The sequence below is a fragment of the Rheinheimera lutimaris genome, from assembly GCF_013283795.1.
Classification (GTDB): domain Bacteria; phylum Pseudomonadota; class Gammaproteobacteria; order Enterobacterales; family Alteromonadaceae; genus Alishewanella; species Alishewanella lutimaris.
This window is the reverse complement of sequence record NZ_JABSOD010000004.1, coordinates 1-115,343: the sequence shown is the minus strand read 5'-3', so window position 1 is coordinate 115,343 and position 115,343 is coordinate 1. Positions and strand designations below refer to the sequence as shown.

Genomic DNA, 115,343 nt, shown 5'->3' with positions numbered 1-115,343 from the left:
CAGCTGATCCGCAGTGTTAACCCGCAAGTGTACTGGATGGTAGATTGTGTGCAGGCACTGGGCAAAATGGCATTGAATATCGCCAACACCAGCATTGATTACGCGCCGTTTAGCGGCCACAAGCTGTATGCGCCCAAAGGGATCGGCTTTTTGTATGTGCGTAAAAACGCGCCTTATCAGCCGTTTATTGCCGGTGGTGGCCAGGAGGGCGGGCAGCGCTCCGGCACGGAAAACCTGCCGGGTATTGCTGCCTTGCAAGCCGTATTCACGGAATTGGCCAAGCCTGCGGGCACGGTGTTTCAGCGCGAAGAGACCCTGTGGCAATACCGGCATGCTTTACTGGCCGCGTTAACACAAGTATTCCCGGGCCTGGTGCTGAACAGCGACGTGCCGCATGTGGTACCCACCACCCTTAATTTTTCGGTGCCCGGCTTTTACAGCAAAGATATTATGGACTTGTTTGACGCCGCCGGTATTCGTGTCAGTTCCGGCTCGGCTTGCAGCTCTAAAGTACCCAGCAGTTTTGTACTGGATGCCATGGGGCTGGAAAGCTGGCGCTCGCAGGGCGCCATCCGGTTGTCGTTTGGCCCGGCTATGACAGCGGCAGAATGCCAGCAGGCCTGCGAGGCCATTCGTGCACTGGCGCCAGTGGTGTCAAAACATTGTTTGGTGTTAACCGACGCTACACCAACGTTGGAAATTCATGCCCGCGGTTTATTGCAGCTAAAGCACGAAGCGCTGTGCAGTTATGTCTTAATTTGCCCTGACAGCCGCGAAGCGGTGGTAATAGATCCGGTGTTACCGCTGGCCGGCCGTATCGCCAATATCATTCAGGGTCAGGGCCTGGAACTTAAAGCGGTGCTGGATACGCATCTGCATCGTGACCATGTTTCGGCGCGGCAAGAGTTGTTAGTGCTGTTGGGTAATCCTTGCGCTGAAACATCTTGCGATGTATTGGGCTGGCCACAACACTGTGATGCCATCAGCTGCGGCCAATACCGGCTGACTAAACTGGCCACCCCCGGCCATACCCCCGAAGCCGTCAGTATTTTATTGCATCGGCAGCAGCACACAGTGGCAGTGTTTGCCGGTGATGTACTGCTGCCTGGCGGCGTTGGCCGCACCGATTTACCCGGTGGCGATATGGCGGCACTGGCCGGCAGTATTCGTTTGTTGGCGGCCAATATTGCTGCCGATACATTAATTTTGTCCAGCCATGATTATGCCCAGCGTTTTTTTACTCACTTAGCTCTGGCACAACAAGAGCAACCCTTATTGCAGGCTTTATTGCAAGACAGCGCCGACAGCGGCTGGCAACAGCAATTGCAGCAACAAGCAGTAACGTTGCAGCAGCAACATCAGCATTTGTGCGGTTTGGTGGAAGTAAGTTTATCTGATGCCACTGATGTGATCGCACCGCAGCAGTTAACTGCATTTATGCAGCAGTGGCCGCAGCTGCAGATTGTGGATGTGCGTGAGCCGCATGAGCAAAGTGCCGGTGCTTTGTCGCAATATTTAAGTCAGCCTTATCCGGTATTGGAGATTCCGCTGTCTAAACTGGCTGATGCGCTGATTAATCAACAGTTGCAACGCGGGCAGGCGTTATTGCTGGTGTGCCGCTCCGGTAACCGTAGTTTGGTGGCATGTAAAGTGTTGGGCCGGCTTGGCTTTAGCGCGGTGTTTAATCTTAAAGGCGGTACCGCGCTGCTAAAATGACCCGGTAAAAAAAGCGCCGGCAAATGCCGGCGCTAAGTACTTCCTGCTACATACTGCTAAATGGAGAGGTGTTGCTCAGTAAAAGAACTGTTGCAGTGGGTTTAACAACCGTGTCAGACCCTTTTTAAACTGCAGTGGCGCGCTAAGCACCGACAAACATAAACAGTCCTCGTTCGCTAACGTGCGCGGAGTATGCGTATCGTCGGGCGAGTTAATCAGTAAATCACCGGCACAGTATTCGCCGTTTTCGTCGACAATCTTGCCGGACAACACCAACGTCATTTCCAGACCTAAGTGAGTGTGCAGCGGCACTTCGGTACCTTTACCTATATACAGCAAAGACACATGATGCTCAGCACCGGCCGGTAACTTGGCCGTGGCAATACCGCCTAAATGCAACCACTTGCCATGGTTGCCGGCAAGCCGTTGTAATGCACGTGGTACGGTGAATTCACGCCCGTTTACCACAACGTTTTGTAGCGTAACCGGCGCTGCTTTGCGTGGTTTGCTTTCCTGCGGCTCTGCAGTAATGGCTGCCAACATGCTGCCCCAATCATCGTTATCTGTTTTTACCGGCTGTTTTTCCAGTTGTGCCGCCATGTCGACACTAATATCGTGGCTAAGGCGCTGGCAATGCGGACACAAATCGACATGGGCAGCAATGGCCAGTGCCACATCTGCAGTTAACGTGCCTTCAACATATTGTTCCAGCAAGGCCATGCCGGGGTGAAACTTAATTGCGTGTGCCATCTAATGCCTCTCTTAATCTGTCCAGCGCCAGGCGGATGCGTGACTTAACGGTACCCAGTGGTATGGCCAGCTCGTCAGATACTTCCTGATGTGTTTTTTCCTGCAAATAAACTTTTTCCATTACTTCGCGTTGAGCCGGCGGCAAGCGGTCAAAGTGTGGTGCCAGCTTTTCAGTCAGTAATTGGTTGTCCCATTGGCCGGCATCGCTGTCGGCTTCAGGCTCGGGGTATTCGCCGTTGAGCCATAAATCATCGGCGCTGATATCGTCTTTACGGCTTTGTTTTTTGCGCAGCATGTCAAAGCGAACATTACGCGCGATAGTAAAAATCCAGGTAGAAGCACAGCCGCGTGATGCGTCAAATAAGGCAGCCTTTTTCCACACGTTTAGCATAGTGTCCTGCACCATCTCCAGTGCTTGCTGCTCGTTACCGAACATTTTCATCCCGAAAGCTTTTAACCTTGGAGCAAAATAACTGAACAGCTCGGCGTAAGCGCTTTTGTCACGTTGTAAAGCAACGAAGGTAAGTGCGTCTTCCCATTGCGTATTGCTGCTTTGTTGCTCTGTCATAACGGCAGATGTGTCCGTAATAGTTTTAAGGACCTTATCATGCCTTGGTATGCTGGCTGACTTCAACATGTTTCATGTTCCCGGTTAGGTCATTCACCGCCTTCAGCGACGGTTTGTGCAATCTTTTACGTCGCGTTCTCAGCGCTGGATTGGTTATTTTAAAAATTAAAAAATAGAAAGATATCTGCGTTTTATTGTGATTTTTATCCTAAAAAACTACTGTATTATGCTGCTAACTACTTAGCAGGAGATGATCATGAAACAGATTTTAGTTATTAACAGTTCTATTAACGGTGATAAAGGCCATTCAGCTCAGTTGGTACAACAATTTATCGCGCAGTTGCCACAGGGTGGTTTTAAACTGGATACGCTGGATTTAAACGCCACGCCGGTGCCGCATCTGGACATGAGCGAAATTGCCGCCTGGATGACACCGGCAGAGCAGCGCAGTAGTGAACAACAGCAATTGGCGGCTGTTTCAGACGATATTATTGCCCGCATTAAAGCAGCAGATGTGATTTTGGTTGGCGTGCCGATGTACAACTTTGGCGTACCGTCACAGTTAAAGGCCCTGTTGGACCGTGTAGCCCGTGCCGGTATTACATTTAAATACACAGAGCAGGGCCCGGTTGGCTTGCTGGACGATAAGCCGGTAGTTATTTTTGCTACCCGTGGCGGTGTATATCAGGGCACCACTATGGATAGCCAGACGCCGTTTTTACAAAGCTTCTTTAACTTTGTCGGCTTAAAAGATCTGCATTTTGTCTACGCAGAAGGACTAAATATGGGAACTGACGCACAGCAGGCGGCACTTGCCGCAGCCAGCGCCCGCTTAGCGCAGCTAAGCGCTAAAATAGCGGCTTAACTTCTCCACAGCTGTTCGAATACTCGTTATTCACGCTGTTTTTCGCCGGCCCGGTTTGGGCCGGTTTTTTTATGCCACTTAATCTTATCTGCTCTGCCGTCAGCCGCATTATGGCGCAGCTCTGTTGCGTTAACGCGCCGGGCTTTGTATAACAGGGCATCTTTTATCACTATAAGAATCTTGCTATGAACATGACCCGTCATTCTGCATTGGCAGTTGCCGTGTGCAGCCTGGTGCTGGCCGGCCCGTTGCAGGCAAAAAAAGCCGAACCGCAAACTTACACAACCAACAGTATCAGTGTCCCTGCTGTGTATCAGGCAGATAGCAGCATTACGCTCACGCTGGAACAAATTATGGCGGACCCGGATTGGTTAGGCCGCCAGCCACAAAGCGCGCACTGGAGTGCAGACAGTACACAAGTGTATTACCAGCGTAAACGCGAGGGCAGTGAACTGCGTGACTGGTATGTCAGGCCTTTAACCACGGCTGACAGCGACAGTAACGGTACTGCGGTAGCCCTGGCCAATCTGCATGAAACCGGCAGTGCCCAAGCGGTATATAACCTTGACCGCAGCCTGCAGGCATGGGTGTTTGAAGGCGATGTATTTGTGCGTGCCATGAATAACGATTCGGGCACTGCTGCAGTTAAGCAACTTACCCGTGATAATGCCGTGCAAAGTGCGCCGGAATTTTTGCTGGATGGCCGTTTGGCCTATCGCGAAGGCTGGACTTTCTATGCGCAGGATTTAACTACCGGCGCGCGCACTGAGTTGGCCAGCCTGAAACTGGCAGAGAAACCCAAAGCCCCGGCAGTACCCGGTGGCTATTTAGCACAAGAACAACACAAGCTGATTGAGTTTGTTGCGCTGCAGCAAAATAACGCTGAACAACGTTATCAGGCCAGACAGCAATTACAGCAGCAAAACGCCAGCCTGGCGCCGGCAGCGTTTTATTTGGGTAAAGATATGCAAGTGGTGTCTGCCAGCTTGTCACCTAAAGCCAATTACTTAATGGTGGCGGTGCGTAAGGCAACCAAACGCAACGACAAAGACATTATGCCAAACTATATTACCGCCAACGGTGATATTGCTGCCGAGCCGGTGCGGGCGCGGGTAAATGATGTAACGCCGCAACCACAACGTATTTTATTGTTAAATCTGCAGGATGGCAGCAGCACTGAGCTGAGCTACACCAGCTTGCCGGGCTACAACGATGATGTATTGGCTGAGGTAAAAGCTGAGAATGCCAAAGCCCGTGGTGAGAAATACAAATCTGCGAAAGTGATCCGCGATATCGGCCTGATGACCGATTGGTACTGGAGCCAAAGTGCTATGCGTTGGCACAGTTCCGGCGAGCATGTGGCGTTAATGTTAAAGGCGCTGGACAATAAAGACCGCTGGATAGCCACGGTAGATTTGCAAAACAAAACCCTGGTACCGCAGCACCGGCTGCACGACACTGCTTGGGTTAACTATGCCTTTAATGACTACGGCTGGTTAAATAACAGCGACAGCCTGTACTACTTATCAGAAGAAAGTGGTTACTCGCATTTATATGTTAAACCGTTAAAAGGTAAAGCCAAAAAGCTGACCAGCGGTACCTTTGAAGTAAGCGATCCGGTGCTGAGCAGCGATGATCAGTTTATTTATTTCAAAGCCAATGTAGCGCACCCGGGCAACTACGAAGTTTACCGCGCGGTGCTGGCCGACGGCAAAACCGAACAGCTGACACAATTGGGCGGCAACACCGATTTTACCCTGTCGCCGGATGAGCAAAAGTTACTGTTGAATTTCTCAACCAACTTATTACCAAATGAGTTGTATCTGGCCGACGCGAGGCCCGGGGCTGAGGTTACACGTCTTACTGACACCGTCTCCGCGCAGTTTAAACAGCTACCGTTGCAAGCGCCGAAAGTGGTTGCTGTGCCATCAAGCCATGGTAAACAACCGGTATTTGCTAAGGTGTATTATCCGGCTGACTACCAGCAGGGCGAACAGCGCCGCGCCGTTATTTTTAACCATGGCGCCGGTTATCTGCAAAACAGCGATTTAGGTTGGTCCGGTTATTTCCGTGAATTCCTGTTCCATAATTTGTTAGCACAGCAGGGATATGTGGTGATGGATATGGATTACCGGGCATCTAAAGGTTATGGCCGCGATTGGCGTACGGCGATATACCGGCGCATGGGCACGCCGGAAATTGAAGATTTGGTTGATGGCGTAAACTGGCTGGTCGCTAATGCTAATGTTGATCGCAACCGTATCGGTACTTACGGCGGCTCTTACGGTGGCTTTATGACGTTTATGGCGCTGTTTAAAGAGCCTGAGTTATTCCAGGCCGGCGCGGCGCTGCGTCCGGTAAGCGATTGGGCCTATTATAACCATGCCTATACCTCAAATATTCTCAATACTCCGGCGATTGACCCTATTGCTTATGAGCGCAGCTCGCCGATATATTTTACCCAAGGCCTGAAAAAGCCACTGCTGATAAATGCCCCTATGGTGGATGATAATGTATTCTTCCAAGATGTGGTGCGGCTGGTGCAGCGTTTAATTGAGCAGGAAAATATTAACTTTGAAACGGCGATTTACCCGGTAGAGCCGCATGGTTTTCGCCAGCCCAGCAGCTGGCTGGATGAATACCGTCGTATTTATAAGTTATTTGAGCAGAATTTGTAACGGTGTAACGATACGGTCGCAATACCCGCTCTGGCTCGCCGCAGCAACTATGCTGGGCTCCTGCCCAGCACCTGCGGCCAGCTAAAGCTGTTCAAATTCGTTCCTGACGAATTTGTCGCCCTAATGCCTGCGGCAGGGCTCAGACACTCTGCGCCGACCAGATCGGGTTTCCGACCTCCTTTCCGGGCGCATCGAACAATAAAAACGTCTCAGCAAGAGACGTTTTTTATGTAACCAATATCACTTAAGCAACGTTACGGCTTTTTCAGCAAATCACGAATTTCCGTCAGTAATTTTACATCCTCCGGTATTTCAGCTACCGCTGCCGGCTTGGTTTCTTCTTTTTTCTTCATCGAGTTCATCGCTTTAACGCCGACAAATACGGCAAAAGCAATAATGATAAAATCAATAATGGTTTGTACAAACATGCCGTACTTAATAACAACTTCGGCATGGGTTTCACTTGCTTGCTGAATTACCACTGCCAAATCGCGAAAGTTAACGCCGCCCAGTAACACGCCAATCGGCGGCATAATAACGTCATTAACAAAAGACGATACAATTTTGCCAAAGGCGGCACCAATAATAATCCCCACCGCCATATCCACCACATTGCCACGCATGGCAAAGGCTTTAAACTCTTGCAGCATACTCATCACAAAGCTCCTGTTTTATTATCGTTATGCACTGCCGGTTTGCTGATATTGCGCCAGTCAGCAGCTTAAAACACTATAGACGGCAAAATACAATTTACCATCACCAGGCAGAGCAATTTTTTGCTGTAACGTCAGGGTTTTAGCTTAGAGATGAAGTTGCCCCGTGGCGCTGACAAAATCGGCATCGGCGCTAAAGTGTAACCGCGTACCGTTGTAGGGTTGGTTAAGCTCAAGGCCGGCGGCATGCAACATCAGTCTTGGCGCTGCGGCTAAGGCTTGTGGTGTGGCGTAAAATGAATCCCCCAAAATAGGGTGACCTAAATGCAGCATATGCATGCGCAGTTGATGTGAGCGGCCGGTTATGGGTTTTAGTTCTACCAAAGCACGGTCGGTCAGCTGTTGCAGCAGTTTAAAATGGGTAACTGCGGTTTTACCGCCCTGGTAGCACACTTTTTGTTTGGGCGGATTACTGCTGTCGGCAAGCAGCGGCACATCAACAACACCTTCGGTTGGCATCAGCGTGCCCCATACCAGTGCCAGGTAGCGTTTACTCACAATACGCTCGGCAAATTGCTGTTTTAGTGCGGCTTCGGCTTTGCGCCGCAGTGCCATTACCACTATACCTGAGGTGGCTAAATCCAGCCGGTGCACCAGTAACGCTTGCGGATACTGCTGCTGCACACGGCTGAGTAAGCAGTCGGCTAAATGTGCACCGCGGCCGGGGTTAGTTAACAGCCCGGCAGGTTTGTTCAGCACAATCAGATCTTTGTCCTGATACAAAATATCCAGCGGGATACCGGTGGGTGGGCGATAAATAAAGGCGTCGGTCATGGCTTGGTAAACTTAGCAATAAAGTGAGTAGCTTAGCTGAATTTACCCGGCAGACGAAGGGCTTTTACGGCATAATAACCGGCGTTTATATTGCGGAGAGTGTTATGAGTAACAGTGTTGAAGACCTGGCGGTACTACCGGCCAGCAGTGAGCCATACCAAATAGTGTATGAAGACGATGTACTGCTGGTGGTAAATAAACCGGCAAAACTGTTAACGGTACCCGGCCGCCATCCGCAAAATCAGGATTGCCTGATCCGTCGCGTGCAGCGCGAATTTCCTTTTGCTGAGGTAGTACACCGGCTGGATTATGATACCTCGGGGCTGTTGGTATTACCGCTGACCAAACGGGTGTTGTCGGATATCAGCAAGCAGTTTCAGGCCCGCAGTGTCACTAAACATTATGTGGCGCTGGTTGAGGGTAAGTTGGCTAAAGCCAAAGGTGTTATCGACTTACCGCTGGCCGCTGACGAGCAGCAGCGGCCATTGTATAAAGTATGTCAGCAACAGGGGAAGCCGTCGCAAACCCGCTATCAGTTGCTCAGTTATAACAGTGCTGCCAATCAAAGCCGTGTGCAGTTGGAACCGGTGACCGGCCGCTCGCACCAGCTGCGGGTGCATATGTTGGCGCTGGGCCACGCCATGCTGGGTGATACTTTGTACGCGCCGGCAGATGTCGCGGCAAAGAGCCCGCGCTTAATGTTGCATGCAGAATATATCCGTTTTGTGCATCCGCTAAGTCGTGCAGTACTGGAGTTTACTGTAGCAGCACCGTTTTAAGCCGGAACACCTGCCGGGAGTTGTTGTCGCGGTAGTTGCACTTTCATTGTCAGAAGCCATAGTTACAGCGATCAGCCGGTAGCAGGAGCAAGGATGAGCACACTTCAGTTAATCACCGCTTTGATGCCGCTGCTCAGCGTGTTTACCTTGTTAGTGTTATGTCGTTTACCGGCACGCAAGGCCATGCCGCTTAGCCTGGTTTGCACAGCCGTGTTGGCATACTTTGTGTGGCAAATGCCACTGTTGCAGCTAAGTGCAGCGATAGCAGAGGGGCTGATAATAGCGCTGACTATCCTCTGGATTGTGTTTGGGGCCATTTTGCTGCTTAAGGTGTTGCAACAAACCGGTGCCATTGACCGTATTAAACAAGGTTTCAGCCGCATCAGCAGCGATAAGCGGGTGCAGTTGATCATTATTGCCTGGTTGTTTGGCAGCTTTTTGGAGGGGGCAGCCGGCTTCGGTACTCCGGCGGCAATAGCGGCACCGTTATTGGTGGCGCTGGGCTTTAGCCCATTGGCGGCGGTGGTATTGGCATTAATTGCTGACTCCAGTGCGGTGTCTTTTGGTGCGGTGGGCACCCCGGTACTGGTAGGGTTGGCGCAGGGCACACCGGGTATTACGCCGGCAGAGTTGCAACAGGTGGCAGTGTTGGCCATCAGTATCGATATTATGGTGGCCTCCGTGCTGCCGCTGATTATGTGTGTATTGTATTGCCGCTTTTTCAGCGCGGTGCAAAGCTGGCGCGCCGGTTTTGCTATGGCTCCCTTTGCGCTGTTAAGCGGTCTGGCGTTTACGCTGCCAGCCTATATGGTGGCGCTGTTGTTGGGGCCTGAGTTTCCCTCTGTGCTGGGTGCGTTAATTGGTTTGGCGGTAGTGTGTACTATGGCCAAACGAAACATCTTATTACCGCCGCCATCTGAACCGGCAACAGTACCTGCTGTTACGTTAAGCCGCGCAGAGCCCGGCCTGCTGTGGGCCTGGTTGCCTTATATTATCGTGGCGCTGTTGCTGGTGCTGAGCCGGATACCGCAGTTACCCTTTAAAGCGGCATTACAAAGCGTCAGTGTAAGTTGGTCGGACATTTTCGGCTCAGCTATTTCCGTTAGCGTAACGCCGTTATATTTGCCGGGCAGCTTATTTGTTTTTACTGCGCTTATAGCGATATTGTTGCTGCGCGGCAGCGCGCAGCAACTGAAAACCGCCGTTCAACAAAGCAGTACTATGCTGTGGCCGTCTTTTATTGCCCTGGCTGCGGCGGTGCCGATGGTAAGGATCTTTTTGCATTCAGACATTAACAACGCAGGTTTAACGGCTATGCCGCTGGCATTAGCGCAGTTGGCAGCGTTACAGCTAACTGATGTTTGGTTGCTGATGGCACCGTTAGTCGGCGCGCTGGGCTCTTTTATTGCCGGCTCGGCAACCTTCTCCAATTTAATGTTTGCCAGCTTTCAGCAAGCCATGGCAACCGATGCCGGTCTGGACGGGCACTTAGTGCTGGCGCTGCAAATGCTGGGCGCTAATGCCGGTAATATGATTTGTGTGGTTAATGTAGTGGCAGCGGCCAGTGTGGTTGGTTTGAATGGCCGTGAAGGTGAAATTATCCGTTATACCCTGGCGCCGATGCTGTACTACTGCCTGAGCGCCAGCCTGATAGCCTGGTTATTTTTTCTTTAACCGTGCCAGCGCAATAGCGGTCATGCCAATAACAAGGCCGCTGAGCAAGCCATATAAATGGGCATCAATGGCAACGTCGGCATTAATAAGTGCTGCCAATCCGGCATCCGGCCCGTGCCATTGCTCCCACAGCACTTTGCCAATCAGCCCCGCCAGCAGCAACCAGCCGGTAGTAAGTTTACGCTGAATATCCTGCAATGCGCCCAGTGTCAGCATGGCATGCAGTAAGCCGGACAGACCAACATAGATATGTAGTTGCGGGCTAAAATAATACAACGCCAAACTGATAGCCAGCGCACTTAGCAGCCAGCTGAGCACGCGTTGGCGATAATCGCTGTAGACACCATGCAGCAGCATGGCCAGTAATAAACCGCCCTGGTTCATCAGCAAATGCCAGTAATTTGAATGTAACAAATGGCCGCTGAACAAGCGCCAGTACTCACCCAAGGCAATAGCATCGCGATGGTACTGCAGCAGTTGCTGCCAGCTGTGCGGCAACAGTGCCAACAATGCTATAACCGCGCTGAGCAGCAGATATGGCCAATAACGGGGTGGCAAAGTAAACGGAGCAGGCAAAGTCAGTGTCATCCGGTAAGTATTCAGGGGCCTATGCAAAACGATCCGCCGCTTTTGGTCAAGTGAAATCTGTACTGCTGCACGGCTCTGCCGGTTTAAACGGCAGACGGGCGAGCCGGGCAGACCAGTGGCGCCCTGGTATATTGATCTTAAGCGGCTAACCGGGTAGGGTGTAATCACTTAGCTATTATCAGATATATTTACTATGCATGTTGCCTCGTTACTGTATCGCGCTGTCGTTGTGCTGGGCGGTTTTACCTTTTTTACTGTAGCTGCCCAGCAGGAAACCCGTGAGCCGGAAGCGGCTACCGGTATTTATCAGCAACAGTTAGTCAATGCGAAAGAGTACATGGTGGCAGCGGCTCATCCGCTGGCAACAGAAGCCGGCCGCGCGGTATTAGCCAAAGGCGGCAGTGCGGTAGATGCAGCTATAGCCACTCAACTGATGCTGGGGCTGGTGGAGCCACAAAGCTCCGGTATTGGCGGTGGTGCTTTTATGTTGCACTGGCAGGCCAAACAGCAACAGCTTACGACCTTTGATGGCCGTGAAACCGCTCCGGCTAATGCCACGCCGCTGTTATTTACAGAACAAGGCAAGCCAATGAACTGGCGCGAAGCCTATGTTGGCGGTAAGTCGGTTGGCGTGCCGGGTGTTGTGGCTTTACTGGCTGAAGCGCACCGGCAATACGGCAAGTTGCCCTGGGCTGAGTTGTTTACGGATACCATCAAGACTGCAGAGCATGGCTTTGCGGTATCTTCGCGTACCGCAAACCAACTGGCAAAAGGCTGGAACAAAGGTATAGCGCAATTTTATGATAGTAAACAGTATTTTATGCCCAACGGTCAACCATTGGTTGAGGGCAGCTTGCTGAAAAATTCTGCCTATGCCACCACACTTAAAGCGATTGCCGCGCAGGGGCCGGAAGCGTTTTACCGCGGTGAACTGGCCAAAGCCATCAGCGAGCGGGTACAAACAGCGCCGGTGAACCCCGGCACATTGAGCGTTGAAGATTTAGCCAACTATAAGGTATTGCAGCGGGATGCGGTGTGCATACCCTATCGTGTCTACAGAGTGTGTGGTATGGCGCCACCCAGCTCCGGTGGTATAGCGGTGCTGCAAATGCTGGGTATACTGCAGCAGTATAATTTAAGCCGGGTGGCACCGGACAGTGTGCAGGCTACTCATGTGTTGGCACAGGCTGCAAAACTGGCCTTTGCCGACAGGGAGCGTTACCTGGCCGACCCGGCTTTTGTGCCGGTGCCGGTAGAGGGAATGCTGGCGCCGGACTACCTGGCGCAGCGGGCGAAATTAATTGATTTAAGCAAAGCCGGCACAGTAGCACAAGCTGGCACGCCAACAGGCGCACCGGCGTTGCTGCCGGCCGTATCGCCGGAGCTACCCAACACCAGCCATTTTTCTATTGTAGATAGCGACGGCAATGCGGTAAGCATGACAACCAGTATTGAAAATGTATTTGGCTCCGGGTTAATGGTAGGCGGTTTTTTACTGAATAATCAGCTGACCGATTTTAGCTTAAGCCCGGAAATTGACGGCTATCTGGTGGCAAACCGGGTAGAGGGCGGTAAAAGGCCACGCTCGTCGATGGCACCTATGATGGTGTTCGATGCCAATAATCAACTGAAGTTGGTAATAGGTTCACCCGGTGGCAGTCGTATTATTAACTATGTTGCGCAAAGTATTGTTGCGGTGCTGGACTGGCAGTTGAATGTACAGCAAGCATTGAATTTGCCGCGTATCACCCATCGCAATGATTATCTGGCGCTGGAAAAGGGCACTGCGCTGGCGCAGCAACAAGCGGTGCTGGAAGATATGGGCTACAAAGTACAATTACAGGATTTAAACAGCGGCCTGCATGCCATTATGGTGACGGAGACAGGCTTGCAAGGTGCCGCCGATCCGCGCCGTGAAGGCAGTGTAGCGGGCCAGTGATCAGGGATTAATCAGGGAATAAGCATGAGTGATATTGTACTGCAGCGCCACGACAAGGTGCTGCAAATCGGCCTGAACCGGCCGGCGAAGAAAAACGCGTTAAGCCAGCAGATGTATCGTGAGTTAACAGCAGCTTTGGCGCAGGCGGCAACAGATAACAGTATTAATGTGGTGTTGCTGCAGGGCAGTGATAATTGCTTTAGTGCCGGTAACGATTTACAGGATTTTCTCGGCGCCGGTGAATTAAATGCACAGCACCCGACGGTGCAGTTTTTGTATCAGCTGGCGCAATTCCCCAAGCCCATAGTGGCGGCGGTAGCCGGGCTGGCAATTGGTATCGGTACCACGGCTTTACTGCATTGTGACCTGGTGTATGCTGCAGACAACAGCCGGTTTCAGTTGCCGTTTACAAAGCTGGGCTTATGTCCGGAGGCCGGCTCCAGTGTACTGCTGCCTAATTTAGCCGGTTACCAGCGCGCGGCGCAGTATTTATTGCTCGGTGAAGCTTTTGACGCAGCACAAGCAGAGCAAATGGGGCTGGTGAATCAGGTAGTTGGCCAGCATGACGTATTGAGCTTAGCGCTGGAAAAAGCCACCGCGCTGGCCGCATTGCCGGCAGATGCGGTGCAAAGCAGTAAGGCGCTGTTAAAGCCGCAACAGAGCATGACCTTGCAAACCATTGCTAATGAGTTAGTGCAGTTTCAGCGCTTACTAAACGGCGCAGAGTGTCAGCAGCGTATCGCGGCGTTCTTTCAGCGTTAACGGGCACTGCTGGCAAACTTGTCTACTTTAACGGCCTGTACTACCCAGCGGCTGCCGTCTTTAACCATCTCGACTACCCGCAGCTCGTCGACTTGTTTGCCGTCATGCTGGCCGGTAAGCAGCAACGTAATATCGGCGCGGTTATCATATTGTTCGCGTAAATTACCGCCGCTGCGGTTTACGCGAATATCCACCTGATCAAATGACATATTCATTAAGGTACGGCCAACCTGACGCACTGTGCCGTACGACTCCATTAAATCGGCATAGTCTTTGGTACACAGCTGTTTGGCTTTGTTTAAGTCCTTTTCGTTGTACAGCGCATGAAAAAACTCTGTGGCTATATACTCCGGCGTGCCCCATTGAGCATTAACTTTAGGGCTGTCATCGCTGCAGGCAGCCAACAATAAAAATAACGGTAGCCAAAAATAGAGTTTCATCAGTACAACCCGGTTGCTAAATACGCCACTCAGTGTGGAACCTTTTCGCCTTACTGTAAAGTAAAAGGGCTGCATATGCAGCCCTTTATTGTATATAAGCGGTTGATTAAGGTTGTAATTCCTGCTCGGTAAACACCTCAGCAAATAACGGGCTGGTTAAATAGCGCTCGGCGGCGCTGGCCAGAATAACCACGATATTTTTGCCGGCGTTTTCCGGTTTGGCTGCCAGGCGTTGAGCTGCAACCAGGGCGGCACCGGACGAAATACCAGCCAGAATACCTTCTTCGCGCATTAAACGCAGGGCGCCGGCAATGGCTTCTTCGCTGCTGACGCGTTCAACGGCATCCACCACGGCTAAATCCAGGTTACCCGGAATAAAACCGGCACCAATGCCCTGAATTTTATGCGGGCCGGGTTTTAATTCTTCACCGGCTTTGGCCTGAGTGATCACCGGGGATTCTGCCGGCTCTACTGCCACGCTTAACAGCGGCAGCTTCTTCTCGTTTTTCAGATAACGGCTAACACCGGTGATGGTACCGCCGGTGCCGACCCCGGCGATAAAGATATCCACTTTACCGTCTAAATCATTAAAAATTTCCGGCCCGGTGGTATCAAAGTGAATTTGCGGGTTAGCCGGGTTTTCAAACTGGCCCAAAATTAAATATTTATCCGGGTTAGATGCCTGAATTTCTTTGGCTTTCTCAATAGCACCTTTCATACCCTTAGGGCCTTCGGTCAGCACTAAATTGGCACCTAAGGCTTTTAACAGCTTGCGCCGCTCTAAGCTCATGGTGGCCGGCATAGTTAATGTGAGTTTATAACCACGGCTGGCAGCAACAAACGCCAGGGCGATACCGGTATTGCCCGAGGTTGGCTCGACAATTTCTTTCTCTGCCGTTAAGGTACCTTTTTTCTCGGCATCCCAAATCAGCGCGGCGCCCAAACGGCACTTTACGCTGAAGCTGGGGTTACGCGCTTCAATCTTGGCGTAAACATTAGCGCCGCCTTCAATGGTGCGGTTTAATTTGACCAGCGGGGTGCGGCCGATAGACAATGAGTTGTCTGCATAGACGTTTGCCATAAAAAAACTCCGTTTACGATAAATTGGTTATAAGAATACGCCAGCGTGGCAAAAATTACAGTAGCTTTTGGCTATAAGATATTACGTTTCACCACAACAGCGTTGGGTTTGAATACTAAACATAGAGGGGACTTATGGCCTTTGTAAGCACCGATAACTATATCGTGTCTGATGAACTGGCATTAGCGGTAAATGCCGCGGTAACGCTGGAAAAGCCGCTGCTGATAAAAGGCGAGCCGGGCACCGGTAAAACACGGCTGGCCGAAGAGCTTGCGGTAAGCCTCGGTACAGAGCTTATTCAGTGGCATATAAAATCGACCACCAAGGCGCAGCATGGCCTGTACGAGTACGATGCGGTATCGCGCCTGCGCGACAGCCAGCTGGGCAGCGACAAGGTGCACGATATCAATAACTATATCCGGCCGGGGAAATTGTGGCAGGCGTTCACCGCTGTTAAACGCCCGGTACTGCTGATAGACGAAATAGACAAAGCCGATATTGAATTTCCTAACGATTTACTGCACGAGCTGGATCGGATGGCATTTTACGTGCACGAAACCGGCGAGCAGATAAGCGCGGCTGAGCGGCCGATAGTGATCATTACCTCAAACAATGAAAAAGAGCTGCCGGATGCGTTTTTGCGCCGCTGCTTTTTTCACTATATCCGCTTTCCGGATGCCGGTACCTTGCGCGCTATTGTCGCGGTACATTACCCACATATTCAGCAGCAGTTGTTGAGCACGGCGTTAGAGGTGTTCTTTGAACTGCGTGAGTTGCCGGGGTTAAAGAAAAAGCCATCCACCTCAGAGCTGCTCGACTGGTTAAAGTTGTTGCTGGCCGAAGATATTCCGGCAGAAGTATTAACCGACAAACAGCAAAAAGGCGGCTTAATGCCGATGTTTGGTGCCTTGCTTAAAAACGAGCAAGATGTAGCCTTAGTAGAAAAACTGGCGTTTTTGGCGAAAAGGCAGGGGCGATAGAGGATGTTTGCGTCAGGAGTTTTATTCGCCGGGGTCGGCTCTGGCAATCATGCCAGCGAAGGATCAGAACCTTGTTTCGGTCGGCACAGAGTGTCTGAGCGAGGGCGCCAGCCCGAACGAGTTGCTGTGACGAGCCGGGGCAAGTGTTGTGAGCCGCAGCGGGAACAATACTGCGGAGCCGGCACATGCTAATTGACTTCTTTTTTACGCTGCGCAAATACGGCTTAAAAACCAGCATTACCGAACTGCTGGATTTACTTAATGCGTTAAAACAACAGGTGATTTTCGCCGACACCGAAGCCTTTTATCAGCTGTCCAGGCTATGTCTGGTAAAAGATGAAACCCAATACGATAAATTCGACCGCGCCTTTGCTGATTACTTTGAGGGTGTCGCGCAGGTGGATATCGCCGCCAGCATACCGCCGGAATGGCTGGTGCCGGACGTGCTGCGTAAACTCAGCGAGGAAGACAAGGCCAAGCTGCAGGCATTAGGCGGGCTGGATAAACTGCTGCAAACATTGCGTGAACGCTTGGCTGAGCAGCAAAAAAAGCACAGCGGCGGTAATAAATGGATTGGCACCGGCGGCACTTCACCTTTTGGCGCTTATGGTTATAACCCAGAGGGTGTGCGTATTGGCCAGCAGGGCAGTGGCGCGCGCCGTGCGGTAAAGGTGTGGGATAAACGCGAGTTTAAAGACCTGGACACCGACAGCGAACTTAACAACCGCAGTATTAAACTGGCACTGAAACAGCTGCGTAAATTTGCCCGCAGCGGCGCCGAGACCGAGCTGGATTTACATGGCACCATTCAGGCCACTTCAGAGCAAGCCGGGTGGCTGGATCTACGCTTTATGCGCGAGCGGCACAACGCCATTAAGTTGCTGGTTTTTTTTGATGTGGGCGGCTCAATGGATGACCATATTGAGCAGTGCCAAAAGCTATTCGCAGCGGTAAAAACCGAATTTAAACACCTGGAGTTTTTCTACTTTCATAACTGCGTGTATGAAGGTGTGTGGCGCGATAATAAACGCCGTTACACTGAGCAGATTAAAACCGACGATATTATTCATACCTACGGTAGCGACTATAAGCTGATCTTTGTCGGTGATGCCACTATGGGGCCGTATGAGATTGAGTACCCCGGTGGTAGTGTGGAGCATTTTAACGAGCAGCCGGGCAAAGTCTGGCTGCAGCGTTTGCTCACGCAATATCCTAAAGCAGTGTGGTTAAACCCCCAGCCACAGCCGTGGTGGGGGCACTATTATTCCATTGGCATGATCGGGCAAATCATGCAAAAGCGTATGTATGCCCTGACGTTGGACGGCTTAAATCATGCTATTAAAGCGCTGTTATAACACTATTTCTGCTTAGGCTAATTTAAGAATTCTTCAATACCTTCATCTAAATCCGGCACGTTTTCCAGTTTGGTAAACATATCTGACAATGTCAGATGCATGGCATGCAGCAGTTTAGCTGGGAAGTCATCAAAATTGCCTTCGGCAATTTTATTTTCGTTGTCCAGCATGTGGTGCCCCAGATGAACACAAGCGGCATAGGGTGATAACCCGGGTGCTGCCAGAGGGCTTTCCTGGTACTGAATGGCCCGAACTATCTCTTGTGGAAAAAACCAATGATCAGCCAGAGCAGCGCCAGCTTGGGTGTAGTCGAAGCCCAGTAATTGCTGCTCTACACGAGAGCGGCTTTCACCGATTTCGACTCTTTTGTCGATTGTAATCGCGTCTTCCGGCCTGATTAAATGGATAAGGTATTCACCAATCGCGTATAACAAGCCACAGGTATAAGCCAGTTCGGCATCTATTTTTAACGACTTAGCTAACCATTTACAGCGGTTGGCCATTTTAAATGACTTTATCCAGAATGCCTGAATATCGAAAGCGGCCGGACCGTTTAAAGCAGACGTAAAGCCGATTGACAGCACCAGAGTGCGTAAAGAGTTAAAGCCCAGTACAAGTACGGCGTCTTTAACAGAGCCCACTTTACGATGACCACCGTAGCGCACAGAGTTCGCCATACGGAGAACTTTAGCGGTTAGCGCCTGATCATTACTTAAGATAGCGGCAATATGGCCACCGGTGATATCCGGGGTGTTAAAGCTGGCAATCAACTCTTGTACTACTTTGGGTATACTGGGTAAGTTTGTTGCTTTTTCAATTAGTTGCTTCATTGTTACACTCGGGTATATAGGGTTAACATTGCTGGCGTACTTTATCTGAGCAGTATAAACATAGTTCAGACTTTTGTGTTGATATTGTTTTATAACAAAAAAACGGCTGTGTGCTGTTTTGTCTGTTGCCAGAGCAGGCGCAGCGACGGCTTTGCCGGTTGCCCGCTACTGGACAGCAAGCCTTGCCGGCTTTATATTGGCCGCGTTTAGCGAAATTGTATTGTTGTAAGGAACGGATTTGACCCGCCAAACCATGGAAATCGACAAAACCACTAACATACAGCAACTGTATGCCGCCCAACCCATTTTTGACCGCAAGCAAAAGCGCTTTGGCGTGGTGTTGCTTAACCGCAGTGGCGCCGGAGTCAGTGCACTGCAACTTAGTGATGCCGGACTTAGCGATGCTCAGCTTAAACAATATTGCGACGATATTCGTGTGCAAAGTGCGTTGTACAAGGCGCCATTGTTTATCACCGTTACCGCCGACTTTGTTTTATCCGGCCGTGCCTTGCAGCTTTTGCCGGACACTGTGGTACTGGAGCCGGTTATTCCGCCGCAACCGGATGCAAGCTATATTGCCTCGCTAAAGGCGTTGAAGCATCGGGGCTTCAGGCTGGCACTGCACGATGTGGCGCTGACAGATGCCATACTGGCGTTGTTGCCGCTGGCGGATATTATCCGGCTGGATGTGGTAAACAGCAGCCTGGCCGATACTGAGCGCTATAAAACACAATTTGGCCGTGCCGGCTTGTTATGGTTGGCCGGACCGGTGGAAACAGAGCAGCAGTTTGCTCTTTTTAAAGCGTTGGGCTGTGATTTATTTCAGGGCTATTTTTTAACCAAAGCACTGTTGGTGGCCGGTAAGAAAATTGAGCCAGGCGCTCTTAAAGTAGCAGAGATCATCAGCTGCTTGTTTGCCGCCGAGCCGGATATTACGCAGTTATCGCTGCTGCTGAAAAACGAACCGAATATAGTGATGGGCTTGCTGAAAATTGCCAACAGCCCGTTATATCGTAAAACGCGCGCCGTCAGTTCTGTTAAAGAAACGGTGACCCGGCTTGGCCTGGAATTAACACGTAAATGGCTGTTGATGTGTGCAGTACTCACTGGCACTTCACCGGCGGCAGCCATTACTGTATTAACCCGCGCCTACAGCGCTCAACATATCGCGCAGCAGTGGCAGCTAAGTGCGAACCAGTGCCAGCAGTATTTCTTGGCTGCACTTATCTCAGGTTCAGATCTGTTGTTTGATATACCGCCTGAAGAGTTTGTCCGTCATGTCAATCTGCATAAAGACATTAAAGCGGCGATCAGCGCTAATCGCGGCCGGATGGCCGGCGCTCTGGCGATAGTGCGCAGCATAGAACGGGGCTATGCGTTAAAACTGGCCGCCAGTGACACAGAGCTGCCGTATATCGCGCTGTATAACCAGCAGTTGTCTGATGTGCAGCAACGCTTGCTGGCATTGGAATAGTGGCCGGCACAGACAGGAAAAAGGCAGCTGACGCTGCCTTTTTCATTTAACTACAACCTCACTATAGCAGCACTCTGGCTGCACTATAGCCGTTATTCCGCCAGCGAGGCCCATAAGTCGTATTCATCGGCTTCATCGACTACGGCATCGATAATATCGCCTGGTTTAACACCGGTTAAGCCGTTTAAGTACACGGCACCGTCAATTTCCGGGGCATCGGCGAAGCTTCGGCCAATAGCACCTTCGTCGTCTACTTCGTCTATCAGCACTTTAATGGTTTTGCCAATTTTTGCCTGTAGCCGCGCGGTACTGATAGCTTGTTGGGTTTGCATAAAGCGGTGGTAGCGCTGTTCCATTACGTCTTCCGGTACCGGGTCGGCTAACTCGTTAGCTTTGGCGCCTTCTACCGGGCTGTATTTAAAACAGCCGACACGGTCCAGTTGGGCTTCTTGCAACCAGTCGAGCAGCATTTGGAAGTCTTCCTCGGTTTCCCCCGGGAAGCCGACTATAAAGGTGGAGCGAATGGTTAGCTCAGGGCAAATCTCGCGCCATTTTTTAATCCGCTCTAATACGCGATCGGCTTGGCCCGGTCGTTTCATCAGCTTTAAAATACGCGGGCTGGCATGCTGAAACGGGATATCTAAATACGGTAGTACCTTACCCTGTGCCATCAACGGGATAATGTCGTCTACGTGCGGGTAGGGGTAAACATAGTGCAGGCGCACCCAAATACCCATTTCGCCCAAAGCTTCACACAGCGACTGCATCGAGGTTTTTACCGGCGAACCGTTCCAAAAGCCGGTGCGGTGTTTTACATCAACGCCATAAGCACTGGTGTCCTGGGAAATAATCAGCAGCTCTTTTACACCGGCATTTTTCAGGCGCTGTGCTTCATCCAATACTTCACCTACCGGGCGGCTGACTAAATCGCCGCGCATTGACGGAATAATGCAGAAGGTACAGCGGTGGTTACAGCCCTCTGAAATTTTTAAGTAAGCATAATGCTTCGGTGTTAATTTTACGCCATGGTCCGGCACCAGCATGGTGAACGGGTCGTATTTGGGCTTAGGCACATATTCATGCACCTGCTTTAATACGTTTTCATAACTGTGCGGGCCGGTAATGCCCAGTACATTGGGGTGTACCTGGCGTATTTCATCTTCGCGGGCGCCCAAACAGCCGGTAACAATAACCTTGCCGTTTTCAGCCAGAGCTTCACCGATGGTTTCCAACGACTCCTGCACAGCGCTGTCGATAAAACCACAGGTGTTTACAATCACCAGTTCGGCATCATCGTATGTTGGCACTATGTTGTAACCCTCAGCTTTTAGCTGAGTCAGTATACGCTCTGAATCCACCAGATTTTTCGGACAGCCTAAGCTGACAAAACCAATGGTATTGCCTTTGCTGCTGCCGGTTGTAGCCTGTTGATTCAGGCTTTTGGCTGCGGTATCCAAAGTGGTGGTTTGTGTCGGGTCAAAGGTCTGTACTGTCATAGTGTCTCTTAAAGTCGGCTTAGCCTGAAAAAAGTCGGCGGATTATACCTGAAAGCGACAGAAGAAACAGGTGTGGCTGTATAAAAAACAAGCAGGGTTGATTATTTCTCAGCACAGTTGCAGATCTGGTTAATACTGTTAGCTGTATAGCTAACATTAATGGATAAATTAACTACGCAGGAGAGGATATGATCAACGCTTATGCTGCACTTGAAGCCGGCGGAAAACTGGTGCCCTGGCAATATAAACCCGGCACATTGGGCCGCGACGAGGTAGAGATTGAGGTGGATTACTGCGGGATCTGCCACTCAGATGTGTCGATGCTGAATAATGAATGGGGTATGTCTGCTTACCCGTTGGTCGCCGGCCATGAAGTGGTAGGCCGCATCAGTGCGGTGGGAGAGGCGGTGAGCCATTTTAAAACCGGCCAGGTGGTAGGTTTGGGGTGGCATTCAGATTACTGCAAAGTGTGCGCCAGCTGTGGCAGTGGCGACCATAACCTGTGTAGCAAAGCCCAGGGCACTATTGTTAGCCGCCATGGTGGTTTTGCTGACAAAGTCCGTGCTAATGCTGCCAGCGTCGTTGCACTACCAAAAGGTATGGATGCAAAAACCGCCGGCCCGCTATTTTGCGGCGGTATTACTGTATTTAACCCGCTGGTGCAGTTTGATATCAAGCCCACCGATAAAGTCGCGGTTATTGGTATTGGTGGCCTGGGTCATATCGCCTTGCAGTTTTTGCGGGCCTGGGGCTGTAATGTTACGGCTTTTACCTCCAGTGACAGTAAAACTCAGGAGGCCAAAGCGTTGGGGGCGCATCAGTGTATTAACTCACGTAACAGTGCTGAGATAGAGCAGGCAGCAGGGCGCTTTGATTTAATTATCTCGACGGTGAATGTCACGTTGGACTGGAATTTATATTTATCGACGTTAAAGCCGAAGGGCCGCTTACACTTTGTCGGCGCTACATTAGAGCCGTTAAATATCGGCGTGTTTGGCCTGATTATGGCGCAGCGCAGTGTGTCCGGCTCACCGGTTGGCAGCCCGGCGACGATTACCAAGATGCTTGAGTTTGCCGTGCAACACAATATTAAACCGGTAGTGGAAATGTTTAAATTTGAGCAAATAAACGAAGCACTGGATCATTTAAAAAGCGGTAACGCCCGTTATCGCATAGTGTTACAGCGCTGAGTATCAAAGCAAAACGCCGGTTTTTCAGCCCGGCGTTTTGCTTGTGCGTTACACTTTATATGGCATAGCGCCAAGGTAATCTTTTTTACCCACATCGACACCGTTATGGCGCAAAATGGCATAAGCGGTGGTGATGTGGAAATAGATATTCGGCAGCACATGCTGTATTAAAAACTCTTGCCCGGTCAGGTATTTACCTTCCCAACGCGGCTGGCTGATTTTTTGTGTGGCGGCATCAGCAAAATCGGCGGCACTGAATGTGGCCAAATAAGCTTGAGTGTCGCTGATGCGTTGCTTTAACTCCGCCAGCGTGGTTTCGTCATCGGCATGTTTCGGTGCGCTGTCCACGTTATTGGTTAAGCGTGCGGCGCCAAGCTTGGCGGTGTCACAGGCAATTTGTACCTGACGGATAAGGTTAAATTGATCCGGTGCCAGCCTGGCGTTTAACAGTACCGCCATCTCTACTTTTTTGCTGTCGGCAAAGGCGGCGCCTTTATCCAGAATATGCTGTAAGTTTTGTAGCATTTTGCTCATTTGTTCGATGCTGAGTTGATAAAACATAGTTTGGCCCTCTGGCTCGGTTGATAAAACATCTGGTTGCTGAGTTTGGGGTGATTGCCGCGGCTGACAATGGGGGCGGCGGATTATATTTTCGTTATATTGCTTTTATGGCCGCTTGCTAATATAACTGATATGAACCTTAGCGCGTTTATAGCCGTTATCGCAGGGATGTGAAGTAGACAGATGGAACAAGAAGAACTCACCGCTTATGATAAATTAAATGTACTGATTATTGATGATCAGGTATTGGTGCAAAACGTCATCAAGTCGGCATTACTTGAACTTGGCGTGGTAAATATTAAATATGCCGAGAATTCCTATTATGCGTTGCGGCTGTGTGAGCAAACTTCGTTTCATGTGGTTATTTGTGCTTTTAACGTTAAAAGCGATAAAGACGGCTTTCACCTGCTGGAAGAACTGAAGTTTAAGCGTTATGTCACTAAATGCACGGTACTGATTTTTCTCAGCGCAGAAACCAGCGAAGATTTGGTCAACAGTATTGTTGAGCTGCAACCGGATGATTTCTGGGTTAAACCGTTAAACAGTAAACATGTGCAAACGCGACTGCCTTTAACGTTAGAAATAAAACGTACCTTGTTTAATGTGTATCAGGCTATTGACCGCCAGGACTACAGCAAAGCCATTTATTTTGCCGAACGGCATTTGTTAAACCCCGCACTGAGTAAATACCACTTGCAAATGAAGCGGCTAAAAGGCGAATGCCTGCTGAACTTACGTGAATTTGCGGAAGCTGCAGGATATTACGATACCTTACTGAAGAGCCATAAGCTGTCCTGGGCATATTTGGGCTATATCAAAGCGTTATTACAGCAAGATAAGCTGGCAGAAATTCAGGAGCTGCTACAGCAACTTACCGATAAAACCGATACCCGCTTTGCCACTTACGATATGCTGGCGCATTACTACATAGGTAAGCAAGATTATGAACAAGCCTATGAAGAAATTAAAAAGGCTACGCGATTGGCACCGCGCAATATCGAGCGTAATAAACGCCTGTTGGATTTAGCACGCTTAAACCATGATCATATCGGCCAATATCAAGCCACTATCGCGATGGCTAAACATGCAAAAAACTCCATTCATGATTCGCCATTGCTGCGGTTGAATGTGGTGCGGGCCGGTATAGATTACGCTACCACGCTGGAAAAAGCCGATGCGGTAAAAGTGTTGGGGCAGTCTGACTTACTGTTAAGCGAACTGGAAAAGCAATTACCCCTGGCGGCGCAGCTTAAAGATCAGCTGTTGGTAGTGCGGGCGCGCTTACATACCGCACGGGAGGAGCGCAGCAAAGCGGAGGGCATAGTAGATAACCATGTTAGCTTGCGCCCGGGCACCTCTGTAGAAGATAACCTGGATAAAGTAAAGGCCTTACATGAACTGGGACGGCGTGAGGATGCGGTGTCGTTGCTGGACGCGATTAAACGGCAAATTACCGGCACCGGCCTGACTAATCAGGTGGTAGGTAAGTACATTGAACAGGAAGCTGCAGAGCGCACTGCGGTGCATTTTACCCCGCAGCAATTAAACCGGATGGCGGTGGAGTTTTTTAAGCGTAATAAATTTCATGCGGCACTGAATTCATTAGAACAGGCGTTCTCATTAACACCTAATAATATGAGTGTGGCGCTGAATATTTTAAAAGTTTTGGTGGCGTTGCGTGGTCAGGAGCCGCTGGACGAGGGCCATATCGCGCTGGCGAAAAATCTGCAGCAACAGCTGCAGCACGCCGTGTTGGACGATGAGCAAAAAGAGAAATTTGCTGAATACCAACAGCAGTTACAGACGGTGCTGTAACAATATCCGCAATACGCGATGTTAGCCGTTTAAAGTGAGGTAAATAACAAGCTGATGGCGTCGGCCTGTTGTGCAGAAAACTGCTCACGCTGGCCGTACATACTGATAATAGCCTGCAAATCACTGTGTTCTGCCTCATCCAACACCCGCTTCAGGCCCATATGCCAGTTCGGAAATTGGCGTTGCGCTATACTGCGACTGAAAATAAGCCGTACGTTGCTATGGCGCGCATCTTGCCGGATCCGCTGATAGGTCTGTTCGACCTGTTGTGGTTCGCCTTCCAGTAATTGCATAAAGTGTTTGTCGGTGGTTAGCAAAACCCCTGTCACCTTATTTACGGCATTGTTGCGCTTTGCCTGCTGATGAATACCGGCAACTGTGGCATGGGTGGTCCCGCTGTGGCAGTCGCTGATATAAGCCAGTTGCATCAATGCCGTTTGTGTCATAAGAACTCCGGTTAGCGGTATTTACGCTGTGCTTTACGTTTGCGTTCGGCTTCACGTTCGGCTTTTTCTTTCGCTTTAGCGCCTTCTTCGGCTTTGGCGTCTATTTGCTCCTGGCTTACCATTTCCGGGGTTTCCAGGGTAATAGGGCCCAGGTTGCCGGCGCGCAGCTCGGTGATCAAAATACTGCCTGCTTTTTCCAGATCGACGATACCACCTTTGCGCATAGCGCCGCGCTTGATGCCTATAGCATCCATTAACGCCAGGTCGTTCTCTGGTTGCTCAGTTAAGCCAAAGCGTTGCATTACCGCTTGCGGATAACGCTGCAGCAGATAATCTGCGGCAAACATGGCGATATCAGCATAGTCAAACACTGTATCTTTAATCGCGCCGGTAACCGCCAGCCGATAGCCACAGGTAGGCGGGCTGAGTTTCGGCCAGAGAAAGCCCGGGGTATCGGTCAGGATCACGTTGTTATCCAATTTAATGCGCTGCTGCATCTTGGTCACACCGGCTTCATTGCCGGTTTTTGCGATAGTTCTGCCGGCCAGGGTATTAATCAGTGTGGATTTGCCGACATTAGGGATACCCATAATCATGGCGCGGGCGCCGCGGATCTCCAGATTACGCTCAGGCAACATATCGTTGCAAAGCTGCAGCAAGGCACGAATTTGCTCGGGATTTTGTTGGCTGATTGGCATAGCTTTTACCCCGGACTGGGCATCAAAATGCTCAACCCAGCGTTGTGTTAATACCGGGTCGGCCAGGTCGGCTTTGTTTAATACTTTAATGCAGGGCGTATTGCCCCGCAGCTGCGGCACCAGCGGGTTTTCGCTGGAAAACGGAATACGGGCATCCAGCATTTCGATAATAATATCAACCTGCGGCATTACTTCTGCAATTTCTTTGCGGGCTTTGTGCATATGGCCCGGAAACCAGTTAATCGACATCCGTTGCTAAACCTTAACGATAATAAAATGACAGTAACAGCCGGTGCAGCTGTATTACAGTGGACGGGCTATCAGGGCGTTGTTGGCGATATAATAACGTAAAAACGGCAAGAGAGTGGGTTATTGCAGGATAAACTGATAAAAACTCAAAACGGATAGGGGCGCAAGGATAGCCGAATAGCAGGCTACGCTTGGCAAATGAATAATGCCTAAGCTACGAAACAACAACAGCAACTGATATAAACCGAGTAATGGCGGTAAAAATGTCAGCAATGCTGAGCCTGCCAGCGCAGGAAACAACCAATTCAGCAACGGGCTGCAACTGGTGGCCAGTATTAATAACACCAACAACAGCAGGTACTGTTTCGGCGTAAATTCCGGCATTGGATTCAGCTCATTCATAATCGTCAGTGATGCTCTGCTACGGTATAGGTAATATAAGAAAATAACATGTTGGTTACCCGTACAGTTTTGTATAAAAATGTAAAGACCGCAGGATCTTAGGCACTTAATACAGCATTAGCAATACTTTTTCCGAAAAATTATCAATTTGTTAGCAAGTTAGCTGCAGGGTCTTGTTCAATATCTTCCTCTTGCGGTGGTTCAAAGCGACGGATTTGTAACACTATGCCCAGATAAGGATGATCTAAATAATGAATTTCGCCACTGATCACCCGCCGGCTTTGCCGTACATAAACAGTCTGCAGCTTATCCTGTTGTGGTAGCCGCAAATTAAACTCGGTATTAACAAATAAGTAATGGTCTAAATGCAGTTTAAATAGGCCGTCCAGCTGCCAAACCTGATCCGGTAAACTGGCTAACGCGGTATTTTGTTCTGATACGGCGGTTATCGGTGCTGCCGCATGTTCCGGCAACTGAGCATTAGCTGTTAATTGTTGCAACAATTGCTCTATATTACTCAGCAGTTCATTGCCGGGTTGGTTGTCTTTGCTGATGGCCATCATGTCAACAGCTTCTGTTGCCGGAATGTCTTGGTCCGTTGCGGCCGGCAAGCGTGGTTGGCCCCAATAATCGAATTGGCGGCTAAAGTTCTGTCCGGCAAACCAGCGGCTGGCAATAGCGCGCCGCTCAGTTACCGGCGCCTGACGCCAACTGGTGTGTAACAGCAGTGTGCTGCCGGACCGGCGTTGAATTTTGGCCGCGATATCGCGCAGCTGCAGCGCTTCTGCCTCCGCCAGATAGGGCACATTTTGATGAGTTGTATTGCCGGTTACCTCCACTTCAGTTTGCTGTGGATACGGCACCGTACTGATGGTCAGTCGCGGTTCAAACAGGTTATATAGTTGCCAGGCGTAAGGTTGAGGTTCAAAAATACAGCGCAAATTTTCTGCTAATTGCGGTTGTGGTAACTCTGCCGCAAAGCGCTGCGCTGGCGGGCAGAGCGGTAACTCCGCCAGCAAGTTTTTCAGTTGCGGCTGATAGCGCGGTGTCAGCAAATCATAAGCGCGGCCCGGTTTTACCGGTGTGACGCCGGTATCAAATTGTTCCTGCAATGCATTGCCCGGAGTCTGGCTGAAGATAATCATTTCTACTTCAAACCAGCGCTGCTCCTGCGCTTGTAATGGGGCGCTTAACAGGGCCGCCAGGCAACAGAATTTAATGGTCTTACTCATCTTTCTACCTTATGTCGGGCAAAGTCAGCTAACATGTTGGCGATAAGGCTCAGGCGTTCGGCACCGTCGTTTGACACGATACTGAAACGCAGCTTTTGCCCACCTTCGAGTTTAAATACCCGTGATTGTTTCTGGATCAGTTCAATAATGTAGCCTGGCGAAACCGCGGTTTTTTCACTGAACTCTACCACACCGCCTTTACTGTTGGCTTCAATGCGGCGAATACCAAGCGCCTGGGCTTGTAGTTTAAACTCAGACAGTGCCACCAGATTTTTTGCCGCATCAGGCAGTAAACCAAAGCGGTCGATCAATTCTACCTGTACTTCATCCAACTCGTCGCTGCTTTGAGCAGAAGCCAGCTTTTTATAACAGGATAAGCGCAAATTAACATCCGGAATATAGCTGTCGGGCAGTAATGCCGGGATGCGTAGCTCCATTTCTGTTTGCTGGCTCAGCATAGCATCCAGGCTGGGCTCGCGGCCGTTTTTTAGCGCCTGTACTGCCTGTTCCAGCATATCCATATATAAGCTAAAGCCAACCGATTCAATCTGACCGCTTTGCTCGTCACCCAATAACTCGCCGGCACCACGGATCTCTAAATCGTGCGTGGCTAAAGCGAAACCAGCACCTAAATCTTCCAAACTGGCAATTGCTTCCAGCCGCTTTTGCGCATCTTTGGTCAGCCGCTTTGGTGGTGGTGTTAACAGGTAAGCATAAGCCTGGTGGTGCGATCGTCCGACGCGACCTCGCAGTTGGTGTAATTGCGCCAGGCCGAAGTTATCGGCACGGTTAATAACGATGGTGTTAGCGGTCGGTACGTCGATACCGGTTTCAATAATGGTAGAACACAACAGCAAATTAAAACGCTGATGGTAAAAGTCGGACATAATTTGCTCAAGCTCACGCTCGCGCATCTGGCCGTGTGCTATAGCAATCAGTGCTTCGGGTAACAATTCGGCTAAATCGGCCGCGGCTTTTTCAATCGTTGCGACATCGTTGTGCAGGAAATATACCTGGCCGCCGCGCAATATCTCGCGCATTACGGCTTCACGGATCAGGCCGTTTTCGTATTCGCGGACGAAGGTTTTTACCGCTAAGCGCCGCGCCGGTGGTGTCGCAATAATAGATAAATCGCGCATACCGGACATCGACATATTCAGCGTACGCGGTATCGGGGTGGCAGTAAGGGTTAAAATATCGATATTGGCACGCAGGGCTTTAATCTTTTCTTTTTGCCGCACGCCAAAGCGATGTTCTTCATCGACAATCAGCAGGCCCAAATCCTGCAGTTTGATATCGTCCTGCAGTAACTTATGTGTGCCGATGAGAATATCGACCTTGCCGTTTTGCACGTCCACCAAAATAGCTTTTTGTTGTTTCGGGCTGATAAAGCGCGACAGCACCTCGACCCGCACCGGCCAGTTGGCGAAACGGTCTTTAAAGTTTTCAAAATGCTGCTGCGCCAACAGGGTGGTGGGTACCAGTATTGCCACTTGTTTGCCGTCGTTTACCGCAACAAAGGCCGCGCGCATAGCAACTTCGGTTTTACCAAAGCCAACATCGCCGCAAACCAGCCGGTCCATTGGTTGCGGGCTTTGCATATCGCGCAATACTGCGTCGATAGCGTCTTGCTGATCGGCGGTTTCTTCAAACGGAAAGCTGTCGGCAAAGGCCAGATACTGGCTTTCATCCAGAGCAAAGGCATAGCCTTTATGTGCAGCGCGCTGAGCATAGACATCCAGCAGTTCTGCGGCAACATCACGCACTCTTTCAGCGGCTTTACGGCGCGACTTCTCCCAGCTGTCGTTACCCAACTTATGCAGCGGTGCATGCTCTGCATCATTACCACTGTAGCGGCTAAGCAGATGCAGTGAAGTAACCGGCACATACAATTTGCTGCCACCGGCGTATTCAATGGTCACAAACTCGGCGCTGATACCGCCGGCATCCAGCAACTGCAACCCCTGGTAACGGCCGATACCGTGTTGTAAATGTACCACCGGCTGGCCGATATTCAGCTCGGCCAGGTTGCGGATCACGGTTTCTGATGACACCTGCTGGCTGCGTTTACGCCGCCGGCGCTGGCTTATTTTCTGGCCGAACAGTTCATTTTCGCTGATCAGCGCCAGCTTAGCCGGTTGCTGAATAAAGGCGCCTTGCTCTAATGCACCTACCACTATACCCAGGTCGTCTGCGCTTTGATTAAAAGCGTGCAGATCATCAAACTGGGAAATGTGTATACCGGCTTTGTGCAGCAACTGCAGCAGACTTTCGCGCCGGCCTTCGCTTTCCACAAAGAACAGCGCGCGGCCCTGTTGTTGCTTTAACTGCAAAATAAATTGTTGCAGCGCTTGCAGCGGATTTTTCAGCTGATGATTTACGCTTAAATCCGGCAATGTGGCTAAGTCAGCATTGCAGTTGCCGGCCTTTGCCGGCAACTGTGCCTGGCTTAAGCGAATACGGCCATAGTGCTTTAACCGTGCAAACAGCTGGTCAACCGGCAAATACAGCTCTGCCGGCGGTAAAATGGGCCTTAGCAGATCAATGGCTCTGTCGTCAAAGCGACGTTTTAATTCCAGCCAGAATTTATCTGCGCTGTGTTCAATATCGCCCAGCAACAGGCAGCGACTGTCCGCCGGTAAGTAATCAAATAAGGTGGCGGTTTTTTCGGTAAACAGCGGCAGATAGTATTCGATGCCGGCCGGCAATACGCCCTGACTAACTTGCTGGTACAGCGATTCTTTCTCGTTACGGGCGGCAAAGCGTTCGCGGTAGGCCATGCGAAAACGCTCAATAGCTGCTTTGTCGGTGGGAAATTCGTGTGCCGGCAGCAGTTCGATATAACTGACTTGTGCCAAACTGCGTTGGTTGTCGGGGTCAAAGGTACGGATACCGTCGACGTCATTATCAAAAAAGTCGATACGGTAAGGCGTGGTCGCCCCCATAGGGTACAGATCTAAAATGGAACCGCGGGCAGAAAACTCGCCGTGCTCCATTACCTGGTCAACGCTGCGGTAACCTACGGCGGTTAACTGACGTTTTAATGCCGCTAAATCGACCTGTTGGCCTTTTTTGATCAGAAAACTATTTTGCTCCAGATAATCACGGTGACAGATCCGCAGCAACAGCGTGCTGACCGGCACAATGACCAGGCCCTGTTTCAGCCGTGGTAGCTGATACAGCGTTTTTAAGCGTTGGGAAATAATATCCTGGTGCGGTGAAAACACATCATACGGTAAGGTTTCCCAATCCGGCAAGGTAAGCAGCGGGCAATCGTCGCTTTGATAAAACACGCTTAACTCTTGCTCTAAACGCAGAGCTGTCGGCGTATCGGGTACAAGTAAAAGATACAGCGCGGCTTGTTGCTGCAATAACTGCGCAATGGCTAAGGGCAGGGCTGCACCCTGCAAATTGCCCCAATGCAACTGGTCGGCAGGTTGTTTAAGCTGTGGTAATGAGGAAATCAGATCCATGTAAAACGACAAACCCTTAATAACGCTTGAATACCGCCAGCCGGTTTACGACGGCATATTATTTTGCCGCTGCCCGGCTTTTTGCTCTGCTTTTTGTTTCAACAATCTGGATTGCTGATGCAGGCTGGCGCGCACAATCAACTCGCGATCTTCGTCTCTGATGCAGGCAAATACAACCTTTATCTGCCATTTTTCTGCCTGTGGCTCACAGTGTAATACCTGGCCGTAACAAAAAACCGCACCATCGTTATTATCTAAAAATAGTTTTAATTCAACTATTTGTAATGTATCTAACGGTGCATCGGCCAGATAGCAGCAACCGCTGCCGCCGTAACTTTGGCTGACAAAACGCTGCGTGGCATCATCTTGCTGGCGTAGTACGTAGTGCAGCAGTAAATCGATTTTTCGTGCTTGTTGTTGCAGGTAGTTGGCTAATTCTTCTGCCATATCACCCAGCCGGTGTAATGAACGCAGCACTGATGTATTCAGGCTACCGGCGTCAGACGCCAGTAAAAATGCCGGTGGTATGGCTGCAGCCAGGCTGGTCTGGTCCGGCAAAGGCCCGGCAACCGGCTTAACGTTAATACTGATACCATGTTCAACGCTGAAATAATCCTGATAGGCATCTGCCAACTGCTGTACTGTTAACTCACTCATGGTGTTACCTTTGCAAGCTGCTTGTCACGACAAACAATAATCTCTATCATCGTCGCCACTTTACCATCTAAAGCAGGTCTTGTCCTGAAGATTAGGATGCAGTTACCAGTCAGCTTATTTATCGGCTTACGCTATAGTCAAAGCCGCAAGGGTAATGCCTTTATTTCCTTTATTACGCTGTTTTCTGTGGCCGGGATTTTTCTCGGCGTAATGGCATTGACTATTGTCAGCTCAGTAATGAATGGCTTTGAAGGCGAACTGAAAAAGCGGATTTTGGGTGTGATCCCGCATTTGCTTGTCACCACCTCAGCTGAGCATGCGGATGCTTGGCAGCACAGCGTGTTGCAGCAGCCTGGTGTGTTGCAAGTCAGCCCGTTTTTGCAAACGGAAGCGTTGGTGCAATCCCCCAGACAGTTAACCGGCGTGTTGCTGCAAGGGGTTACCATGGATGCGTTGCCGGCCTTTATGCAGCAGGCGTTAATTGTCGGTAGCTGGCAGCAGTTTGCCTCGCAGCGCTATGCAGTGGTGCTGGGCCGTGGCCTGGCCGAGCAACTGGAAGTGTCAGTTGGCGACAAGTTGCGCTTTATGTTGCCGCAAGCCGGCAGCTACACGCCGATGGGCTGGGTACCGCGGCAGCGCTTGTTTACCGTCAGCGGTATCTTAGACAGCGGCTCTGATGTCGATAAATTAATAGCGGTAACAGCGCTGGATGATTTAAACCGCCTACTCAGTACCGGGTCACAGCAACAGCAATGGCGGATAACTCTGGCGGAGCCTTTTGCTGCGCCGCAGTTTGCTCAACAATTAGCTGTCGACAGCAGTTTGCAGGTACAGGATTGGCGTCAAAGCCATGGCAAGTTATTTGCTGCAGTGGCGATGGAAAAGGCCATGATGTGGCTGATGTTATTGCTGATAGTCGCGGTAGCGGCATTTAATATTGTGTCAGCTCTGGTAATGATGGTGACCGACAAGCAGGCTGAAATTGCCATCTTAAAAACGCTGGGGATGAGCGACAACCAGCTGTTTAACGTGTTTGCAGTGCAGGGCTTAAGTAATGGGGTGGCCGGCGCTGCCGGTGGTGTTTTGGCCGGCGTATTACTGTGTTGGCAGTTAAACCCGTTGTTAGCTTTGCTGGGCTTACAGCTGGCGCCCGGTATCGTGCTACCGATAGATATTCAGTTTGATCAACTTTTGTTTATTTTGCTCAGTGCCATTGCACTAACCGTATTGGCGGTATGGTATCCGGCCAGGCGGGCTGTGAGCATTAATCCGGCGGACATTTTGCGTGATGAGTAATGTATTAACAGCAGAGAAGATCTGCAAAAGCTACCGTGATGGTCAGCAGGTTACTGATGTATTGCACGGGGTAGACTTGTGTATTAATCGTGGCGATATGCTGGCCATTGTCGGCAGCTCCGGCTCGGGTAAAAGCACTTTGCTGCATATTCTCGGCACCCTGGATCAAGCCGACAGTGGCAGCCTGAGTATTTTAGGCAACGATATTAAACAGTTATCAGCGCAGCAAAAAGCCACATTGCGTAACGAAAAACTGGGCTTTATTTATCAGTTCCATCATCTACTGATGGATTTTTCCGCGCTGGAAAATGTGGCAATGCCGCTACTGATCCGCGGTTTATCGAGCGCTGCGGCGCAACAACGTGCTGCCGTGATGCTGGAGAAAGTCGGCTTGTCGCATCGTGGTCATCATCGCCCCGCTGAACTCAGCGGCGGTGAGCGGCAACGGGTTGCTATTGCACGGGCCCTGGTAGGCGAGCCGGCATTGGTGCTGGCTGATGAACCTACCGGTAATTTAGATCAACAAACGGCGGAGTCGGTGTATCAGTTGCTGCGCACGCTAAATCGCGAGTTGGGTACCAGTTTTATTGTGGTAACTCATGATGTGGAACTGGCATCAAAACTGGATCGTCACGTCCTGATGCGCGCCGGCCACCTGGAGACGGCGCATGGCTAGTTTAGCCTGGCAATTGGCGCGGCGTTACCGCTCAACGCGGCACAGCAGCGGCTTTATCCGTTTTATCTCTGCCAGTTCCACGTCCGGCATTGCGCTTGGTGTTGCTATATTAATTTTAGCCTTGTCGGTGATGAACGGCTTTGAGCAAGCACTGGAACAGCGGCTGCTGTCGGTGATCCCGCATGTAGAGCTGGAAGCAGTGCAGCAACGCATCACTGACTGGCAGCGTAAGCAACAGCAGTTTGCCACGGTGCAAGGTGTGGCCGGCGTGGCACCTTATATTAAAAGTAACGGCATGTTGCGGGTGGGCAGTGCGGTAAAGGCCGCAGAAGTGCGCGGCATTGATATAGCGGCAGAGCGTCGCATCAGTGATTTTGCCGCCTACATCAGCAGTGGCCAACTGGACTCGTTAAATGATGGCGAAGTGGTGCTGGGGCAGGGCATTGCTGATGCTTTGCAGGTGGCTGTCGGTGAGCAGGTGCAGTTATTACTACCCAAGCTGACCGATGACGGCCGGCTGGCCAGCCATAGCACTGCAGTGTTAACTGTCAGCGCTATTGTTGCGGTAGGTGGCCAACTGGATTACAGCCAAATTTGGCTGAATATGGCAAACCTTGCTGAATTGCTGGCGTTTGAGCCGGATGCTATACAGGGCTTTGCCTTTCGTATTGATGAAATTTTTCAGGCGCCGCAGATTGCCCGGCAACTGGGCAGGGTGTCGGAAGATTATGTCTATATGCTGGATTGGTTTCGCACCCAGGGCCACGTATATCAGGATATTCAGATGGTGAGAACCATTTTGTATCTGGTGCTGGCGCTGGTGATTGCCGTGGCGTGTTTTAATATCGTTGCCACCCTGGTGATGGCAGTGCGGGAAAAAGAAGGCGATATTGCTATCTTGCTGACGATGGGCGTGTCACCTGTTACTGTGGTTTTGGCCTTTATGTGGCTGGGCTGGTTAAATGGCCTGGTAGGAACGGTTATGGGCGGCGTTGCCGGCGTGTTGCTCGCCAGCTATATCGAACCGGTATTTGCATTTATTACCGCAGTACTGGGCCATTCGCTGCTGGACCCCAGTATCTACTTTATAAATTTTATTCCGTCTTTGCTGCAATGGCAGGACGTGACATTAACCTTAAGCGTGGCGTTAATCATGAGCTTACTGGCAACCTTATACCCCGCCTGGCGGGCAGCTAAAGTTGCTCCGGCAAGGGTACTGGGGCAGCATTAATGCGATTGGCGACGCCGCTTTAGCTTACGCAGCAGTTGCTCTTTTTTCACCGATAAACGCCATAGCCAATCAATAACAAAATAGCCTGCTACGGCAGAGCAAATGCCCATCAACAAACAGCCGGTTAAAAACGGTTTACCAATACTGCTGATACTGTGCTGCAGCCAGGCCCAGCTGGCTTCAAAGGCAAAGGGCTCCAGCGGCGTTCTGAGCACAACCGAACCTATCAGATAACTGATATAAAACAGCACAGGCATGGTGAGTGGGTTCGTAATCCACACCAACGCCACTGACAGTGGCAGATTTACCCGCATCGGAATTGCTACCGCAGCAGAGGCTACCATTTGAAATGGTATCGGCATCCAGGCGAAAAATAAGCCAACCGCAAAAGCGCCGCGGGCCGAGCGACGGTTCAGGTGCCACAAATTACCATCGTGTAATAAAGACCCAAACAGCTTTAACAGCCTTTGTTGCTTGATTTTTTCCGGCGATGGTAGATATTTCTTAATAAAGTTCTTTGGCATTACAACCTATTCACAAAAAACAAACATGAAATCTTTTTGTATCGGTGTGCTCGCAGGCAGCCTATTGTCGTTATTTTTGCCGATAGTGCCAGCTTTTTTCACAGTATTTTTGTTACTGCTGCCGGCGTTGTGGTTGCTTAAATCCGGCTACCACTTTGCGGCCGGCGTTACTGTATTTTTAATCTGCTGGATTTGGCAGTTTAATGCCTATCAACAAGCGCAGCTGGCGCTGTTTGCCGGGGGCGAAACGATAACCGGTACAGTGGTAAGTTTACCTGAACATTACGCAGAGTATAGTCAATTCCGGTTACAGCTTGATAGCGGTGCAGCAAAAGGCTATCTGGTGCAATTAAACTGGGCGTTGCCGGCGCAACTGCCGCAGACCGGGCAACAATGGCAATTTAATGTACGTTTGCGTCCGGTGGCAGGAGTGGCAAACCCTGGCGGCATAAACAGAGAGGCCAATGCGCTGCTGCAACGATTGTTGGCACAAGGCAGCGTTAAGACCGACGGTACAGCACAGCTTATTACGCAGCGATATAGCCTGCGGCAAAGCATCGTCACGCATATTGCACAGACAACAGCAGCGTTGCCTTCAGCACCTTTGCTGTTAGCCCTTAGTGTGGGTGAGCGGCAGTTTTCCACGCAGTTATGGCAGGGGTTGTTGCAATCATCGTTGGCGCATTTAATGGCGATTTCCGGTTTACATATCGGCCTTATTTTCGGCTGGGGGCGATGGCTACTGCGCTTACTGCCATTGCCGGTAGCTTTGTCCGCACTGCAGCAGCCGCTGGCACTTACCGGTGCTTTATTGTTAGCTCTGGTTTATGCCTGGCTGGCGGGTTTTGCGGTGCCAACGGTAAGGGCTGCCTTTGCATTGTTATTGCTGGTGTTGTCGCTGTTACAGCATAAATCGTTGAGTTACAGCCATTACTGGTTATTACTCACAGCGTTGCTGTTGTTGTTTGAGCCGTTTTTTGTCTTGAGCAAGAGTTTCTGGTTATCGGTGTTGGCGGTGGCGGTTATTTTCTTTTTATTGTGGCAAAACCGGAGTGACTTAAGCGGCTGGCGCAATAAGCTGCTGCTGTTTTTACGCTTTCAACTGAGCTTAAGCTTATTTATGGCGTTACTCAGTGTGCTGATGTTTGGCGGCAGCTCCTGGTTGGCATTGTTATCAAATCTGTTGTTTGTGCCCTGGTGCAGCATTATTGCTATTCCGCTGCTGTTTATCTGTGTTGTAGCAGAGCTGCTGAATTTGCCGGGGGCCGATTGGCTGTGGCAACTATGCGATCTGACATTCCGGCCGTTGCTGTGGTGGTTAAATTGGTGCGCCGGTCAAAACAGCTGGTGGGCGCTGCCGGGGGTACCCTGGTTTGTGCTGGCCGCGCTGGCGTTGGTTATGGCGTTGTATTGGTTGTCAGCCCGGCGGCTGTTGTTCTATCCGCTGCTGCTGTTAGTGCCCTTGCTGTTTGTTGTTCTGCGCCCGGCGCAGTGGCAATTACACGTTATTGATGTTGGTCAGGGCCTGGCGGTATTGTTGCAGCATGGCAGTCGCGGCATGTTGTATGATGCAGGGCCTCGTTACGGTGAGCACAGTGCTACGGCTGCACAAGTGTTACCTTATTTGCGCCAGGCCGGTATTCGTCAATTGGATATGGTGATACTGAGCCACGATGACAGCGACCACACCGGTGATTGGGCTTTGCTGCAGCAGCATTACCCGGCAAGCCTTATTTATGCTGATATTGCGCATATCGACGCAGCCAAACCCTGCGCAGCGTTACCTTCAGAGTATTCGGGCGCATCGTTACAGCTGCTGCATTCTGACAGCAGTACGCTGCAGGCAAAGAACGATCGTTCTTGTGTGTTGCTGTTGACGGTGGCCGGTTGGCAGATTTTGTTGCCGGGCGATATCAGCCGCCAGGTTGAATTGCAACTGTTGCAGCGTTACCCCGGGCTAACAGCGGACATTTTATTGTTATCGCATCATGGCAGTAACAGTTCCAGCCATTTCGACTTTTTACATCAGTTAGCGCCGGTGCTGGCATTAAACAGCGCCGGCTTGTATAACCGGCATCAGCATCCTGCAGTTGCGGTACAACAGCGGCTGGATACCTTAGGTATAGCGTTGCTTAACACTGCGCAAAGCGGCGCTATCCGGCTGGATATTAACCAGCATTCCGTTGCGGTACAGCAATACCGGGCGCAAAGAATTCCCTTTTGGCTGCAAAAGCCGGTGGGAAATGCTGAAACCTTGCTAACAACACGCTAGAATAAGCGAAATTTTTCTTAGAGAATTATTCTTTGGCTGCGTCTCAGTTTACTTCACCTGCTACTTTTCGTCGTTTGCTTGGCTATGTTAAGCCGTACCGGTTGGGTTTTGCGGCGGCCGCTTTTGGCATGTTGGGTTATGCCCTGGTTGATGTGTTTTTTATTTCCCAGTTAGAAGACTTTATTGATATTGGTATCAATCAGAAAAATACCGACTACCTGCGTTATGCGCCGTTGTTTATTATCGGCATTTTTATTTTGCGCGGCGTATTTAATTTTATTGCCAGTTACTGCCTGAACTGGGTCGGTACCCATGCGGTACAGGAAATGCGGCAACAGCTGTTTCGTCACTATATGCGCTTGCCGGTAAGCTTCCATGATCAACATTCTACCGGCGAGTTAATCTCTAAGGTGACTTACAATACTGAACAAATTAAGCAAGCTACTTCCAAAGCCCTGGCGGTATTGCTGCGCGAAGGGGTTTTTGTCATCGGGTTGCTGGTGATGATGTTTTGGATCAGCTGGCAGTTATCGTCGATTTTTTTGCTGATAGCCCCGGTTATTGCCATTGTTGTGCGGCTGGTATCGAAGCGCTTTCGCTTGCTCAGCCGGAATATTCAGGGCGCGATGGGGGAAGTAACCACCTGTTCAGAGCAAATGTTAAACGGCCATAAGGTGATTTTGTCATTTGGTGGCCAACAAATTGAAGAGCAGCGCTTTGCTACCGTGAACAATCTGACGCGGCGTCAGGATGTAAAAATGGAGGCCACCCGTGCGATCAGCGTGTCGTCTATCCAGATTATTGCGTCTTTTGCTTTGGCTTTTGTTATTTATATGGCCAGTTTTCCGGAAATGCTCGATAGCCTGACCGCCGGTAAATTTACCACTATTGTCGGCTCTATGATGATGTTGCTACGGCCGTTAAAGCAACTGACTACGGTAAACAGCGAATTTCAGCGTGGCCTTACTGCGGCGAACAGCGTATTTGAGGTGCTGGATCAGCCGGTAGAGCAAGATACCGGTACTACAGTATTAGATAACGTAAGTGGCAATATTCAGTTTAATAACGTCAATTTCAGCTATCCGGGTCACGATAAACAAGTGTTGTTTGATATCAGTTTTAACGCCGCGGCCGGCAAAACCATTGCGTTGGTTGGCCGTTCCGGTAGCGGCAAAACCACCATCTCCAGCTTGTTGCCGCGCTTTTATGAAGTAACTGACGGCGACATTTTAATTGATGGCCATAATATCAGGGACTGCACCCTGGCATCATTACGCCGCCAGTTAGCGGTGGTGTCTCAACATGTCACTTTATTTAATGACAGCATTGCCAACAATATTACCTATGGCTGCACAGAGCCGGTGTCACGTGAGCATTTATTGCAGGTGGCGGAAAAAGCTCATGTGCTGGAGTTTGCCGAAAACCTCAAAGATGGCCTGGACACCGTGATTGGTGAAAACGGCGTCAGTTTATCCGGTGGCCAACGCCAGCGTATTGCTATTGCGAGGGCTTTGCTGCGCGAAGCGCCGATCCTGGTACTGGACGAAGCCACGTCGGCACTTGATACCGAGTCGGAACGCAAAATTCAGGCGGCATTAAATGAGCTGTTAAAAGGCCGTACCAGCATTGTTATTGCGCACCGTTTATCGACCATTGAGAACGCTGACAGCATTATTGTGATGGACCAGGGGCGAATTGTAGAGCAAGGCGACCATGCTACGTTACTGGCTCAAGACGGTGCTTATGCTCAGCTGTACAAGCTGCAATTTGGCGAGCAGCAGTGAGTTTTACGGAACGTTTATGGTATCAGGGCCATAAGGCTTACTGGTTGCTGTTGCCGCTGGCCTGGCTATACGGCGTTATTACTGTGCTGCGCCGTCTACTTTACCGTCTGAAGCTAAAACCGCAATATAAACTGCCGGTACCGGTAATAGTGGTGGGCAATATCAGCATTGGCGGCACCGGCAAAACGCCTTTTACGCTGTTGCTGTGCCAAAGGTTACAAGCTCTGGGGTGGACGCCGGGCATTGTCAGCCGTGGTTATGGTGCCAGCATTACAGCGCCGTTGTTGGTAAAGCCGGATGCAACGGCTGCAGATGTGGGGGATGAACCGCTGTTATTGGCTCAGCGCAGTGGTTGCCCTGTAGTGGTGTGTCCGGACAGAGTGGCGGCGGCAAAATACCTGTTGGCCAATACCAAGGCTGATATTATTGTTAGTGATGATGGTTTACAGCATTACCGGCTGGCACGGGATATTGAGATTGTGCTGGTTGACGGAAGCCGCGGCCTGGGTAATGGCCATTTGCTGCCGGCAGGGCCGCTGCGTGAAGGCGCCTGGCGCCTGGCGCAGGTTGATCTGGTGATAGCCAACAGCCAGCCATTTTCAGCTGCCGATGGCATGATGACTCTGCAGCCGTCAGCGGCAAAACAGCTGATTGGTGACGCATTGTTGCCGCCCTGTGCCGTTAGCCTGGTGGCCGGTATCGGCAACCCTGCGCGGTTTGAACGCACAGTGTTGGCGGCGGGGTTCACTATCAGCCAACGGCATTACTTTGCCGATCATCACAAGTTTAGCGTAACAGATTTTAACGACATCAGCGGCCCGGTATTAATGACAGAAAAAGATGCGGTGAAATGCCGTGCTTTTGCCGGCAAAGAATGGTTCAGCCTGGGCGTCGATGCACAATTAGATGAACAACTTACAACTAAAATAACCACAATACTGACTAATTTGCGGAGCAGTTATGGCACTTAAACCAGCATTAACCGAAATTTTGGCCTGTCCGCTGTGTAAGGGCAAACTAAAATATGATCAGGCCGGACAACAGTTGATTTGTACCTTTGACCGCCTGGCCTATCCGGTGCGCGACAATATCCCGGTATTACTGGCCGATGAAGCGCGCGAGCTGACACTGGAAGAGACAGAACAATGGCGTTCATAGTCGTTATTCCGGCGCGTTTCGCCAGCAGTCGCTTGCCTGGTAAACCGCTGGCCGATATTGCCGGTAAAAGCATGATTGAGCGGGTGTACCAACAAGCACTGCAAAGCGGCGCAGCCCGTGTGGTGGTTGCGACTGATGACAGACGGGTTGCAGACGCGGTAGATCAGTTTGGCGGCGAAGTGTGCATGACCCGGCCGGAGCATAACTCCGGTACTGAGCGATTGGCCGAAGTGGTAGCGAAACTGGGGCTTGCCGGCGATACCGTGGTGGTAAATGTTCAGGGCGACGAGCCGTTTATTCCACCGCTGATTATCCGCCAGGTGGCACAAAATCTGGCATCACAGCAAAAAGCCCAGATGGCCACCCTGGCCGTGCCATTGACAGACGCGGCTGAAATTGCCAATCCGAATATTGTTAAAGTAGTAAGTGATAAAGACGGCTATGCGTTGTATTTCAGCCGTAGCGTGATCCCGTTTGACCGCGATGCGAAATTTCAGGCCGAATTAGCCAGCCATTACCGGCGTCATATCGGTATTTATGCCTATCGCGCGGCTTTTATTCAGCACTATGTAGATTGGCCGGCATCGACGCTGGAACAAATCGAAAACCTGGAGCAACTGCGGGTGCTGTGGCACGGCGAGGCCATTCATGTTGATACGGCATTGGAAACGCCGGCAGTGGGTGTGGATACGCCGGCCGATTTAGAGCATGCCAGGCATTATGCGGCCAGCCTGAATTGATGCAACCGGCATTTAGCCTGGTGGCGGAAACAGCAGAGTTTGTGTTGCTGAATAAAGCTGCCGGCATCAGTTTTCACTCTGAAGATGGCCCGGGTTTAGTGGTACTGGCTGAACAACAACTGGGCTATAAACTGTACCCGGTACACCGGCTGGATAAAGTCACTTCCGGTTTGATTTTGCTGGCCCGCAGTAGTGAAACTGCGGCAGAGCTAACGCAGTTGTTTGCCACTCACCAGATTGAGAAATACTACCTGGCGCTGAGTTTAAGCAAACCGGCAAAAAAGCAGGGCTGGGTGAAAGGCGATATGGCTCCGTCGCGACGCGGCGCCTGGAAATTACTCAGCACACAGCTAAACCCTGCGGTGACATACTTTATCAGTCAGGGCTTTGAGCACCTGCCGTTCCGGGCGTTTTTGGTTAAACCCTACAGCGGTAAAACGCATCAAATCCGGGTTGCACTGAAAAGTGCCGGCGCCGCTATTGCCGGTGATGTTTTGTATCAGGGCGGCGCTGCAGACAGGGTGTATTTGCACGCTTATGCACTGCGCTTTTGTTTATATAACACCGAATACTATTATGTACAGCCGCCGACAGAAGGCGTCTTGTATCAGCAACTGCTGCAAAGCGACGCGCTGCAGGGCTGGTCGCAGCCGCGGCAGCTAAACTGGCCACACTACACTTTACCCAAGCAGGTTAGCGAATAACGATGTCCGATTATCAATTACGTTTTGCCGGCATAGCCAGATTATATGGCGTAGCTGCACTGGAAACTTTTGCTAAAGCCCATGTCTGTGTGATTGGTATCGGCGGGGTTGGCAGTTGGGCGGCGGAAGCGCTGGCCCGCTCCGGTATCGGCGAAATTACCCTGATTGATTTAGATGATGTCTGCATCAGCAATATCAATCGTCAGCTACACGCCACTACGGCAACGGTAGGCCAGGATAAAGTGGCGGTGATGGCTCAGCGTATTCAAGCGATTAACCCCGACTGTGTTGTGCATCAGATAGAAGATTTTGTCACCACAGATAACCTGCGCCAGTTGATAACAAGCGATATGGATTACGTGGTTGATGCTATCGATTCAATTAAAGCCAAGGTAGCCCTGTTGGCGCATTGTAAGCGCAATAAAATTAAACTGATTAGCACCGGCGGTGCCGGCGGCCAAACGGATCCGACACAAATACAGATAGCGGATTTAACCCAAACCATTAATGACCCGTTACTGGCTAAGGTGCGCAACAGTTTGCGGCGTGATTATAACTACAGCCGTAACCCGAAACGCCGCTTTGGTATTGATTGTGTGTATTCAACCGAGCAATTGGTGTATCCGCAACCGGATGGCAGTGTGTGTCAGCAAAAAACTGCACAAGTTACGGCAGAGGGCGAAGTAAGCAGTATGCGGTTGGATTGCAGCGGCGGTTTTGGCGCTGTTACCGTAGTCACTGCCAGTTTTGGTTTTGCGGCTGTATCCAGAGTATTGAAAAAACTGGCTACTTAGCAGGGCAGCAGGCTTTTATCCTTTCAGCCATAGCGGTTAATCCATTACCACGTGACTGGCTTAAATACGGCTTTAAATTCAGCTGATCAAACTTATGGCACAAATCAAACTTCGCCAGCTCTGCGCTTGTCATACCGTTAACCAGGCACAGCATAATAGCCATTAAGCCTTTAACAATACGGGCCTCGCTGTCCAGTACAAAAAAGTGTTTGTCTTGCGCTTTATCGTGATAATGCATCAGCCAGGCGCGGCTTTCACAGCCTTTTACCAGCAAATGCGGTTGTTTCATTTTTTCCGGTACCGGCGGCAACTTTTTACCCAGCTGCATCAGCACGCGGTATTTGCTTTGCCAATCTTTCGCCGCGCTGATGTCGGCCAGATCCTGTTGTTTGATCTGTAGCAGGGCAGGTTGTGTTTCTGCTAATAATTGTTCTAATGTCATGCAGTTAAAATCTCCACGGCCTGCTCCAAAGCGAGCAGACACCGGTTTACATCGTCCAGCGTGTTATATGCAGCAAAGGAGCAGCGAACCGCGCCTTGCTGCGCTAAATAGCTAAATAACGGCATGGCGCAATGTTGGCCGGAACGCACTGCGACCTGTTGCTGATTTAATAATTCAGCCACATCGGCCGGATGTTCACCGGCAACATTTAATGCCACTATGCCGGCATTATGCACAGGCATGGACAAAATATCTATGGCTTTTATTGCCTGCAGGCCACTGTAGAACTCTTTTAATAACAGCGATTTATGCTGTTGAATTTGCTCAGTGTTATATTTTTGTAGCCATGAAATTGCCGCAGATAAGCCTATAGCCCCCGCGATATTTGGCGTGCCGGCTTCTAAGCGGAACGGCAGTTTGTTGAATGTAGTGTTAACAAAGCTGACAGTGTCAATCATTTCGCCGCCGGCAAAAACCGGTGTTAATTGTTCCAACCACTGCGTTTTGCCATACAGCACACCGATACCGGTGGGGCCGTATAGCTTATGGCCGGAAAATACATAGAAATCACAATCAAGCTGTTGCACATCCGGTTGTTGGTACACTGCGCCCTGAGCACCGTCAATCATGGTAATGGCTCCGGCGGCTTTGGCCTGCGCTACCATCTGTGCTACCGGTTGAATATGTCCCAGCACATTAGAAATATGGCTGAAGCTGACCACTTTTGGCTTGAGGGCCAACAGCTTTTGATACGCCACAAGGTCTACCGTGTGCTGTGGTGTTAACGGCACCACATCAATTATCACGCCATGGCGTTGGCAATGCAGTTGCCAGGGCACAATATTGGCGTGATGTTCCAGTTGGGTTAATAAAATACGGTCGCCGGGTTTGAGCACCGTATGCATTAAACCAAAGGCAATTTGATTTAACGCCGCAGTCGCACCGCTGGTAAAAATAATTTCATCCGAATGTGCTGCGTTAACATAGGCGGCTACGCTAGTTCGCGCTTGTTCAAACAGCATAGTAGCCTGCTGGCTTAGCTGGTGGGCACCACGATGTACATTGCTGTTATGCCGCTGATAAAACTGCGTAACCGCATCGATAACGGCCTGAGGCTTATGCATGGTGGCGGCATTGTCCAGATACACCCAATCCGGCTGCTGCTGAAAAAAAGCAAATTGTTGGCGAAATTGCTGAACATCAAAAGCAGGCATAAGGGATGAGGGTTCCGCTGGATGAGATGGCGCGATTTTGCCTGTTTTTACGCAGTGGCGCAAATGTGATGCGGTATTCCGGGCAAGAAAAAAGCGGCCGCAGCCGCTTTTAAACACTATCAATAAGTACCGTCGAAATTAACGCTTGTTCAGCGGTTTAAAATCACGGGCAGTGTAGCCGGTATACAGCTGACGCGGACGGCCGATTTTATGGCCTTTTTCGCCCAGCATTTCGTCCCAATGTGAGATCCAGCCAACGGTGCGTGACATTGCAAAAATCACCGTAAACATGCTGGTTGGAATACCGATAGCTTTTAAGATAATACCACTGTAGAAATCTACGTTCGGGTAGAGTTTCTTCTCGATAAAGTATGGATCAGACAGTGCAATACGTTCTAATTCCATTGCCACATCTAACAGCGGGTCTTTAACATTCAGCTCTTTTAACACTTCATGGCAGGTATCACGCATAACTTTGGCCCGTGGGTCAAAGTTCTTGTATACACGGTGGCCAAAGCCCATTAAGCGGAAGCTGTCGTTTTTATCTTTGGCGCGGGCAACAAATTCAGGAATACGGTCAACCGAACCAATTTGTTGCAACATCTTCAGGCAGGCTTCGTTAGCACCGCCATGCGCCGGGCCCCACAATGATGCTACGCCGGCGGCGATACAGGCATAAGGGTTAGCACCTGAAGAACCGGCCAAACGTACAGTAGAGGTAGAAGCATTTTGCTCATGGTCTGCGTGTAGCATAAAAATGCGGTCCATGGCTTTAGCCAGAATAGGGCTAACCTTGTAATCCTCTGCCGGCACGGAGAACATCATGTGCAGGAAGTTTTCTGAGTAGCTTAAATCGTTACGCGGATACACAAATGGCTGTCCCACGGTGTACTTGTAAGCCATCGCAGACAGCGTTGGCAGTTTGGCGATTAAGCGATGCGCGCTGCGCTTGCGCTGCATAGGGTCGTTAATGTCCAGGTCTGAGTGATAGAAAGACGACATCGCGCCCACCACACCACACAGCATTGCCATTGGGTGCGCGTCAACCCGGAAACCCTGAAAAAACGCGGCGATTTTTTCATGCACCATGGTATGGCGGGTTATAGTGTTTTTAAACTGATTGTACTGTTCCGCTTGCGGTAATTCACCTTCTAATAACAGGTAGCACAGCTCCAGGTAGTCTGAATGGTCTGCCAGCTGCTCGATAGGGTAGCCGCGGTGTAACAGCACACCGTTGTCGCCATCGATATAGGTAATTTTAGATTCACATGAACCGGTCGACATAAAGCCCGGATCAAAAGTGAAGTACCCTTGCTGACCCAAGGCGCGAACATCAATTACGTCTGTGCCGGCGCTGCCAGAGTAGATTGGCAACTCGAACGATTTCCCATCGATCTGCACGACGGCCTTTTTATCTGCCATTGGATTTCTCCTGTTGTTGTAGTATCGGGTTAAAGGAATTTAGCAAATTGGCCGCTATTCTAACTGCAAACGACCCTATAAAGTCAATTTTAATGCGTTTCTGCTTAATAAGTATTCGACTCTGGTATTATTGCCCTTACGACTAAAATGTGTAATGTTCCAAATACGGATTTTTTCGGGTAAAACCAAACAAAAATTGTAATAGCGAGTCACGAAATATATACTATTGCGGTTTTTAAACAGTTCACTCGGCAAGCACTTTTTGCTGAATCCGGCAGGACTGATCCAGCTTGAGCAATAAGGTGTATTGGTTTTGGGTGTTGACTGTTTATACAGCAATGACAACGACAATGACAACAAGAGCTCGATAATGGGCATCGATGGGCAAGCACTGTGAAAAAACAAAGACCAGTAAATTTAGACCTCTCTACCATATCGTTTCCGGCACCTGCCATAGCGTCAATTTTACACCGGGTTACCGGCGTGGCATTGTTTTTCGCCTTGGTATTCGTTATCTGGGCCTGGGCTTATTCGCTGCAGGACCAGCAGAGCTTTGACTATGTTAAAGCGCTGATGACGTCTCACCTGGCCAAATTCATTGCCTGGGGCACTATCACTGTTCTTATCTACCATTTGGTTGGCGGTATTCGTCATCTGATTATGGACATGGGACACTGGGAAGAGCTGAAATCCGGTAATCTAAGCGCCAAAGTAACAATAGCGCTGTGGGCAGTATTAGCAGTTTTAGCAGGAGTATGGTTATGGTTTTAAACCAGGCAAGCCTGAAACGCGATGGCGTGCAGGATTATGTGTCGCTGCGCGCAACAGCCATAGTGCTGGCGCTGTACAGCGTATTTATTTTGGGTTTCTTCCTTATTACGCCGGAAGTTACCTTTGAGGTGTGGCAAGCACTGTTTGCCAATACTCTGGTAAAAGTGTTTACCTTGTTAGCGTTAGTATCTATTGCCGTGCACACCCGCATTGGTTTGTGGCAGGTGCTGACTGATTACATTAAATCAGCCGCTCTGCGCGCAGTATTACAATTCTTCCTTTATGCGCTGGCTTTCGCTTATGTTGCGGTTGGCCTGTTTGTTCTGTGGGGTGCTTAAGTGAATATTCCTGTAAGAGAGTTTGACGCCATCGTAATTGGCGCAGGTGGTGCCGGTATGCGCGCTGCACTGCAAATTACCCAGTCTGGTTTAAGCTGTGCTTTATTATCTAAGGTGTTTCCGACCCGTTCGCATACAGTGTCTGCCCAGGGTGGTATTACTGTAGCCTTGGGTAACAGCCATCCGGATAACTGGGAATGGCACATGTTTGATACCGTTAAAGGTTCTGATTACATCGGTGACCAGGACGCTATCGAATATATGTGTAAAACCGGCCCGGAAGCGATTACCGAGCTGGAAAACATGGGTTTACCTTTCTCACGCTTTGAGAACGGCCGCGTTTATCAGCGCCCGTTTGGTGGTCAGTCCAAGAATTTCGGCGGCGAGCAAGCTGCCCGTACTGCCGCTGCAGCTGACCGTACCGGTCATGCCTTATTGCACCTGTTGTACCAGCAAAACGTAAAGAACAAAACTCAGGTATTTTCTGAGTGGTACGCGCTTGATCTGGTAAAAAACCAGGACGGTGCTGTCGTAGGTTGTACTGCTATTGATATTGAAACAGGCGAAATCGTCTATTTCAAAGCTAAAGCAACGGTACTGGCTACCGGTGGTGCCGGCCGTATTTATGCTTCTACTACGAATGCCCACATTAACACCGGCGACGGTGTTGGTATGGCGCTGCGTGCCGGTGTACCGCTGCAGGATATGGAAATGTGGCAATTCCACCCAACCGGTATTGCCGGTGCCGGTACTCTGGTAACGGAAGGTTGTCGTGGTGAAGGCGGTTACCTGCTGAATAAAGACGGCGAACGCTTTATGGAGCGTTATGCTCCTAACGCCAAAGACTTAGCCGGCCGCGACGTGGTTGCCCGCTCTATGATGACGGAAATTCGCGAAGGTCGCGGTTGTGACGGCCCGTGGGGCGTACACATTAAACTGAAGTTAGACCATTTAGGCGCCGAAGTATTAGAAAGCCGCTTACCTGGTGTCTGTGAGTTGTCTAAAACCTTTGCGCACGTTGACCCGGTAAAAGAGCCTATTCCGGTAATTCCAACTTGTCATTATATGATGGGTGGTATTCCGACCAACGTACATGGCCAGGTTATCAAACCGACCGCTGACGGTGGTGAATCAATCGTAGCCGGCTTATTTGCTTGTGGCGAAATTGCCTGCGTGTCCGTACACGGCGCTAACCGCTTAGGCGGTAACTCCTTGCTGGACTTAGTAGTATTTGGCCGTGCAACCGGCCTGCATTTGGGCGAAGCCCTGGCGGCAACGTCTGAAGCCCGTGCAGCGTCTCAGTCTGATCTTGATGCAGCTTTAGCGCGCACACAGCGCTGGGAAGAGTCGAAACCCGGCCAGGGTGAAGACCCGGTGCAGATTAAGAAAGACCTGCAAAAATGTATGCAGCTTAACTTCTCGGTATTCCGCGAAGGCGCAGCTATGGCGGAAGGTCTGGCTGAGTTAAAAGAAATTCGCGAACGGTTAAAGTTTGCCCGTCTGGACGATAAGAGCTCAGATTTCAATACCGCGCGTATTGAGTGTTTAGAGCTGGATAACCTGATGGAAACGGCGTTTTCAACGGCGGTAGCGGCTAACTTCCGCACCGAAAGCCGTGGTGCGCATGCCCGTTTTGACTTCCCGGATCGTGATGACGAAAACTGGTTATGCCACAGCGTGTACACACCGGAATCTGAATCAATGTTTAAGCGTAAAGTGAACCTGGAACCTAAGTTCCGTGAAGCTTTTGCGCCTAAAGCACGTACGTACTAAGAGGGCACAGCGATGAAGAAGTTGGTATTCTCAATCTATCGTTACAACCCTGATGTCGACAAAGCGCCGCGCATGCAGGATTACACGCTGGATAACCCGGAAGGCCGGGACATGATGGTGCTGGATGCGCTGATTAAGTTAAAAGAGCAGGACGCGGGCTTATCGTTTCGTCGCAGCTGCCGCGAAGGCGTTTGTGGCTCAGATGGTTTAAACATCAACGGTAAAAACGGTCTGGCTTGTATTACGCCGTTATCTGCTGCCGGCTTAAAAGGCGGTAAAATTGTGGTACGTCCGCTACCGGGTTTACCGGTAGTACGTGACTTGGTTGTCGACATGAGCCAGTTTTACACCCAGTATGAAAAAGTGAAGCCTTATTTAATCAATGACAGCAAATTACCACCGGCCGGTGAGTACTTGCAGTCACCTGAAGAGCGGGCCAAGCTGGATGGTTTATACGAGTGTATTTTATGTGCTTGTTGCTCAACCTCTTGCCCATCGTTCTGGTGGAACCCGGATAAGTTTATCGGCCCGGCCGGTTTACTGCATGCTTACCGTTTCCTGGCAGATAGCCGTGATACGGCAACAGAGCAGCGTTTAAACGACTTAGATGATGCTTTCAGCGTATTCCGCTGCCACGGTATCATGAACTGCGTTAACGTATGTCCTAAGGGTTTAAACCCAACCAAAGCGATTGGTGAAATTAAATCTATGTTGTTAAACCGGGCGCTGTAATGCGCCCTTTTTTGGTATGTGCATGAAAAACAGCCTGGTTGCATGCAACCAGGCCATTTTTTTGCTACTTTTTCCAGGTGCGCGGAAATTAAGGGAAACTAAATGCACGAAGGTGTAATGAAGGCGTGGTTAGAGTCTTCTCATCTTGGCGGCGGCAACATGGCCTACGTCGATGAGCTCTATGAATCCTACTTAGCTGAACCTACCAGCGTTGGTGACGAATGGCGTGAGTTTTTCGCCAAACTGCCAAAACTTGACGGTGTCGATCTTGAAACCCGTCACTCAGACGTCAGACAGCAATTTGCCGACTTGGCCCGCAATAAACACCGCGAAGTGGTGGTGGTCAACTCCGGTACCGCCTCTGATAGTCGCCAGGTTAAAGTGTTGCAGCTGATTAACTCCTATCGCTTCCGCGGTCATCAGCAGGCTAATTTAGACCCGCTCGGCCTGTGGAAACAATCACGTGTGCGTGATTTAGAGTTGTCTTATCACGACCTGTCCGAGAGTGATTACGATACAGAGTTCAATGTTGGATCATTTGCCATTGGCAAAGAAACAATGAAACTGGGTGATTTGCACAAAGCACTGGAGAAAACCTACTGTGGTTCTATCGGTGCTGAGTACATGCACATTGTTTCAACCGACGAAAAACGTTGGATCCAGCAGCGTTTAGAATCTGTGCAGTCAACGCCTTCTTATGACAAAGCTGCTAAAGCCCGTATTCTGAATGGTTTAGTCGCGGCTGATGGTTTGGAAAAATACCTGTCATCCAAATTCCCGGGCGCCAAGCGCTTTGGCCTGGAAGGCGGCGATGCCATGGTGCCAATGCTTAAAGCCATGATCCACCGTGCCGGCGAGCAGGGCGCTAAAGATTGTGTTATCGGTATGGCGCACCGAGGCCGGTTAAATACGTTAATTAACGTACTGGGCAAGAACCCGTCAAAATTATTTGATGAGTTTGCCGGTAAATATGAAGTGGTCGGCGCCGGTGACGTGAAATACCATATGGGTTTCTCGTCTGATTTTGAAACTGCCGGCGGTAATGTGCATTTGGCGCTGGCGTTTAACCCGTCACATCTTGAGATTGTTAACCCGGTAGTTATGGGCTCAGTGCGGGCGCGTTTAGACCGCCGCGGTTGCAGCGATGGCTCTCTGGCGTTACCGATAACTATTCATGGTGACTCTGCTTTTGCCGGTCAGGGCGTAGTAGCCGAAACCTTTAACATCTCGCAAACCCGTGCCTTTAAAGTGGGTGGCTCTATTCGCGTGGTGATTAACAACCAGGTTGGCTTTACCACCTCCAAGCAAGAAGATACCCGCTCTACTGAGTACTGTACTGATATCGCTAAGATGGTGCAGGCGCCAATTTTCCATGTTAACGGTGATGATCCTGAAGCCGTGGTGTTTGTCGCGCAATTGGCAGTAGATTACCGCAATACCTTTAAGCGTGACGTGGTGATTGACCTGGTATGTTATCGCCGTAACGGCCATAACGAAGCGGATGAGCCAAATGCAACGCAGCCGCTGATGTACCAGAAAATTAAAAAGCACCCGATACCACGTGAAATTTACGCCAAAAAGCTGGTAGCAGAAGGGTTGTTCAGCACTGAAAAAATCAGTGAAATGATTGAGCAATACCGTGATGCGCTGGATAAAGGCGATTGTGTGGTAGACGAGTGGCGACCAATGACTGAAACCTCAGTTGATTGGACACCGTTTTTAGGCCACGACTGGGACGCTACCTATGACGCCAGCGTATCGGTAGAAAAACTGGTTGAGCTGGGCAAAAAAGCCACCAGTATTCCGCAGTCTCACGCCTTACAGCGTCAGGTTGGCCGCGTGTATGAAGACCGTGCGCTAATGCTGGCCGGCGAGAAGAAAATTGATTGGGGCTTTGCTGAAATTCTGGCTTATGCCTCAACGGTAGCAGAAGGCAGCCGCATTCGTATTGTTGGCCAGGACTCCGGCCGTGGAACCTTCTTCCATCGTCATGCGGTATTGCACAATCAGACCGATGGCAGCACTCATACGCCACTTGAGCATATCAGTGACGAACAGGGCCCGTTCCAGGTGTACGATTCTGCTTTGTCAGAAGAAGCGGTACTGGCATTCGAATACGGCTATGCTACAGCAGAGCCGCGTGCCATGGTAATTTGGGAAGGTCAGTTTGGTGATTTTGCCAACGGCGCTCAGGTTGTTATTGACCAGTTCTTAAGCTCAGGCGAGCAAAAGTGGGGCCGCTTGTGTGGCTTAACCTTGCTGTTGCCGCATGGTTATGAAGGCCAGGGCCCGGAGCATTCGTCAGCCCGTCTGGAGCGTTTCCTGCAGTTATGTGCAGATCACAATATGCAAGTGTGTATCCCAACCACACCGGCGCAGGTGTTTAATATGTTGCGTCGGCAAATGGTGCGGCCAATGCGTCGGCCGTTAATTGTGATGTCGCCCAAATCATTACTGCGCCATCCGCTGGCAACGTCCACGTTGGAAGAGCTGGCGTCCGGCAAGTTCCATAACGTGATTGGCGAGATTGATGACATTAAGCCAAATGATGTGAAGCGCGTGGTGTTCTGTAGCGGTAAGGTGTATTACGAACTGCTGGAAGAGCGGCGTAAGCGCGAGCAAAAAGATGTTGCTATAGTGCGTGTTGAGCAATTATATCCGTTCCCGCACGAAGAAATGGCTGACGTGTTAAGCCAGTACCAGCATGTTACTGATTTTGTCTGGTGTCAGGAAGAGCCGCAAAACCAGGGCGCCTGGTATTGCAGCCAGCATCATTTCCGTGCCGCTATTCCTAAGGCCGGCTATCTGACTTACTCAGGTCGTGACGCTTCGTCATCGCCGGCAGTAGGTTATTTGTCGGTGCATAATAAGCAGCAACAAGCTTTGATTAACGACGCACTGAGCATTAAATAATGACTTGTCCGGCCCGCACAGCGGGCCGGTTGAACGAAATAAGACCAACCGGTAAAAGGTGAAAAAGTGGAAATTAAAGTACCCGTACTGCCAGAATCCGTTGCAGATGCAACCATCGCCACCTGGCACGTTAAAGCAGGCGAAGCTGTAACACGCGATCAGGTATTAGTTGATATTGAGACCGACAAGGTCGTACTTGAAGTTGTGGCCCAGGCAGATGGCGTAATGGGTGAAATCATTCATGACACCGGTGCGACGGTAACCGCTGAAGAAGTGATTGGTAAAATGGAAGCCGGTGGTGCACCGGCAGCGAAAAAAGACGATGCGCCGGCTAAGAAAGACGATGCCAAAGCCTCAGAAGCCAAATCAGATGCTAAATCAGATGATAGCAACGACGATGCGTTAAGCCCGTCAGTGCGCCGTATGATTGCTGAGAAAGGCCTCGACGCCGCTAAAATCAAAGGTACCGGCAAAAATGGCCGTGTAACTAAAGAAGACGTAGAAAAATTTGTTGCCGGTGCGCCTGCTAAAGCCGCTGCTACAACATCTGCACCAGCTGCAGTAGCCGGTGATCGCAGCCAAAAACGTGTGCCTATGACACGTTTACGTAAAACTATCGCTAACCGTCTGCTGGAAGCGAAAAACTCTACCGCCATGTTAACCACCTTTAACGAGGTGAACATGAAGCCGATTATGGACCTGCGTAAGCAGTATCAGGACGTGTTTGAAAAACGTCACGGTATCCGTTTAGGCTTTATGTCGTTCTATGTTAAAGCGGTAACAGAAGCGCTGAAACGCTTCCCTGAAGTTAACGCGGCAATCGATGGCGATGACATCGTTTACCACAACTACTTCGATGTCAGCATTGCGGTATCAACACCACGTGGCCTGGTTACCCCGGTACTGCGTGATTGTGACAAAATGAACCTGGCCGAAATCGAAAAAGCCATTAAAGAACTGGCGCTGAAAGGCCGTGACGGCAAGTTGGCGATGGATGATTTAACCGGCGGTAACTTCACTATCACCAACGGTGGTGTGTTTGGTTCGTTAATGTCTACGCCAATTATCAACCCGCCACAGTCTGCTATTTTGGGTATGCACAAGATCCAGGACCGCGTTATGGTAGTGGACGGTAAGATGGAAATTCTGCCAATGATGTATCTGGCACTGTCTTATGATCACCGTATTATCGACGGTAAAGAGTCTGTGGGTTTCCTGGTAACCATTAAAGAGTTGCTGGAAGATCCAACCCGTATTTTGCTGGATATTTAATTATTCAGAAAAAATAACTAAAAATGCTGTTGTTTTGTGACAACAGCATTTTTTATCAAACCGATTGGCATTATAATACGCGCCGATCAAAGTCAGGTTGGACCATAGTGGCCAACCTCCATATTCAAATGAACGGAAAATAGCCATGAATTTGCACGAGTATCAGGGTAAGCAACTGTTTGCCCAATATGGTTTGCCTGTATCTAAAGGCATCGCCGCAGCTACAGTTGAAGAAGCGGTAGCAGCTGCAGATAAAATCGGCGGCGATATGTTTGTTGTCAAAGCGCAGGTTCACGCTGGTGGTCGCGGTAAAGCGGGCGGTGTGAAGCTGGTTAAGAGCAAAGAAGACATCAAAGCTTTCGCAGAAAAATGGCTTGGCAAGAACCTGGTAACTTACCAAACTGACGAAAAAGGTCAGCCGGTAAGCCGTATCCTGGTTGAACCTTGTACTGATATCGCAAAAGAACTGTACTTAGGTGCAGTGGTAGATCGCTCTTCACGTCGTATCGTGTTTATGGCGTCTACTGAAGGTGGCGTGGAAATTGAAACCGTAGCGCACGAAACACCGGAAAAGATTCTGAAAGCTGCTATCGACCCGTTGGTTGGCGCTCAGCCATACCAGGGCCGCGACCTGGCCTTCAAACTGGGCCTGGAAGGCAAGCAAATTAACCAGTTCGTGAAAATTTTCATGGGCCTGGCCAAACTGTTCCAGGAAAAAGACCTGGCATTGTTAGAAGTAAACCCGCTGGTTATTACCCCGGCTGGTGACTTGCACTGTTTAGATGCCAAGCTGGTTATCGACGGCAATGCGTTGTACCGTCACCCTGAATTAAAAGAAATGCAGGACCCTTCACAGGAAGATCCACGTGAAGCCCACGCGGCATCATGGGAGCTGAACTATGTTGCCTTAGGTGGTGACATCGGCTGTATGGTTAACGGTGCAGGCCTGGCAATGGGCACGATGGACATCGTTAAACTACACGGTGGCCAACCGGCTAACTTCCTGGATGTTGGCGGTGGTGCAACTAAAGAGCGCGTAGTAGAAGCGTTCAAAATTATCCTGTCTGATACTGCGGTTAAAGCCGTTTTCATCAATATTTTCGGCGGTATCGTACGTTGCGATATGATTGCTGAAGGTGTTATCGGTGCAGTAAAAGAAGTTGGCGTTAAAGTGCCGGTGGTTGTACGTCTGCAAGGTAACAATGCAGAGCTGGGTGCTAAAGTGCTGCAAGAAAGTGGCCTGAACATTATCGCTGACACAGACCTGACTGGCGCTGCCAAGCAAGTTGTTGCAGCAGCGGCTAAGGCATAAGGGGTAAGCAATGAGCGTTTTAATTAATAAAGATACCAAAGTAATTTGTCAGGGTTTTACCGGTGCACAGGGTACTTTCCACTCTGAGCAAGCCATAGCTTACGGCACTAAAATGGTTGGCGGTGTAACGCCGGGTAAAGGCGGTCAAACGCACCTGGGTTTACCGGTGTTTAACACAGTACAAGAAGCGGTAGATGCTACCGGCGCAACGGCGTCTGTTATCTATGTACCGGCACCTTTCTGTAAAGATTCTATTTTAGAAGCGGCAAACGGTGGCATTAAGCTGATTGTTTGTATCACTGAAGGCATTCCAACGTTGGATATGCTGGACGCTAAAGTAAAATGTGATGAATTAGGTGTCGTGTTAATCGGCCCTAACTGCCCTGGCGTTATTACTCCGGGCGAATGTAAAATCGGTATTATGCCTGGCCACATTCACAAGCCGGGTAAAGTTGGTATCGTGTCACGTTCAGGCACACTGACGTATGAAGCGGTTAAACAAACTACCGATTACGGTTTCGGCCAGTCTACCTGTGTTGGTATCGGTGGCGACCCAATCCCGGGTTCTAACTTCATTGATATCCTGAAGTTGTTCCAGGAAGACCCACAAACTGAAGCCATCGTAATGATCGGTGAAATTGGTGGTTCTGCAGAAGAAGAAGCGGCAGCTTATATCAAGCAGCACGTAACTAAGCCTGTGGTATCTTACATTGCTGGTGTAACTGCACCTGCAGGTAAGCGTATGGGCCACGCCGGCGCTATCATCTCTGGTGGTAAAGGTACTGCAGACGAGAAATTTGCTGCATTAGAAGATGCCGGCGTTAAGACGGTAAAAAGCTTAGCCGATATCGGTAAAGCACTGAAAGAAATCACTGGCTGGTAATAAGCAACTGATTTAACCTCTAAAAAGCCCGCTTACTCAGCGGGTTTTTTTATTTTTGTTCTTAAGACTACTTTAAGTTTGCTATTGCACACTGCTTATAACGGTAACACAGGAGTCCGTTATGACCAGTTTGATGCGTAGCACCGGATCTTTCACCAGTGCCGGAATTGTTAATGTAAGCGCAGAAAATCTTGCCGGCGTTATCCGGCATGTCAACCAACCCATACAAGGCGATTTGCAACTGATTGAACCGCGGCATCCGCGTCGGGCATCGCTGCAGCAATTTATCGCACAGGGCTTCGCTACTCACTATCAGGCTAGGGTGCAAGAGTTTATGCCACACCTGCTTGGCGTTTCATCTTCAGGCTTATGGCAAGCTGCGTTGGGCATCCGTTTTGCCTCTGCTGGCAAGCTGTTTACAGAGCACTATTTGTCTGCCAGTGCAGAGCAGGTGCTGCTTACACATAATGTTAGCTGTGACAGAGCTTCCATTGCCGAAATCGGCCATTTGTATGCGCACAACCGTCAGGCTTTAATGCAATTGTTTGTTCTGATGGTGCAAGCGCTGCAGCAGTTAAAGGTGCAACAGCTGCTATTTGCTGCAACGGCTGATCTTAAGCGCTTGTTAACCCGTCACGGTATTGTACTTACAGAAGTCGCTGATGCGTCGGCAAAATGCCTGGGCGACAAAGCCCGGGGCTGGGGCAGTTACTACCAAAGTAAACCTAAAGTATATGCGCTGGCTGTCACACAGGCAGCAGAGCGAATTCAATCTGACCAACGCCTGGTGCAGTTGATTTTTAAACATTGGCCGCAGCTTCACGCTCTGGTTGATACGTTGCAGGAGACCATCTGATGCAATTCTCGCTGGCAGATTCCGCGCGACTGACTGATGCTCAAAGTGGTTATACATTGGATAGTCCGGCGATACAGCGCCGGATAAACCAGTGGCAAACATTATTGCAGGGCTATGATGCTAATAGGGTGGTGCTTACTGCTGATAGCAGCATCAGCTGGATACTGGCAGACCTGGCATGTTTAACCGCTGGTATTTTACTTACACCGTTACCGACTTATTTAAGCGAGACTCAGCGTGGTGCAGTACTGAATAGCTTGCAGCCAGATTTATGGTTGAGTGATCACGATATTACCGATACGGCCTGCACTTTGCTGGAAGAGTTCGATGGTTTACTACTGTATCGCCGCCAAGTGAACGGCAGCATTGCGGTAGCTCGCGGCACACAAAAAATTACCTTCACGTCAGGCTCCACCGGCAATCCAAAAGGGGTGTGTTTATCTGCCCGCAGTCAGTTGGATGTAGCTTTGGCATTAAAAGCACTGGTCGAACATATCAGCAGTGGTTGTCCGCGACATTTATGTTTACTGCCACTGTCGACATTGCTGGAAAACATAGCCGGTGTTTATACACCCTTACTTGCCGGCGGCGAAGTAATTGTCGCCCGGGATATCTTCAGGGGGTTCAGCGGCAGTCGTTTAACAGATCCTTTGAAGTTATTGCAGCTGATCACGACACAACAGCCTAAAAGCCTGATTTTAGTACCGGAACTATTAAAAATGCTGATTCAGGCTGCTAATTCCGGTTGGGCTGTGCCGGCCAGTTTGGAGTTTATTGCTGTTGGCGGCGCTTATGTGTCGCCGGATTTATTGAGAAAAGCTGCTGCGTTAAAGCTACCGGTTTATCAGGGTTATGGCCTGAGTGAATGCGGCTCTGTGGTAGCACTGTCTGATACCGATCCGGCTAAAGCCACTGAAACGGTAGGGCAGCCGCTGGCATGTCGCGATGTACACATTATCAACGGTGAGCTGGTAGTTAATACGCCTTTTTTGGGCTATTTAGGTGATGCAGACTCTTCAACAGCACAAGTATATACCGGTGATCTGGCTGAGTGGACTGCACAAGGTGAGCTGCGCATTTTGGGCCGGCGCAAAAACCTGATCATTAACAGCTTTGGCCGCAATATCTCACCGGAATGGGTAGAAACAGCCCTGACCGACAGCGGCGTGGTGCAACAGGCCATGCTGCTTGGCGATGCCAAACCGTATTGCTCGGCGCTACTGTTCGCATCAGCCGGTGTCAGTGATACACAGCTGGCAGAGATAGTGCAAAAGGTGAATAAGCAATTACCGGATTATGCCACCGTGGTGAGTTACCACCGGCTAACAGACCCCTTTACTGCAGAGCGTGGCATGTTAACCGAAAATGGCCGGTTAAGGCGCAAACATATTGAACAATGTTATGCAGCACAAATTTCAGCACTGTTTACAGGAGACAAATATGAACTTTTATCAATCCCTGCTTGAAGCAACCAGCGAAGAACGTAATTACCTGCTAAGTGCGCCAATGATTAAACGCTGCTTTGAAGGTGATTTTACGCTGGATCATTATGTGGCGTTTTTATTACAGGCTTATCATCATGTTAAGCATACAGTGCCGTTGTTGATGGCGGTTGGTGCGCAGTTGCCGGAAGAAAAGGAATGGTTACGAGAAGCGGTCGCGGAATACATTGAAGAGGAGTTGGGGCACCAGGAGTGGGTGTTAAACGACATTGCTGCCTGTGGTTTTGATAAAGAGCAAGCCAGGCAAAGCGCACCGCTATTTGCAACAGAAATGATGGTTTCTTATGCCTATGACGCGATAAGACGCACCAATCCGTTAGCCTTTTTCGGCATGGTACTGGTGCTGGAAGGCACGTCTATTAACCTGGCGGAACAAGCGGCATCGCATATCGCCGGTAAATTAGGTTTACCGCGCAAAGCCTTTTCTTATCTTAATTCACATGGTGCGCTGGACCAGGAACATATTAAGTTTTATGAGAACCTGATGAATAACATCAGCTCTGCACAGGACCAGGCCGTTATCGTTCATGCCGCTAAACGTTTTTATCGGTTATATGGCGATATTTTCCGCTCGCTGGAAGCACCTCACGGCCTTCAGCGTCAGGAGCAGGCAGCATGAACCGGCTACAAGGCAAGCGGGTATTGCTTACCGGTGCCAGTGGCGGTATTGGTCGGGCGGTGCTTAAACAGCTGTCAGCCTCAGGGGCTGAGGTGGTAATTACCGGCCGGGATCAGCCGCGGTTGAAAATGCTGGCCGCTGATGCGCCTGAGCAAATACAAACCTTTGCAGCTGATCTGACTGATACAGCAAATCTTGACGCGTTATTGGCATTTTGTCAGCAGCAGGGCGGCATTGATGTGCTGATTAATAATGCGGGGATCAGCCAGTTTTCGGCAGCAGCCGGGCAGCAGTTGACGGCATTGATCAATACTAATTTGTTGGCACCGATGTTACTGACACAACTGTTTTTACCGATGCTGAAGCAGCGCAACGGCACCATTTTAAATGTCGGCTCTACTTTTGGCAGCATTGGTTATGCAGGCTTTACCGGCTATTGCGCAGCTAAATTTGGCTTGCGTGGCTATACCGAAGCACTGCAGCGTGAGCTGGCGGATACTGACATGCGGGTGCTATATCTGGCTCCCCGCGCCACAGATACCGCGATAAACAATACTGCGGTAAAAGCGCTGAATCGTGCACTAAAACAAGGTGTTGACACACCGGAGCAGGTTGCCAACGCGTTGATTGAACAACTGATCAGTGGCAAAAAGCGTCGCTTTTTAGGAACTGCAGAAAATATCTTTGTCAGGTTAAATGCGCTGTTTCCGTCTGTTGTTGACAATGCTCTGGGCGGTAAGCTTAAACAGATAAAACAACATTTTATTGGCACTGGCGTAAAAAACAGTGCGGAGGTGTAATATGAAAATGAAAACATTGCTGGCATTTACTTTGCTGGTATCCACTAATGCAGCACTGGCTGATGTGCTTGATGATATTGAGCCGCTGCAGCAGCGCTGGGCTGAAGTAAACTATCAGTTGGAAGGCGACCAGCGTGAGAGCGCGTTTGATGCGTTGCTTAAGCAAGCCGATGAAGTAGTGAAAGCAAATACAGACAAAGCAGAAGCCTATATATGGCGCGGCATTATTGCTTCCAGCTACGCCGGAGCAAAAGGCGGCTTGGGTGCCTTATCGTTAACCGGGCAATCAAAGGCGGATCTGGAACAAGCAATAACACTGAATGACACCGCTTTGCAGGGCTCGGCGTATACCAGCTTAGGCGTACTGTACTACAAGGTTCCCGGTTGGCCGGTAGGTTTTGGCAGTGATAAAAAAGCCAGAGCCATGTTAAACAAAGCGCTTGAATTAAACCCACAAGGTATTGATCCAAATTATTTTTATGCAGAGTTTTTGCTGGAAGAGCGCGACTACAAAGCGGCAATGCGCTATCTTGAAGTAGCGAAAAATGCACCAGCACGGCCGGACCGGCCGTTGGCTGACAGTGGTCGTCAGCATGAGATCGCAGCGCTTGAGAGTAAGCTGATTAAAAAATTGAAAAAATAACAGAGGGCATGCATGCGTTTGCTGCTGGTAGAGGATGACATAGCGTTGCGTAATGGTTTGCAACAGGCATTAACGGTGCAAGGGTTTGCAGTTAATGCCGTTGGCAATGGCCAGCAAGCACTTGCGGTGGTGCGCGCAGGGGATTGCGATACCGTTATTTTAGATTTGGGTCTGCCGGACATGGATGGTTTAGCTGTGCTGAAACAATTACGGCAAAAGTGGCCGCGCCTGCCGGTGCTTATTCTCACGGCCCGTGATGGCCTGGATGACAGAATAAAGGGGCTGGACTTCGGCGCTGATGATTATTTAGTCAAGCCTTTTGCTGCCCCTGAGTTGTTTGCCAGGTTGCGCGTAATAGAGCGCAGGTTAGGTACGGCATCAAGCCATTTAATCCGTTGCGGTGAGGTTGAACTTGACAGCAGCGCGATGCATGCCAGTGTCGGCGGAGATATTATTTCTTTGTCGCGTCGTGAATATGTATTGTTGAAAGAACTTATGGAATCAGCAGGGCGCATTAAAACCCGCGAACAGCTCGAAGCCAGTTTGTATAGCTGGGGCGAGGAAGTCGCCAGTAATGCTTTGGAAGTACACATTTCAAATTTGCGTAAAAAGTTGCCGTCAGATCTTATCAGGACTGTCCGTGGCGTAGGCTACAGTATCAGCAGGCCATGACCTCAGTTCGCCGTTACCTTATTTCAGTGTTAATTGCTGTGCTGGTGTTAACCAGCTTTTTGGCTGCTTTACAAAGTTATCGTCTCAGCGCTGAGCGGGCCCGCGAGTTGTTTGATCAAGATTTACAACTGATCGCCGGAGCTATCTGGCAGCAATACGATGTGAATATGCCGCAGCCCGCACAAGGGCTTGCGGTGCAACTGAGCCGGCATGGCGAGTTGAAATACCGCAGTGAATTGGCGCCGCAGGCCGTGAACAGTTGGGCACAGGGGTACTCGGAGCAAAACTTTGCCGGTAAACGCTGGCGGGTATTTGTGCAGTCCGGTAATAACGGTTGGCAAATTATGGTGGCACAACCGCTGCAACAGCGGTTGCAACTGGCTGATGAGCTGATTACTGCCTCAATCTATCCTGTAGTGCTTAGCCTGCCGGTGCAGGCGTTGCTGATCTGGCTGATTGTCAGCCGCGCATTATCGCCATTGCGCTCGTTATCTGCGCAGCTTGCCAGCCGCAAAGCCAATGAATTATCGCCCGTGACCCTGGAGCAGGTGCCAGAAGAGCTTAAGCAAGTGCTGCAGTCTACCAATCAGCTGTTTGAGCGCTTGTCTGCCACCTTTGCCCGCGAGAAACGTTTTGCTTCAGATGTAGCGCATGAACTTCGTACTCCTTTAAGCGTGCTGGAGATTAACCTGCATAATGCGTTAACCCGCTGGCAGCAGCAGGGCTTGTCCGATCATGATGAAACCATGCTGGCGCTGCAGCAAGGGGTAGAGCGGATGCGGCAGCTGATTGAGCAAATTATGCTGTTAAACCGCACTCATCCGGATAATTTTCAGGCAAAAACCAGACTGTTGGACTGGGTAGCGTTATGCCGGCAGGTAGTATCTGAATGGTTTAGCCAATTGGAGCAAAAGCAGCACAGCATCAGTATCGAAGGGGATGAGCACCTGATGGTAAAAGCCGATGATTTTGCCCTGCGATTACTGGTGTCAAACCTATTGGGCAATGCCATTAAATATACGCCGGCCGGCGGGCAAATTCGGCTGACATTGCATACAAGCCGGGATAAGGCTGTGCTGGCAATAGAAGACTCCGGGCCCGGGATCCCGCCACAGGAGTACCCGCAGGTATTTAACCGCTTTTATCGTGTCGGCGGTGACCGGCATCAGTTTGCGGTGCCGGGCGCCGGGTTGGGTCTGGCTATTGTTAAAGATATTGTCAGTTTGCATAACGGCAGCATTTATCTTGCGCCGGCCGGTTTTGCCAGCGGGCTGAAAGTGACAGTGGAGCTGCCGTTATGACACTGCAGCAGGCATTGGCAGCGCTGGCACTTTGTATTCCGTTAGCAGTGGAGGCGCGGCAAGAGTTCGTGCTGACGTTAAAAGATCATTTGTTCAACCCGGCGCAGCTGGCCGTGCCGGCCGGACAGAAAATAAAAATCCGCCTGATTAACCTGGATGCAGCACCGGAAGAATTTGAGAGTTTCCCGTTAAACCGTGAAAAAGTGGTGTTGGGTAATAGTGAAGCCATTTTATACCTTGGGCCTTTGGCTGCCGGAGAATATCCGTTCTTTGGTGATTATCATCCGGACAGCGCCAAAGGTGTGTTAATTGTCATACCCGAAGCGCAATGGCAGCAGGTGCAGCATGTTAATTAATACGGTGTTACTGGTTACCCGTGAACTGCTGCCGCTGCTGCTGCTACTGGTGCTGATGTTGCAATTACAATCGGCGCAAAAAAGCCGGTTTTTACTGCTTAGTGTGCTGCTAAGCACCGCGTTGGTGTTGTTGCTGGCACCCTGGTTAGCGCTGTTGACACAACTGGCAGAAGGCAACGGCCTGGAACTGTTATTTGTCGCTTGTTACGGCGTATCGTTGCTGGCGCTGATAATACTGCTCACCGCTAAAGCCGGGCCATTTTCGCCGGCCCTGGTAGTGATAACGGCGCAGGGGCTGATATGCGGTATTAATCTGCTGCTATACAGCTTTACCGGTATCGGCAATGTTGATAAAGGTGACAGCTACTGGCTGGGAACATTGCTGGCATTGGGTATTGGCCTGAGTATTGCGGTTTTGTGGTTTCATTTACTTGATGAACTGAAACGCAGGACACCGGCATTATTGCTGTTAATGCTGCTGCCGGCGTGTGCCCGGCAAACCATTGAAGCGCTGGCATTATTGCAACAAACCGGCTGGCTGCCGGGCGGCCAGGCGCTATGGGATAGCGGTGTAGTTGTCAGTGAACAATCTGAGGCGGGTGTTTTTTTACAAGCCTGGTTTGGTTATGAAGCTACGCCGGATCTGATACAACTGACCGGCTGGTTATTAACCCTGATCCTGCTGTCAGCTCTTGGTTACCGCTGCTATATACGGAGAGTAAAAAATGGGCTTTAACCAACAGCTTAGTGCGCTGGTACTATTAATGCTAAGCTGCAATGCGATGGCAGATGGCCGGGTGGTGGATAAGGTTTATCATCCTTACGTTCAGCCGCTGGAGCGTGAGTTTGAGTACCGTTACTTATATCAGTGGCAGGCAAATCATCCGGACAATAACGCTATGGCGCAGCAGTTCGGTTACGGCTTTTCTGTTGCCGGTAATATGGCGATTTCAGTTAATATTCTGGCGGAACGTATTATGCCGGAAGATTATCGCATTGCCGGCTATGAGGCTGAGCTACGCTGGATGTTGACCGAGCAGGGCCAGTACAGCTGGGACTGGGGCTTGTTGTTTGAATTGGAAAGACAAAAGCAAACTGACAGTAACGAGTTCACCACCGGTTTACTGGTTGAAAAGGAGTTTGAATATACCAGCCTTACGGTAAATGCGCTGCTGGTATACGAGTGGGGCAATACTATATCCGCTGAATGGGAAAGCGAGTTCAGGTTGCAGTACCGTTACCGCTATTTACCGGCTTTACAGCCCTCTGTTGAAATTTACTCCGGAGAAAACTACAAAGGTGCCGGTCCGGGCTTTATGGGCGTGTACAAGTTCAGCCCTACACGGCAGTTAAAGTGGGAGGCTGCCATGGTGTTTGCCCTTGACAATGACACTATAGACCGGACCTTTCGTTTTGCGCTGAAATACGAGTTTTAACCGTGCTGCGTGATGAAAATCTGTCAATTGCCGGAGCAGACAGTGGTCAGCCGTGTTTCTGCTGCTATAATGCCGCGATATTTTATTGTTAGCACTTAAGGATACAGCGCATTATGGCGGACGCAGAACATCGCCCAACCAATTTTATCCGGCAAATTATTGATACCGATTTAGCTTCAGGCAAGCATAACGCGGTGCAAACCCGTTTTCCGCCTGAGCCTAACGGTTATTTACATATTGGCCATGCCAAATCAATCTGTCTGAATTTCGGTATCGCGCAAGATTACCAGGGCCAATGTAACCTGCGCTTTGATGATACTAACCCGGAAAAAGAAAACGTCGAGTTTGTTAACTCTATTCAGCAGGATGTGAATTGGCTGGGGTTTCAGTGGAGTGGCGAAGTACGTTACTCATCAGATTATTTTGATGCGCTGTATGGCTATGCAGTTGAACTGATTAACAAAGGCCTGGCCTATGTGTGCTTTTTAAATGCCGAGCAAATGCGCGAATATCGCGGCAATTTAACCCAGCCGGGTAAAGCCAGCCCAACGCGTGACACCAGCCCGGCAGAAAACCTGGCGCTGTTTGAAAAAATGCGTGCCGGTGGTTTTAAAGAAGGCGAATGCTCGCTGCGCGCTAAAATTGATATGACATCCAGCTTTATGGTTATGCGCGACCCGGTTATTTACCGCGTTAAGTTTGCCCATCACCATCAAACCGGTGACAGCTGGTGCATCTACCCGATGTACGACTTTACTCACTGTATTTCAGATGCACTGGAAGGCATTACTCATTCATTGTGTACCCTGGAGTTTCAGGACAACCGTCGTTTATATGACTGGATTTTGGACAACATTACTATTGCTTGTCATCCACAACAGATTGAGTTTTCCCGCTTAAATCTGGAATATGCGGTAATGAGCAAGCGTAAGCTGCAAACCCTGGTAGAGCAAAAGGTAGTGTCCGGTTGGGATGATCCGCGTATGCCGACGATTGCCGGTCTGCGTCGCCGTGGTTATACCCCTGCTGCTATTCGCGAGTTTGCCAAACGCATAGGCGTCACCAAGCAAGATAATATGATTGAGATGAGTGCATTGGAAGCCTGCATCCGTGAGGATTTAGACGCGGCAGCACCACGTGCTATGGCCGTATTGGATCCGCTTAAAGTCACTATTACCAACTACCCGGCCGGTGGTATTGAATGGGTAGAGGCGTCGAACCACCCGAAAGATAACACTATGGGTAGCCGTAAACTGCCGTTTGGGCCGGTGGTGTATATCGACCGCGCTGATTTTCGTGAAGAAGCCAACAAAAAGTACAAACGTTTGGTATTAAACGGTGATGTGCGCTTACGTAATGCTTACGTTATTCACGCTGATGAAGTTATAAAAGACGCCGATGGCAACATTATTGAGCTGAAATGCTCATACCTGCCGGAGACACTGGGCGAAAACCCGGCTGATGGCCGTAAAGTACGTGGCGTAATTCATTGGGTTGAAGCTACAAATGCATTGCCGGCAGAGTTCCGCGTGTATGACCGCTTGTTCAGCGTTGCAAACCCTGCTGCAGAAGAAGACTTCCTTAGCGTTATTAACCCGCAATCGTTGGTGATAACACAAGGTTTGGTTGAGCCGTCATTGCAAAGTGCCAAAGTTGAGCAGGCGTATCAGTTTGAACGCGAAGGGTATTATTGCGCCGATAATCGCGATTCCACTGCGGAAAAATTAGTGTTTAACCGCACTGTTGGCTTACGCGACAGCTGGGGTAAAGAAGAAGAGTAGCGCTGATGTTGTTGTAGTTAATAAAGGCCGCAAAGCGGCCTTTATTTATTCTCTGTGGGTTACTTTTTCAGTAACACACCCAAACCAATAATCGCCGCCACAGCGCCACCGACTAAAAACCAGATAGCGTTATCAGTAGGGTTGCCGGTAACTACTTCAGTTACCTGAGACGCGGTTGAGTTGTATTCGGTGTAACCAAAGTACAACAGAATGACGCCCGCGACTAAAATTGCCAGACCCAGAATTTTGTTCATTGTTATCTCCATTTGTTATTTTTTAAATTAGTGATAATTCAGTGTTTTTGTAGCGCAAATATCAAATTTAGCTAACTATTTGCAGCAAGAGCCGGTAATACTACACTAAATAACATGGCACAGTTATCCGGTGAAGAATAGTGATGCGTGCAATTTTGTGCTGTTTTTGTTTGTTGCTGGCAAATACAACATTTGCTGAATTAGTGCGTTACCCTGCGATAGCGCATACTGAAGACCCGCGTTCAGTTTTCCCGCTGGCGTTACTGGAGTTAGCTTTAGCGCAATCGCCGCGGCCATATCAGTTGCAAAGCTCAGCTGAGCGGATGTCGAAATCACGCAGTATGGTGTTTTTAAAAGAACAGACAGAACTGGATGTGCTCTGGACTATGACCTCTGTAGAGCGCGAGTTGGACTTACGCCCGATACGTATTCCGATTTTCAGAGGCCTGAGTGGCTATCGCATAATGTTGATCCGCGCTGATCAGCAGGCTAAATTTGCCGCTGATGCCCCAGAGACTGCGATCCGGCGGTTGGTGTATGCTCAGGGACACGACTGGGTTGACGCTAAAGTGCTGCAGTTGAACGGTTTTTCGGTATTAGGTGCGGCCGGTTATGACAACTTGTTCTCTATGCTGGAAAAAGGCCGCGTAGATGGAGTGCCGCGCAATGCACTGGAAATTGCCGATGAAGCTTTGCTGTTGGCGCCACGTAATATTGTCACCGAACAACATTGGGTACTGCATTACCCGACGGCCAGCTATTTTTTTGTTAACAGCGCAAATGAACAACTGGCAAAAGATATTGAGGATGGGCTGCGTAAAATCATTGCAGACGGTACTTTCGAACAATTGTTTCAGCAATTTTTTGCCGGCCACCTGGCTGAGCTTAAACTGCAACAACGGCAGATTATCCGCCTGAAAAACCCGTTGTTACCGGCACAAACGCCTATTAAAGACGCACGACTCTGGTATTATCCTCAGTAACTATTCAGTTTTAGCATAGGTTTAACATGGAGTTGTTTTTCGCCGTTTTGTTTTTTGCCTTTTCTACCACCATTACACCGGGCCCTAATAATGTGATGATTATGTCATCTGGCGTAAACTACGGTGTAAAGGCCAGCGTGCCGCATTGGTTGGGTATATGTTTAGGTTTTCCGCTAATGGTGCTGCTGGTGGGGCTGGGGTTTGGCGTAGTATTTGAGCGTTATCCGCATTTACATCAGCTGATTAAAGTGCTGGGCGTGGCCTATCTTATTTGGTTGGCCTGGCAGATTGCCAGCGCAGAGCCCAAAGCAATAGAGCAGGGTAAAAGTAAGCCGTTCAGTTTTATGCAGGCAGCATTATTTCAGTGGGTTAACGGCAAAGCATGGGTAATGGCCTGTGGCGCTGTTGCGGCCTTTACCACGGTAGGCGGCGTGTATTGGCTTGAGGTCAGTATTATTAGTACAGCCTTCTTACTGGTAGCGTTTCCCTGTGTGGGTTTATGGTTGGTGTTCGGGGCAGCACTGCGGGCAATATTAACAAAAGCGTTGTTTCAGCGTATTTTCAATATCTGCATGGCAATTATTCTGCTGTTATCGGTAGTGCCGGTAGTGCTCGAAATTTGGCAGTATTATTTTATGCCAGCGATATAGTAGTGGTTGGACAGTTCAGGTTTTTTTCAGATGAACGGCAATGAAGAAAAAATAAAACTGGAACACGAAGCAGCACGTTTATTTATGCGGCTGTACGAGCAGCGTTTTGGTATTACCATGCGGCATATCTGGCACAATGAGCCGGCCAGGCCAGATGTGTCTTGCTACTACGATGATCAGAAGCTCGATTTGGAGATTGCGCACCTGTATGGCAGCGAAGCAGAGGCTATGCATATTCTTGGGCGTGAGCTGGGTACTAATACCCATAAAGAGCTGATGGCGCTGTTGCGTACACCGGTACAGCACCGCTTGCTGACAGCACTGAACCGGCTTGTCAGTAATAAAGCAGAAAAAACCTATCATACTGAACGGGTTTGGTTAGTTATCCGCAATGCTAATCCGCTGTGGACACGGCGCGATATTTTACAGCACTACCATCAGTTGCATATGCCCAAACGCCATCCGTTTGAACAAATCTGGTTGATTGGCGATATGCAGGGGCAAAGCGGCATTCTTGCACTGTATCCACCAGCCTTGACTGCATTGGAGCACGGCTGATGTTGAGCTTTTATCAGCGTTGGGCGAGGCGGCTTTATCCGCTTCGGCCGCTGTTTATATTATTGTGCGCTTCAGGTGTGGCAGCTTTTGGCTGGTTATTGTTTGTTGCTACCGTTGAACAGACACAGCGCTGGCAGTTAAGTACGGTATTGCTGACGGTAAGCAGCTTGCTGTTGTGGTTATGGGCCGGGCTGTTTCAGCGCGACTTACCGCTGATAACGGCTGAGCAAAGCTTCTTAGCTAAAGTTAAAACCCGGTTGATACGGCTGTGTTACTACGCGCTGGCACTGCTGGTAACACTGCTGCTGCTGGCAACAAGTTACCTTGGCCTGCGTGCGCTTAAAGGTATAATAGCCGCCTTATTTTTAAGCTGAGTACTAAGCATGCAGAACACCACTGTGCGTTGGGATATTTTCTGCGCTGTAATTGATAACTTCGGCGATATTGGTATTTGTTGGCGGCTGTGCCGGCAGTTAGCGGCAGAGCACAATATTGCGGTGCAGCTGTGGGTAGATGATTTAGCCAGCTTCAATAAAATTTGCCCGCAAATAGATATAACGGCTGACGAGCAACAGCACGCCGGGGTGCTAATTCAGCGCTGGGCCAAGACGACTAATTGGCAACAGTGCACCGTAGCTGATGTGGTAATAGAAGCGTTGGCCTGTACTATCCCTGCAGCCTATCAGCAAAAAATGGCTCAGCAGCCGGTAAAACCGCTATGGTTGAATCTGGAATATTTGTCAGCAGAAGCGTGGGTGGAAGGTTGTCATGTTTTGCCATCACCTCAGCCGCAGCTGGCACTGGATAAGCATTTCTTTTTCCCCGGCTTTACTGCAGCTACCGGTGGTTTATTGCAAGAGCGCGCTATACAGCAGCAGGCGGCGCTGTTTATGGCCGATGCCGCTGCGCAGCAAGCATTCTGGCAAAAGTTGGCTGTGCCGGATTATGAACGCTATCAGCAAAAAATTTCCCTGTTTGCCTATGATCATCCGCAAATTGAAAGTTTGCTGGCGTGTTGGCAGCAGGGGCCGGTTAATACCCTTTGCCTGGTACCACAGGGCGCGCTGGCAAATCAGCTTGCCGGTTTATATCCGCAGCTGGCTCAGCAGGCTGAACTGACGTTACACAACCTGACATTAAAACTGGTACCCTTTGTGGCGCAGGAAGACTACGACAAATTATTGTGGGCATGTGATATTAACTTTGTCCGCGGCGAAGATTCGGTTATTCGCGCACATTGGGCGGCAAAGCCGTTTATCTGGCAAATATACCGTCAGGCAGAGCAGGCGCATCTGGATAAACTGCAGGCGTTTATGCAGCGTTACTGCGCACAGATGCCGACCGACGCGGCTCAGGCTTTAACAGCGTTTTGGCTGGCGTGGAACACCGAACATGATTTGGCCGATAGTTGGCAGAAATTTAGTGCAATGTTGCTGCAAATCGCCGACTATAACCAGCAATGGCGCGCGGAGTTAACGGCAAACGGAGATCTTGCCAGCAACCTCGTGCACTTTGTTGAAAAAAAATTTATAATGCGACGCAATTTTTCCTAACGAGAAGATATTTCAGTCATGATGAAGACAGCTCAAGAACTGCGTGCTGGCCAGGTGATTATGGTTGGCACTGAAGCAATGGTAATTTTAAAGGCCGAATTTAACAAATCGGGCCGTAACGCTGCCGTTGTAAAAATGAAAATGAAAAACCTGTTAAATGGTCAGGGCATGGAAACCGTATACCGTGCTGATGACAAATTTGAACAGGTGCTGCTGGAAACTAAAGAAGTAACTTACTCTTACTTCGCTGATCCTATGTACGTATTTATGGATCAGGAATACAACCAGTTTGAAGTTGAAGCAGAAAACATGACCGAAGCACTGAAGTACCTGGTAGACGGTATGGAGTGTTCAGTGGTGTTTTACAACGAGCGGCCAATTTCGGTTGACCTGCCAACAGTAGTAGTTCGTACAGTAACTTACACTGAGCCGGCAGCTCGCGGTGATACGTCTGGCAAGGTATTAAAACCAGCCAAAATTGAAACCGGTTTTGAACTGATGGTACCGGCGTTCGTGGAAGAAGGTGACAAGATTGAAATTGACACCCGTACCGACGAATATCGCAGCCGCGCCAAGTAATCCTGGCAGGTTGATATAAAAAAGGCGCTCAGGCGCCTTTTTTATTGCCCGAAACTAAAAGGCAAAGAGTATGTATGACTTTGGTAAGTCGAAATTAACTGTTCAGCCGGCAGTCGGGTGATGAGATACGCTTTCTAAGCGCTCTGCCAGCCAGATTTTAATAATCGATTGTCGGGTAACACCAATTCTGCTGGCTTCACGGTCCAGTGACTCTAACATCCAGGCAGGAAAATCGACATTGACGCGTTTTTGCTTCTGCCCGGGCCGTTTCGCTTGAGGCAGATCTAAATCACTGACGATATCGTCGTCATTTTCAAACTTGGCATCAAATTCATGCGCTTTCATAAAGATTTACCTCTGTTTTGCGTGAACGTCGAACGGAGATGATCCTGATATTAGTGTCGCGGTAGGTAATTACGCCTGACCAGTGTTTACCATTAAGTAAACCAATGACTAAGTATCTCGCCTCATCGCTCGTTTTCACAGGTATTTCGATCAAGTCAGGATCATTCCACAGTTGTTGTGCGGTATTAAAATCTATCCCGTGCTTTTCCCGATTACCTATGCTTTTGGTTTCATCAAACTCAAACTTGATCATGAGTAAAAATTACACCTTTTTTACTCTTAACGCAAATTTGCCGGAGTTAGATGTTATCGGGGTATATAGCTGTCAACCTATGTGGTCTGTTACCCTTAGCGCCTTTATTTGGCTTTACTCAGGTGTTGTATGTCATCAGAAAAACACAAAATGCTATCGGGAGACTGGTATAACCCGCTGGATAAAGAGCTTAGCGCTGAGCGTTTGGCGGCGCGTAAGTTACAGCATCAATTTAACCACAGCGCGCCGGATGATGAGGCGCTGTGCCGGCAACTGTTAAAACAGTGGCTGCCCAATACCGGTAAGCACTTTTATGCAGAGCCGCCGTTTTACTGCGATTATGGCTACAACATCCGGGCGGGCAATAAGGTGTTTTTTAACTTTAACTGTGTAGTACTGGATGTCGCGCCGGTGAATATTGGTAATAACGTATTTTTTGGCCCTGCGGTACAAATTTATACTGTGAACCATCCGCTGGATGCCGCTAAACGCCGCACTTTACTGGAGCAGGCTTTGCCGGTAACCATTGGCAATGATGTGTGGATTGGCGGTGGTGCGGTGGTCTTGCCCGGCGTAACCATAGCTGATGGCAGCGTAATCGCCGCCGGTAGTGTGGTAACCAAAGATGTGCCCTCAAGCGTGCTGGCCGGTGGTAATCCTTGCCGGGTATTAAAATCGATAGCGTCGGCAGATTACCCGCCGGAGCTTGATGTGTAATTTTATTGTAAATTTCAGGTTTTAATCTGGTGTTCAGGCTAGAGTTGTCACTATACTGCATACAACATTTAGCAGAGAGTAAACTATGAAATTATCTATCAGTATTATCGTGTTAGTGCTATTAGCGTTTACTGCACCGGCTCAGGCCTGTGGCTTTCGCTTAGCTGATGGCAAGTTGCTTAAGTGCGGTATGCCACGCATTGAAGTGTTGGCACTGGCCGGCCAACCGGAATTTAAAGATATTGAAACCTTAGGTGTTGATACCGGTGAGCCGGTTAGCGGCGAAACGGTGGAAACCTGGTCTTACCGTTTAAAAGCTGATATGGGCGGTGATTATTTGGTGTCGGTAACCCTGACCGCCGGCAAAGTAACTGCGATAAACCGTAAACAGGTGGGGCGGTTGTAGTACGCCGGTTATCACGTTTTACCGGGTTTAGCGCGATAACAGATATAAATCGGCCAGAGTCATGTTTTCTCCGCCTGGTTTTAATTCGCTTAACAGCAGCAGCGCGCTGCTGTAGGCATCTTCTAAGGCGTGGTGGTCCGGCATTGCCGGTAAGCCGTGCCGTTCAAGACAAGCGGCCAGTTTCAGTGCGTCATGTTTGACGACTTTACCCCGTCGCAGCAGGCGTTGCCATTCAATTTTCATAGTATCGACAAAGCGAAAGCGCGGTGTTTTACCAAAGCAACGTTGGCAGGCCATGCGTAAAAACTGCTCATCCAGCGCGCTGTGATGAGCAACAAATACATAGCCGGCATATTGCTTCAGCAGCTGTGTCAGCACCTCTGCGATATCGTGGGCATTTTCCAAGTGCCGGTCATGCAAGCCATGATATACCGCGCTTTGGCCGACACTGACAGGGCTGTTGATCAGGTAGTGTTTGGCTTCTGCCAGTATAATTTCGCGATCACGTATTGGCACCCAGCCGATACTGACAATGTGATCTTTGCGGGCATTTAACCCGGTAAGCTCCAAATCCAGTGCAAGGAAATTACAGTTTGCCACCCGTGTGGCAGGTGCCGGATAGGGCTCCTTGCTGAAGTTGTTTACAACTTCATTCAGTACCGGATTCTTTCGACGTAGCCAATGCAAGAACATTACAGATCCCGGCAAAACCGGTGCTTTACACTGGCCTGGGCGCTGTTTACCACCGCAAAGCTGTCTTTCATCTGATGCCGTGCCAGACCGGATATTTCTGACGGATCAAGTAAGTTGGTTACGTCATGGCCTTGTTGTAAATCATGTTGATGCTTTTCCCAGCGCAATTGTGCCAACACGTCAAAGGCATCGTTTAAGTTTTGGCTGTCTTTGCTGTCCATAATGCCCTGAGCAGCCAGTTGTTGCAGGCGCCGCCTGGTATTCACTTCATAAATGCCGGCCGATAAAGCATAAACGCGGACTAAATCTGTGATCAAACTGATGCCGCGCTTTTTCAGATCCAGGCCTTTTTTATGTTTGCCGTCCTGCTCCAGAATAAAGTTTTTAAAAAAGCCCAATGGCGCGGTGCGCTGTAAAGCCGCTTGTGCCAGGTGATATAAAAACAGCGGCGCTTGAGCTGTGCGCTGCAGAATATCTTCCTGCAGGGCGTTAAACAGGCCTCTGCTGCCGTCTATTACCCGCAGGTCAAAGAAGATGCTGGCTTTGAGTAATGCATCAGGTGTTGGGGTGGCTATCCAACGGGCAAAGCGGCCCGACCAGCCTTTTAAGCTTAAACGCAGTTCAGCATTAGTAGCCATAATGTTTCCCGGACACAGCGTAATGCCGCAGCGCGCCAACCCCTGGCAGACAAATTCGGCTAACTGTGCAAAATAGTCACCAACGGCACCGATAGGCTCTTTTTCCAGTAGCAGAGCATTGTCCTGGTCGGCATTTAAGCTTTGGTCCATCCGTGCCTGTGAGCCAAATGCCAACCAGCTGAATACGCAGGGTGGTTCGCCTAATTGTTGTTGCGCCAGATAAATAAGACGCTGGGTAAGGGCGTCGGTAATAGTAGTGATAATGTGGCCGGCTTCATAAGCCGGCACTTGTTGTTTGCTTAGTGTCACGGCAAGGCTGGCCACTTGCTGGCTGCAGCGCTCCAAACCGTCAACAGATGCCTGGCGGTGAATTTCGCCAATCAGATACACCGGATGGTCTTGCTGGCTGCGGATCACGTCGGTAGCGGTTAGCATGCCACAGCAAATGCCCTGGTCTACTACCGGTAAATGATGAATATTGTGCTGGCTCATTTGTTGAACGGCTTCATACAAATAGGCATGACGCTCAATACTGTGTGGTTGCCGGGTCATTATCTGGCTGACCTGAGTGCTGGCCGGCAATGCCTGCGCCAATACCCGGCTTCTTAAATCGCGATCGGTAACAATACCCACCAGTTTTTCATGTTCTTCAACTAATAGTGACGATACACGCTGCTCTGACATTAGCCTGGCGGCGTCTTGCACGCTTTGCTCCGGCCGGATGGCTATTTTACGCTGTTGCACCACGTCGCTTATTTTCAGAGTAAAGCGTGAACCTTGCTGCTGCTCACGGTACTGGTGCAGCCGGCGACTGAACAAGCGTTGAAAAAAAATATCGATATTTTTGTACTGATAACGGCATTGATGAAAAGCATCGGCGTCCAGCCAATACACCAGGCCGTCTTCTTCACACAACAAAGCATCATTGTCTGTCAGTCCGGTAAGCAGTTGCTGGTAACCATAAAAATCGCCGCTTTGCAGTTTGGTCAGCAGTTGTTGCTGGTCGCTGTACAGTGTGAAAATACCGGTGCGGACAATTAATAAGCGGTCGGTATTAATATTTACTGTGTCCTGTGCTTTGTAGTAGCACACTTTGATATGCACTGATAAGCCGGCAACGACTGCACTGCTAAGCTGATCAAAAGGTGTGGTGTCACAGAGAAATTTACTGACATCTGCTATTTCCATGATTGCCTCAGTGCCGTTGTATGGTTACCGGTAGTGGATCGTCAGCTTTGGCACAGGGCCAACAGTAAAGGATCGGTATGGCTGAGTTGCTGCCACTGCGGGCTTAGCGCTTCGTTGCCTTGCGGAATAGTTAATTGTTCGCTGAAATCTGCACGGGAGTGCTGCGCACAATGCACAACCTGAGGTACACGCCTGGCCTGAGCCCTGCGTTCGAAAAAATATAAGTCGACCAATTTAAGCTGCGGGTTAACGGTATTGGCAGATGCATTGGCAATGTCGGCTGCAATAAAGCGCAGCGTTTGTGGATACAGATAGCTCCATGGCCGCCATACAGCTTGCTGCTCAACGGTTTTAACCACTATCACGCCTTGCGGTAATAAGCTGGTTTGATGCGAAAACCAGGTGTATTCACTGTAAATTTGAAAGCCCAACATAGCGGCACCGGCAAATACCGGTATCAGCCAGCGTGGAGCAATATTGTTACTCAGCTTGCGCAGTAGTAATGCAATGCCTGCCGCACCTAAACCGGCGAATACCGTTGCAATCAATTCCCACAGCATAATGTTTTTCCCGAAAAAGACGGGCTTTCACTATGAAAGCCCGTATTGGTATTGATACCTTGCCTCAACTACTGAAGCAAGGAAAATCAGATGCTTAGTGGTCAGTGGCTGCACCGGCACCTTTAGGGTAACGTACACTTTCTACCAATTGCTGGATGCGTACAGGTGGCGCTTCCGTGACTGACGATACGGCAAAGGCAACAATAAAGTTAATCATTGCACCCACAGCGCCGAACGACAGCGGGGAGATACCAAACAACCAGTTATCCGGTGTGTTAGCAAAGGTTGCAGTACCCGGGATAAAGAACCAACCCAGAAACAGGAAGATATAAACGACAGTCGATAGTAACCCTGCCAGCATACCGGCGATGGCGCCTTTGTTATTTACCCGTTTAGAGAAAATACCCATCATCAGCGCCGGGAAGATAGACGCAGCGGCAATACCAAATGCCAATGCAACTACCTGCGCAGCGAAACCGGGCGGATTCATCCCCAGCCAGGTTGCCACTACTATGGCAACAGCCATTGAAATGCGCGCAGCTAACAGTTCGCCTTTTTCGCTGATTTGCGGATTGATAGAGCCCTTGATTAAGTCATGGCTTACCGCTGATGATATCGCCAATAGCAAGCCTGCTGCTGTCGATAACGCCGCAGCTAAACCACCGGCTGCAATTAAGCCGATAACCCAGCCCGGTAAGTTAGCAATCTCAGGGTTTGCCAATACCAGAATATCGTTATTTACGGTCAGCTCGTTGCCATTCCAACCCCGTGCGTCAGCTGTTGCTTTAAAGGCAGCAGTGTCGTTGTAAAGTTGAATACGGCCATCTGCGTTTTTATCGTCAAACTTAATTAACCCCGTTTGTTCCCAGTTTTTAATCCAGTCCGGACGCTCAGCATATTGAATAGCATCAGCTGTCGGGCCGGCAGGGTAAATTGTATTTAACAGGTTTAACCGTGCCATTGAAGCAACTGCTGGTGCAGTTAAATACAGCAGGGCAATAAACACCAGCGCCCAGCCGGCAGACCAACGGGCATCAGATACCTTAGGTACAGTGAAAAAACGAATAATAACGTGCGGTAAGCCTGCAGTACCAATCATCAGTGACAGGGTAAACAACACCATATTCAGTTTGTTGGTGACATCGGCGGTATAATCTACAAAGCCCAGATCGCGCACCACCATATCCAGTTTCTGTAGCAACGGAATGCCGGATTCAACGTGGTCAGCGAACAGACCCAGCGGCGGTAAAAAGTTACCGGTCAGCTGCAATGAGATAAATACGGCCGGGATGGTATAGGCAATAATCAGCACCACGTATTGTGCTACCTGGGTATAAGTAATACCTTTCATGCCGCCCATTACTGCATACAGAAACACGATAACGCCGGCTATCATCAGGCCGGTATCACTTTCTACTTCCAGGAAACGTGAGAACGCTACACCGGCACCTGTCATCTGGCCTATAACGTAAGTTACCGACGCAATAATCAAACAGGCCACTGCCACAAAGCGGGCATTTTTACTGTAAAAACGGTCACCGATAAATTCCGGCACAGTAAACTTACCAAACTTACGCAGGTACGGGGCTAACAGCATAGCCAGCAATACATAACCACCAGTCCAGCCCATCAGGTAGGTAGAATTAGCATAACCACCGGCGGCAATTAAGCCTGCCATGGAGATAAAGGATGCAGCAGACATCCAGTCGGCCGCGGTGGCCATGCCGTTCATTACCGGGTGTACACCACCACCGGCAACGTAAAACTCTTTTGTTGAGCCGGCCCGTGCCCAAATCGCGATAGCGATATAAAGCGCAAAAGACCCACCGACAAAAATAAGATTAATTGCAAATTGACTCATGACGGGCTTACTCCTCGTGCAGGCCAAATTCTTTATCAAGCTTATTCATTCTCCAGGCATAGAAGAAGATTAAGCCGATAAAGGTTAAAATAGACCCCTGTTGTGCAAACCAGAAGCCAAGGTCGGTACCGCCTACACTGATGCCTGCCAGCATGGGACGTAATAAAATCCCGAAGCCGTAAGACACCAGAGCCCAGACGATGAGGCTGCCAATGATCAGGCGAAGGTTCGCTGACCAATAAGCCGCCGCGTTGCGATCGTGCTCTGTCATAATAATTACACTCCTTTCCTTTGTTATTTTTATCTCGCAAAGTTAATCTAGCAGTAGTTAACACAAGTGAAAGCCCGACTTTAGTCGAAGCTGTGGCGCAGCGTATTGACTTGCAACGCCGCCTGAGCCAAAAGTACAACAAGAAAAATAACAGGAGAGTGCAGTGGCCGCTTGGATCGTTGCCTTATTGGCGTTGCTGTATGTCGGTGGTTTGTTTCTCATTGCCAACTGGGGTGAACGCCACGCCGATGACAAACTAATACGAAAGTATGGGGGCTTGATCTATAGCCTGGCGTTGGCGGTGTATTGCACCTCCTGGACTTATTACGGTGCTGTGGGTACAGCTGTTACCCGTGGTTGGGACTACATACCTATTTACCTTGGTCCGGTGTTGCTGTTTATTTTTGCCCAGCCATTTTTGTTTAAATTGCTGTATGTTGCTAAAAAGCAAAACGTCACCTCGGTGGCCGATTTTATTTCTGCCCGCTATGGCAAGCGCAAAAATATTGCCTTGATTGCCGCACTGGTATGTCTGGTGGTGGTAGTACCCTATATTGCACTGCAATTAAAAGCGGTATCCAGCTCGTATCAGGTATTACTCGGCGGCGACTTTAATGACGACACGGCCAACTGGTGGCAGGACAGTGCTTTTTTAAGTGCGTTAGCCATGGCATTTTTTGCTATTTTATTTGGCACACGCAAGCTGCACCTGACAGAGCAAAGTCGTGGCGTGATGGTGGCAATTGCTTTTGAGTCACTGGTAAAGTTGTTTGCACTGTTAACTTTGGCGCTGGCGGTATATGTGTTTGTGCTGGCTGATGAGCGCAGTATTTTTCTGCGTTTTGCCGACCATGCCATGGCACAGCAGCAAAGCAGCAGTAATTATGGTGTGGTGGAATTCATTACCAAAACTATTTTGGCAATGGCGGCAGTGTTTTTGCTGCCACGCCAGTTTCATGTCGCCTTTGTCGAAAATGTCTCGCATCACCATTTACGCCACGCCAGACGCTGGTTTTCACTGTATTTATTTTTAGTCACCATTGTGGTTATTCCTATTGCCATTGGCGGTATGCAGTTATTTCCGCAAGCGCTTAGTTCGGCTGACAGCTTTGTACTGCTTATCCCTGCTAAGTCCGGTTGGGATACTTTAAGCGTGCTGGTATTTATCGGTGGCTTCTCTGCCGCAACCTCGATGATCATTATTGCTACCCTGGCATTGTCAACCATGATCAGTAACGATGTGATTATGCCGGGCCTGCTGCGACACAGTAAAAGCCGTGGTTTGGGCCATGATTACAGTTTGTTGATCCTGCTGGTGCGGCGCAGCATGGTGATATTAGTGATGCTGCTGTCGTATTTATATTACCGGATGTTTGCCCGCAATTATGAATTGGCAGAAACCGGCCTGTTAGCTTTTGCATTAGTTATTCAACTGGCTCCTGCGGTTATCGGCGGCCTTTACTGGCGCCGTGGCAATGCTAACGGTGTTTATCTTGGCTTAACAGTCGGCTTTATATTGTGGTTTTATACCCTGATGTTACCGCAGTTGGTCAGCACCGGCGCTATTGACAGTAATATTATGCAAACCGGTTTATTTGGCTGGTCCTGGCTGGTACCGACTGCCTTATTCGGTGTTGAGCTGGATAGTTTAAGTCATGGCGTATTGTTTTCTCTGGGTTTTAACTTGCTGTGTTATATCCTGGCCTCGTTGGTAACCCAGGTGAATTTACAAGACCGGTTGCAGGCGGTGGCCTTTGTTAAACCGAATTTACCGGTTAATCATCAGGATACACCGGCACGGCGCATTCGCATTCGTAATACCGATTTGAAAATTCTGCTGGAGCGTTTTGTCGGCAATGGCCGTGCAGCGGAGTGTCTGCAAGAATATGCCAGGCGTCAGCAGGAATCTCTGCAACTGGATGATTTACCCAGCGTCGGCCTGGTGGAACATGTAGAGCGTGAATTGGCCGGGGTTATTGGCGCATCCTCAGCGGCTGCCATGGTTAATGCCGTGCTGGATGGACGTCAGCTGGGTTTCGAAGATGTGGTTACCTTGTTTGACGATACTACTCAGGCGATTCAGTTCTCACGCAAAATATTATTTTCTACCCTGGAACATTTAAGTCAGGGGGTCAGTGTAGTAGATCGTGAGTTAAAGCTGGTGGCCTGGAACAAAGCCTATCTGGAAATGTTCTCTTATCCGGATGCCATGGTGCGGGTTGGCCGGCCGGTGGCTGATATCGTGCGCTTTAATGCTGAGCGGGGCCTGTGTGGCCCCGGCAGCGCGGATGAGCATGTTGAAAAACGTATTTCGCATATGCAAAAAGGCACGGCACATGTGTTTCAACGGGTAAGGCCGGATGGCCGTGTCATTGAAATGCGTGGTAACCCGATCCCGGGCGGCGGTTTTGTTACCAGTTTTACCGATATTTCTGACCATGTGCAGGCGGTGCAGGCGCTGGCCGAAGCGAAACAGCATTTGGAAGACCGTGTGCAGGAGCGCACCCAGACTATTTCTGAGATAAACCATGAATTGCTGGGGGAGGTGCGCCGACGGCGTGAAACCGAGCAGCAATTGTTACAGGCTAAAGCTGAAGCCGAGGCCGCAAATGCCTCGAAAACGCGCTTTCTGGCGTTGGCCAGTCACGACATTTTACAGCCACTGAATGCGGCGCGGTTGTTTACTGCAGCGCTGGCCGGTATTAAAGATACGCAACAGCAACAACATATTATTGGCCAGTTGGATAACTCATTAAAGGCGTCGGAAGAGCTGATCTCCACCTTGCTGGAAATTGCCAAGCTGGACGACGGTAAATTAGCACCAGATGTGCAAAATGTCGCATTAAAAGAGTTACTGGCGCAGTTATCTGACGAATTCAGTTTGCTGGCAAAGCAAAAAGGTTTGCAGTTAACCGTGCGGGCAGCGGATTATCAGGTGCAAACCGATCCGACATATTTACGGCGAATCTTACAAAACTTGCTGTCTAATGCGATTAAATACACAAAAAAAGGCCGTATTGTGTTGGGGTGTCGCAAGCGGGGCCCGCAATTGTTGCTTCAGGTATGGGACACAGGTCCCGGCATTACCGACGGCGATTTACAGAGGATTTTTGAAGACTTTTACCGTATCGACGCCACCGCCAAAGGTGAGCAGGGCGTAGGGTTGGGCTTGGGTGTGGTAAACCGGATGGCAAAATTACTCGGCCATCCGCTGAATGTGGTGTCGACACCCGGCAAAGGCAGTATGTTCAGTTTAGTACTGCCGCTGAGCCAGACAGTGTTACGGCCTGAGCTGCCGCTACGAGGTAACATTCAACAACGGCCGGTCCAGGGCTTGTCTGTAGTGTGTGTCGATGACGACGCCGCTAATTTGGCAGCATTAACCGTGTTACTGCAGCAATGGCAAATTGATGATGTTAAAAGCTTTTATGATGAAGAAAGTCTGTTGGACTATGCGCGTTTACATGGCGCACCGGATGCATTGTTAATTGACTATCAGCTGGGGCAACATCTGAATGGTTTGCAACTGTATGAAAAAATAAAACTGGTTTGGGGCAATGTAAACGGTATTTTGGTATCGGCTTCGCCGGAGGCCGGGCTGGCAATGAAAGCAAAGCAACATGGCTTAATGTTTTTAGCCAAGCCGATTAAACCGGCAGCATTGCGGGCCAGCTTAAACCACTTGAAAATGTTAAAGCGCGCAGCGCATTAGTCTCTGGCTGCGCCACGGCTCAGTGCTGTGCCATCGCTTTGTTTACCGGGGGTTCCAGTGTTAAACGCTGCGCCTGGATCACCACCTGAGTGCGGTTGGTTACGCCCAGCTTGCGGAAAATAGCAGTGATATGGGCTTTTACCGTGGCTTCAGAAATATGTAAATCATAGGCAATTTGTTTGTTTAACCAACCTTCGGTTAAATAGTACAGCACTTTATATTGCTGTTGTGTCAGCTGTGCCACTTTCGCCGCCAGATCTAAATCCTCTTCGGCTTCGTCGCTGTGATGCTCCAATACCTGCTTTTTAATCGCCGCCGGCACCCAAAGTTCACCGGCTAACACTGCATTTAACGCCGCGCTGATATCGGCCGGATTAGCGGATTTGGGCACATAGGCTGAAGCACCGAAAGCCATAACGCGACGGATCACGTCCAGCTCCTCACTGGCAGAAATAACCACTATGGGTAGGGATGGAAAAGATTTACGCAGTTGAATTAAGCCTAAAAAGCCGCAATTACCAGGCATATGTAAATCCAACAACAATAAGTCTGTGTCAGGGTGTTGCTCCAGCGCGATACAGGTAGTGTCAAAACTGTCGGTTTCTATGGTTGCTTTAGTGGCAAAAGTGCTGCTGATAGCATTTATCAGCGCGTTGCGAAACAGCGGGTGGTCGTCTGCGACGATCAGTTTTGCCATCTTATCCTCCGGCGAAGGGAATTATAATTATTATGTTGTTTGTAAACAAAAGGCCGCATCTGCGGCCTTTATACTGAGGTGAGTACGCCGTTGTGTCAAGCGCGTACTGGCGGTATAGCTTATTTACGGTTTAGCCGGTTGTTTACCAGAGTTTCAACCACTGACGGGTCAGCTAACGTTGAGATATCACCCAGCTGATCATGCTCATTGGCGGCAATTTTACGTAAAATACGCCGCATAATCTTGCCGGAGCGGGTTTTTGGCAGGCCGGTTGGCGCCCATTGGATCAGATCCGGCGTTGCAATAGGCGAGATTTCCTCCCGTACCCAATCACGCAGCGCTTTGGTCAGTTCTGCACCGGGTTCAATACCCACCCTTGGCGTCACATATACATAGATACCCTGGCCCTTGATATCGTGCGGGTAACCGACTACAGCAGCCTCTGCTACGGCATCATGGGCTACCAGGCAGCTCTCAATTTCTGCTGTGCCCAAACGGTGGCCGGATATATTTAATACATCGTCGACACGGCCGGTTAACCAATAGTAACCATCGGCATCACGTTTGGCGCCGTCGCCGGTGAAGTACAAGCCAGGGTAAGTGCTGAAATAGGTCTGTTCAAAGCGGTCATGGTCGCCATAAATACTGCGCATTTGGCCGGGCCAGCTGTCTTTAATCACCAGGTTGCCTTCGCACGCACCGCTTAGTTCTTTGCCGTCATTATCGACTATCGCCGGTTGCACACCAAAAAATGGTCGCGTAGCGGAGCCTGGCTTAAGTTCAGTACAACCCGGCAGTGGTGTAATTAAAATACCGCCGGTTTCTGTTTGCCACCAGGTATCGACAATAGGGCAGTTACCCTTGCCGAACTTCTCGTGGTACCAGTTCCAGGCTTCAGGGTTAATAGGTTCGCCCACACTACCAAGGGTGCGCAGTGATGTCAGAGCTGCACCTTCTACCGGCGCATCGCCATGCGCCATCAGGGCGCGAATAGCGGTAGGAGCGGTATAAAGGATGTTCACTTTATACTTGTCGACAATTTGTGCCATGCGTTTGACGCTGGGGTAATTCGGCACACCTTCAAATAACACGCTGCTGGCGCCATTCGCCAAAGGTCCGTACACAATATAAGTGTGCCCTGTTACCCAGCCGATGTCCGCCGCACACCAATACACATCGCCGTCATGGTAATCAAATACATATTGGTGCGTCATCGACGCCCATACCATATAACCACCGGTGGTGTGCAGTACGCCTTTGGGTTTACCGGTAGAACCGGAGGTATACAGAATAAACAGCGGATCCTCAGCACTCATTGGCTCTGCGGGGCAGTCGGCGCTCTGGCGGCTTAGTAAATCATGATACCAAACATCACGGCCGTCTTTACCGGCCTGCATATCGACGTTCTTGCCAACATGCTTAACTACTATGACGTTTTGTACCGGTGAGGTTTCACCCAAATGGCCCAGCGCCATATCAGTATTATCTTTCAGGTTAGTGACGCGGCTGCCGCGCAGGGCTTGATCGGCTGTAATAACTAATTTGGAGTCGCAGTCGACAATGCGGCTACCCAGCGCATCCGGTGAAAAGCCGGCAAACACCACTGAGTGCACGGCGCCAATACGGGCACAGGCCAGCAGAGCTACTGTGGCCTCAGGAATCATCGGCAGATAAATAGTAACCCGGTCACCTTTGCCAACCCCTAGTTCTTTCATACCGTTAGCTAACTTACACACTTGCTGGTGTAATTCGGCATAGGTAACCGTTTTTTGTGCGTCCGGTGAGTCGCCTTCCCAAAAATAGGCTACCTGGTCGGCGCGCTGTGGCAGATGACGGTCAAGACAGTTATAGCTGGCGTTCAAAATACCGTCACTAAACCAGTTAATGTTTAACTTGCCGCTGTCAAAGCTGGTATTTTTCACCTTGGTAAAGGGAGTAAACCAGTGTAACCGCTTACCGTGTTCTGCCCAAAACGTATCAGGAGCACTGACAGATTGTTGATACATCTGCATATATTGCTCATTCGTCAGAAGAGAGCGCTTGGCTGCGCTGGCGGGTACCGGATAAACTGATGGATGTGACATAACTTCCCCTGTGAGACTGCTGTAATTTTCTAAGACTCTTTCTATCGGAGCCGTGTATTGTTTGAAATTAGACATTAGTCTAGCTAAAGTCAGGCCAGGCTGCCATGCATCAATACATTGTTGTTTGATGGTGGGTTTTAGCGCTGATTTGCGACTAAAGGCTAATTGCAGTAACTGCAGTAGTAAACCAAAGTTGAAACGAAAATTACCATTACAAGAAAAAACACGGAGAGACGGCAAATGAAAAAAATAACAACTGTATCTTACCTCGCTGCCTGCATAGCCCTTGGCGCCGGCAGTGTGCAAGCTGCGGGTTTCGATATTGGTGGCACTAATGTTACCTTTGGTGGCTATGTAAAACTGGATGCCATGGTAACTGAAACATCAGACGGTGAAATTGGTAACTTTCTGGGCCGGGATTTTTATGTTCCCTCATTGACTCCGGTCAATCCCGGAGCTGATAGTGCAACACGGTTTGATATGCATGCCCGCCAATCACGCTTTTTCTTCTCTACTGCCACCGAGCTGGAAGACGGCAATAAAATTACCGGTCATCTTGAGTTCGATTTTATGACCAGTTTTAATAATAACGACGAACGGACGACGAATGGCTATAGCCCGGTGCTGCGGCATGCCTTTATTAAATACAAAAACTGGACACTGGGCCAAACCTGGTCGAACTTTATGGATCTGGCGTCACTGCCGGACACATTAGACTTTGTTGGTAACCCGGATGCCGCTATCTTTATCCGCCAGGCACAGGTGCGCTACACCCACGGTAACTTTGCCTTCGCGGTAGAAAACCCTGAAAGTACGGTCTCTCCTGTAGGCGGTGCGGGTCGTTTTACCACAGACGATAATGCCACACCGGACTTTACCGCCAGCTACAATTTGAAAACAGATTGGGGTGTGGTTAAAGTGGCCGGCTTACTGCGTCAAATTGCAATTGATGATGGCACTTTTGATGATGAAGTAACCTCTTACGGTTTATCGGTTAGCACCAAAATTGATTTTGCTAACAAAGACGATATTCGTATTACATTAAATACCGGTAAAGGTCTGGGTCGTTATGTTGGTTTAAATACTGTTAACGGCGCGGTGCTGGATGCTGACGGCAATCTTGAAGCTATTGATGTGACCGCATTCTCTGTAGCTTATCGCCATTTGTGGAATGATCAATGGCGTTCTACCTTCCTGTATTCTACTTTGATGGCGGATAACGACACGGCGTTAACCGGAGTGGGCGCAACTAAAACCACCCAGAGCTACAGTGCTAACCTGCTGTACCAAGCCACGAAAAAGCTGATGGTAGGGGTTGAGTACAAGTTTGCTAACCGTGAAGTGGAGTCAGGAGCTGACGGCGATATGAACCGTATTCAGTTCAGTGCTAAATACGATTTCTGATTAGCATTTAACGCCAATAAAAAAGCCAGACATCGTCTGGCTTTTTTGTGTTCAGCGCATCATTGATGCGCCTGGCAAAGCAGATTATTCATCTGCTTTAGGTTTGGTCATCGGTGCTGTGACTGCCTGACGGGCGAATGCTGAACCGGCAGGACGCTCTGAACTGGCAACGCTTGGCCGCGCTGCAGCCGGCGTGGCTACAGGAGCTTCGGCGCTTGCTGATGCAGTGCTGTCAACGGCTTCCGGTTTAGTCATAGTAGCTACTACCATTTGTGCATAACGGCCGCCTGCAGGTTTCGCTGCCGACTTAGGTGCCGCTGCTTTAACAGTTACAGCTTCCGGCTTAACAGCTACTTCAGCTATAGCTGCAACTTTCGTCTCTGCCTTTGTTTCAGCAGTAACCTCAGCTACCGGTGCAGCTTTTACGGCAGTAGCTGGTTCAGCGCTTGCTTCAGTGTTTACTGCAACATCTGCTTCGGCTTTATCTGCTTTTTTCGCGGCCGGTTTGCGACGGCTGCGTGGTTTTGGCTTATCTGCCGGCACAGCGTCAGCTGTTTCAGCTGTTGCTTCATTTGCTGTTACAGGAGCTACCGCTTCAGCTGTGTTTTGCACGGTAGCATCTGCAGTTTCTGTGGTAGCAGCTTGATCCTGTACATCGGCAACTGCTTCAGCTGCTTCTGTTTGCTCCTGATCTTTCTTACGCTTCTGACCAGCAGCGCGTAAATGACGCGGTGAACGACGGTTACGGCTACGTGGCTCTGCCGCTTCTTCAGTCGTTGCATCATTTTTAGCGCTGACAACTTCGGTCGTGCTGCTGTCAGCTACGGTCTCAACTGTCACAACAGTTTCTGCCGGTGCCGCAGTTACCGCGTCATTAGCTGTGCTTTCAACAACCGGATTGGCCGGTATTTCTTTTGTTGTAACAGCTTCTGTCGCTACCGCTGTTTGCGCTGTAGCCACGGTTTCTGCCACCGGTGCAGTAACCGCTGTGGTAACAGTTGCAGCTTCTGGCTTATCCATCCGCACTGACTTGCGAACATTACGCCGCTGGCGCCGCTCGGCAATACGTTGCGGTGCGCTGTCTTCATCGTCGTGTTCTTTTACTACCGGTGCTGCAGCAGGTTTATCCTGCGGCTTTCTTGCTTCCTGTTGCGGCCTTGGTGCACGCGCCTCTTGTGGCGGACGTTGTTGACGTTCCGGTTTGTTTTGCGCTGTATCGTCTTTTACCGCAGTTGTGGCGCGGTCTTCGCCTTCATTGCGACGACGCGGTTTATTACGGCGACGGTTATTATCACGGTTTGCATCACGGCCATTTTCGCGACTGCCGTCACGATTTGCATCACGGCTATTGTCACGGTTGCCATCACGATTACCACTGCGCTGATTAGTGCGCCCGGTAGCTTTCGCTGCCGGTTTAACTTCCGGTTGGCTTTCGGCCGGGCCAAATACTTTACCAAACCAGTTGCTTATTGCTTTAAACAATCCGCCTTGTGCCGCCGGTGCTGCCTCAGCTGTTGCTTTAGAGGCAGGGCGTGCTGCGCTGCTGTCGGCAATATTAATAGCAGAAATAGCCGGTTTTTCTTTTACTGCATCAGATGCCGGTTGATACAAGGTGGTGGTCGCTTCAGGCGCTTTCACCATGTTGTAGCTGACATCATCAATTTCTTCGTCGATACGGATACGGATCACTTCATGGTTTGGTGTTTCCAGATGTTCGTTCGGAATAACAAACACGCGGATACCATGGCGGGTTTCAATGCGGCGCACTGATTCACGCTTTTCGTTCATCAGGTAAGTGGCGACAGACACCGGTACCTGAGCATGAATTTGACTGGTATTGTCTTTAATTGACTCTTCTTCAATTAACCGCAGGATAGACAGCGCAGAGGACTCAGTACTGCGGATAGTGCCGCGGCCATGGCAGCGCGGGCACACATGCGTAGCGGATTCACCCAGTGACGGGCGCAGGCGCTGACGTGACATCTCCAATAAACCAAAGCGCGAAATACGGCCGATTTGCACGCGGGCGCGGTCGTGTTTAACGGCATCTTTTAAGCGGTTCTCTACTTCGCGCTGGTGGCGTACCGGCGTCATATCAATAAAGTCGATAACGATCAAACCACCTAAGTCACGCAGGCGTAACTGGCGGGCAATTTCATCGGCCGCTTCCAGGTTAGTGTTAAACGCCGTTTCTTCAATATCGCCGCCTTTGGTGGCTTTAGACGAGTTGATATCAATAGCGGTTAAAGCTTCAGTGCTGTCGATTACGATAGAGCCGCCTGATGGCAGACGTACTTCGCGGCGAAATGCAGATTCAATTTGGGTTTCAATCTGAAAGTGCATAAACAGCGGCACTTCGCCTTGGTACAGCTTAACGCGGTGAGCGAAATCCGGGCGGAATTGTTGGATATAAACTTTAGCTTCTTCAAAAATACGCGGGTTGTCGATCAGGATTTCACCAACATCGCGGCGCAGGTAATCACGAATAGCGCGAAATACCACGTTGCTTTCCTGATGGATTAAAAACGGCGATGCGCGCTTTTGTGCTTCTTCAGTAATAGCCGACCAGTGCTTTAACAGCGCTTTTAAATCGTAATCCAGTTCTTCATAAGATTTACCGACACCGGCAGTACGCACGATTAAACCCATGCCATCCGGCATTTCTAACTGGCCTAATGAATCTTTTAATTCCTGACGCTCGTCACCTTCGATACGGCGGGAAATACCCCCGGCACGCGGGTTGTTCGGCATCAGCACCAGATAAGAACCGGCAAGGCTGATAAAGGTGGTTAAAGCGGCGCCTTTTTGGCCGCGTTCTTCTTTATCAATTTGGATAATAACTTCCTGGCCTTCTTTTACCACTTCTTTGATGTTCGGACGACCATCGAAACTGTAACCGGCAGGGAAGTACTCGCGGGAGATTTCTTTCAGGGGTAAAAAACCATGGCGATCAGCACCGTAGTCAACAAAAGCCGCTTCTAAGCTTGGCTCAACGCGGGTTATTTTACCTTTGTAAATGTTGGCCTTTTTTTGTTCGTGGCCGGGACTTTCTATGTCTAAATCGTACAGTTTCTGGCCATCGACCAGTGCAACGCGGATTTCTTCTTCCTGCGTCGCGTTAATTAACATTCTTTTCATCGTTAGTGACTCGCATTTTGCAGCCACAACGCAGCCCTGCGGGCACCTGCGTGTTCAGACGTTATCAAACACTAATGGGTGCAGTCTCACGACTGGAATGTCTGAAGAAACCAAATTGTCACTGCTTAGGCCTTTATGATGGCAGAGCAGTTTATGCTGTTTTCGTTTTTGGATCTGAAACACACCGCCTTACGGCGCTGCGTTATAGCAATATCTTTTATGCTCTGGTTGACCGGAACTCATGTTTTGCCGCTGTTGATAACAGATTACGCAACATTATCTCAGGCAAATGGCGTTTGGTTTACGCCGGGGGTATAAAAAACGTTGGTTTTCACCACGATTTCGGTATGATCAGTCCCCCAAGCGCTGCCGCACAAATTCTCTTACGTCACTTTGAGCGCCCTAATTGCCAGTTTTTGGCATAATTAGCGGGGTGATTATCCCACTAATGTGCAGCCGATAGCAACTGAAATCTAATATTAGCAGAGTATTCAAAACCCATGAGCGATGAAATCAAGTTACCTGTGCAATTAATTGAAATAGAACCTGATTTTATTGGGCAGCGTATAGATAATTTTTTACTTGCACGGCTCAAAGGCGTGCCGAAAAGTGTTATTTATCGGGTTTTGCGCAAAGGTGAGGTGCGAGTGAACAAAAAACGCATCAAACCTGAATACAAACTGCAGCAGGACGACGTGGTGCGCATTCCGCCGTTAACCGTTGCGGCAGAAGGCGAACCGGTATCGGTAAAGTTATCGATGGTGAAAAATCTCGAGCAACATATTTTATTTGAAGATAACGATTTGATTGTACTTAATAAACCTTCCGGCATGGCGGTGCACGGTGGCAGCGGTTTGCAGTTTGGCGTGATAGAAGCATTGCGGGCCCTGCGGCCATTGGCGAAGCACCTGGAGCTGGTGCACCGGCTGGACCGTGATACCTCAGGTTGTTTGCTGATTGCCAAAAAACGCTCAGTGCTAACTCACTTACATGAGCAATTGCGTAATAAAACCGTTGAGAAAAAATACTGGGCACTGGTCGCCGGTGACTGGGACAACAAGGTGCGCAAAGTTACTGAGCCGCTGAAAAAGAATACTCTGCAATCCGGTGAGCGGGTAGTGCGGGTAGATGAGCGGGAAGGCAAGCCGTCAGAAACCCGCTTTCGTATTCTGCAACGCTACCGGGAAGGTACCCTGGTCGAGGCATTTCCGGTAACCGGCCGTACCCATCAAATTCGGGTGCATACTGCCTGTACCGGACATCCTATCGCTTGTGATGATAAATACGGCGACAATGCTTTTACCACACAGATGCAGCAAATTGGCTTAAACCGACTGTTTTTGCATGCAAAAATTCTGAGTTTTATCCATCCGATGACAGAAACGACGATGCGGATCGAAGCACCGCTGGACCCGGTGCTGGAGCAAGCGCTGACAAAATTAACGAGAAAGTAAACTGATGCAGAATGTAGTAGATAAGCTTGTAGCAGATATGCCTGTGATGGATAAGGTGTCGCTGGTCATTTTTGATTGGGACGGCACCGTAATGGACTCTGTCGGGCGCATTGTATCGTCTATGCGGGCGGCGGCAGTGAAAGCTGAATTAATCGTGCCCAGCGAGTTTGCCGTTAAGCAGATCATTGGCTTAAGCCTTGATCCGGCATTTGATATGTTATTCCCGGGCGTTGAAGAGGCCAAACGTCAGCAGTTGTTTTCACATTACCGTGATCATTACACCTTATATGACACCACACCAACACCGCTGTTTGCCGGTGTTGAACAGGTATTACAGCAATTAAAAGATAACAACATTAAGCTGGCGGTGGCTACCGGCAAACAGCGACGCGGTTTAAAGCGGATGTTTGCTGAGACCGGGCTGGAGAAGTACTTCGACACCAGCCGCTGTGCTGATGAAGCGCAGTCGAAACCGCATCCGCAGATGCTGCAACAAATTCTGCATGAGCTGGATTTGCCGGCACAGCAGGCGGTGATGGTGGGCGATACCAGCCATGATATGAAAATGGCGCAAGCCATTGCGATGCCGCGTGTAGGCGTAACCCATGGTGTGCATGGCCGCGACGTATTAAGCCGGTTTGCACCCAAAGCCATTATTGATTCGATACCTGAATTATTGCAGGTTATTTAATCCTGATAGTTTTGGCGTCTCCGGTTTGCTCACGTCAACACGCCGTTAACCCTTCCCTGGGGGCTCGATTCGGCCATCCTGGCCTGCAACGGTTGACTTAGAGCAAGCCGGATCCACCTTTATGCTCATCCAAGAATAGCACATTAACGCCTTCATTTAACAGCATCTGGTTTAGCCGGATCAGTGGCAGGCCAATCAGGCTGTTGGGGTCGTCACCATTGAGTTTGCTAAACAGGCTAATGCCCAGGCCTTCGCTTTTAAAGCTGCCGGCGCAGTCCAGTGGCTGCTCTTTATCGATGTAGGCCATGATCTCGGCATCGGTCAAACTGCGAAAGCTCACGTTAAACGGCTCAACGATTACCTGTATATTGCCGCTTTGCGCATTAACCAGCGCCAGCCCGGTAAGAAAGGTTACCGTATTACCGCTAAAACGGCGTAATTGCGCCAGCGCGTTTTCTGCACTGTGCGGTTTGCCGATAATATCGTTGTTAAATAGTGCCACCTGGTCTGAGCCAATTACCAACCCAGCGTTTAAGCCCGCGGCAATGGCCTGAGCCTTGGCGATGGCCAAACGCCGCACCAATTGCTCCGCACTCTCGTTTGCCAGCGATGTTTCGTCAACCTCTGGCCTTGCGGTGTGAAACCGCGTTGTCAGCTTAGCTAACAGCTGTTGACGGTATTTTGAGGTAGAGGCCAGATACAGCGCTGGCAAAGCGGGCTCAGTCATTGATAAATAGTCTTTTTATGCAGAATAGGCCGCACTATAAACAGAATGATAAAAATGCGCGAGAAAAACGACAAATATCTGTCTGATCCCTTTGACAGCGCAGGGGCGCTTCTATATGATGCGCGCCTTATGCAAAAAGTAAAAATACCCGTTACTATAGATCCGGTTAAAGCAGCGCAAAAGCGCTCTGATTACGAAGGCTTTGTGCCGTTAGTAAATTTAACCCGGTTAACTCAAAGCCTGCTTAATCCGCAAGGCGAGGTAACGGTACGAGTTGAATGCGGTACTGATCAGCAAGGCCTGACTGTAATACAGGGTAGCGCTTCTTGCGAAGTGAGTGTAACCTGCGAACGTTGTAGCGAAAGCATGACCGTGTCGTTGGACTGCAATTTTGCATACACTCCGGTTAAGCCGGGTGATGACGCTGCTTTGGAGTTAATTCCTGAGCGTTACGACGTGATCGAGAAAGACGAACACGGCGAAATAAATTTACGACAGTTAGTGGAAGATGAGCTGATTCTGGCTTTACCACTGTTCCCAATGCACGACGAAGCGGTTTGCGCCGTTAGTGCGGCATTGATGAGCTTTGGTGATATCGGGCCTGAACCGGAAAAACCCAATCCTTTCGCTGTACTGGCAGAATTAAAGAAAAAGTGAGTTTAGGAGAAATACCATGGCTGTTCAGCAAAACAAAAAATCACGTGCACGTCGCGATATGCGTCGCTCACACGATGCATTAACTGGCCCAACGCTGTCAGTTGATTCTACTACCGGTGAAACGCATCGTCGCCACCACATCACTGCCGATGGTTACTACAAAGGCCGTAAAGTAAAATAAGTCTGGATGCAGCTGGTGCAGCCAACTAAGCTGACACTTGCATTAGACATGATGGGGGGCGATCACGGCCCCCATTCTACTATTCCTGCCGCTTTGGCAGCGATCTGTGAATTCCCTCAGTTACACCTTATTTTGTGTGGCGATGAAGCTAATTTAACTGAGCAACTGAAGTTGCACGGTGTTTTTCCGCATCCGCAATTAAGCCTGCGTCACAGTACACAAATCGTTACCATGGCCGATAAACCGTCGGTTGCCCTGCGCTCTAAACGCGACTCATCAATGCGGGTTGCGCTGGACTTAGTCGACAAAGGCGAAGTGCAGGCCTGCGTTAGTGCCGGTAATACCGGGGCGTTAATTGCCATGGCACACTTTGTACTGAAAATGCTCAACGGCGTAGACCGCCCGGCGCTGATCAGTGCGTTGCCGGCGATGGAAGGTAATCCGGTGTATATGCTGGATTTAGGCGCTACCGTAAACTGCGACGCTGATACCTTATTCCAGTTTGCCGTGATGGGCGCGGTAATGGCTGAAGAGGTGATTGGTATCAGTCAGCCTAAAGTGGCTTTACTGAATATGGGCGAAGAGGAAATTAAAGGCTCGGATCAGATAAAACGCGCATCAATGTTGTTGTCTGAATGTAACGACATTAATTACATTGGCTATATCGAAGGTAATGACATTTTTACCGGCAAAGCCGATGTGATTGTCTGTGACGGCTTTGTTGGCAATGTCGCGCTGAAAACCTGTGAAGGTGTGGCCAAACTCATCCTGCGCCGCTTTGAATCGAGCATTAAAGATAAAGTGACTGCACAATTATTCGGCTGGTTAATCAAACCTTTTATAAAAAACCTTTATCAGGGCGTGAACCCCGACCACTATAACGGTGCAAGTCTGATAGGATTGCGCGGAATTGTAGTGAAAAGTCATGGAAATGCGACTAAAGAAGCATTTCTCAGTGCCATCCGTCAGGCGGTGCGCGAGGTTGAACGCCAGGTGCCCGCCAAGATTAAAGACCGGTTGGAACACGTATTAATTGATAAAGCGTAGGTCCTCATGTATTCACGCATTATAGGTACCGGGAGTTATTTCCCGTCGCAGGTTCGCAGTAACGCTGATCTGGAATCGATGGTTGAAACCACCGACGAATGGATTATTGAACGTACAGGTATTAAAGAGCGCCGTATTATCGGTGACAACGAAACCGTCTCTACTATGGGTGCGCAAGCGGCATTAAAAGCCATTGAAGCGGCCGATATCGATAAAAACAGCATAGATATGATTATCTGTGCCACCACCAGCGCTTCCCGCGCATTACCCAGTGCGGCTTGTGAAATTCAACGTGAGCTCGAGATCCCGGCCATTCCGGCCTTTGACATTGCCGCCGCCTGTGCCGGCTTCTGTTATGGCCTGAGCGTAGCAGATCAGTATATTAAAAGCGGTATCGCCAAACGTATTTTGGTTATCGGCTCAGACTGTTTGTCGCGCTTAATATCACCGGAAGACAGAAGCATGGTGATCCTGTTCGGTGATGCCGCCGGCGCAGTAATACTGGAAGCGTCTGAGAAACCGGGTATTTTATCTACCCATATTCATGCCGACGGTAAATATTCGGAATTGTTGTATGTCGATAACCCAATTCGTGGTGATGAACAGTCTGTGCATCAATCCTGGGGCTCAATGAAGGGTAACGATGTTTTCAAAGTTGCCGTAACGAAATTATCTGAAGTGGTAGAGCAAACACTGGCGGCCAACAATCTGGATAAATCACAAATTGACTGGTTGGTACCGCATCAGGCAAACCTGCGTATCATCTCTGCTGTAGCACGTAAATTGGATATGTCGATGGACCAGGTTGTTATTAACCTGGACCGCTATGGCAATACCTCAGCGGCAACGGTGCCGACAGCGCTGGATGAAGCCATTCGCGATGGCCGTATTCAACGTGGCCAAACCTTATTACTGGAAGCCTTTGGCGGCGGTTTTGCCTGGGCTTCAGCGCTGGTTCGCTATTAAGCTTTAGCATCAAAATTTTCCGCAGGACTTAATATGACAACAAAACTTGCAATCGTATTCCCGGGACAAGGTTCTCAAAGTGTCGGCATGCTGGCTGATTTATATCAGCAGTTTGATGTGGTAAAAGACACTTTCACCGAAGCATCAAAGGCTTTGGGTTATGAATTATGGGCGCTGGTGGCCAACGGCCCTGAAGCTGATTTAAATGAAACGCATCGTACTCAGCCGGCGTTATTAACTGCCTCTGTTGCAGTGTGGCGCTTATGGCAGCAACAGGGTGGGGCACAACCGGCTTATTTTGCCGGCCACTCACTGGGTGAATACTCGGCATTGGTTTGTACCGGTGTCTTATCGCTGGCCGATGCGGTAAAACTGGTAGAAAAACGCGGTAACTATATGCAGCAGGCCGTGCCGGCGGGTGTTGGCGCTATGTCGGCTATTATCGGTCTTGACGATGCTGCTATTGCCTTAGCTTGTGAGCAAGCAGCACAGGGCGAAGTGGTGTCACCGGTAAATTATAATTCACCGGGCCAGGTGGTTATTGCCGGCCATAAAGCCGCAGTAGAGCGCGCCGGTGAGCTGTGTAAAGCTGCCGGTGCCAAACGTGCACTGCCGTTGCCGGTAAGTGTGCCATCACATTGTGCGTTAATGCGCCCGGCAGCGGAGCAATTAGCCGCCGACCTGGCGGCACTTAACTTTAATAGTGCTGTCATACCGGTGATAAATAATGTCGATGTTGCTATTGCAGCCGATGCCGCTGCGGTAAAAGATGCTTTGGTACGCCAGTTATACAGCCCGGTACAATGGACACAAACTATTGAATGGTTAGCGGCTCAGGGCGTAACTCATGTGCTGGAGCTGGGTGCCGGTAAGGTGTTAAGCGGTTTGATTAAACGTATAGATAAAAATATAACTGCTGCTTCGGTGGGCGACGTTGCTTCGCTACAAGCTGCATTAGCAGCAGAATAAGGATTAACCATGACAAATTTTATTTCTTTAGAAGGCAAAGTGGCGCTGGTAACCGGTGCCAGCCGCGGTATTGGTCGTGCCATAGCTGAGCAATTAGCTGCCCTTGGCGCCAAAGTTGTCGGTACAGCCACCTCTGAAAAAGGTGCTGAAGCTATCAGCGCTTACCTGGCGGATAAGGGTTGTGGCCTGGTGTTAAACGTTGGCGACACCGCTTCTATTGAACAATGTTTAGAGCAGATAAAAAACCAGTTTGGAGATATTGATATTCTGGTTAATAATGCCGGCATTACGCGCGATAATTTGCTGATGCGGATGAAAGATGAAGAGTGGTTTGACATTATGCAGACCAACTTAACCTCGGTATACCGTTTAAGCAAAGCAGTAATGCGCACTATGATGAAAAAACGTTTTGGTCGCATTATAAGTATTGGCTCTGTTGTCGGTTCTATGGGCAATGCCGGCCAAACCAATTATGCTGCGGCTAAAGCCGGGGTATTGGGTTTTACCAAGTCGTTGGCAAAAGAAGTAGCGTCACGTGGTATTACAGTTAATGCTATTGCGCCCGGTTTTATTGATACCGACATGACTAAAGAACTGTCGGAAGAGCAAAAACAAGCTATTTTTGCTCAGGTACCGGCCAACCGTTTGGGCCAGCCGGAAGAAATTGCTGCTACAGTGGCGTTTTTAGCGTCAAACCAGGCGGCTTATATCACCGGTGAAACAATTCACGTAAACGGCGGTATGTATATGGTGTAGGTTTATGTTGCTAAGCAGGTTTGACCAGCGCAAAATGCTGTTCTGTTTGCTTGCAACAATTCTGGCTTACGCATAAACTAGCGCCACACAAAATTGCACGAACTGTTGCGATTTATATGAGAAAAAGGAAGAAAAGATGAGCAACATCGAAGAACGCGTTAAGAAAATCATCATTGAACAACTGGGCGTTAAAGAAGACGAAGTTAAACACGAAGCGTCTTTCGTTGACGATCTGGGCGCCGATTCACTGGACACAGTTGAGCTGGTAATGGCGCTGGAAGAAGAGTTCGATACTGAGATTCCGGACGAAGAAGCTGAGAAAATCACTACTGTTCAGTCTGCTATTGATTACATCAAAGCACACGCTGAGTAAGTTATCAGCTTGCAGAACGGGTAGCTAAGCTACCCGTTTTCGTTTCAGGTCCGATGAAAATTTCCATGGCGGAGGGTTTTGTGGCAAAACGTCGTGTTGTAGTTACCGGTTTAGGCATGTTAACGCCGCTGGGTAATGATGTTGCCTCAAGCTGGCAAGGCTTACAGCAAGGTAAAAGTGGTATATCACTGATCGAGCATTTCGATACCAGTGCGTACACCACTAAGTTTGCTGGTTTGGTAAAAAACTTTGATGTAGAGCCGTTTTTTTCAGCCAAAGAGGCGAAAAAAATGGATCTGTTTATTCAGTATGGTGTGGCTGCCGGTATTCAGGCATTTCGTGACTCCGGTATCGAAATCACTGAACAAAATGCACCGCGTATAGGCGCCGCTATTGGCTCCGGTATCGGTGGTTTGGGGTTAATTGAAGAGAACCATACTAAGCTGATGAACAGTGGTCCTAAGCGGTTATCACCGTTTTTTGTGCCATCGACCATTATTAATATGATTGCCGGTCAGCTGTCTATTTTACTTGGCTTGCAAGGGCCTAATATCAGTATTGTTACTGCCTGTACTACCGGCGTACATAATATTGGCCATGCCGCGAGGATGATTAGCTACGGTGATGCCGATGTCATGGTTGCCGGCGGAGCGGAAAAAGCCTCTACGCCTTTGGGCATGGGCGGTTTTGGTGCCGCGCGGGCGTTGTCTACCCGTAACGATGCACCACAGCAAGCCAGCCGGCCGTGGGACAAAGATCGTGACGGCTTTGTACTGGGCGACGGTGCCGGTGTAATGGTGCTGGAAGAGTACGAACATGCTAAAGCCCGTGGCGCAAAAATTTACGCCGAACTGGTGGGTTTTGGTATGAGCGGTGATGCTTACCATATGACATCGCCTCCTCAAAACGGTGCCGGTGCAGCATTGGCGATGAAAAATGCGCTGAATGATGCACAGGTTAATCCGCAGCAGGTGGCATATATTAACGCGCACGGTACTTCTACACCGGCCGGTGATATTGCCGAAACCATGGCGATTAAATCAGTATTTGCGGCTAACGCAGACAAGCTGATGGTTAGCTCGTCTAAGTCGATGATTGGTCATTTGTTGGGGGCAGCCGGCTCGGTGGAGTCTATTATTACTGTGCTGTCACTGCAGGATCAAATTGTTACGCCTACCATTAATCTGGACAACCCGGATGAAGGTTGTGATCTGGACTATGTGCCACATCAGGCGCGCCAGGTGTCGATGGAGTATGCCTTGTGTAACTCATTCGGTTTTGGCGGTACTAACGGTTCTATTTTGTTTAAACGTGTTTAATTTGCTGTTTTAACACACATAATTTACCGTTATAACCAACAAAGGCTGCCAGGTGCAGCCTTTGTTTTATCTGCGTTTTAAGGCATACTGCTGCTTTTATTCATCCGGTATCAAGTGTGCAATCGGTCATTCCGGCTACAGATCGTAGTTTTAACTATGGCGACGGTATTTTTACCACTATGCAGGTGCGTGAAGGCAACATACTGTTGTGGCCGCTGCATTTGCAACGTCTGCAACGTGCGGCGGTGCAACTAGGCTTTGGCGCTATAGATTGGCAAGGTGTTGAGCAACAAGCGCAAGCTGCGATAACGGCGCCGGAGCAAGTGATAAAGTTACTGCTGTCGCGCGGCGAAGGTGGTCGCGGCTATGCCCCAACAGATGTCGGCGCCCCCTTAGTGTATGTATCAACCAGCCCGATGCCGGATTACCGTCATGCCCGACAGCAGGGGGTTTGTCTTGGTATTGCCGCGCTTAAATTGGCAGTACAACCGCTGTTGGCCGGGCTTAAACATAACAACCGCCTGGAACAGGTATTGTTAAAGCAAGAGCTGGCCGGCACTGATTTTGATGATTTACTGGTGTTGGATCAGCAGGGTTTTATTGTTGAAGCTACGGCGGCAAATGTATTTTTACACCGCGATGGCGTCTGGCATACGCCAAAACTGCAGCGCGCCGGGGTGGCCGGAGTGATGCGCCGGCATATTATGCAGCAGGCAGCGATCAGCCCGGTTGACTGGACTGTTACTGAGCTGGCGTCGGTTGACGCTATGTTTATTTGTAATGCCTTAATGGGTATAGTGCCGGTACGCAATATAGCAGGCAGAGCCTTAGCTGTTAGTACGGTGCAGCAGTTTTCAAAGCAGGTACTATGTTAAAAACACTGAAAATTATTCTGATAACCGGCATATTGTTGGGCCTTGGTTATTACTTGTCTGTGCGCTATGTACAGCAGATCCCGCTTAATTTATCCGCTGATATTCACACCGTGGCACCCGGCAGCTCGGCGCTCCGGTTGTGCCGGCAGTGGCAACAGCAAGCGCTGGTAAGTGAAAGCCAGTGCCTGATGCTGCGGTTGTACCTGAAGTTACATCCGGAAGATGCGGCAGTGCAGCAAGGGGTATATCGTATCGCAAACGAGCAAACGTTATTGCAGGTATTGGCGCTGTTTCGCAGCGGCAAAGAAGCCCAGTTTGCGCTGACGTTAATTGAAGGTGAAACCTTGCAGCAAAGCTTAGCCAGATTGCAGCAGGCAGAGTACTTACAGCAGGATATAACCAACGCAGAGCAGGTATTGCACCTGTTGCAATGGCCTGAAGACTGGGGGCCGGCACCACAGCATGGCGAAGCGCTGTTATATCCGGATACATACTATTACACCGCCAACAGCAGCGCTGCTGAGCTGGTAAAGCGGGCGCAGCAGACATTACTCAGCGAATTGGATACAGCCTGGCAGCAGCGTGATATTGATGTGCCACTGCAGAACCGCTATCAGTTATTAATACTGGCATCGATCATCGAAAAAGAAAGCAGTTATCCGCCGGAGAAAACCCTGGTCGCCTCGGTGTTTGCTAACCGGCTGCGCAAAAATATGCGTTTGCAAACCGATCCCTCGGTTATTTATGGTATCGCTGATTTTAACGGCAATATTACCCGTGCTGATCTAAACAATCCGCATCCTTACAATACTTACCGGCATCGTGGCTTGCCGCCCGGGCCCATCAGCCTGGTGGGGCGACCTTCATTGCTGGCAGCCGCACAGCCGGCAGAAACAGAGTTGTATTATTTTGTCAGCAAAGGCGATGGTACTCATCAGTTTTCCGCCACGCTGGAGCAGCACAATGCTGCGGTAAGAAAGTATATTTTGGAGGCTAAGCCATGACGGCGGCGGCTAAATTTATTGTAGTAGAAGGCCTGGAAGGCGCCGGTAAAAGCAGTGCTATTGCGCTCATTAAGCAGTATTTGCAGCAGTCGGGCCGGCAGGTGGTGTGTACCCGCGAACCCGGCGGTACGCCATTGGCAGAAAGCCTGCGTACTTTGGTAAAACAAGTGCAAACCAGCGAAGTGGTGGCACCGCAAACTGAACTACTGCTGATGTATGCAGCGCGTATGCAATTGCTGTGTAATGTCATTAAGCCGGCCTTAGCGCAAGGCAAGTGGGTACTGGCCGACAGACACGATATGTCATCACGCGCCTACCAGGGCGGTGGCCGCCAGTTAGACGAGGCGTTTATTGACCAGTTACGCACAGCGGTACTGGGTGATTTGCGACCTGATCTAACACTGTATCTGGATATTGATCCTGCTATCGGGTTGGAGCGGGCGCGGCAACGCGGCGAGCTTGACCGGATAGAGCAAGAGCAGTTGGCGTTTTTTCAGCGCACGCGGCAAAAGTATCTGCAAATTGCAGCCACTGAACCCAATATCGTGGTGATAGATGCCGGCCAGACGCTTGAGCAGGTGCAACAAAGCATTACGGCGGCTCTGCATAAGGCATTAGGCTAAGTTATGCTGCCATGGCTTGTACCTTATCAGCAGCAATTTATGCCGTTACTGGCACAGCAGCGCCTGGCGCACGGCTTGTTGCTTAGCGGGGCTGACGGTATTGGTAAGACGACCCTGGCAAACTGGCTTGCGGCCAGTTTATTATGCACTGCGCAAGATGCGGTAAAACCGTGTCTGCAGTGTAAAAGTTGTTTATTGCGTGCCGCCGGCAACCACTCAGATTTACTGACAGTTGACAGCAGTGCCGCCAGTATCGGTGTTGATGCTGTGCGTAAGCTCAGCCAGTTTATGCAAGGCAGGGCACAACAGCAGGTAAATAAAGTGGTGCTGCTGCCCCGGGCAGAAAAACTTACTGAAGCGGCCGCCAATGCCTTGCTTAAAACGTTGGAAGAGCCACCGCAAAACAGTTTTTTAATTCTGCAAACCAGTGCTGCAGCAACACTACCGGCTACTTTGCTCAGCCGTTGCCAACAGTGGCCATTGGCGGCAGAGTTTACTGACACTACCCGGGATTGGTTGACGCAACAGACAAACCGGCCGGTGCCGGATTTTCTACTGGCGTACTGCGCCGGTGGGCCGTTAAAAGCATTAGCAATGCTGGAATCTGGCGAGGCCGACAAATTGCAGAGCGTTATACAGGCGTTGCAGCAGTTTTTTGCCGCACAGCTGTCATTGGCTGACTGTATTAAGCAGCTCGATAGTATCAGCGAATTACGGCAATTATTGGGCTGGTTTTTGCGGCATTATTTTTTGCCGGCGCTCAGTGCGCAGCAGCCGCACCGGGTGCTGGCTGTACATCAGTTGTACAATCGTTGGTGCCGTGACGAAACACAAATTTTAGGGCAGAATAGGCCGTTAGCATTAAGTGCCTTATTAACCGAATTAACACGGCTGCGAGGCTAAGCGGAGGAGTTATGGAAGAACTGTCGATTGGATTTAATGACATTAAAGAGCTGTACCGCAGTTATATGCCGTTTTTAAAAAACGGCGGTTTGTTTGTCCGCACCCCCAGACAATACAAAATGGGTCAATCTTTGGCATTAAGCGTCACCTTGCCTGACGCGCTGGAGCCATTGTCGGTGTCGGGTAAAGTGGCTTGGATCACGCCACACGGTTCACAAAGCTCCAGCCCTGCCGGCATTGGCATCACTTTTATTGACGATAAATCGCAGTTAGGTGCAAAAATAGAAAAATTGCTCGGTGGCATGCTTAACGCGCCGGATCCAACCTATACCATTTAAACAGAGAGTATTATTTTGTTTGTAGATTCACATTGCCACCTCGACCGCTTAGAGCTGGATAAACTTGGCATGACGTTGCCAGATGTCATTGCCGCAGCACAGGCAAAACAGGTGGAGCACATGCTATGTGTCTGTGTCAGCCTGGCAGAGTTTGCGCAAATGTCGCAGTTAGTTGCCGCCTATCCGCAGGTTTCAGTGTCATGTGGTGAGCATCCGCTGCATCAGCAAGATGTTGTTGATGCCGAACTGTTACTGCAGCAATGCAGCCTGCCGCAGGTCGTGGCGGTAGGGGAAACCGGGCTGGACTATTTTTATGCCCCCGAGGCTAAGCTTAGCCAGCAGGCTGCGTTTGTCAGCCACATTCAGGTAGCAAACCAACTGAATAAACCGCTGATTATTCATACGCGGGATGCACGTGAAGATACTTTAGCGTTAATGCGCAGCCATCAGGCCGATAAAGCCGGAGGCGTGCTGCACTGCTTTACCGAGAGCCTGGATATGGCTAAAGCCGCGTTGGACCTGGGCTTTTATATTTCTATTTCCGGCATTATGACCTTTCGCAATGCCGATGAGCTGCGTGATGTGGTAAAGCAGATCCCGCTGTCGCGGTTACTGATAGAGACTGACTCACCCTACCTGGCGCCGGTGCCGTTTCGCGGTAAAACTAATCAGCCGGCCTATGTTACTGCGGTGGCAGAGGCGATTGCACAAGTTAAAGGTATCAGCCTTGAGCAACTGGCACAGGCCACCACTGAGAATTTTTACACGCTGTTTAACCGGGTAAAGAAAGAAGTTAACGGTTAAAGGCTGCTTAACGTCAATCAGCACACAATTTGCGCATAAAAGAAGCCCGGAACCAATCCGCATTGTTCCGGGCTTAGGGGAATGGCTCATAGGGAATGAGCCGTGCGCTATCGTTACAACATCAATCAGTTAAGGTAAGATTCAGTGTAGTTAAAAAGCAGATTTTTTCCTCTGCTACTTCAATTGCTGATGCCCTTGATGCTGATATCTATTTTCCATTTTACACCCGGCTTATCCTCAGGTTATCCCCAGCTTATTCCGTGAAGCAGGCAGTGTTACTGCGTTGAACCTGTTTTAGGGGCGACGGTATTATCTGCCGCTGTTAGGCGTTCCGAGAATTAAAATTGCTGTTTTTATAAACAAATAGTCTGAAAAAAGCACTGGCCAAGTGTGAATAACTGTGGGCGCTAATGCTATTTAGTGTGGCTTGCGCTGCAAACAATAGTAGACAAACTTTAGTCTTATTGTCGACAATGTTATCTGTAGCTGGCTTGACTTAGGCACAAAAAGGCTTTAAAACTAACCAATCTGAATTTTATGTCGACAATATATGGCATCGTTACATCCTTCTTTACGCTCGCCCATTACTGCTGCAGACCGGGTTTTGCTGGAAATTCAGCGTGCTATTGTTGAAGGCGATATTGCGCCCGGTAGCAAAATCAGTGAGCCGGAGCTGGCCAAGCAGTTTGACTTAAGCCGTGCGCCGCTGCGTGAAGCATTAGCCCGCCTGGAGCGTTGCCACTTAATTGAACGTATTCCTAATGCCGGTGCCCGGGTAGTGAAATTGTCGACACAAGGGCTGCTGTCGTTGTATCAGTTGCGCGAAACTTTAGAGGGCTTAGCATGCCGCTTAGCCGCCGAGCATATGGCTGATACTGAGATTGCCGAGCTGCGCGCCTTGCTGGACCAACATCTGAACACGCAGCGGGTGCGCGAAGGCGAAAGCTACTACCAGGAAGCCGGCGATCTGGATTTTCATTACCGTGTCATTCTGGGCAGCAAAAATGAATATCTTATCAATATATTGTGCGACGAGCTGTATTACCTAGTGCGGATGTACCGCGTGCAATTGGGTATGAACGGGCCGCGGGTATCACGGGCATTTGACGAACATAAAGCTATTCTTAATGCCATTGCCAACCGCGATGGTGAACTTGCCGATTTACTGATGCGCCGCCACATTGCCGCATCCAGGCGCAATATTGAAAAACAACTTGAACAAACGGGGACTTAACATGAGCACACAGACAGCAGGGCAAAAATTCCGCGCCGCGATAAGCGCTAACACACCGCTGCAAATCGTCGGTACTATTAATGCTTATACGGCAATGATGGCCGAGCGCACCGGCCACCAGGCGTTGTATTTGTCCGGCGCCGGTGTGGCCAATGCCTCTTTCGGCTTGCCCGACCTGGGTATGACGTCGTTAAACGACGTGTGCGAAGATATCCGCCGCATCACCGCCGCTACCAGCCTGCCGTTGTTAGTCGATGCTGATACCGGCTGGGGCGGGGCATTTAATATCGCCCGCACGGTAAAAGAAATGACCCGCGCTGGCGCGGCCGGTTTTCATATTGAAGATCAGGTGGCGCAAAAACGCTGTGGCCACCGGCCGAACAAAGAAATTGTCAGCCTGGACGAAATGGTTGACCGTGTAAAAGCCAGTGTTGATGCCCGCACTGACGAAAGCTTTTTTATTATGGCACGCACCGATGCGTTAGCGCAGCAAGGCTTAGACGCCGCCATTGAACGCGCCCTGGCCTGTGAAGCAGCAGGGGCCGATGCTATTTTTGCCGAAGCGGTATACACGCTGGAGCAATATCAGGCGTTTACCAAGGCTCTTAAGGTGCCGGTACTGGCCAACATTACTGAGTTTGGCCAAACACCGCTGTTTAATAAAACCGAGCTGGGCAATGTGGGTGTGGCCATGGTGCTGTATCCGCTTAGTGCGTTTCGGGCGATGAACAAAGCGGCATTAAACGTATACCAGTCTATTTTAGCCAACGGCGATCAGAAAGCCGTGGTAGACAGCATGCAAACCCGCGCTGAGCTGTATGACTTTTTAAACTACCATAGCTTTGAGCAAAAGCTGGATCAGCTGTTTAGCAGCAAACAAAAATAAGCCGGAATAAATTCAAAGAAAACGGGGACAAGACAATGGCAAATGCAAAACAACTCACCGGAGCAGGCCTGCGTGGCCAGGTTGCAGGTAAAACAGCATTATCAACAGTAGGTAAAACCGGCTCAGGCTTAACCTACCGAGGTTATGACGTAAAAGATTTGGCCGCGACATGCAGCTTTGAAGAGGTGGCACACCTGATTTTAAAAGGCGAGTTGCCAAATGAGGCAGAGCTTGCGGCCTATAAAGCCAAACTGAAAAGTCTGCGCAGCTTACCGCAGGCATTAAAAGATGTATTAGAGCGTATTCCGGCCAGTGCCCACCCAATGGATGTGATGCGTACCGGTTGCTCTATGCTGGGTAATCTGGAAACAGAAGCTGACTTTACACAGCAGCAAGATGCCAGTGACCGGATGTTGGCGATTTTCCCGGGCCTGGTAAACTACTGGTACAACTACAGCCACCATGGCAAGCGCGTTGAGGTTGAAACCGACGCCGACTCTGTCGCTGAGCAATTCTTGTGGACCTTACATGGCAAAAAGCCAAGCGCGTTGCATGTTGAAGTGATGCAAGCCTCGCTGATTTTATACGCCGAGCATGAGTTTAATGCCTCTACCTTTACCGCCCGGGTATGTGCTTCAACACTGAGCGATATGCATTCCTGCGTTACCGGTGCTATAGGTTCGTTGCGCGGCCCGCTGCACGGTGGTGCCAACGAAGCGGCGATGGAGCTGATTGAAAAAATGGCTAACCCGGATGATGCCGAGCAAAAACTGCTGGGGATGCTGGAGCGCAAAGAAAAAATTATGGGCTTTGGCCATGCAGTATATGCAGAGTCAGATCCACGCAATGCCGTAATTAAGCAATGGTCAGAGAAGTTGGCGAAGGCCAATGGCGATACGCGGTTGTATGACGTGTCAGTGCGCTGTGAGGCGGTAATGTGGCGGGAGAAGAAGCTGTTTTGTAATGCCGATTTCTTCCATGCCTCGGCCTACAACTATATGGCGATACCGACTAAGCTGTTTACACCGATTTTTGTTTGCAGCCGCTTAACCGGTTGGGCCGCGCATGTGATGGAGCAGCGCGCCGATAACCGTATTATCCGGCCAAGTGCCGACTACGTTGGTGTAGAGCCACGCAGTGTAAAGCCGATAGCAGAGCGTTAAGCAGGTGCTACTGATAAGTGGATGTGGCAACTGATCGGTTGCAACACCCGCCATGCTCGCCACAGCAACTCGTCCTTATGCCTACGGCAGGACTCAGACACTCTGTGGCTGCGCCAGCGGGGTTCCAACCTCACATTGCAGCGTGCATCAGCGACAAGTGATAAAGCCAAATCGGCTTGATCTAAACCAACCGTTGAAGCCCCGGACGGGCTGAGACGAGCCCCCAGGGATGGGTTTACGGCGTGTTGGTGTGGTCAAGCCGGTTTGTGCGTTACACCATAGTCTGGTTATAACCAAGACAAACAGGTAAATACAATGAACAGCCAATACCGTAAAAAACTGCCCGGCACCGCGCTGGATTACTTCGACACCCAAGCCGCTGTCGATGCCATAGAACCCGGCGCCTATGCCAAATTGCCTTATACCTCGCGCGTGCATGCCGAAAACTTGGTGCGTCGCTGCGACCCGGCCATGCTTACCGATGCGTTAAAGCAGCTGATTTACCGCAAACGCGATTTAGACTTCCCGTGGTATCCGGCCCGGGTAGTGTGCCACGATATTTTAGGCCAAACCGCGCTGGTCGACTTAGCCGGCCTGCGTGATGCTATTGCCGAACAAGGCGGCGACCCGGCCAAAGTTAACCCTGTGGTACCGACCCAGCTTATAGTGGATCACTCATTGGCGGTAGAGCATGCCGGCTTTGAAAAAGACGCCTTTGATAAAAACCGCGCCATTGAAGACCGTCGTAACGACGATCGCTTCCATTTTATTAACTGGACGAAAAAGGCCTTTAAAAACGTCGATGTAATACCGCCCGGTAACGGCATTATGCACCAGATCAACTTAGAGCGGATGTCACCGGTGGTGCATGCGCTTGATGGTGTGGCGTTCCCCGACACCTTAGTAGGTACCGACAGCCATACACCGCATGTAGATGCGCTGGGCGTAATCGCCATTGGCGTGGGTGGTCTGGAAGCCGAAAGCGTAATGTTAGGCCGCGCCAGCTGGATGCGCCTGCCGGATATTATCGGCGTAGAGCTTACCGGTAAAGCGCAGCCGGGCATAATGGCAACCGACATTGTACTGGCGCTGACCGAATTTTTACGTAAAGAAAAAGTGGTATCGGCTTATTTGGAGTTTTATGGCGAAGGTGCCTCCAGCCTGAGTTTGGGTGACCGGGCTACCATATCCAATATGACGCCGGAATACGGTGCCACCGCGGCGATGTTCAGTATTGACCAGCAAACACTGGATTATTTAACCCTGACCGGCCGTGAGCCACAACAGGTAAAACTGGTAGAAACCTACGCCAAAGCAGCGGGCTTGTGGAGCGACAGCTTAACCACGGCCGAGTACGAGCGGGTGCTGACATTTGACCTGTCGTCTGTGGGCCGCACTATGGCCGGGCCGTCAAACCCGCACGCGCGTTTATCTACCAGCGACTTAACTGCAAAAGGCATTGCCGGTAAATATGCACTGGTAGAAGGTGAAATGCCGGACGGCGCCGTTATTATTGCTGCTATTACCAGTTGTACCAATACCTCTAACCCGCGCAACGTTATTGCCGCCGGTTTGTTAGCACGCAATGCCAATAAGCTGGGTTTAACCCGCAAGCCGTGGGTAAAAACCTCACTGGCGCCCGGCTCCAAAGCGGTGCAGCTGTACTTGGAAGAAGGCCACTTGCTCAGCGAGTTAGAGCAACTGGGCTTTGGTATCGTCGGTTTTGCCTGTACCACCTGTAACGGTATGAGCGGCGCACTGGACCCGGTTATCCAAAAAGAAGTGGTAGAGCGTGACTTATATGCCACTGCAGTCTTATCCGGCAACCGTAACTTTGATGGCCGTATTCACCCTTATGCCAAGCAGGCGTTTTTGGCATCTCCGGCCTTAGTTGTCGCTTATGCTATTGCCGGCACCATCCGGTTTGATATCGAAAAAGATGTGCTGGGCTATGATAAAAACGGTAATGCGATCACCTTAAAAGATATCTGGCCAAACGATGCTGAAATTGATGCAGTGGTGGCACAAAGCGTGAAACCGGAGCAGTTCCGTAAAGTGTACGAGCCAATGTTTGCCGTAGAGGTAGATTACGGTGATAAGGTTACGCCACTGTACGACTGGCGGCCACAAAGCACCTACATACGCAGGCCGCCATACTGGCAAACCGAGGGCGAAGGCGCCATAGCCGGCGAGCGTACATTAACAGGTATGCGCCCGCTGGCGCTGTTGCCGGATAACATTACTACCGACCATTTATCACCGTCAAACGCCATTATGTTAGACAGTGCCGCCGGTGAATACTTACACAAAATGGGCCTGCCGGAAGAAGATTTTAACTCCTACGCCACCCACCGCGGCGATCACTTAACCGCGCAGCGCGCCACTTTTGCTAACCCGAAACTGGTTAATGAAATGGTAGTGGTAGACGGCAAGGTGAAACCCGGTTCACTGGCAAGAGTTGAGCCGGAAGGTAAAGTTATGCGGATGTGGGAGGCGATAGAAACCTACATGGGGCGCAAGCAGCCGCTGATTATTGTCGCCGGTGCCGATTATGGCCAGGGTTCATCGCGTGATTGGGCAGCCAAAGGCGTGCGTTTAGCCGGGGTTGAAGCTATTGCGGCTGAGGGCTTTGAACGTATTCACCGCACTAACTTAATTGGCATGGGTGTATTGCCGCTGGAGTTTAAACCTGGCACAACGCGTATTACACTGGGCCTGGACGGCACTGAAACCTATGACGTTGTGGGCGAGCGCAAACCACGTACTACGTTAACGCTGGTTATTCACCGCAACAATGGTGAAACGTTGAACGTGCCGGTAACCTGTCGTTTAGACACGGCAGAAGAGCTGTCGATTTATGAAGCCGGCGGTGTACTGCAGCGTTTTGCGCAGGACTTTTTGCAAGGGGCGGTGTAATGGCTGTTCCTCAGATAAAAATCCCGGCCACCTATATGCGTGGCGGTACCAGCAAAGGCGTGTTTTTTAAACTGGACGATTTACCCAAAGCCGCGCAAGTGCCTGGCACAGCCCGTGACAAGCTGCTGCTGCGGGTGATCGGCAGCCCGGATCCATACGGTAAACACACCGACGGTATGGGCGGCGCCACCTCCAGCACCAGCAAAACGGTGATTCTAAGCAAAAGTAGTAAAGCTGAGCATGATGTCGACTACCTGTTTGGTCAGGTGGCAATAGATAAGCCATTTATTGACTGGAGCGGCAACTGCGGCAACTTAACTGCAGCGGTAGGCTCCTTTGCTATCAGTAATGGTTTAGTGGCACAAGACCGCATCCCGCAAAACGGTATCTGCACTGTGCGCATCTGGCAGGCCAATATCAGTAAAACCATTATTGCCCATGTACCTGTCACTAATGGTGAGGTGCAGGAAACCGGCGATTTTGAACTGGATGGTGTAACCTTCGCGGCAGCGGAAGTCGCCATTGAGTTTCTAGACCCGGCCGCCGATGCAGGCGAGGGCGGTGGTGCGATGTTTCCCACCGGAAATATCGTAGATGATTTAGCCGTGCCCGGTATCGGCACTTTTAAAGCCACACTGATTAACGCCGGCATCCCGACTATTTTTGTTAATGCCGCCGACATCGGTTACAGCGGCACTGAACTGCAGGATATGATAAATAGCGATAACGCCGCACTAGCACGCTTTGAAACTATCCGCGCTTACGGCGCGGTAAAAATGGGACTCATTAGTGATATCAGCGAAGCTGCAGCTCGGGCACACACGCCGAAAATTGCTTTTGTTGCGCCGCCACAAAGCTATGTGTCATCCAGTGGCAAACAGGTAGATGCCGGCGATATCGATCTTTTGGTACGGGCGCTGTCGATGGGTAAACTGCACCACGCCATGATGGGCACCGCCGCCGTGGCCATCGGTACCGCTGCTGCTATTCCCGGCACCCTGGTAAATCTGGCAGCCGGTGGTGTAGCGCGCGAAGCCGTGCGCTTTGGCCACCCGTCGGGTACGTTACGGGTAGGCGCAGCCGCCACACAGGTAAAAGGGGAATGGACAGTAACCAAAGCCATAATGAGCCGCAGTGCGCGGGTGCTTATGGAAGGTTTTGTTCGCGTGCCGGGTGATTGTTTTTAAACAATCTGTGTAAGTTGAAAAGGGCGCTGCGGCGCCTTTTTTTACAGCAGTTGGGATAGCGGGCTTTTAACGGCATTGCCGCCTTGTTTCAACACGTGAGTATAAATTTGGGTGGTTTTTACATCGGAGTGGCCAAGCTGTTCCTGAACCGTGCGGATATCCATACCCGCTTCAAGTAAATGGGTAGCAAAGGAATGGCGTAAGGTGTGACACGTTACCTGTTTAGCGAGCGCAGCTTTTTTCCCTGCAATGCGCACTGCTTTTTGCAAACCAGATTCATCAATATGATGCCGTCTAAGTAAATTAAACTGTGGGTCGATACTTAAGCGGGCAGAAGGAAACAAATACTGCCAACCCAGCTCTTTTGGCGCTGCCGGGTATTTGCGCGCCAAAGCAAACGGCAACCACACGCCGGCAAATTCTGCAGTCTGCATATCCTGCTGGTAAAACGCGTCTACCAGATCAATTTGCCGGCGTAGCGGCTCAATGAGTTCTGGCGCCAAAGTTACCCTGCGATGTTTGCCGCCTTTACCATTCCAAACCATCAGCGATAAATAGTCAAAATCAACAGTATTCACCCTAAGCCTAACCGCTTCCATTAATCGCAGGCCGCTACCGTACAACAGCTGCGCCAGCAGTAAATACTGTGGGTCAATACAGGCTAAGAGCGTTTTAACCTCGGGCTTGGTTAGCACTACAGGCAATTTACGCGGCTTAGTGGCCTGATTAAAGTTTAGGGTCAACGCCAATGGCCTTTTAAGTATTTCTTTATACATAAAGCTCAAAGCATTAAGTGCAAGCGCCTGTGTTTGCACAGCTACATTTCGGCTAACCGCCAGGTGAGTTAAAAATTGCTCTACGTGCTCATCTTGCAAATCACTGGGGTGACGTTTTTTGTGAAATAAAATAAAAAACTTTATCCAATGCAAATAAGTTTCAACAGTCCGCTTTGCATAGCGTCGGGTATACATTTCCTCCGCAATGAACTGCATAAAAGGCGATGATTCAGGCATGGCTACACTCCAAATAAGCACTGTTTAAGTATACAGTTAATTTTAAAATGTCAAGCAGGTCTTGTTAGACGGAAAAATCCGTACTTTTCTATCTGAAGCGAATATTTGAATCACTAAATCGTTGTAAATTTAGTTAATTCTCAGTAATGTCACATGTATAAAATTTACAAAGACGGAAAAGTCCGTGTTTAAATACGGATTTTTCCGCCGAATAAGCGTTAGGCTGAAGATCAAAAACGGAACAAGGAAGTATGCGTTCAAATAACAGTTTTCTTTGCCAGTCTTCAATTTTGCGTCGTTCATCCGAACCTATGCCGGAACATCTGCGCCATAAAACTCAAACTTCTTTGCCATCCTTCATGTCACGTTGGTTGTCCAAATCCGCCCCGGAACATTTGCGCCAACAAACTCAAATTCGCGTCGAGGTAGTAGGGGAGTTAGCGTGTGCTGGTGTCTTGCATTCCCATGCACTTTTACCGGAAGGTTTGCACGCGTATGCTCAAAGCCCAATATCCGGCAACGGGTTGTTTCGTCAATTGCGCCAGCCACGGCATTTTGGCCTAACCAGGCATTCAAGCCGCTCGCTGCGCTCGCTGGGACGGGCTAAAGCCCGCCCCTTAACTTAGCGTTATACATAGGTGCAATTCTCGATGATTGAGTTAATTATAAAGTTTGGCTTGGTCAGTGTCGCCACCGTAACAATTATAGTGTTTCTGGTCGTCTACTACTTGGCCGAGCCACGAAAGGAAATATCTTTTTGGGGCATAAAGTTCCATAAAAAATGGATGCCGAAAGTAAAGTTCTCATGGAGAAGAGCACCTAAAGTTATACCAATCGATTGGCAACAAATATTCATTGTATTCAAAATTTCAGACACGTATAAACTTCATGAGACAGAACTCTTTGAAAGAGCGCACATACAGTCACGCTTTACAGAGCTACAGGTAAGAGAAATTTGTGTTGAAATGGAAAAGTACGGTTTGGTTGAGCATTCATTCAACTACTACGTTTTACAAGATCGGGCATATAAACTCGTTAATAAAGTAAATGCAGTTTAACAATCTAAGAAAATGTATAACAAGGCGCTCCAGCACCGCACACTTCGTGCGCTCGACAGTTCGTAAGTCGCTTTTTTGTGGTTTTGCTACGCAAAAGTATTCCACAAAAAATCAACTTACGAACTGCGGCTGAGCTTAGCGTTAGCAGGCATTCGTGGTTTTAAGGGTTTTGGTCAGTAGTTTTTTTCCGGCCTTGCTCGCGTTTGGTTTTCTTAGCGGCAGCGCCAAAAGTTTTAGCTCGCCAGTTTGTCGGTTTGCTGCAAACGGTTGTGGCGGTAGCGTTGTTCTTCCTGGCTTCGCTTATCAGTTTTAAAGGTTCCGGTTGGCTCGCCGTATCGCAGCTGACTGGTATATTTTTTAATAAAAAGCAGCCGTGCCGTTGTTCAGGTTTGCCAGTGCGGCAAGCCGCTCAAGTCTGGTGTGGGCTGCTAACAAGCAAAGGCAGCCGACGCGCACCGCGCAGCTGCTTTGAGCGTTAGGCAATTATGACTTTTGTTCCTCCATTCTTTCTTATCGGGCTTGTAATCTGCGTCGGGTTTCTTGTTATTACTTTGATACCTGCCATTTTCTTAAAGTTGCTAGGGAAACGTTATCTATTATGTAGAATCAATAATCCGTTTCGTGCTATTTATCTAACGGCCATAATTGCGTTTGTTGTTCGAGCTGTCATTGCTGCACCTCAAACAGCTATTGCGTCAAACGTACACGGTTTCCAAATTTTCATTCCACCTTATCTAATTTGCTTCTTCATTGTTGGCTTCATTATTTTTAGCAGACGACTTGAAGGGGAACATTATGGGAAAAAGGAAGCAATTATATCCGCCGGAATTTCGCTAGGATGTGTATTGTGGTATTTATTAGTTGAGTTAACCGTATATGCGTACATTGCAAAAACCTAACAAGCGCCTTAAACAACGCAGCCTGCGGCCGCTGGACTCGCAACAAGTTGCTCGCCGTTTAGGCGTGCGTTAGGCTGTAGAGCATGGATCGAGACGAAGATTTGATCAGAGGTGTTGGATACATGGTTATTCAGGCTTCTCACTTAGAAAGAGAAATAGAAGAATTGTGCCGTTGGTTGGGTTTGGCCTTTCCCAGACCTGAGCACCATGAGACAATTCGAGTTAGCGACAAAATTAAGTGGTGCAAACAAAAGATTAAAGATGCGAATGATCATACTCTCGAAAGCCTTGATAAAGCTCTTGATAAGACTGTGAACCTTTTGGAGAAAAGAAATAAATTGGTTCATGGTCAGATATATTTCGCATCAAATGCACCTGAAAAAATAATTTCAACTAAAAAGGGTGTTCACGAGCGAGAGCTATTAGCATCGGAAGTTTATGATTTAGCTGAAAATATCTTTGAGCTTCATCAAAGCTTATTGGGTGAAAATGCTTTTAAACTTGTCGAAGCCCTGAAAGATAAAATAAATGCCTAACAAGCGCCTTAAACATCGCGGCCTACGGCCGCTGGACTCGCAACAAGTTGCTCGCCGTTTAGGCGTGCGTTAGCCGGCTGTCGGGGTGTTTGGGCTTTTAAGGTTTTCTATTTTGGCTTTGCTCACGTTCCGTTTTTTTAGCGGCAAAGCCAAAACGCAAAGTTCGCCAGTTTGTTGGCAAGGTGCAATCTCTGATGGTGCGGTAGCGTTGTTCCTTTTGGCACTTTTGCTCCGCTGGCCTTTAAGTTTTTAGGTTCCAGCCATTTCGTTGTATCGCACTTGGCTGGTTTCGTTTTTAATTTTGCACATGGGTGCCGTTGTTCGGTATCGCTTGGCGGCAGTGCCGCGTGGGTAAGTTGGTTGTCGCCGCTAACAATGCGCAGCACTCGCTCCCTTCGGTCGCTGGGACGCCAAACCCGCTGGCGCGTCTTTGTCGCCCGTGTGCGCGGCGTTAAACGGTAAGGAGACTCATGGCAAAGCTTAGTTTGGAAGCTTGGAAAAGCTGGAAAGAAGCACAACAAAAATATGACTATTTTGTCGTCGGTCTCACAACGACACTGTTTACTTTTCTCGGGTCGAAATATCAGCCGGAGCCTATTGGTTTTTCTCAAAACTCATTTGAGCTTGCAGCACTATTTTGTCTATGTATTTCTATTCTTGTTGGCGTGTTTAAGCTCGAATCAGATATATCATTACTATCAACAAACTTGAGGAAGATAGAAGCTAGTGAACACCTTGACGTTATTAATAAAATTATCAATGCGCCAGGGCCAGTAATTGATGGCGATACACGAAAAGAAATATTAAAAACTGATGCCCTTGATAAACAAGAAATGCTCGCAGAATATGTCTCAAAATCTGGTAAAGGCCTGACAATAATAGGCAAGAGAAGTGAGCTAATGTTCCGAGCAAGAAATGTAAGCTTAGTAATTGGTTTCGTACTTTTAATAGCATCAAAGTTTGTTGGTTTATATGCAGTGTCGTAAACCGTTTAACAATCCGCGTCATTCGGGGCCTACGGCCCCTGCGACGCTCACACGTTCGCGCGCATGCGCGGGGCGTTAGGGCTCTCTCGATATGAATTCAAGGATTGTAACTTATATTTTTTCGGGGCTTTTCGCAGCAATATTTCTCTTGAGCGGCCTTGCCGCTATGTTTGGCTTTGGTATTGTCTCAGTGGGACTTGCGATTGGCTACCAACCAGATTTCGGTGAGCTCTCAGTTTATGAGGTTGTGGTAATTATAATTTCATTATTTATTATCGGGTTGTCACTGCTAGGTATTGGCGCACCTTTCTTTATAAGTATATTTATGGAAATTCAGTTACTTAAACACTGTAAAGCCAAAGGTCTTGATACAGAGGCTCTATATTTTAAGCACCCATATAGTTGTCGAGAGTTGCACGAATATACATCAAATGTAAGTGATGCTTGGGTAAGTGCTGATGCAGGTAAATCACTAAACAAGTTTGTACTGACTCTTAAACGTATAGCAAATTTTAGCTTTTTCTCGGTTATGGCTCAGTTTATGTTAGTCATGGTTGTTGTGTTTATGTTTGTGCAGTTTATTAAGTAACAGCGATACCGCCCTAACAAGTTATCTATGGACTCCCCCCGCTATTGCAAGCACAAAGTGATCAAACTTGGCGGTGAATGACTGCATACGTCTATTCGGCTCGTGAGATTCATGGTGTTAGCCATGCTCCAGCCCTGATAACTTTCGCGCACAGGTGCCTCATCGCTCAAGCGGTACTTGTATACCGAACTTGTTATCAGGCCCTTCGGTAATACCCCCTAAAAATAACTGACGTCAAAAGTA

Annotated in this window: 109 protein-coding genes (1 of these 109 running past the window's edge); 76 read left to right on the top strand and 33 right to left on the bottom strand. The window is 49.7% G+C overall.

Going from position 1 to position 115,343, the window contains the following annotated elements; translation table 11 throughout:
• Positions 1-1,716 carry the 3' portion of an aminotransferase class V-fold PLP-dependent enzyme gene (locus HRH59_RS05110; RefSeq protein WP_173500201.1) on the top strand. The gene continues 525 nt to the left of window position 1, outside the view, so the window shows 1,716 of its 2,241 coding nt (coding positions 526-2,241); its start codon lies beyond the left edge, outside the window; it ends in the stop codon at positions 1,714-1,716.
• Between the two features lie 75 nt (positions 1,717-1,791).
• On the opposite strand, the gene HRH59_RS05105 is transcribed toward HRH59_RS05110, so the two are convergent.
• Together HRH59_RS05105 and HRH59_RS05100 are read right to left on the bottom strand one after the other, a co-directional pair.
• Positions 1,792-2,466, bottom strand: coding sequence for a ChrR family anti-sigma-E factor (locus HRH59_RS05105; protein WP_173500200.1), 675 nt, complete (start codon positions 2,464-2,466; stop codon positions 1,792-1,794).
• A complete protein-coding gene (locus HRH59_RS05100; protein ID WP_231702401.1) occupies positions 2,450-3,034 on the bottom strand; it encodes a sigma-70 family RNA polymerase sigma factor in 585 nt (194 codons plus the stop codon). The genes HRH59_RS05105 and HRH59_RS05100 overlap by 17 nt, the downstream gene beginning before the upstream one ends.
• A gap of 256 nt (positions 3,035-3,290) precedes the next feature.
• On the opposite strand from HRH59_RS05100, the gene HRH59_RS05095 reads away from it, so the two are divergent.
• Both HRH59_RS05095 and HRH59_RS05090 read left to right on the top strand, forming a co-directional pair.
• On the top strand, positions 3,291-3,899 hold the full coding sequence (locus tag HRH59_RS05095; RefSeq protein WP_173500198.1) for an FMN-dependent NADH-azoreductase: 609 nt from the start codon (positions 3,291-3,293) through the stop codon (positions 3,897-3,899).
• A gap of 185 nt (positions 3,900-4,084) precedes the next feature.
• Positions 4,085-6,577 (top strand): S9 family peptidase, encoded by a 2,493-nt coding sequence (locus HRH59_RS05090; protein WP_231702400.1) that lies wholly within the window; start codon positions 4,085-4,087, stop codon positions 6,575-6,577.
• A 254-nt stretch (positions 6,578-6,831) separates the two neighbouring features.
• Here HRH59_RS05090 and mscL read toward each other — a convergent pair whose 3' ends face one another.
• Positions 6,832-7,233: a large-conductance mechanosensitive channel protein MscL gene (mscL, locus tag HRH59_RS05085; protein WP_173500197.1), complete on the bottom strand. Its 402-nt coding sequence runs from the start codon at positions 7,231-7,233 to the stop codon at positions 6,832-6,834.
• A 144-nt stretch (positions 7,234-7,377) separates the two neighbouring features.
• Positions 7,378-8,064 carry an RluA family pseudouridine synthase gene (locus HRH59_RS05080; RefSeq protein WP_173500196.1) on the bottom strand — a complete coding sequence of 229 codons (687 nt, stop codon included), beginning with the start codon at positions 8,062-8,064 and terminating at the stop codon, positions 7,378-7,380.
• Between the two features lie 104 nt (positions 8,065-8,168).
• Here HRH59_RS05080 and HRH59_RS05075 point away from each other — a divergent pair, with 104 nt between their 5' ends.
• Together HRH59_RS05075 and HRH59_RS05070 are read left to right on the top strand one after the other, a co-directional pair.
• Entirely contained in the window at positions 8,169-8,843 is a 675-nt protein-coding gene (locus tag HRH59_RS05075; RefSeq protein ID WP_173500195.1) for an RluA family pseudouridine synthase, read from the top strand.
• A gap of 93 nt (positions 8,844-8,936) precedes the next feature.
• Positions 8,937-10,517, top strand: a complete 1,581-nt coding sequence (locus HRH59_RS05070) for an L-lactate permease (RefSeq protein ID WP_173500194.1) — start codon at positions 8,937-8,939, stop codon at positions 10,515-10,517.
• Here HRH59_RS05070 and rrtA read toward each other — a convergent pair.
• Positions 10,503-11,105: a rhombosortase gene (gene rrtA / locus HRH59_RS05065; RefSeq protein WP_173500193.1), complete on the bottom strand. Its 603-nt coding sequence runs from the start codon at positions 11,103-11,105 to the stop codon at positions 10,503-10,505. The two genes, HRH59_RS05070 and rrtA, sit on opposite strands and share 15 nt — an antisense overlap.
• A gap of 193 nt (positions 11,106-11,298) precedes the next feature.
• Between rrtA and ggt the strand changes: the two genes are divergently transcribed.
• Together ggt and HRH59_RS05055 are read left to right on the top strand one after the other, a co-directional pair.
• A complete protein-coding gene (gene ggt, locus HRH59_RS05060) occupies positions 11,299-13,044 on the top strand; it encodes a gamma-glutamyltransferase (protein WP_173500192.1) in 1,746 nt (581 codons plus the stop codon).
• 24 nt (positions 13,045-13,068) lie between these two features.
• Entirely contained in the window at positions 13,069-13,806 is a 738-nt protein-coding gene (locus HRH59_RS05055; RefSeq protein ID WP_173500191.1) for an enoyl-CoA hydratase-related protein, read from the top strand.
• Here the strand turns inward: HRH59_RS05055 and HRH59_RS05050 are convergent.
• Together HRH59_RS05050 and cysK are read right to left on the bottom strand one after the other, a co-directional pair.
• The gene (locus HRH59_RS05050; RefSeq protein WP_173500190.1) at positions 13,803-14,246 is read right to left on the bottom strand and encodes a hypothetical protein; all 444 of its coding nucleotides are present in this window, start codon (positions 14,244-14,246) and stop codon (positions 13,803-13,805) included. The genes HRH59_RS05055 and HRH59_RS05050 overlap by 4 nt on opposite strands.
• A gap of 106 nt (positions 14,247-14,352) precedes the next feature.
• Positions 14,353-15,327 (bottom strand): cysteine synthase A, encoded by a 975-nt coding sequence (cysK, locus tag HRH59_RS05045; protein WP_173500189.1) that lies wholly within the window; start codon positions 15,325-15,327, stop codon positions 14,353-14,355.
• A 134-nt stretch (positions 15,328-15,461) separates the two neighbouring features.
• Between cysK and HRH59_RS05040 the strand changes: the two genes are divergently transcribed.
• Both HRH59_RS05040 and HRH59_RS05035 read left to right on the top strand, forming a co-directional pair.
• Positions 15,462-16,307 carry an AAA family ATPase gene (locus HRH59_RS05040; protein WP_173500188.1) on the top strand — a complete coding sequence of 282 codons (846 nt, stop codon included), beginning with the start codon at positions 15,462-15,464 and terminating at the stop codon, positions 16,305-16,307.
• Between the two features lie 185 nt (positions 16,308-16,492).
• Entirely contained in the window at positions 16,493-17,662 is a 1,170-nt protein-coding gene (locus HRH59_RS05035) for a vWA domain-containing protein (RefSeq protein WP_173500187.1), read from the top strand.
• A gap of 17 nt (positions 17,663-17,679) precedes the next feature.
• Here HRH59_RS05035 and HRH59_RS05030 read toward each other — a convergent pair whose 3' ends face one another.
• Complete coding sequence (locus HRH59_RS05030) at positions 17,680-18,492, bottom strand: HDOD domain-containing protein (protein WP_173500186.1); 813 nt, start codon at positions 18,490-18,492, stop codon at positions 17,680-17,682.
• 238 nt (positions 18,493-18,730) lie between these two features.
• Between HRH59_RS05030 and HRH59_RS05025 the strand changes: the two genes are divergently transcribed.
• Entirely contained in the window at positions 18,731-19,966 is a 1,236-nt protein-coding gene (locus HRH59_RS05025; RefSeq protein ID WP_173500185.1) for an EAL and HDOD domain-containing protein, read from the top strand.
• Positions 19,967-20,058: 92 nt separating this feature from the next.
• Here HRH59_RS05025 and rimO read toward each other — a convergent pair whose 3' ends face one another.
• Entirely contained in the window at positions 20,059-21,462 is a 1,404-nt protein-coding gene (gene rimO / locus HRH59_RS05020) for a 30S ribosomal protein S12 methylthiotransferase RimO (protein WP_173500184.1), read from the bottom strand.
• 188 nt (positions 21,463-21,650) lie between these two features.
• Between rimO and ahr the strand changes: the two genes are divergently transcribed.
• The gene (gene ahr / locus HRH59_RS05015) at positions 21,651-22,652 is read left to right on the top strand and encodes an NADPH-dependent aldehyde reductase Ahr (protein ID WP_173500183.1); all 1,002 of its coding nucleotides are present in this window, start codon (positions 21,651-21,653) and stop codon (positions 22,650-22,652) included.
• A gap of 48 nt (positions 22,653-22,700) precedes the next feature.
• Here ahr and HRH59_RS05010 read toward each other — a convergent pair whose 3' ends face one another.
• Entirely contained in the window at positions 22,701-23,213 is a 513-nt protein-coding gene (locus HRH59_RS05010) for a DUF1993 domain-containing protein (protein WP_173500182.1), read from the bottom strand.
• 183 nt (positions 23,214-23,396) lie between these two features.
• On the opposite strand from HRH59_RS05010, the gene HRH59_RS05005 reads away from it, so the two are divergent.
• Positions 23,397-25,028 (top strand): response regulator, encoded by a 1,632-nt coding sequence (locus tag HRH59_RS05005; protein WP_173500181.1) that lies wholly within the window; start codon positions 23,397-23,399, stop codon positions 25,026-25,028.
• Between the two features lie 29 nt (positions 25,029-25,057).
• On the opposite strand, the gene HRH59_RS05000 is transcribed toward HRH59_RS05005, so the two are convergent.
• From HRH59_RS05000 to HRH59_RS04975, 6 genes are all read right to left on the bottom strand, one after another.
• Complete coding sequence (locus HRH59_RS05000) at positions 25,058-25,474, bottom strand: BLUF domain-containing protein (protein WP_173500180.1); 417 nt, start codon at positions 25,472-25,474, stop codon at positions 25,058-25,060.
• A gap of 11 nt (positions 25,475-25,485) precedes the next feature.
• Positions 25,486-26,421: a ribosome biogenesis GTPase YlqF gene (gene ylqF, locus HRH59_RS04995; RefSeq protein WP_173500179.1), complete on the bottom strand. Its 936-nt coding sequence runs from the start codon at positions 26,419-26,421 to the stop codon at positions 25,486-25,488.
• A gap of 120 nt (positions 26,422-26,541) precedes the next feature.
• A complete protein-coding gene (locus tag HRH59_RS04990) occupies positions 26,542-26,823 on the bottom strand; it encodes a hypothetical protein (RefSeq protein WP_173500178.1) in 282 nt (93 codons plus the stop codon).
• Between the two features lie 143 nt (positions 26,824-26,966).
• Complete coding sequence (locus HRH59_RS04985) at positions 26,967-28,055, bottom strand: CsiV family protein (protein ID WP_173500177.1); 1,089 nt, start codon at positions 28,053-28,055, stop codon at positions 26,967-26,969.
• Entirely contained in the window at positions 28,052-31,528 is a 3,477-nt protein-coding gene (gene mfd, locus HRH59_RS04980; protein WP_173500176.1) for a transcription-repair coupling factor, read from the bottom strand. Before mfd ends, HRH59_RS04985 begins: the two co-directional genes overlap by 4 nt.
• Before the next feature lie 45 nt (positions 31,529-31,573).
• Positions 31,574-32,185, bottom strand: a complete 612-nt coding sequence (locus HRH59_RS04975) for a PilZ domain-containing protein (protein WP_173500175.1) — start codon at positions 32,183-32,185, stop codon at positions 31,574-31,576.
• Between the two features lie 96 nt (positions 32,186-32,281).
• Here HRH59_RS04975 and HRH59_RS04970 point away from each other — a divergent pair, with 96 nt between their 5' ends.
• The 3 genes from HRH59_RS04970 to HRH59_RS04960 are packed head-to-tail and all read left to right on the top strand — an operon-like array spanning position 32,282 to position 35,388.
• The gene (locus HRH59_RS04970) at positions 32,282-33,481 is read left to right on the top strand and encodes a lipoprotein-releasing ABC transporter permease subunit (protein ID WP_173500174.1); all 1,200 of its coding nucleotides are present in this window, start codon (positions 32,282-32,284) and stop codon (positions 33,479-33,481) included.
• Positions 33,474-34,157 (top strand): lipoprotein-releasing ABC transporter ATP-binding protein LolD, encoded by a 684-nt coding sequence (gene lolD, locus HRH59_RS04965; protein WP_173500173.1) that lies wholly within the window; start codon positions 33,474-33,476, stop codon positions 34,155-34,157. Before HRH59_RS04970 ends, lolD begins: the two co-directional genes overlap by 8 nt.
• Positions 34,150-35,388 carry a lipoprotein-releasing ABC transporter permease subunit gene (locus tag HRH59_RS04960; RefSeq protein WP_173500172.1) on the top strand — a complete coding sequence of 413 codons (1,239 nt, stop codon included), beginning with the start codon at positions 34,150-34,152 and terminating at the stop codon, positions 35,386-35,388. The genes lolD and HRH59_RS04960 overlap by 8 nt, the downstream gene beginning before the upstream one ends.
• Here the strand turns inward: HRH59_RS04960 and HRH59_RS04955 are convergent.
• Positions 35,385-35,912, bottom strand: coding sequence for a DUF2062 domain-containing protein (locus HRH59_RS04955; protein WP_173500171.1), 528 nt, complete (start codon positions 35,910-35,912; stop codon positions 35,385-35,387). The two genes, HRH59_RS04960 and HRH59_RS04955, sit on opposite strands and share 4 nt — an antisense overlap.
• 64 nt (positions 35,913-35,976) lie before the next feature.
• Between HRH59_RS04955 and HRH59_RS04950 the strand changes: the two genes are divergently transcribed.
• The 7 genes from HRH59_RS04950 to tcdA are packed head-to-tail and all read left to right on the top strand — an operon-like array spanning position 35,977 to position 43,364.
• On the top strand, positions 35,977-38,184 hold the full coding sequence (locus HRH59_RS04950) for a DNA internalization-related competence protein ComEC/Rec2 (RefSeq protein ID WP_173500170.1): 2,208 nt from the start codon (positions 35,977-35,979) through the stop codon (positions 38,182-38,184).
• 32 nt (positions 38,185-38,216) lie between these two features.
• Positions 38,217-39,968, top strand: coding sequence for a lipid A export permease/ATP-binding protein MsbA (gene msbA / locus HRH59_RS04945; protein ID WP_173500169.1), 1,752 nt, complete (start codon positions 38,217-38,219; stop codon positions 39,966-39,968).
• Positions 39,965-40,939 (top strand): tetraacyldisaccharide 4'-kinase, encoded by a 975-nt coding sequence (gene lpxK / locus HRH59_RS04940; RefSeq protein WP_173500168.1) that lies wholly within the window; start codon positions 39,965-39,967, stop codon positions 40,937-40,939. The genes msbA and lpxK overlap by 4 nt, the downstream gene beginning before the upstream one ends.
• Positions 40,929-41,126 (top strand): Trm112 family protein, encoded by a 198-nt coding sequence (locus tag HRH59_RS04935; RefSeq protein WP_173500167.1) that lies wholly within the window; start codon positions 40,929-40,931, stop codon positions 41,124-41,126. The genes lpxK and HRH59_RS04935 overlap by 11 nt, the downstream gene beginning before the upstream one ends.
• Entirely contained in the window at positions 41,114-41,866 is a 753-nt protein-coding gene (kdsB, locus tag HRH59_RS04930) for a 3-deoxy-manno-octulosonate cytidylyltransferase (protein WP_173500166.1), read from the top strand. Before HRH59_RS04935 ends, kdsB begins: the two co-directional genes overlap by 13 nt.
• A complete protein-coding gene (locus HRH59_RS04925; protein WP_173500165.1) occupies positions 41,866-42,570 on the top strand; it encodes a pseudouridine synthase in 705 nt (234 codons plus the stop codon). The genes kdsB and HRH59_RS04925 overlap by 1 nt, the downstream gene beginning before the upstream one ends.
• A gap of 2 nt (positions 42,571-42,572) precedes the next feature.
• Positions 42,573-43,364: a tRNA cyclic N6-threonylcarbamoyladenosine(37) synthase TcdA gene (gene tcdA, locus HRH59_RS04920; RefSeq protein WP_173500164.1), complete on the top strand. Its 792-nt coding sequence runs from the start codon at positions 42,573-42,575 to the stop codon at positions 43,362-43,364.
• Here tcdA and HRH59_RS04915 read toward each other — a convergent pair.
• The 3 genes from HRH59_RS04915 to gltA all read right to left on the bottom strand — a co-directional run bounded on the left by HRH59_RS04915 (position 43,357) and on the right by gltA (position 46,442).
• Entirely contained in the window at positions 43,357-43,806 is a 450-nt protein-coding gene (locus tag HRH59_RS04915) for a SufE family protein (protein WP_173500163.1), read from the bottom strand. The two genes, tcdA and HRH59_RS04915, sit on opposite strands and share 8 nt — an antisense overlap.
• On the bottom strand, positions 43,803-45,020 hold the full coding sequence (locus tag HRH59_RS04910; RefSeq protein ID WP_173500162.1) for an aminotransferase class V-fold PLP-dependent enzyme: 1,218 nt from the start codon (positions 45,018-45,020) through the stop codon (positions 43,803-43,805). The genes HRH59_RS04915 and HRH59_RS04910 overlap by 4 nt, the downstream gene beginning before the upstream one ends.
• A 138-nt stretch (positions 45,021-45,158) precedes the next feature.
• Positions 45,159-46,442, bottom strand: a complete 1,284-nt coding sequence (gene gltA / locus HRH59_RS04905; RefSeq protein ID WP_173500161.1) for a citrate synthase — start codon at positions 46,440-46,442, stop codon at positions 45,159-45,161.
• A 393-nt stretch (positions 46,443-46,835) separates the two neighbouring features.
• On the opposite strand from gltA, the gene sdhC reads away from it, so the two are divergent.
• The 19 genes from sdhC (at position 46,836) to glnS (ending at position 66,402) form a co-directional block, all read left to right on the top strand.
• Positions 46,836-47,213: a succinate dehydrogenase, cytochrome b556 subunit gene (gene sdhC / locus HRH59_RS04900; RefSeq protein ID WP_173500160.1), complete on the top strand. Its 378-nt coding sequence runs from the start codon at positions 46,836-46,838 to the stop codon at positions 47,211-47,213.
• The gene (gene sdhD / locus HRH59_RS04895) at positions 47,204-47,551 is read left to right on the top strand and encodes a succinate dehydrogenase, hydrophobic membrane anchor protein (RefSeq protein ID WP_173500159.1); all 348 of its coding nucleotides are present in this window, start codon (positions 47,204-47,206) and stop codon (positions 47,549-47,551) included. Before sdhC ends, sdhD begins: the two co-directional genes overlap by 10 nt.
• Positions 47,552-49,324: a succinate dehydrogenase flavoprotein subunit gene (gene sdhA / locus HRH59_RS04890; RefSeq protein WP_173500158.1), complete on the top strand. Its 1,773-nt coding sequence runs from the start codon at positions 47,552-47,554 to the stop codon at positions 49,322-49,324.
• Between the two features lie 12 nt (positions 49,325-49,336).
• Positions 49,337-50,056 carry a succinate dehydrogenase iron-sulfur subunit gene (locus HRH59_RS04885; RefSeq protein WP_173500157.1) on the top strand — a complete coding sequence of 240 codons (720 nt, stop codon included), beginning with the start codon at positions 49,337-49,339 and terminating at the stop codon, positions 50,054-50,056.
• A 102-nt stretch (positions 50,057-50,158) separates the two neighbouring features.
• The gene (locus tag HRH59_RS04880; protein ID WP_173500156.1) at positions 50,159-52,969 is read left to right on the top strand and encodes a 2-oxoglutarate dehydrogenase E1 component; all 2,811 of its coding nucleotides are present in this window, start codon (positions 50,159-50,161) and stop codon (positions 52,967-52,969) included.
• A gap of 66 nt (positions 52,970-53,035) precedes the next feature.
• Positions 53,036-54,241, top strand: coding sequence for a 2-oxoglutarate dehydrogenase complex dihydrolipoyllysine-residue succinyltransferase (gene odhB, locus HRH59_RS04875; RefSeq protein ID WP_173500155.1), 1,206 nt, complete (start codon positions 53,036-53,038; stop codon positions 54,239-54,241).
• A gap of 145 nt (positions 54,242-54,386) precedes the next feature.
• Positions 54,387-55,553, top strand: coding sequence for an ADP-forming succinate--CoA ligase subunit beta (gene sucC / locus HRH59_RS04870; RefSeq protein WP_173500154.1), 1,167 nt, complete (start codon positions 54,387-54,389; stop codon positions 55,551-55,553).
• A 10-nt stretch (positions 55,554-55,563) separates the two neighbouring features.
• Positions 55,564-56,436 carry a succinate--CoA ligase subunit alpha gene (gene sucD, locus HRH59_RS04865; protein ID WP_173500153.1) on the top strand — a complete coding sequence of 291 codons (873 nt, stop codon included), beginning with the start codon at positions 55,564-55,566 and terminating at the stop codon, positions 56,434-56,436.
• A 121-nt stretch (positions 56,437-56,557) separates the two neighbouring features.
• Complete coding sequence (locus HRH59_RS04860) at positions 56,558-57,292, top strand: thermostable hemolysin (protein WP_173500152.1); 735 nt, start codon at positions 56,558-56,560, stop codon at positions 57,290-57,292.
• The gene (locus tag HRH59_RS04855) at positions 57,292-58,758 is read left to right on the top strand and encodes an AMP-binding protein (protein WP_173500151.1); all 1,467 of its coding nucleotides are present in this window, start codon (positions 57,292-57,294) and stop codon (positions 58,756-58,758) included. The genes HRH59_RS04860 and HRH59_RS04855 overlap by 1 nt, the downstream gene beginning before the upstream one ends.
• Positions 58,733-59,413: a TenA family transcriptional regulator gene (locus tag HRH59_RS04850; protein WP_173500150.1), complete on the top strand. Its 681-nt coding sequence runs from the start codon at positions 58,733-58,735 to the stop codon at positions 59,411-59,413. The genes HRH59_RS04855 and HRH59_RS04850 overlap by 26 nt, the downstream gene beginning before the upstream one ends.
• Positions 59,410-60,213 carry an SDR family oxidoreductase gene (locus tag HRH59_RS04845; protein WP_173500149.1) on the top strand — a complete coding sequence of 268 codons (804 nt, stop codon included), beginning with the start codon at positions 59,410-59,412 and terminating at the stop codon, positions 60,211-60,213. The genes HRH59_RS04850 and HRH59_RS04845 overlap by 4 nt, the downstream gene beginning before the upstream one ends.
• Position 60,214: 1 nt before the next feature.
• Positions 60,215-60,856 carry a tetratricopeptide repeat protein gene (locus HRH59_RS04840; protein ID WP_173500148.1) on the top strand — a complete coding sequence of 214 codons (642 nt, stop codon included), beginning with the start codon at positions 60,215-60,217 and terminating at the stop codon, positions 60,854-60,856.
• 12 nt (positions 60,857-60,868) lie between these two features.
• Entirely contained in the window at positions 60,869-61,528 is a 660-nt protein-coding gene (locus HRH59_RS04835) for a response regulator (RefSeq protein ID WP_173500147.1), read from the top strand.
• A complete protein-coding gene (locus tag HRH59_RS04830; RefSeq protein WP_173500146.1) occupies positions 61,525-62,829 on the top strand; it encodes a sensor histidine kinase in 1,305 nt (434 codons plus the stop codon). Before HRH59_RS04835 ends, HRH59_RS04830 begins: the two co-directional genes overlap by 4 nt.
• On the top strand, positions 62,826-63,185 hold the full coding sequence (locus HRH59_RS04825) for a cupredoxin domain-containing protein (RefSeq protein WP_173500145.1): 360 nt from the start codon (positions 62,826-62,828) through the stop codon (positions 63,183-63,185). The genes HRH59_RS04830 and HRH59_RS04825 overlap by 4 nt, the downstream gene beginning before the upstream one ends.
• Positions 63,175-63,921, top strand: a complete 747-nt coding sequence (locus tag HRH59_RS04820; RefSeq protein ID WP_173500144.1) for a hypothetical protein — start codon at positions 63,175-63,177, stop codon at positions 63,919-63,921. Before HRH59_RS04825 ends, HRH59_RS04820 begins: the two co-directional genes overlap by 11 nt.
• Positions 63,911-64,621, top strand: a complete 711-nt coding sequence (locus tag HRH59_RS04815) for a hypothetical protein (protein ID WP_173500143.1) — start codon at positions 63,911-63,913, stop codon at positions 64,619-64,621. The genes HRH59_RS04820 and HRH59_RS04815 overlap by 11 nt, the downstream gene beginning before the upstream one ends.
• Positions 64,622-64,734: 113 nt before the next feature.
• Positions 64,735-66,402 carry a glutamine--tRNA ligase gene (glnS, locus tag HRH59_RS04810; RefSeq protein WP_173500142.1) on the top strand — a complete coding sequence of 556 codons (1,668 nt, stop codon included), beginning with the start codon at positions 64,735-64,737 and terminating at the stop codon, positions 66,400-66,402.
• A gap of 59 nt (positions 66,403-66,461) precedes the next feature.
• Here the strand turns inward: glnS and HRH59_RS04805 are convergent, their stop codons facing one another.
• Complete coding sequence (locus tag HRH59_RS04805) at positions 66,462-66,656, bottom strand: DUF3185 family protein (protein WP_173500141.1); 195 nt, start codon at positions 66,654-66,656, stop codon at positions 66,462-66,464.
• Positions 66,657-66,796: 140 nt separating this feature from the next.
• Between HRH59_RS04805 and HRH59_RS04800 the strand changes: the two genes are divergently transcribed.
• Genes HRH59_RS04800 through efp form a run of 6 tightly spaced genes read left to right on the top strand, consistent with a single transcriptional unit; the run spans position 66,797 to position 70,979 of the window.
• Positions 66,797-67,639 carry a type 2 periplasmic-binding domain-containing protein gene (locus HRH59_RS04800; protein ID WP_173500140.1) on the top strand — a complete coding sequence of 281 codons (843 nt, stop codon included), beginning with the start codon at positions 66,797-66,799 and terminating at the stop codon, positions 67,637-67,639.
• Positions 67,640-67,665: 26 nt separating this feature from the next.
• The gene (locus HRH59_RS04795; RefSeq protein WP_173500139.1) at positions 67,666-68,289 is read left to right on the top strand and encodes a LysE family translocator; all 624 of its coding nucleotides are present in this window, start codon (positions 67,666-67,668) and stop codon (positions 68,287-68,289) included.
• Between the two features lie 30 nt (positions 68,290-68,319).
• Positions 68,320-68,847, top strand: a complete 528-nt coding sequence (locus HRH59_RS04790; RefSeq protein WP_173500138.1) for a hypothetical protein — start codon at positions 68,320-68,322, stop codon at positions 68,845-68,847.
• Positions 68,847-69,221, top strand: a complete 375-nt coding sequence (locus HRH59_RS04785; protein WP_173500137.1) for a hypothetical protein — start codon at positions 68,847-68,849, stop codon at positions 69,219-69,221. Before HRH59_RS04790 ends, HRH59_RS04785 begins: the two co-directional genes overlap by 1 nt.
• A gap of 9 nt (positions 69,222-69,230) precedes the next feature.
• Positions 69,231-70,400, top strand: coding sequence for an elongation factor P maturation arginine rhamnosyltransferase EarP (gene earP / locus HRH59_RS04780; protein ID WP_173500136.1), 1,170 nt, complete (start codon positions 69,231-69,233; stop codon positions 70,398-70,400).
• A gap of 18 nt (positions 70,401-70,418) precedes the next feature.
• On the top strand, positions 70,419-70,979 hold the full coding sequence (efp, locus tag HRH59_RS04775; protein WP_218573460.1) for an elongation factor P: 561 nt from the start codon (positions 70,419-70,421) through the stop codon (positions 70,977-70,979).
• Positions 70,980-71,081: 102 nt separating this feature from the next.
• Here efp and brnA read toward each other — a convergent pair whose 3' ends face one another.
• Together brnA and HRH59_RS04765 are read right to left on the bottom strand one after the other, a co-directional pair.
• Positions 71,082-71,324, bottom strand: a complete 243-nt coding sequence (gene brnA / locus HRH59_RS04770) for a type II toxin-antitoxin system BrnA family antitoxin (RefSeq protein WP_173500135.1) — start codon at positions 71,322-71,324, stop codon at positions 71,082-71,084.
• Positions 71,311-71,577, bottom strand: coding sequence for a BrnT family toxin (locus HRH59_RS04765; protein ID WP_173500134.1), 267 nt, complete (start codon positions 71,575-71,577; stop codon positions 71,311-71,313). Before HRH59_RS04765 ends, brnA begins: the two co-directional genes overlap by 14 nt.
• A gap of 129 nt (positions 71,578-71,706) precedes the next feature.
• Between HRH59_RS04765 and HRH59_RS04760 the strand changes: the two genes are divergently transcribed.
• Entirely contained in the window at positions 71,707-72,294 is a 588-nt protein-coding gene (locus HRH59_RS04760; protein ID WP_173500133.1) for a sugar O-acetyltransferase, read from the top strand.
• A gap of 85 nt (positions 72,295-72,379) precedes the next feature.
• A complete protein-coding gene (locus tag HRH59_RS04755; RefSeq protein WP_173500132.1) occupies positions 72,380-72,700 on the top strand; it encodes a hypothetical protein in 321 nt (106 codons plus the stop codon).
• A gap of 27 nt (positions 72,701-72,727) precedes the next feature.
• On the opposite strand, the gene HRH59_RS04750 is transcribed toward HRH59_RS04755, so the two are convergent.
• From HRH59_RS04750 to HRH59_RS04730, 5 genes are all read right to left on the bottom strand, one after another.
• Positions 72,728-73,393, bottom strand: coding sequence for a 3'-5' exonuclease (locus HRH59_RS04750; RefSeq protein ID WP_173500131.1), 666 nt, complete (start codon positions 73,391-73,393; stop codon positions 72,728-72,730).
• Positions 73,393-75,219: a putative nucleotidyltransferase substrate binding domain-containing protein gene (locus HRH59_RS04745; protein ID WP_173500130.1), complete on the bottom strand. Its 1,827-nt coding sequence runs from the start codon at positions 75,217-75,219 to the stop codon at positions 73,393-73,395. The genes HRH59_RS04750 and HRH59_RS04745 overlap by 1 nt, the downstream gene beginning before the upstream one ends.
• Before the next feature lie 41 nt (positions 75,220-75,260).
• Complete coding sequence (locus HRH59_RS04740; RefSeq protein WP_173500129.1) at positions 75,261-75,779, bottom strand: hypothetical protein; 519 nt, start codon at positions 75,777-75,779, stop codon at positions 75,261-75,263.
• A 94-nt stretch (positions 75,780-75,873) separates the two neighbouring features.
• The gene (locus HRH59_RS04735) at positions 75,874-77,640 is read right to left on the bottom strand and encodes a sodium:solute symporter family protein (RefSeq protein WP_173500128.1); all 1,767 of its coding nucleotides are present in this window, start codon (positions 77,638-77,640) and stop codon (positions 75,874-75,876) included.
• A 7-nt stretch (positions 77,641-77,647) separates the two neighbouring features.
• A complete protein-coding gene (locus HRH59_RS04730) occupies positions 77,648-77,911 on the bottom strand; it encodes a DUF4212 domain-containing protein (protein ID WP_173500127.1) in 264 nt (87 codons plus the stop codon).
• Between the two features lie 163 nt (positions 77,912-78,074).
• Here HRH59_RS04730 and HRH59_RS04725 point away from each other — a divergent pair, with 163 nt between their 5' ends.
• The gene (locus HRH59_RS04725; protein WP_173500126.1) at positions 78,075-81,623 is read left to right on the top strand and encodes a PAS domain-containing hybrid sensor histidine kinase/response regulator; all 3,549 of its coding nucleotides are present in this window, start codon (positions 78,075-78,077) and stop codon (positions 81,621-81,623) included.
• A gap of 19 nt (positions 81,624-81,642) precedes the next feature.
• Here the strand turns inward: HRH59_RS04725 and HRH59_RS04720 are convergent, their stop codons facing one another.
• Positions 81,643-82,320: a LuxR C-terminal-related transcriptional regulator gene (locus tag HRH59_RS04720; protein ID WP_173500125.1), complete on the bottom strand. Its 678-nt coding sequence runs from the start codon at positions 82,318-82,320 to the stop codon at positions 81,643-81,645.
• Positions 82,321-82,439: 119 nt separating this feature from the next.
• Positions 82,440-84,404: an acetate--CoA ligase gene (gene acs / locus HRH59_RS04715; protein ID WP_173500124.1), complete on the bottom strand. Its 1,965-nt coding sequence runs from the start codon at positions 84,402-84,404 to the stop codon at positions 82,440-82,442.
• A gap of 240 nt (positions 84,405-84,644) precedes the next feature.
• On the opposite strand from acs, the gene HRH59_RS04710 reads away from it, so the two are divergent.
• The gene (locus HRH59_RS04710; protein WP_173500123.1) at positions 84,645-85,808 is read left to right on the top strand and encodes a DcaP family trimeric outer membrane transporter; all 1,164 of its coding nucleotides are present in this window, start codon (positions 84,645-84,647) and stop codon (positions 85,806-85,808) included.
• A gap of 84 nt (positions 85,809-85,892) precedes the next feature.
• On the opposite strand, the gene rne is transcribed toward HRH59_RS04710, so the two are convergent.
• Positions 85,893-88,946, bottom strand: coding sequence for a ribonuclease E (gene rne, locus HRH59_RS04705; protein ID WP_231702399.1), 3,054 nt, complete (start codon positions 88,944-88,946; stop codon positions 85,893-85,895).
• A gap of 500 nt (positions 88,947-89,446) precedes the next feature.
• On the opposite strand from rne, the gene rluC reads away from it, so the two are divergent.
• Together rluC and HRH59_RS04695 are read left to right on the top strand one after the other, a co-directional pair.
• Entirely contained in the window at positions 89,447-90,400 is a 954-nt protein-coding gene (gene rluC, locus HRH59_RS04700) for a 23S rRNA pseudouridine(955/2504/2580) synthase RluC (RefSeq protein ID WP_173500122.1), read from the top strand.
• 4 nt (positions 90,401-90,404) lie between these two features.
• Positions 90,405-91,091: an HAD-IA family hydrolase gene (locus tag HRH59_RS04695; protein ID WP_231702398.1), complete on the top strand. Its 687-nt coding sequence runs from the start codon at positions 90,405-90,407 to the stop codon at positions 91,089-91,091.
• Positions 91,092-91,188: 97 nt separating this feature from the next.
• Here the strand turns inward: HRH59_RS04695 and HRH59_RS04690 are convergent, their stop codons facing one another.
• Positions 91,189-91,818, bottom strand: coding sequence for a Maf family protein (locus HRH59_RS04690; RefSeq protein WP_269435435.1), 630 nt, complete (start codon positions 91,816-91,818; stop codon positions 91,189-91,191).
• Positions 91,819-91,947: 129 nt separating this feature from the next.
• Between HRH59_RS04690 and yceD the strand changes: the two genes are divergently transcribed.
• The 19 genes from yceD (at position 91,948) to prpF (ending at position 110,019) form a co-directional block, all read left to right on the top strand.
• The gene (gene yceD, locus HRH59_RS04685; protein ID WP_173500121.1) at positions 91,948-92,475 is read left to right on the top strand and encodes a 23S rRNA accumulation protein YceD; all 528 of its coding nucleotides are present in this window, start codon (positions 91,948-91,950) and stop codon (positions 92,473-92,475) included.
• 16 nt (positions 92,476-92,491) lie between these two features.
• Positions 92,492-92,656, top strand: a complete 165-nt coding sequence (rpmF, locus tag HRH59_RS04680; protein WP_008223049.1) for a 50S ribosomal protein L32 — start codon at positions 92,492-92,494, stop codon at positions 92,654-92,656.
• Positions 92,657-92,662: 6 nt separating this feature from the next.
• Positions 92,663-93,703, top strand: a complete 1,041-nt coding sequence (plsX, locus tag HRH59_RS04675) for a phosphate acyltransferase PlsX (RefSeq protein WP_173500120.1) — start codon at positions 92,663-92,665, stop codon at positions 93,701-93,703.
• A 6-nt stretch (positions 93,704-93,709) separates the two neighbouring features.
• Positions 93,710-94,669, top strand: coding sequence for a beta-ketoacyl-ACP synthase III (locus HRH59_RS04670; RefSeq protein ID WP_173500119.1), 960 nt, complete (start codon positions 93,710-93,712; stop codon positions 94,667-94,669).
• A 33-nt stretch (positions 94,670-94,702) separates the two neighbouring features.
• Positions 94,703-95,638, top strand: coding sequence for an ACP S-malonyltransferase (gene fabD, locus HRH59_RS04665; protein ID WP_173500118.1), 936 nt, complete (start codon positions 94,703-94,705; stop codon positions 95,636-95,638).
• Between the two features lie 9 nt (positions 95,639-95,647).
• Entirely contained in the window at positions 95,648-96,394 is a 747-nt protein-coding gene (fabG, locus tag HRH59_RS04660) for a 3-oxoacyl-ACP reductase FabG (RefSeq protein ID WP_178089477.1), read from the top strand.
• 136 nt (positions 96,395-96,530) lie between these two features.
• On the top strand, positions 96,531-96,767 hold the full coding sequence (acpP, locus tag HRH59_RS04655) for an acyl carrier protein (RefSeq protein WP_068231583.1): 237 nt from the start codon (positions 96,531-96,533) through the stop codon (positions 96,765-96,767).
• A gap of 80 nt (positions 96,768-96,847) precedes the next feature.
• Complete coding sequence (fabF, locus tag HRH59_RS04650) at positions 96,848-98,086, top strand: beta-ketoacyl-ACP synthase II (protein WP_173500117.1); 1,239 nt, start codon at positions 96,848-96,850, stop codon at positions 98,084-98,086.
• A 116-nt stretch (positions 98,087-98,202) separates the two neighbouring features.
• Positions 98,203-98,961: an aminodeoxychorismate lyase gene (pabC, locus tag HRH59_RS04645; protein WP_173500116.1), complete on the top strand. Its 759-nt coding sequence runs from the start codon at positions 98,203-98,205 to the stop codon at positions 98,959-98,961.
• Positions 98,955-99,965, top strand: coding sequence for an endolytic transglycosylase MltG (gene mltG / locus HRH59_RS04640; RefSeq protein WP_173500115.1), 1,011 nt, complete (start codon positions 98,955-98,957; stop codon positions 99,963-99,965). The genes pabC and mltG overlap by 7 nt, the downstream gene beginning before the upstream one ends.
• Positions 99,962-100,588 (top strand): dTMP kinase, encoded by a 627-nt coding sequence (tmk, locus tag HRH59_RS04635; RefSeq protein WP_173500114.1) that lies wholly within the window; start codon positions 99,962-99,964, stop codon positions 100,586-100,588. Before mltG ends, tmk begins: the two co-directional genes overlap by 4 nt.
• Positions 100,589-100,591: 3 nt before the next feature.
• Positions 100,592-101,491 (top strand): DNA polymerase III subunit delta', encoded by a 900-nt coding sequence (gene holB, locus HRH59_RS04630; protein WP_173500113.1) that lies wholly within the window; start codon positions 100,592-100,594, stop codon positions 101,489-101,491.
• Between the two features lie 11 nt (positions 101,492-101,502).
• A complete protein-coding gene (locus HRH59_RS04625) occupies positions 101,503-101,829 on the top strand; it encodes a PilZ domain-containing protein (protein WP_173500112.1) in 327 nt (108 codons plus the stop codon).
• Positions 101,830-101,844: 15 nt separating this feature from the next.
• A complete protein-coding gene (locus tag HRH59_RS04620; RefSeq protein WP_173500111.1) occupies positions 101,845-102,633 on the top strand; it encodes a TatD family hydrolase in 789 nt (262 codons plus the stop codon).
• Positions 102,634-103,183: 550 nt separating this feature from the next.
• Positions 103,184-103,867 (top strand): GntR family transcriptional regulator, encoded by a 684-nt coding sequence (locus tag HRH59_RS04615; RefSeq protein WP_173500110.1) that lies wholly within the window; start codon positions 103,184-103,186, stop codon positions 103,865-103,867.
• 1 nt (position 103,868) lies between these two features.
• Entirely contained in the window at positions 103,869-104,753 is an 885-nt protein-coding gene (gene prpB / locus HRH59_RS04610) for a methylisocitrate lyase (RefSeq protein ID WP_173500109.1), read from the top strand.
• Between the two features lie 35 nt (positions 104,754-104,788).
• Positions 104,789-105,916: a bifunctional 2-methylcitrate synthase/citrate synthase gene (prpC, locus tag HRH59_RS04605; RefSeq protein ID WP_173500108.1), complete on the top strand. Its 1,128-nt coding sequence runs from the start codon at positions 104,789-104,791 to the stop codon at positions 105,914-105,916.
• Between the two features lie 315 nt (positions 105,917-106,231).
• Positions 106,232-108,832, top strand: coding sequence for a Fe/S-dependent 2-methylisocitrate dehydratase AcnD (gene acnD / locus HRH59_RS04600; protein WP_173500107.1), 2,601 nt, complete (start codon positions 106,232-106,234; stop codon positions 108,830-108,832).
• Positions 108,832-110,019 carry a 2-methylaconitate cis-trans isomerase PrpF gene (prpF, locus tag HRH59_RS04595; protein ID WP_173500106.1) on the top strand — a complete coding sequence of 396 codons (1,188 nt, stop codon included), beginning with the start codon at positions 108,832-108,834 and terminating at the stop codon, positions 110,017-110,019. The genes acnD and prpF overlap by 1 nt, the downstream gene beginning before the upstream one ends.
• Positions 110,020-110,060: 41 nt before the next feature.
• Here the strand turns inward: prpF and HRH59_RS04590 are convergent, their stop codons facing one another.
• Positions 110,061-110,990, bottom strand: coding sequence for an integron integrase (locus tag HRH59_RS04590; RefSeq protein ID WP_408015044.1), 930 nt, complete (start codon positions 110,988-110,990; stop codon positions 110,061-110,063).
• Positions 110,991-111,682: 692 nt separating this feature from the next.
• On the opposite strand from HRH59_RS04590, the gene HRH59_RS04585 reads away from it, so the two are divergent.
• From HRH59_RS04585 to HRH59_RS04570, 4 genes are all read left to right on the top strand, one after another.
• The gene (locus HRH59_RS04585) at positions 111,683-112,090 is read left to right on the top strand and encodes a hypothetical protein (RefSeq protein ID WP_173500104.1); all 408 of its coding nucleotides are present in this window, start codon (positions 111,683-111,685) and stop codon (positions 112,088-112,090) included.
• A gap of 982 nt (positions 112,091-113,072) precedes the next feature.
• Entirely contained in the window at positions 113,073-113,525 is a 453-nt protein-coding gene (locus HRH59_RS04580; protein ID WP_173500103.1) for a hypothetical protein, read from the top strand.
• A gap of 470 nt (positions 113,526-113,995) precedes the next feature.
• Positions 113,996-114,511: a hypothetical protein gene (locus tag HRH59_RS04575; RefSeq protein ID WP_173500102.1), complete on the top strand. Its 516-nt coding sequence runs from the start codon at positions 113,996-113,998 to the stop codon at positions 114,509-114,511.
• Between the two features lie 91 nt (positions 114,512-114,602).
• Entirely contained in the window at positions 114,603-115,100 is a 498-nt protein-coding gene (locus tag HRH59_RS04570; RefSeq protein WP_173500101.1) for a hypothetical protein, read from the top strand.
• Positions 115,101-115,343: the final 243 nt, after the last annotated feature.

Coding starts and splice junctions, on each gene's coding strand:
- HRH59_RS05050 (WP_173500190.1), bottom strand. CDS start 14,246: ATGAAACTCTATTTTTGGCTACCGTTATTTTTATTGTTGGCTGCCTGC.
- brnA (WP_173500135.1), bottom strand. CDS start 71,324: ATGAAAGCGCATGAATTTGATGCCAAGTTTGAAAATGACGACGATATC.
- HRH59_RS04720 (WP_173500125.1), bottom strand. CDS start 82,320: ATGGCAAAACTGATCGTCGCAGACGACCACCCGCTGTTTCGCAACGCG.
- HRH59_RS04815 (WP_173500143.1), top strand. CDS start 63,911: ATGGGCTTTAACCAACAGCTTAGTGCGCTGGTACTATTAATGCTAAGC.
- HRH59_RS05090 (WP_231702400.1), top strand. CDS start 4,085: ATGAACATGACCCGTCATTCTGCATTGGCAGTTGCCGTGTGCAGCCTG.
- sdhD (WP_173500159.1), top strand. CDS start 47,204: ATGGTTTTAAACCAGGCAAGCCTGAAACGCGATGGCGTGCAGGATTAT.
- HRH59_RS04590 (WP_408015044.1), bottom strand. CDS start 110,990: ATGTATACCCGACGCTATGCAAAGCGGACTGTTGAAACTTATTTGCAT.
- fabD (WP_173500118.1), top strand. CDS start 94,703: ATGACAACAAAACTTGCAATCGTATTCCCGGGACAAGGTTCTCAAAGT.
- HRH59_RS04855 (WP_173500151.1), top strand. CDS start 57,292: ATGCAATTCTCGCTGGCAGATTCCGCGCGACTGACTGATGCTCAAAGT.
- efp (WP_218573460.1), top strand. CDS start 70,419: ATGATGAAGACAGCTCAAGAACTGCGTGCTGGCCAGGTGATTATGGTT.
- HRH59_RS04885 (WP_173500157.1), top strand. CDS start 49,337: ATGAAGAAGTTGGTATTCTCAATCTATCGTTACAACCCTGATGTCGAC.
- rpmF (WP_008223049.1), top strand. CDS start 92,492: ATGGCTGTTCAGCAAAACAAAAAATCACGTGCACGTCGCGATATGCGT.
- mfd (WP_173500176.1), bottom strand. CDS start 31,528: ATGGATCTGATTTCCTCATTACCACAGCTTAAACAACCTGCCGACCAG.
- gltA (WP_173500161.1), bottom strand. CDS start 46,442: ATGGCAGATAAAAAGGCCGTCGTGCAGATCGATGGGAAATCGTTCGAG.
- HRH59_RS05000 (WP_173500180.1), bottom strand. CDS start 25,474: ATGACACAAACGGCATTGATGCAACTGGCTTATATCAGCGACTGCCAC.
- HRH59_RS04670 (WP_173500119.1), top strand. CDS start 93,710: ATGTATTCACGCATTATAGGTACCGGGAGTTATTTCCCGTCGCAGGTT.
- prpB (WP_173500109.1), top strand. CDS start 103,869: ATGAGCACACAGACAGCAGGGCAAAAATTCCGCGCCGCGATAAGCGCT.
- HRH59_RS04615 (WP_173500110.1), top strand. CDS start 103,184: ATGGCATCGTTACATCCTTCTTTACGCTCGCCCATTACTGCTGCAGAC.
- HRH59_RS04835 (WP_173500147.1), top strand. CDS start 60,869: ATGCGTTTGCTGCTGGTAGAGGATGACATAGCGTTGCGTAATGGTTTG.
- fabG (WP_178089477.1), top strand. CDS start 95,648: ATGACAAATTTTATTTCTTTAGAAGGCAAAGTGGCGCTGGTAACCGGT.
- rimO (WP_173500184.1), bottom strand. CDS start 21,462: ATGACAGTACAGACCTTTGACCCGACACAAACCACCACTTTGGATACC.
- HRH59_RS04755 (WP_173500132.1), top strand. CDS start 72,380: ATGAAATTATCTATCAGTATTATCGTGTTAGTGCTATTAGCGTTTACT.
- earP (WP_173500136.1), top strand. CDS start 69,231: ATGCAGAACACCACTGTGCGTTGGGATATTTTCTGCGCTGTAATTGAT.
- HRH59_RS04880 (WP_173500156.1), top strand. CDS start 50,159: ATGCACGAAGGTGTAATGAAGGCGTGGTTAGAGTCTTCTCATCTTGGC.
- prpF (WP_173500106.1), top strand. CDS start 108,832: ATGGCTGTTCCTCAGATAAAAATCCCGGCCACCTATATGCGTGGCGGT.
- HRH59_RS04915 (WP_173500163.1), bottom strand. CDS start 43,806: ATGACATTAGAACAATTATTAGCAGAAACACAACCTGCCCTGCTACAG.
- HRH59_RS05055 (WP_173500191.1), top strand. CDS start 13,069: ATGAGTGATATTGTACTGCAGCGCCACGACAAGGTGCTGCAAATCGGC.
- HRH59_RS04570 (WP_173500101.1), top strand. CDS start 114,603: ATGAATTCAAGGATTGTAACTTATATTTTTTCGGGGCTTTTCGCAGCA.
- HRH59_RS05010 (WP_173500182.1), bottom strand. CDS start 23,213: ATGTTTTATCAACTCAGCATCGAACAAATGAGCAAAATGCTACAAAAC.
- tcdA (WP_173500164.1), top strand. CDS start 42,573: ATGTCCGATTATCAATTACGTTTTGCCGGCATAGCCAGATTATATGGC.
- HRH59_RS04910 (WP_173500162.1), bottom strand. CDS start 45,020: ATGCCTGCTTTTGATGTTCAGCAATTTCGCCAACAATTTGCTTTTTTT.
- HRH59_RS05005 (WP_173500181.1), top strand. CDS start 23,397: ATGGAACAAGAAGAACTCACCGCTTATGATAAATTAAATGTACTGATT.
- glnS (WP_173500142.1), top strand. CDS start 64,735: ATGGCGGACGCAGAACATCGCCCAACCAATTTTATCCGGCAAATTATT.
- HRH59_RS05070 (WP_173500194.1), top strand. CDS start 8,937: ATGAGCACACTTCAGTTAATCACCGCTTTGATGCCGCTGCTCAGCGTG.
- HRH59_RS04805 (WP_173500141.1), bottom strand. CDS start 66,656: ATGAACAAAATTCTGGGTCTGGCAATTTTAGTCGCGGGCGTCATTCTG.
- HRH59_RS04690 (WP_269435435.1), bottom strand. CDS start 91,818: ATGACTGAGCCCGCTTTGCCAGCGCTGTATCTGGCCTCTACCTCAAAA.
- HRH59_RS04790 (WP_173500138.1), top strand. CDS start 68,320: ATGAACGGCAATGAAGAAAAAATAAAACTGGAACACGAAGCAGCACGT.
- mltG (WP_173500115.1), top strand. CDS start 98,955: ATGTTAAAAACACTGAAAATTATTCTGATAACCGGCATATTGTTGGGC.
- HRH59_RS04710 (WP_173500123.1), top strand. CDS start 84,645: ATGAAAAAAATAACAACTGTATCTTACCTCGCTGCCTGCATAGCCCTT.
- HRH59_RS04795 (WP_173500139.1), top strand. CDS start 67,666: ATGGAGTTGTTTTTCGCCGTTTTGTTTTTTGCCTTTTCTACCACCATT.
- acpP (WP_068231583.1), top strand. CDS start 96,531: ATGAGCAACATCGAAGAACGCGTTAAGAAAATCATCATTGAACAACTG.
- yceD (WP_173500121.1), top strand. CDS start 91,948: ATGCAAAAAGTAAAAATACCCGTTACTATAGATCCGGTTAAAGCAGCG.
- HRH59_RS04850 (WP_173500150.1), top strand. CDS start 58,733: ATGAACTTTTATCAATCCCTGCTTGAAGCAACCAGCGAAGAACGTAAT.
- mscL (WP_173500197.1), bottom strand. CDS start 7,233: ATGAGTATGCTGCAAGAGTTTAAAGCCTTTGCCATGCGTGGCAATGTG.
- HRH59_RS04925 (WP_173500165.1), top strand. CDS start 41,866: ATGCAACCGGCATTTAGCCTGGTGGCGGAAACAGCAGAGTTTGTGTTG.
- plsX (WP_173500120.1), top strand. CDS start 92,663: ATGCAGCTGGTGCAGCCAACTAAGCTGACACTTGCATTAGACATGATG.
- HRH59_RS04695 (WP_231702398.1), top strand. CDS start 90,405: ATGCAGAATGTAGTAGATAAGCTTGTAGCAGATATGCCTGTGATGGAT.
- holB (WP_173500113.1), top strand. CDS start 100,592: ATGCTGCCATGGCTTGTACCTTATCAGCAGCAATTTATGCCGTTACTG.
- HRH59_RS05030 (WP_173500186.1), bottom strand. CDS start 18,492: ATGAAGCAACTAATTGAAAAAGCAACAAACTTACCCAGTATACCCAAA.
- acnD (WP_173500107.1), top strand. CDS start 106,232: ATGAACAGCCAATACCGTAAAAAACTGCCCGGCACCGCGCTGGATTAC.
- HRH59_RS04765 (WP_173500134.1), bottom strand. CDS start 71,577: ATGATCAAGTTTGAGTTTGATGAAACCAAAAGCATAGGTAATCGGGAA.
- HRH59_RS05080 (WP_173500196.1), bottom strand. CDS start 8,064: ATGACCGACGCCTTTATTTATCGCCCACCCACCGGTATCCCGCTGGAT.
- HRH59_RS04750 (WP_173500131.1), bottom strand. CDS start 73,393: ATGTTCTTGCATTGGCTACGTCGAAAGAATCCGGTACTGAATGAAGTT.
- tmk (WP_173500114.1), top strand. CDS start 99,962: ATGACGGCGGCGGCTAAATTTATTGTAGTAGAAGGCCTGGAAGGCGCC.
- HRH59_RS04580 (WP_173500103.1), top strand. CDS start 113,073: ATGGATCGAGACGAAGATTTGATCAGAGGTGTTGGATACATGGTTATT.
- HRH59_RS04970 (WP_173500174.1), top strand. CDS start 32,282: ATGCAGTTACCAGTCAGCTTATTTATCGGCTTACGCTATAGTCAAAGC.
- rluC (WP_173500122.1), top strand. CDS start 89,447: ATGAGCGATGAAATCAAGTTACCTGTGCAATTAATTGAAATAGAACCT.
- HRH59_RS04845 (WP_173500149.1), top strand. CDS start 59,410: ATGAACCGGCTACAAGGCAAGCGGGTATTGCTTACCGGTGCCAGTGGC.
- HRH59_RS04820 (WP_173500144.1), top strand. CDS start 63,175: ATGTTAATTAATACGGTGTTACTGGTTACCCGTGAACTGCTGCCGCTG.
- rne (WP_231702399.1), bottom strand. CDS start 88,946: ATGAAAAGAATGTTAATTAACGCGACGCAGGAAGAAGAAATCCGCGTT.
- HRH59_RS04990 (WP_173500178.1), bottom strand. CDS start 26,823: ATGAATGAGCTGAATCCAATGCCGGAATTTACGCCGAAACAGTACCTG.
- HRH59_RS04975 (WP_173500175.1), bottom strand. CDS start 32,185: ATGAGTGAGTTAACAGTACAGCAGTTGGCAGATGCCTATCAGGATTAT.
- cysK (WP_173500189.1), bottom strand. CDS start 15,327: ATGGCAAACGTCTATGCAGACAACTCATTGTCTATCGGCCGCACCCCG.
- HRH59_RS04935 (WP_173500167.1), top strand. CDS start 40,929: ATGGCACTTAAACCAGCATTAACCGAAATTTTGGCCTGTCCGCTGTGT.
- HRH59_RS04740 (WP_173500129.1), bottom strand. CDS start 75,779: ATGCTGTGGGAATTGATTGCAACGGTATTCGCCGGTTTAGGTGCGGCA.
- HRH59_RS04745 (WP_173500130.1), bottom strand. CDS start 75,219: ATGGAAATAGCAGATGTCAGTAAATTTCTCTGTGACACCACACCTTTT.
- sucD (WP_173500153.1), top strand. CDS start 55,564: ATGAGCGTTTTAATTAATAAAGATACCAAAGTAATTTGTCAGGGTTTT.
- ggt (WP_173500192.1), top strand. CDS start 11,299: ATGCATGTTGCCTCGTTACTGTATCGCGCTGTCGTTGTGCTGGGCGGT.
- HRH59_RS04730 (WP_173500127.1), bottom strand. CDS start 77,911: ATGACAGAGCACGATCGCAACGCGGCGGCTTATTGGTCAGCGAACCTT.
- HRH59_RS04760 (WP_173500133.1), top strand. CDS start 71,707: ATGTCATCAGAAAAACACAAAATGCTATCGGGAGACTGGTATAACCCG.
- HRH59_RS05105 (WP_173500200.1), bottom strand. CDS start 2,466: ATGGCACACGCAATTAAGTTTCACCCCGGCATGGCCTTGCTGGAACAA.
- HRH59_RS04860 (WP_173500152.1), top strand. CDS start 56,558: ATGACCAGTTTGATGCGTAGCACCGGATCTTTCACCAGTGCCGGAATT.
- HRH59_RS04735 (WP_173500128.1), bottom strand. CDS start 77,640: ATGAGTCAATTTGCAATTAATCTTATTTTTGTCGGTGGGTCTTTTGCG.
- HRH59_RS04840 (WP_173500148.1), top strand. CDS start 60,215: ATGAAAATGAAAACATTGCTGGCATTTACTTTGCTGGTATCCACTAAT.
- lolD (WP_173500173.1), top strand. CDS start 33,474: ATGAGTAATGTATTAACAGCAGAGAAGATCTGCAAAAGCTACCGTGAT.
- HRH59_RS04625 (WP_173500112.1), top strand. CDS start 101,503: ATGGAAGAACTGTCGATTGGATTTAATGACATTAAAGAGCTGTACCGC.
- HRH59_RS05100 (WP_231702401.1), bottom strand. CDS start 3,034: ATGACAGAGCAACAAAGCAGCAATACGCAATGGGAAGACGCACTTACC.
- ahr (WP_173500183.1), top strand. CDS start 21,651: ATGATCAACGCTTATGCTGCACTTGAAGCCGGCGGAAAACTGGTGCCC.
- HRH59_RS04985 (WP_173500177.1), bottom strand. CDS start 28,055: ATGAGTAAGACCATTAAATTCTGTTGCCTGGCGGCCCTGTTAAGCGCC.
- HRH59_RS05040 (WP_173500188.1), top strand. CDS start 15,462: ATGGCCTTTGTAAGCACCGATAACTATATCGTGTCTGATGAACTGGCA.
- HRH59_RS04955 (WP_173500171.1), bottom strand. CDS start 35,912: ATGCCAAAGAACTTTATTAAGAAATATCTACCATCGCCGGAAAAAATC.
- HRH59_RS04825 (WP_173500145.1), top strand. CDS start 62,826: ATGACACTGCAGCAGGCATTGGCAGCGCTGGCACTTTGTATTCCGTTA.
- ylqF (WP_173500179.1), bottom strand. CDS start 26,421: ATGTCGATTAACTGGTTTCCGGGCCATATGCACAAAGCCCGCAAAGAA.
- HRH59_RS04585 (WP_173500104.1), top strand. CDS start 111,683: ATGATTGAGTTAATTATAAAGTTTGGCTTGGTCAGTGTCGCCACCGTA.
- sucC (WP_173500154.1), top strand. CDS start 54,387: ATGAATTTGCACGAGTATCAGGGTAAGCAACTGTTTGCCCAATATGGT.
- HRH59_RS04785 (WP_173500137.1), top strand. CDS start 68,847: ATGTTGAGCTTTTATCAGCGTTGGGCGAGGCGGCTTTATCCGCTTCGG.
- rrtA (WP_173500193.1), bottom strand. CDS start 11,105: ATGACACTGACTTTGCCTGCTCCGTTTACTTTGCCACCCCGTTATTGG.
- HRH59_RS04830 (WP_173500146.1), top strand. CDS start 61,525: ATGACCTCAGTTCGCCGTTACCTTATTTCAGTGTTAATTGCTGTGCTG.
- HRH59_RS04575 (WP_173500102.1), top strand. CDS start 113,996: ATGGCAAAGCTTAGTTTGGAAGCTTGGAAAAGCTGGAAAGAAGCACAA.
- HRH59_RS05095 (WP_173500198.1), top strand. CDS start 3,291: ATGAAACAGATTTTAGTTATTAACAGTTCTATTAACGGTGATAAAGGC.
- HRH59_RS05075 (WP_173500195.1), top strand. CDS start 8,169: ATGAGTAACAGTGTTGAAGACCTGGCGGTACTACCGGCCAGCAGTGAG.
- acs (WP_173500124.1), bottom strand. CDS start 84,404: ATGTCACATCCATCAGTTTATCCGGTACCCGCCAGCGCAGCCAAGCGC.
- HRH59_RS05035 (WP_173500187.1), top strand. CDS start 16,493: ATGCTAATTGACTTCTTTTTTACGCTGCGCAAATACGGCTTAAAAACC.
- HRH59_RS04960 (WP_173500172.1), top strand. CDS start 34,150: ATGGCTAGTTTAGCCTGGCAATTGGCGCGGCGTTACCGCTCAACGCGG.
- kdsB (WP_173500166.1), top strand. CDS start 41,114: ATGGCGTTCATAGTCGTTATTCCGGCGCGTTTCGCCAGCAGTCGCTTG.
- prpC (WP_173500108.1), top strand. CDS start 104,789: ATGGCAAATGCAAAACAACTCACCGGAGCAGGCCTGCGTGGCCAGGTT.